113 protein-coding genes, 2 tRNA genes, 2 pseudogenes and 1 riboswitch (2 of these 118 only partly in view) are annotated in these 111,838 nt (G+C 70.6%); of the genes and pseudogenes, 54 read left to right on the top strand and 63 right to left on the bottom strand.

What is annotated here, in order from left to right:
* Window positions 1-193, bottom strand: partial view of a TetR/AcrR family transcriptional regulator gene (locus QSK37_RS33420; RefSeq protein WP_285629287.1) — the start only. It extends 428 nt beyond the left edge of the window; 193 of the gene's 621 nt are visible here — the first part of the coding sequence; its start codon is at window positions 191-193; its stop codon lies beyond the left edge, outside the window.
* 261 nt (window positions 194-454) lie between these two features.
* Between QSK37_RS33420 and QSK37_RS33415 the strand changes: the two genes are divergently transcribed.
* Together QSK37_RS33415 and QSK37_RS33410 are read left to right on the top strand one after the other, a co-directional pair.
* On the top strand, window positions 455-1,420 hold the full coding sequence (locus tag QSK37_RS33415) for a Sco1979 family transcriptional regulator (RefSeq protein ID WP_432705625.1): 966 nt from the start codon (window positions 455-457) through the stop codon (window positions 1,418-1,420).
* A 177-nt stretch (window positions 1,421-1,597) separates the two neighbouring features.
* A complete protein-coding gene (locus tag QSK37_RS33410; protein WP_285629628.1) occupies window positions 1,598-2,278 on the top strand; it encodes a choice-of-anchor P family protein in 681 nt (226 codons plus the stop codon).
* On the opposite strand, the gene QSK37_RS33405 is transcribed toward QSK37_RS33410, so the two are convergent.
* From QSK37_RS33405 to QSK37_RS33390, 4 genes are all read right to left on the bottom strand, one after another.
* Window positions 2,268-2,888 carry a class I SAM-dependent methyltransferase gene (locus QSK37_RS33405; protein ID WP_285629285.1) on the bottom strand — a complete coding sequence of 207 codons (621 nt, stop codon included), beginning with the start codon at window positions 2,886-2,888 and terminating at the stop codon, window positions 2,268-2,270. The genes QSK37_RS33410 and QSK37_RS33405 overlap by 11 nt on opposite strands.
* Entirely contained in the window at window positions 2,885-3,844 is a 960-nt protein-coding gene (locus tag QSK37_RS33400) for an NAD(P)/FAD-dependent oxidoreductase (protein WP_285629283.1), read from the bottom strand. Before QSK37_RS33400 ends, QSK37_RS33405 begins: the two co-directional genes overlap by 4 nt.
* Window positions 3,845-4,089: 245 nt before the next feature.
* Window positions 4,090-4,902 (bottom strand): SAM-dependent methyltransferase, encoded by an 813-nt coding sequence (locus tag QSK37_RS33395; protein WP_285629282.1) that lies wholly within the window; start codon window positions 4,900-4,902, stop codon window positions 4,090-4,092.
* A 119-nt stretch (window positions 4,903-5,021) separates the two neighbouring features.
* Complete coding sequence (locus QSK37_RS33390; RefSeq protein ID WP_285629280.1) at window positions 5,022-5,873, bottom strand: hypothetical protein; 852 nt, start codon at window positions 5,871-5,873, stop codon at window positions 5,022-5,024.
* Window positions 5,874-6,059: 186 nt separating this feature from the next.
* Here QSK37_RS33390 and QSK37_RS33385 point away from each other — a divergent pair, with 186 nt between their 5' ends.
* Window positions 6,060-6,860, top strand: coding sequence for an Imm49 family immunity protein (locus QSK37_RS33385; protein WP_285629278.1), 801 nt, complete (start codon window positions 6,060-6,062; stop codon window positions 6,858-6,860).
* Between the two features lie 47 nt (window positions 6,861-6,907).
* Here the strand turns inward: QSK37_RS33385 and QSK37_RS33380 are convergent, their stop codons facing one another.
* Both QSK37_RS33380 and QSK37_RS33375 read right to left on the bottom strand, forming a co-directional pair.
* Window positions 6,908-7,687, bottom strand: a complete 780-nt coding sequence (locus QSK37_RS33380; RefSeq protein WP_285629276.1) for a hypothetical protein — start codon at window positions 7,685-7,687, stop codon at window positions 6,908-6,910.
* Window positions 7,684-8,586 carry a hypothetical protein gene (locus QSK37_RS33375; RefSeq protein WP_285629274.1) on the bottom strand — a complete coding sequence of 301 codons (903 nt, stop codon included), beginning with the start codon at window positions 8,584-8,586 and terminating at the stop codon, window positions 7,684-7,686. Before QSK37_RS33375 ends, QSK37_RS33380 begins: the two co-directional genes overlap by 4 nt.
* A gap of 160 nt (window positions 8,587-8,746) precedes the next feature.
* On the opposite strand from QSK37_RS33375, the gene QSK37_RS33370 reads away from it, so the two are divergent.
* Both QSK37_RS33370 and QSK37_RS33365 read left to right on the top strand, forming a co-directional pair.
* Window positions 8,747-9,262, top strand: coding sequence for a hypothetical protein (locus QSK37_RS33370; protein WP_285629271.1), 516 nt, complete (start codon window positions 8,747-8,749; stop codon window positions 9,260-9,262).
* Window positions 9,263-9,271: 9 nt separating this feature from the next.
* On the top strand, window positions 9,272-9,985 hold the full coding sequence (locus QSK37_RS33365) for an HAD family hydrolase (RefSeq protein WP_285629269.1): 714 nt from the start codon (window positions 9,272-9,274) through the stop codon (window positions 9,983-9,985).
* A 3-nt stretch (window positions 9,986-9,988) separates the two neighbouring features.
* Here the strand turns inward: QSK37_RS33365 and QSK37_RS33360 are convergent, their stop codons facing one another.
* Window positions 9,989-12,469, bottom strand: a complete 2,481-nt coding sequence (locus tag QSK37_RS33360; RefSeq protein ID WP_285629267.1) for an ATP-binding protein — start codon at window positions 12,467-12,469, stop codon at window positions 9,989-9,991.
* A gap of 132 nt (window positions 12,470-12,601) precedes the next feature.
* On the opposite strand from QSK37_RS33360, the gene QSK37_RS33355 reads away from it, so the two are divergent.
* The 5 genes from QSK37_RS33355 (at window position 12,602) to QSK37_RS33335 (ending at window position 16,353) form a co-directional block, all read left to right on the top strand.
* Window positions 12,602-13,366 (top strand): hypothetical protein, encoded by a 765-nt coding sequence (locus tag QSK37_RS33355; RefSeq protein ID WP_285629265.1) that lies wholly within the window; start codon window positions 12,602-12,604, stop codon window positions 13,364-13,366.
* Window positions 13,367-13,371: 5 nt separating this feature from the next.
* Window positions 13,372-14,325, top strand: coding sequence for an alpha/beta fold hydrolase (locus QSK37_RS33350; protein WP_285629263.1), 954 nt, complete (start codon window positions 13,372-13,374; stop codon window positions 14,323-14,325).
* A 96-nt stretch (window positions 14,326-14,421) separates the two neighbouring features.
* Entirely contained in the window at window positions 14,422-15,249 is an 828-nt protein-coding gene (locus QSK37_RS33345) for an SCO4651 family lipoprotein (RefSeq protein WP_285629261.1), read from the top strand.
* A 44-nt stretch (window positions 15,250-15,293) separates the two neighbouring features.
* Window positions 15,294-15,743: a hypothetical protein gene (locus QSK37_RS33340; RefSeq protein ID WP_285629259.1), complete on the top strand. Its 450-nt coding sequence runs from the start codon at window positions 15,294-15,296 to the stop codon at window positions 15,741-15,743.
* A 61-nt stretch (window positions 15,744-15,804) separates the two neighbouring features.
* Complete coding sequence (locus tag QSK37_RS33335; RefSeq protein WP_285629257.1) at window positions 15,805-16,353, top strand: hypothetical protein; 549 nt, start codon at window positions 15,805-15,807, stop codon at window positions 16,351-16,353.
* An 81-nt stretch (window positions 16,354-16,434) separates the two neighbouring features.
* Here the strand turns inward: QSK37_RS33335 and QSK37_RS33330 are convergent, their stop codons facing one another.
* A complete protein-coding gene (locus QSK37_RS33330) occupies window positions 16,435-17,607 on the bottom strand; it encodes an ROK family transcriptional regulator (RefSeq protein ID WP_285629255.1) in 1,173 nt (390 codons plus the stop codon).
* Window positions 17,608-17,704: 97 nt separating this feature from the next.
* Here QSK37_RS33330 and QSK37_RS33325 point away from each other — a divergent pair, with 97 nt between their 5' ends.
* Window positions 17,705-18,187: a hypothetical protein gene (locus tag QSK37_RS33325; protein ID WP_285629252.1), complete on the top strand. Its 483-nt coding sequence runs from the start codon at window positions 17,705-17,707 to the stop codon at window positions 18,185-18,187.
* Between the two features lie 24 nt (window positions 18,188-18,211).
* Here the strand turns inward: QSK37_RS33325 and QSK37_RS33320 are convergent, their stop codons facing one another.
* Together QSK37_RS33320 and QSK37_RS33315 are read right to left on the bottom strand one after the other, a co-directional pair.
* A complete protein-coding gene (locus tag QSK37_RS33320; RefSeq protein WP_285629251.1) occupies window positions 18,212-19,687 on the bottom strand; it encodes an MFS transporter in 1,476 nt (491 codons plus the stop codon).
* 35 nt (window positions 19,688-19,722) lie between these two features.
* A complete protein-coding gene (locus QSK37_RS33315) occupies window positions 19,723-21,063 on the bottom strand; it encodes an FAD-binding oxidoreductase (RefSeq protein ID WP_285629249.1) in 1,341 nt (446 codons plus the stop codon).
* 189 nt (window positions 21,064-21,252) lie between these two features.
* Here QSK37_RS33315 and QSK37_RS33310 point away from each other — a divergent pair, with 189 nt between their 5' ends.
* Complete coding sequence (locus tag QSK37_RS33310) at window positions 21,253-22,056, top strand: sensor histidine kinase (protein WP_285629247.1); 804 nt, start codon at window positions 21,253-21,255, stop codon at window positions 22,054-22,056.
* Window positions 22,053-22,718, top strand: a complete 666-nt coding sequence (locus QSK37_RS33305) for a response regulator (RefSeq protein ID WP_285577690.1) — start codon at window positions 22,053-22,055, stop codon at window positions 22,716-22,718. The genes QSK37_RS33310 and QSK37_RS33305 overlap by 4 nt, the downstream gene beginning before the upstream one ends.
* Here the strand turns inward: QSK37_RS33305 and QSK37_RS33300 are convergent.
* Window positions 22,707-25,697 carry a glycosyl hydrolase gene (locus QSK37_RS33300; protein WP_285629245.1) on the bottom strand — a complete coding sequence of 997 codons (2,991 nt, stop codon included), beginning with the start codon at window positions 25,695-25,697 and terminating at the stop codon, window positions 22,707-22,709. The genes QSK37_RS33305 and QSK37_RS33300 overlap by 12 nt on opposite strands.
* Before the next feature lie 177 nt (window positions 25,698-25,874).
* Complete coding sequence (locus QSK37_RS33295) at window positions 25,875-26,093, bottom strand: hypothetical protein (protein ID WP_285629241.1); 219 nt, start codon at window positions 26,091-26,093, stop codon at window positions 25,875-25,877.
* Window positions 26,094-26,213: 120 nt separating this feature from the next.
* Between QSK37_RS33295 and QSK37_RS33290 the strand changes: the two genes are divergently transcribed.
* The gene (locus QSK37_RS33290) at window positions 26,214-26,786 is read left to right on the top strand and encodes a PH domain-containing protein (protein ID WP_285629239.1); all 573 of its coding nucleotides are present in this window, start codon (window positions 26,214-26,216) and stop codon (window positions 26,784-26,786) included.
* Window positions 26,787-26,960: 174 nt separating this feature from the next.
* Here the strand turns inward: QSK37_RS33290 and QSK37_RS33285 are convergent, their stop codons facing one another.
* The gene (locus tag QSK37_RS33285; RefSeq protein WP_285629237.1) at window positions 26,961-27,503 is read right to left on the bottom strand and encodes a hypothetical protein; all 543 of its coding nucleotides are present in this window, start codon (window positions 27,501-27,503) and stop codon (window positions 26,961-26,963) included.
* 316 nt (window positions 27,504-27,819) lie between these two features.
* Between QSK37_RS33285 and QSK37_RS33280 the strand changes: the two genes are divergently transcribed.
* On the top strand, window positions 27,820-30,786 hold the full coding sequence (locus tag QSK37_RS33280) for a right-handed parallel beta-helix repeat-containing protein (protein WP_285629235.1): 2,967 nt from the start codon (window positions 27,820-27,822) through the stop codon (window positions 30,784-30,786).
* 86 nt (window positions 30,787-30,872) lie between these two features.
* Here QSK37_RS33280 and QSK37_RS33275 read toward each other — a convergent pair whose 3' ends face one another.
* From QSK37_RS33275 to QSK37_RS33255, 5 genes are all read right to left on the bottom strand, one after another.
* Complete coding sequence (locus QSK37_RS33275) at window positions 30,873-33,071, bottom strand: MMPL family transporter (protein ID WP_285629233.1); 2,199 nt, start codon at window positions 33,069-33,071, stop codon at window positions 30,873-30,875.
* A 276-nt stretch (window positions 33,072-33,347) separates the two neighbouring features.
* Window positions 33,348-34,076 (bottom strand): response regulator transcription factor, encoded by a 729-nt coding sequence (locus QSK37_RS33270; RefSeq protein WP_285629231.1) that lies wholly within the window; start codon window positions 34,074-34,076, stop codon window positions 33,348-33,350.
* A complete protein-coding gene (locus QSK37_RS33265; protein ID WP_285629229.1) occupies window positions 34,073-35,275 on the bottom strand; it encodes a sensor histidine kinase in 1,203 nt (400 codons plus the stop codon). Before QSK37_RS33265 ends, QSK37_RS33270 begins: the two co-directional genes overlap by 4 nt.
* Window positions 35,269-36,024, bottom strand: a complete 756-nt coding sequence (locus QSK37_RS33260) for a class I SAM-dependent methyltransferase (RefSeq protein WP_285629227.1) — start codon at window positions 36,022-36,024, stop codon at window positions 35,269-35,271. Before QSK37_RS33260 ends, QSK37_RS33265 begins: the two co-directional genes overlap by 7 nt.
* Before the next feature lie 237 nt (window positions 36,025-36,261).
* Window positions 36,262-36,723: a MarR family winged helix-turn-helix transcriptional regulator gene (locus tag QSK37_RS33255; RefSeq protein ID WP_285629225.1), complete on the bottom strand. Its 462-nt coding sequence runs from the start codon at window positions 36,721-36,723 to the stop codon at window positions 36,262-36,264.
* A 67-nt stretch (window positions 36,724-36,790) separates the two neighbouring features.
* On the opposite strand from QSK37_RS33255, the gene QSK37_RS33250 reads away from it, so the two are divergent.
* The 3 genes from QSK37_RS33250 to QSK37_RS33240 all read left to right on the top strand — a co-directional run bounded on the left by QSK37_RS33250 (window position 36,791) and on the right by QSK37_RS33240 (window position 38,718).
* Entirely contained in the window at window positions 36,791-36,928 is a 138-nt protein-coding gene (locus tag QSK37_RS33250) for a hypothetical protein (RefSeq protein ID WP_285629223.1), read from the top strand.
* The gene (locus QSK37_RS33245; RefSeq protein WP_285629221.1) at window positions 36,925-37,602 is read left to right on the top strand and encodes a hypothetical protein; all 678 of its coding nucleotides are present in this window, start codon (window positions 36,925-36,927) and stop codon (window positions 37,600-37,602) included. Before QSK37_RS33250 ends, QSK37_RS33245 begins: the two co-directional genes overlap by 4 nt.
* A 234-nt stretch (window positions 37,603-37,836) precedes the next feature.
* Entirely contained in the window at window positions 37,837-38,718 is an 882-nt protein-coding gene (locus tag QSK37_RS33240) for a hypothetical protein (RefSeq protein WP_285629219.1), read from the top strand.
* 167 nt (window positions 38,719-38,885) lie between these two features.
* Here the strand turns inward: QSK37_RS33240 and QSK37_RS33235 are convergent.
* Window positions 38,886-38,975, bottom strand: a tRNA-Ser gene (locus QSK37_RS33235).
* 161 nt (window positions 38,976-39,136) lie between these two features.
* Between QSK37_RS33235 and QSK37_RS33230 the strand changes: the two genes are divergently transcribed.
* A complete protein-coding gene (locus QSK37_RS33230; RefSeq protein WP_285629216.1) occupies window positions 39,137-39,652 on the top strand; it encodes an SMI1/KNR4 family protein in 516 nt (171 codons plus the stop codon).
* A 9-nt stretch (window positions 39,653-39,661) separates the two neighbouring features.
* On the opposite strand, the gene QSK37_RS33225 is transcribed toward QSK37_RS33230, so the two are convergent.
* Together QSK37_RS33225 and QSK37_RS33220 are read right to left on the bottom strand one after the other, a co-directional pair.
* Window positions 39,662-41,281, bottom strand: coding sequence for a fatty acid--CoA ligase (locus QSK37_RS33225; protein ID WP_285629214.1), 1,620 nt, complete (start codon window positions 41,279-41,281; stop codon window positions 39,662-39,664).
* A gap of 71 nt (window positions 41,282-41,352) precedes the next feature.
* A complete protein-coding gene (locus tag QSK37_RS33220) occupies window positions 41,353-41,892 on the bottom strand; it encodes a SigE family RNA polymerase sigma factor (RefSeq protein ID WP_285629212.1) in 540 nt (179 codons plus the stop codon).
* Between the two features lie 224 nt (window positions 41,893-42,116).
* Between QSK37_RS33220 and QSK37_RS33215 the strand changes: the two genes are divergently transcribed.
* Window positions 42,117-43,067 (top strand): hypothetical protein, encoded by a 951-nt coding sequence (locus QSK37_RS33215; RefSeq protein ID WP_285629210.1) that lies wholly within the window; start codon window positions 42,117-42,119, stop codon window positions 43,065-43,067.
* The gene (locus QSK37_RS33210; RefSeq protein ID WP_285629208.1) at window positions 43,067-43,867 is read left to right on the top strand and encodes a MauE/DoxX family redox-associated membrane protein; all 801 of its coding nucleotides are present in this window, start codon (window positions 43,067-43,069) and stop codon (window positions 43,865-43,867) included. Before QSK37_RS33215 ends, QSK37_RS33210 begins: the two co-directional genes overlap by 1 nt.
* Window positions 43,868-44,056: 189 nt before the next feature.
* Here the strand turns inward: QSK37_RS33210 and QSK37_RS33205 are convergent, their stop codons facing one another.
* Entirely contained in the window at window positions 44,057-45,247 is a 1,191-nt protein-coding gene (locus tag QSK37_RS33205) for an ATP-binding protein (protein WP_285629205.1), read from the bottom strand.
* 351 nt (window positions 45,248-45,598) lie between these two features.
* Window positions 45,599-46,594, bottom strand: a complete 996-nt coding sequence (locus QSK37_RS33200; protein ID WP_285629203.1) for a pirin family protein — start codon at window positions 46,592-46,594, stop codon at window positions 45,599-45,601.
* Between the two features lie 231 nt (window positions 46,595-46,825).
* Between QSK37_RS33200 and QSK37_RS33195 the strand changes: the two genes are divergently transcribed.
* Entirely contained in the window at window positions 46,826-47,287 is a 462-nt protein-coding gene (locus QSK37_RS33195) for a MarR family winged helix-turn-helix transcriptional regulator (protein WP_285629201.1), read from the top strand.
* Here QSK37_RS33195 and QSK37_RS33190 read toward each other — a convergent pair whose 3' ends face one another.
* Window positions 47,288-47,602 (bottom strand): hypothetical protein, encoded by a 315-nt coding sequence (locus QSK37_RS33190; protein WP_285577638.1) that lies wholly within the window; start codon window positions 47,600-47,602, stop codon window positions 47,288-47,290.
* Window positions 47,603-47,691: 89 nt separating this feature from the next.
* Between QSK37_RS33190 and QSK37_RS33185 the strand changes: the two genes are divergently transcribed.
* A complete protein-coding gene (locus QSK37_RS33185; RefSeq protein ID WP_285629199.1) occupies window positions 47,692-48,435 on the top strand; it encodes a M15 family metallopeptidase in 744 nt (247 codons plus the stop codon).
* 21 nt (window positions 48,436-48,456) lie between these two features.
* Here the strand turns inward: QSK37_RS33185 and QSK37_RS33180 are convergent, their stop codons facing one another.
* Together QSK37_RS33180 and QSK37_RS33175 are read right to left on the bottom strand one after the other, a co-directional pair.
* Window positions 48,457-48,624, bottom strand: coding sequence for a hypothetical protein (locus tag QSK37_RS33180; RefSeq protein WP_285577635.1), 168 nt, complete (start codon window positions 48,622-48,624; stop codon window positions 48,457-48,459).
* 282 nt (window positions 48,625-48,906) lie between these two features.
* Entirely contained in the window at window positions 48,907-50,088 is a 1,182-nt protein-coding gene (locus tag QSK37_RS33175; protein WP_285629197.1) for a hypothetical protein, read from the bottom strand.
* A 115-nt stretch (window positions 50,089-50,203) separates the two neighbouring features.
* Between QSK37_RS33175 and QSK37_RS33170 the strand changes: the two genes are divergently transcribed.
* Complete coding sequence (locus tag QSK37_RS33170) at window positions 50,204-50,539, top strand: hypothetical protein (RefSeq protein ID WP_285577632.1); 336 nt, start codon at window positions 50,204-50,206, stop codon at window positions 50,537-50,539.
* Between the two features lie 6 nt (window positions 50,540-50,545).
* Here QSK37_RS33170 and QSK37_RS33165 read toward each other — a convergent pair whose 3' ends face one another.
* A complete protein-coding gene (locus QSK37_RS33165; protein ID WP_285629195.1) occupies window positions 50,546-51,454 on the bottom strand; it encodes a TIGR03620 family F420-dependent LLM class oxidoreductase in 909 nt (302 codons plus the stop codon).
* A gap of 98 nt (window positions 51,455-51,552) precedes the next feature.
* On the opposite strand from QSK37_RS33165, the gene QSK37_RS33160 reads away from it, so the two are divergent.
* The 3 genes from QSK37_RS33160 (at window position 51,553) to QSK37_RS33150 (ending at window position 53,365) form a co-directional block, all read left to right on the top strand.
* Window positions 51,553-51,641: transfer RNA gene (locus QSK37_RS33160), tRNA-Ser, on the top strand.
* 294 nt (window positions 51,642-51,935) lie between these two features.
* Window positions 51,936-52,271, top strand: coding sequence for a PadR family transcriptional regulator (locus QSK37_RS33155; RefSeq protein ID WP_285629193.1), 336 nt, complete (start codon window positions 51,936-51,938; stop codon window positions 52,269-52,271).
* Window positions 52,272-52,294: 23 nt separating this feature from the next.
* Window positions 52,295-53,365: a hypothetical protein gene (locus tag QSK37_RS33150; protein WP_285629191.1), complete on the top strand. Its 1,071-nt coding sequence runs from the start codon at window positions 52,295-52,297 to the stop codon at window positions 53,363-53,365.
* A gap of 135 nt (window positions 53,366-53,500) precedes the next feature.
* On the opposite strand, the gene QSK37_RS33145 is transcribed toward QSK37_RS33150, so the two are convergent.
* Window positions 53,501-53,935, bottom strand: a complete 435-nt coding sequence (locus QSK37_RS33145) for a hypothetical protein (RefSeq protein ID WP_285629189.1) — start codon at window positions 53,933-53,935, stop codon at window positions 53,501-53,503.
* A gap of 88 nt (window positions 53,936-54,023) precedes the next feature.
* Between QSK37_RS33145 and QSK37_RS33140 the strand changes: the two genes are divergently transcribed.
* Window positions 54,024-54,629, top strand: coding sequence for a TetR/AcrR family transcriptional regulator (locus QSK37_RS33140; protein WP_285629187.1), 606 nt, complete (start codon window positions 54,024-54,026; stop codon window positions 54,627-54,629).
* Window positions 54,630-54,686: 57 nt separating this feature from the next.
* Here the strand turns inward: QSK37_RS33140 and QSK37_RS33135 are convergent, their stop codons facing one another.
* Window positions 54,687-56,516 carry a MinD/ParA family ATP-binding protein gene (locus QSK37_RS33135; RefSeq protein ID WP_285629185.1) on the bottom strand — a complete coding sequence of 610 codons (1,830 nt, stop codon included), beginning with the start codon at window positions 56,514-56,516 and terminating at the stop codon, window positions 54,687-54,689.
* Between the two features lie 188 nt (window positions 56,517-56,704).
* Here QSK37_RS33135 and QSK37_RS33130 point away from each other — a divergent pair, with 188 nt between their 5' ends.
* Window positions 56,705-57,670 (top strand): NAD(P)H-quinone oxidoreductase, encoded by a 966-nt coding sequence (locus QSK37_RS33130; protein WP_285629183.1) that lies wholly within the window; start codon window positions 56,705-56,707, stop codon window positions 57,668-57,670.
* A 6-nt stretch (window positions 57,671-57,676) separates the two neighbouring features.
* Window positions 57,677-58,201: a bacterial proteasome activator family protein gene (locus tag QSK37_RS33125; protein WP_285629181.1), complete on the top strand. Its 525-nt coding sequence runs from the start codon at window positions 57,677-57,679 to the stop codon at window positions 58,199-58,201.
* Here QSK37_RS33125 and QSK37_RS33120 read toward each other — a convergent pair.
* The 6 genes from QSK37_RS33120 to QSK37_RS33095 form a co-directional block, all read right to left on the bottom strand.
* The gene (locus QSK37_RS33120) at window positions 58,196-58,999 is read right to left on the bottom strand and encodes an HAD family hydrolase (RefSeq protein ID WP_285629179.1); all 804 of its coding nucleotides are present in this window, start codon (window positions 58,997-58,999) and stop codon (window positions 58,196-58,198) included. The two genes, QSK37_RS33125 and QSK37_RS33120, sit on opposite strands and share 6 nt — an antisense overlap.
* A complete protein-coding gene (gene serS, locus QSK37_RS33115; protein ID WP_285577614.1) occupies window positions 58,996-60,255 on the bottom strand; it encodes a serine--tRNA ligase in 1,260 nt (419 codons plus the stop codon). Before serS ends, QSK37_RS33120 begins: the two co-directional genes overlap by 4 nt.
* Before the next feature lie 59 nt (window positions 60,256-60,314).
* On the bottom strand, window positions 60,315-61,703 hold the full coding sequence (locus QSK37_RS33110) for a hypothetical protein (protein ID WP_285629177.1): 1,389 nt from the start codon (window positions 61,701-61,703) through the stop codon (window positions 60,315-60,317).
* A gap of 100 nt (window positions 61,704-61,803) precedes the next feature.
* Window positions 61,804-62,763, bottom strand: a complete 960-nt coding sequence (pheA, locus tag QSK37_RS33105) for a prephenate dehydratase (RefSeq protein ID WP_285577611.1) — start codon at window positions 62,761-62,763, stop codon at window positions 61,804-61,806.
* A 72-nt stretch (window positions 62,764-62,835) separates the two neighbouring features.
* Entirely contained in the window at window positions 62,836-63,291 is a 456-nt protein-coding gene (locus tag QSK37_RS33100) for a DUF4446 family protein (RefSeq protein WP_285577609.1), read from the bottom strand.
* Entirely contained in the window at window positions 63,288-64,526 is a 1,239-nt protein-coding gene (locus tag QSK37_RS33095) for a glycosyltransferase 87 family protein (RefSeq protein ID WP_285629175.1), read from the bottom strand. Before QSK37_RS33095 ends, QSK37_RS33100 begins: the two co-directional genes overlap by 4 nt.
* Window positions 64,527-64,640: 114 nt before the next feature.
* On the opposite strand from QSK37_RS33095, the gene QSK37_RS33090 reads away from it, so the two are divergent.
* Window positions 64,641-66,758: an alkaline phosphatase family protein gene (locus tag QSK37_RS33090; RefSeq protein ID WP_285629173.1), complete on the top strand. Its 2,118-nt coding sequence runs from the start codon at window positions 64,641-64,643 to the stop codon at window positions 66,756-66,758.
* On the opposite strand, the gene QSK37_RS33085 is transcribed toward QSK37_RS33090, so the two are convergent.
* From QSK37_RS33085 to QSK37_RS33075, 3 genes are all read right to left on the bottom strand, one after another.
* Window positions 66,640-68,340 (bottom strand): MptA/MptB family glycosyltransferase, encoded by a 1,701-nt coding sequence (locus QSK37_RS33085; protein ID WP_285629171.1) that lies wholly within the window; start codon window positions 68,338-68,340, stop codon window positions 66,640-66,642. The two genes, QSK37_RS33090 and QSK37_RS33085, sit on opposite strands and share 119 nt — an antisense overlap.
* Before the next feature lie 217 nt (window positions 68,341-68,557).
* Window positions 68,558-69,298, bottom strand: coding sequence for a glycosyltransferase family 2 protein (locus tag QSK37_RS33080; protein ID WP_285577600.1), 741 nt, complete (start codon window positions 69,296-69,298; stop codon window positions 68,558-68,560).
* A 20-nt stretch (window positions 69,299-69,318) separates the two neighbouring features.
* The gene (locus QSK37_RS33075) at window positions 69,319-69,654 is read right to left on the bottom strand and encodes an STAS domain-containing protein (RefSeq protein WP_285577871.1); all 336 of its coding nucleotides are present in this window, start codon (window positions 69,652-69,654) and stop codon (window positions 69,319-69,321) included.
* Between the two features lie 294 nt (window positions 69,655-69,948).
* Between QSK37_RS33075 and QSK37_RS33070 the strand changes: the two genes are divergently transcribed.
* Window positions 69,949-70,332: a hypothetical protein gene (locus tag QSK37_RS33070; RefSeq protein ID WP_285577599.1), complete on the top strand. Its 384-nt coding sequence runs from the start codon at window positions 69,949-69,951 to the stop codon at window positions 70,330-70,332.
* Between the two features lie 23 nt (window positions 70,333-70,355).
* Here the strand turns inward: QSK37_RS33070 and QSK37_RS33065 are convergent, their stop codons facing one another.
* A complete protein-coding gene (locus tag QSK37_RS33065; RefSeq protein WP_285629169.1) occupies window positions 70,356-71,897 on the bottom strand; it encodes an FG-GAP and VCBS repeat-containing protein in 1,542 nt (513 codons plus the stop codon).
* A 147-nt stretch (window positions 71,898-72,044) separates the two neighbouring features.
* A complete protein-coding gene (locus QSK37_RS33060) occupies window positions 72,045-73,586 on the bottom strand; it encodes an FG-GAP-like repeat-containing protein (protein ID WP_285629167.1) in 1,542 nt (513 codons plus the stop codon).
* Between the two features lie 169 nt (window positions 73,587-73,755).
* On the opposite strand from QSK37_RS33060, the gene QSK37_RS33055 reads away from it, so the two are divergent.
* Both QSK37_RS33055 and QSK37_RS33050 read left to right on the top strand, forming a co-directional pair.
* Window positions 73,756-74,745 carry an NAD-dependent epimerase/dehydratase family protein gene (locus QSK37_RS33055; protein WP_285629165.1) on the top strand — a complete coding sequence of 330 codons (990 nt, stop codon included), beginning with the start codon at window positions 73,756-73,758 and terminating at the stop codon, window positions 74,743-74,745.
* A gap of 26 nt (window positions 74,746-74,771) precedes the next feature.
* Complete coding sequence (locus QSK37_RS33050) at window positions 74,772-75,899, top strand: epoxide hydrolase family protein (protein ID WP_285629163.1); 1,128 nt, start codon at window positions 74,772-74,774, stop codon at window positions 75,897-75,899.
* 57 nt (window positions 75,900-75,956) lie between these two features.
* Here QSK37_RS33050 and QSK37_RS33045 read toward each other — a convergent pair.
* Together QSK37_RS33045 and QSK37_RS33040 are read right to left on the bottom strand one after the other, a co-directional pair.
* Window positions 75,957-76,046: pseudogene (locus tag QSK37_RS33045) on the bottom strand (ABC transporter ATP-binding protein); the annotation flags it as partial.
* Window positions 76,047-76,532: a MarR family winged helix-turn-helix transcriptional regulator gene (locus QSK37_RS33040; protein WP_285629161.1), complete on the bottom strand. Its 486-nt coding sequence runs from the start codon at window positions 76,530-76,532 to the stop codon at window positions 76,047-76,049.
* A 77-nt stretch (window positions 76,533-76,609) separates the two neighbouring features.
* On the opposite strand from QSK37_RS33040, the gene QSK37_RS33035 reads away from it, so the two are divergent.
* The 3 genes from QSK37_RS33035 to QSK37_RS33025 are packed head-to-tail and all read left to right on the top strand — an operon-like array spanning window position 76,610 to window position 78,596.
* Window positions 76,610-77,311, top strand: a complete 702-nt coding sequence (locus QSK37_RS33035) for a hypothetical protein (protein ID WP_285629160.1) — start codon at window positions 76,610-76,612, stop codon at window positions 77,309-77,311.
* Window positions 77,312-77,328: 17 nt separating this feature from the next.
* Window positions 77,329-78,093, top strand: coding sequence for an SDR family NAD(P)-dependent oxidoreductase (locus tag QSK37_RS33030; RefSeq protein WP_285629159.1), 765 nt, complete (start codon window positions 77,329-77,331; stop codon window positions 78,091-78,093).
* Between the two features lie 23 nt (window positions 78,094-78,116).
* Window positions 78,117-78,596 carry a GNAT family N-acetyltransferase gene (locus QSK37_RS33025; RefSeq protein ID WP_285629156.1) on the top strand — a complete coding sequence of 160 codons (480 nt, stop codon included), beginning with the start codon at window positions 78,117-78,119 and terminating at the stop codon, window positions 78,594-78,596.
* Here the strand turns inward: QSK37_RS33025 and QSK37_RS33020 are convergent.
* Genes QSK37_RS33020 through QSK37_RS33010 form a run of 3 tightly spaced genes read right to left on the bottom strand, consistent with a single transcriptional unit; the run spans window position 78,593 to window position 82,076 of the window.
* Window positions 78,593-79,714, bottom strand: coding sequence for a sensor histidine kinase (locus QSK37_RS33020; RefSeq protein WP_285577581.1), 1,122 nt, complete (start codon window positions 79,712-79,714; stop codon window positions 78,593-78,595). The two genes, QSK37_RS33025 and QSK37_RS33020, sit on opposite strands and share 4 nt — an antisense overlap.
* On the bottom strand, window positions 79,711-80,403 hold the full coding sequence (locus tag QSK37_RS33015; RefSeq protein ID WP_285629154.1) for a response regulator transcription factor: 693 nt from the start codon (window positions 80,401-80,403) through the stop codon (window positions 79,711-79,713). The genes QSK37_RS33020 and QSK37_RS33015 overlap by 4 nt, the downstream gene beginning before the upstream one ends.
* Window positions 80,397-82,076: a hypothetical protein gene (locus QSK37_RS33010; RefSeq protein ID WP_285629152.1), complete on the bottom strand. Its 1,680-nt coding sequence runs from the start codon at window positions 82,074-82,076 to the stop codon at window positions 80,397-80,399. Before QSK37_RS33010 ends, QSK37_RS33015 begins: the two co-directional genes overlap by 7 nt.
* Window positions 82,077-82,561: 485 nt before the next feature.
* Between QSK37_RS33010 and QSK37_RS33005 the strand changes: the two genes are divergently transcribed.
* From QSK37_RS33005 to QSK37_RS32970, 8 genes and pseudogenes are all read left to right on the top strand, one after another.
* A complete protein-coding gene (locus QSK37_RS33005) occupies window positions 82,562-83,188 on the top strand; it encodes a glycosyltransferase family 2 protein (RefSeq protein ID WP_285629150.1) in 627 nt (208 codons plus the stop codon).
* Window positions 83,185-83,817: a TIGR04282 family arsenosugar biosynthesis glycosyltransferase gene (locus tag QSK37_RS33000; RefSeq protein ID WP_285629148.1), complete on the top strand. Its 633-nt coding sequence runs from the start codon at window positions 83,185-83,187 to the stop codon at window positions 83,815-83,817. Before QSK37_RS33005 ends, QSK37_RS33000 begins: the two co-directional genes overlap by 4 nt.
* Window positions 83,814-84,428 carry a class I SAM-dependent methyltransferase gene (locus QSK37_RS32995; protein ID WP_285629146.1) on the top strand — a complete coding sequence of 205 codons (615 nt, stop codon included), beginning with the start codon at window positions 83,814-83,816 and terminating at the stop codon, window positions 84,426-84,428. The genes QSK37_RS33000 and QSK37_RS32995 overlap by 4 nt, the downstream gene beginning before the upstream one ends.
* A complete protein-coding gene (locus tag QSK37_RS32990; RefSeq protein ID WP_285629144.1) occupies window positions 84,398-85,561 on the top strand; it encodes a molybdopterin-dependent oxidoreductase in 1,164 nt (387 codons plus the stop codon). Before QSK37_RS32995 ends, QSK37_RS32990 begins: the two co-directional genes overlap by 31 nt.
* Before the next feature lie 29 nt (window positions 85,562-85,590).
* Complete coding sequence (locus tag QSK37_RS32985) at window positions 85,591-86,103, top strand: hypothetical protein (protein WP_285629143.1); 513 nt, start codon at window positions 85,591-85,593, stop codon at window positions 86,101-86,103.
* A gap of 38 nt (window positions 86,104-86,141) precedes the next feature.
* Window positions 86,142-87,764 (top strand): annotated as a pseudogene (locus QSK37_RS32980) (long-chain-fatty-acid--CoA ligase); the annotation flags it as partial.
* Window positions 87,765-87,797: 33 nt separating this feature from the next.
* Complete coding sequence (locus QSK37_RS32975; RefSeq protein WP_285629138.1) at window positions 87,798-88,487, top strand: ComEA family DNA-binding protein; 690 nt, start codon at window positions 87,798-87,800, stop codon at window positions 88,485-88,487.
* 77 nt (window positions 88,488-88,564) lie between these two features.
* Window positions 88,565-89,758 (top strand): arginine deiminase, encoded by a 1,194-nt coding sequence (locus QSK37_RS32970; protein WP_285577563.1) that lies wholly within the window; start codon window positions 88,565-88,567, stop codon window positions 89,756-89,758.
* A gap of 15 nt (window positions 89,759-89,773) precedes the next feature.
* Here the strand turns inward: QSK37_RS32970 and QSK37_RS32965 are convergent, their stop codons facing one another.
* From QSK37_RS32965 to QSK37_RS32950, 4 genes are all read right to left on the bottom strand, one after another.
* A complete protein-coding gene (locus QSK37_RS32965) occupies window positions 89,774-90,229 on the bottom strand; it encodes an ATP-binding protein (RefSeq protein WP_285577561.1) in 456 nt (151 codons plus the stop codon).
* Between the two features lie 187 nt (window positions 90,230-90,416).
* Entirely contained in the window at window positions 90,417-92,249 is a 1,833-nt protein-coding gene (locus QSK37_RS32960) for a sensor histidine kinase (RefSeq protein WP_285629627.1), read from the bottom strand.
* 126 nt (window positions 92,250-92,375) lie between these two features.
* The gene (locus QSK37_RS32955) at window positions 92,376-93,722 is read right to left on the bottom strand and encodes a purine-cytosine permease family protein (RefSeq protein ID WP_285629136.1); all 1,347 of its coding nucleotides are present in this window, start codon (window positions 93,720-93,722) and stop codon (window positions 92,376-92,378) included.
* Window positions 93,714-93,831, bottom strand: a riboswitch (TPP riboswitch). It overlaps the preceding gene by 9 nt.
* A 221-nt stretch (window positions 93,832-94,052) precedes the next feature.
* On the bottom strand, window positions 94,053-94,391 hold the full coding sequence (locus tag QSK37_RS32950) for a rhodanese-like domain-containing protein (RefSeq protein WP_285577553.1): 339 nt from the start codon (window positions 94,389-94,391) through the stop codon (window positions 94,053-94,055).
* A gap of 84 nt (window positions 94,392-94,475) precedes the next feature.
* Between QSK37_RS32950 and QSK37_RS32945 the strand changes: the two genes are divergently transcribed.
* Window positions 94,476-94,994 carry an SSI family serine proteinase inhibitor gene (locus QSK37_RS32945; RefSeq protein WP_285629134.1) on the top strand — a complete coding sequence of 173 codons (519 nt, stop codon included), beginning with the start codon at window positions 94,476-94,478 and terminating at the stop codon, window positions 94,992-94,994.
* A 113-nt stretch (window positions 94,995-95,107) separates the two neighbouring features.
* Here QSK37_RS32945 and QSK37_RS32940 read toward each other — a convergent pair whose 3' ends face one another.
* The 4 genes from QSK37_RS32940 to QSK37_RS32925 all read right to left on the bottom strand — a co-directional run bounded on the left by QSK37_RS32940 (window position 95,108) and on the right by QSK37_RS32925 (window position 97,515).
* Entirely contained in the window at window positions 95,108-95,683 is a 576-nt protein-coding gene (locus tag QSK37_RS32940) for a hypothetical protein (RefSeq protein WP_285629132.1), read from the bottom strand.
* An 83-nt stretch (window positions 95,684-95,766) separates the two neighbouring features.
* Complete coding sequence (locus QSK37_RS32935) at window positions 95,767-96,627, bottom strand: Fpg/Nei family DNA glycosylase (RefSeq protein WP_285629129.1); 861 nt, start codon at window positions 96,625-96,627, stop codon at window positions 95,767-95,769.
* 45 nt (window positions 96,628-96,672) lie between these two features.
* Window positions 96,673-97,281 carry a TenA family protein gene (locus tag QSK37_RS32930; RefSeq protein WP_285629127.1) on the bottom strand — a complete coding sequence of 203 codons (609 nt, stop codon included), beginning with the start codon at window positions 97,279-97,281 and terminating at the stop codon, window positions 96,673-96,675.
* A gap of 30 nt (window positions 97,282-97,311) precedes the next feature.
* Complete coding sequence (locus QSK37_RS32925) at window positions 97,312-97,515, bottom strand: DUF1918 domain-containing protein (protein ID WP_285577544.1); 204 nt, start codon at window positions 97,513-97,515, stop codon at window positions 97,312-97,314.
* A gap of 141 nt (window positions 97,516-97,656) precedes the next feature.
* On the opposite strand from QSK37_RS32925, the gene QSK37_RS32920 reads away from it, so the two are divergent.
* Window positions 97,657-98,631 (top strand): CapA family protein, encoded by a 975-nt coding sequence (locus QSK37_RS32920; protein ID WP_285629125.1) that lies wholly within the window; start codon window positions 97,657-97,659, stop codon window positions 98,629-98,631.
* On the opposite strand, the gene QSK37_RS32915 is transcribed toward QSK37_RS32920, so the two are convergent.
* On the bottom strand, window positions 98,606-99,061 hold the full coding sequence (locus QSK37_RS32915; protein ID WP_285629123.1) for a pyridoxamine 5'-phosphate oxidase family protein: 456 nt from the start codon (window positions 99,059-99,061) through the stop codon (window positions 98,606-98,608). The two genes, QSK37_RS32920 and QSK37_RS32915, sit on opposite strands and share 26 nt — an antisense overlap.
* Before the next feature lie 178 nt (window positions 99,062-99,239).
* Here QSK37_RS32915 and QSK37_RS32910 point away from each other — a divergent pair, with 178 nt between their 5' ends.
* Both QSK37_RS32910 and QSK37_RS32905 read left to right on the top strand, forming a co-directional pair.
* Complete coding sequence (locus tag QSK37_RS32910; protein ID WP_285629122.1) at window positions 99,240-100,013, top strand: NYN domain-containing protein; 774 nt, start codon at window positions 99,240-99,242, stop codon at window positions 100,011-100,013.
* 32 nt (window positions 100,014-100,045) lie between these two features.
* A complete protein-coding gene (locus QSK37_RS32905; protein ID WP_285629119.1) occupies window positions 100,046-101,119 on the top strand; it encodes an alpha/beta hydrolase family protein in 1,074 nt (357 codons plus the stop codon).
* 47 nt (window positions 101,120-101,166) lie between these two features.
* Here QSK37_RS32905 and QSK37_RS32900 read toward each other — a convergent pair whose 3' ends face one another.
* Window positions 101,167-101,967: an SDR family NAD(P)-dependent oxidoreductase gene (locus tag QSK37_RS32900; protein ID WP_285629118.1), complete on the bottom strand. Its 801-nt coding sequence runs from the start codon at window positions 101,965-101,967 to the stop codon at window positions 101,167-101,169.
* 105 nt (window positions 101,968-102,072) lie between these two features.
* On the opposite strand from QSK37_RS32900, the gene QSK37_RS32895 reads away from it, so the two are divergent.
* The 4 genes from QSK37_RS32895 (at window position 102,073) to QSK37_RS32880 (ending at window position 104,946) form a co-directional block, all read left to right on the top strand.
* Entirely contained in the window at window positions 102,073-102,672 is a 600-nt protein-coding gene (locus QSK37_RS32895; protein WP_285629117.1) for a TetR/AcrR family transcriptional regulator, read from the top strand.
* A 66-nt stretch (window positions 102,673-102,738) separates the two neighbouring features.
* Window positions 102,739-103,251 (top strand): MarR family winged helix-turn-helix transcriptional regulator, encoded by a 513-nt coding sequence (locus QSK37_RS32890; RefSeq protein ID WP_285629115.1) that lies wholly within the window; start codon window positions 102,739-102,741, stop codon window positions 103,249-103,251.
* Window positions 103,248-103,952 (top strand): DUF998 domain-containing protein, encoded by a 705-nt coding sequence (locus QSK37_RS32885; RefSeq protein WP_285629113.1) that lies wholly within the window; start codon window positions 103,248-103,250, stop codon window positions 103,950-103,952. The genes QSK37_RS32890 and QSK37_RS32885 overlap by 4 nt, the downstream gene beginning before the upstream one ends.
* A 346-nt stretch (window positions 103,953-104,298) precedes the next feature.
* On the top strand, window positions 104,299-104,946 hold the full coding sequence (locus QSK37_RS32880; protein WP_285577519.1) for a CBS domain-containing protein: 648 nt from the start codon (window positions 104,299-104,301) through the stop codon (window positions 104,944-104,946).
* Window positions 104,947-105,035: 89 nt separating this feature from the next.
* On the opposite strand, the gene QSK37_RS32875 is transcribed toward QSK37_RS32880, so the two are convergent.
* The 7 genes from QSK37_RS32875 to QSK37_RS32845 form a co-directional block, all read right to left on the bottom strand.
* On the bottom strand, window positions 105,036-106,238 hold the full coding sequence (locus tag QSK37_RS32875; RefSeq protein WP_285629108.1) for an ABC transporter permease: 1,203 nt from the start codon (window positions 106,236-106,238) through the stop codon (window positions 105,036-105,038).
* Entirely contained in the window at window positions 106,235-106,939 is a 705-nt protein-coding gene (locus tag QSK37_RS32870; RefSeq protein ID WP_285629106.1) for an ABC transporter ATP-binding protein, read from the bottom strand. The genes QSK37_RS32875 and QSK37_RS32870 overlap by 4 nt, the downstream gene beginning before the upstream one ends.
* Entirely contained in the window at window positions 106,936-108,108 is a 1,173-nt protein-coding gene (locus tag QSK37_RS32865) for an RND family efflux transporter (protein ID WP_285629104.1), read from the bottom strand. Before QSK37_RS32865 ends, QSK37_RS32870 begins: the two co-directional genes overlap by 4 nt.
* On the bottom strand, window positions 108,095-108,601 hold the full coding sequence (locus tag QSK37_RS32860; protein WP_285629102.1) for a hypothetical protein: 507 nt from the start codon (window positions 108,599-108,601) through the stop codon (window positions 108,095-108,097). Before QSK37_RS32860 ends, QSK37_RS32865 begins: the two co-directional genes overlap by 14 nt.
* A complete protein-coding gene (locus tag QSK37_RS32855) occupies window positions 108,598-109,797 on the bottom strand; it encodes a serine hydrolase domain-containing protein (RefSeq protein WP_285629100.1) in 1,200 nt (399 codons plus the stop codon). The genes QSK37_RS32860 and QSK37_RS32855 overlap by 4 nt, the downstream gene beginning before the upstream one ends.
* A gap of 133 nt (window positions 109,798-109,930) precedes the next feature.
* Window positions 109,931-111,055: a sensor histidine kinase gene (locus QSK37_RS32850; RefSeq protein WP_285629098.1), complete on the bottom strand. Its 1,125-nt coding sequence runs from the start codon at window positions 111,053-111,055 to the stop codon at window positions 109,931-109,933.
* Complete coding sequence (locus QSK37_RS32845) at window positions 111,055-111,723, bottom strand: response regulator transcription factor (RefSeq protein WP_285629096.1); 669 nt, start codon at window positions 111,721-111,723, stop codon at window positions 111,055-111,057. The genes QSK37_RS32850 and QSK37_RS32845 overlap by 1 nt, the downstream gene beginning before the upstream one ends.
* 102 nt (window positions 111,724-111,825) lie before the next feature.
* On the opposite strand from QSK37_RS32845, the gene QSK37_RS32840 reads away from it, so the two are divergent.
* Window positions 111,826-111,838, top strand: partial view of a TetR/AcrR family transcriptional regulator gene (locus tag QSK37_RS32840; protein ID WP_285629094.1) — the 5' end (the start) only. The gene runs 602 nt beyond the window's last position; the window shows 13 of its 615 coding nt (coding positions 1-13); its start codon is at window positions 111,826-111,828; its stop codon lies beyond the right edge, outside the window.

The raw sequence follows: 111,838 nt of genomic DNA, 5'->3' as shown, positions 1-111,838 counted from the left end.
CTTCCTTGTCGGCGAAGGCCCGGAAGATCGTGGCCTCACCGATGCCGGCGGCGCGCGCGATCTGGCTGGTGGTGACCGCCGCGCCGTACTCGGCCACGAGCGGCAGCGCGGCGGCGACGATCATCTGCCGGCGCTGCTCGGCGCTCATCCCCGGCGCTCGCCGCCGGGGAGTGGGGCTTGGGGAGTTCGTCATGCCGTCGACTGTACGGAGTGAGTACTCACTCCGTCAATGGCGAAGTGAGTACTCACTCCGGCCCATTGTCAGCCTTCGGCGGTACGCTCAGGCGCGGTGACCACGACCGATCCCGTACCCGACGAGTTCCAGCCCCGTATTGACCCTGAGTAGTCGGCCCTTTACCGTAAGTTTCCGACGATGGAATGGAGCGACGACGCAGACGTGCCGGGCCACGTCCCGTTGTAATGACACGTAAATCGTCCTGGGAGCTGTTTCTTCGTGACTGAGCATCTCGCCGAGCCCGCGCCGGGCCACAGACCGGAGACCATGGACCGGGCACCGGGCGGCCCCCTACCGGCGGAGACGACCGGCGCCCAGCTCGACGAGGCCGACAGACCGCACGGGCCGACGGCCACCCGCATGGTCCTGGGCTCGCTCCTGCGCCGCCTGCGCGAGTCGCGGGGCATCAGCCGCGAGCGGGCGGGCGAGGCGATCCGCGCGTCCCAGTCGAAGATCAGCCGTCTGGAGCTGGGCCGCACCGGTTTCAAGCTGCGCGACGTGGCCGACCTCTGCGCGCTGTACGAGGTGACCGACGAGGCCGAACGCGCGACCCTGCTGGACCTGACACGTCAGGCGAACACCCCCGGCTGGTGGCACGAGTACGCCGACGTGACCCCGCCATGGTTCGAGCCCTACCTCGGCCTCGAACAGGCCGCGAGCGTCATCCGCGCGTACGAGGTGCAGTTCGTGCCGGGCCTGCTGCAGACCCCCGACTACGCCCGCGCGGTGATCAGGCTGGGCCACGAGGACGCGCTCAGGGCCGAGACGGAACGCCGTCTCGCCCTTCGCATGCGACGCCAGGAGATCCTGCGCCGCCCGCACCCGCCGTACCTGTGGACGGTGATCGACGAGGCCGCCCTGCGCCGCCCGATCGGCGGCCGGGAGGTCATGGCCGCCCAGTTGCGGCACCTGATCGACATGTGCGAGCCCGCACACGTGACGATCCAGCTGATGCCCTTCCGGTCGGCCGGCCACGCCGCCGCCGGCGGCCCGGTCACGCTGCTGCGCATGCCGGAGCACCAGCTTCCGGACGTGGTCTACCTCGAACAGCTGACGAGCGCGCTCTACCCCGACCGCCGCGAGGACGTCGACCGCTACCTCGACGTCCTCAACCGCCTCGTCACCCAGGCCGAGCCACCCGACGCCACCCCGCGTCTCCTCCGCGAGATCCTGCGCGACCTCTGACCTTCGGCGCCAGACCCGAGGGCTGCCCGAATTGTCGCCAAACGCACTGTGTGACCGGTGCGCGACGAAGAGTGGAAAAACTTCGGCGAACCATGCAACCGAAGTGCCCGCTGGTGCGTAGAGGACAACGCAGAGCTTGACCCGTACCTTCATTCCGAGGAGACAACTGTGCGCTTGATGACCCTGACCGCGAGCGTCGCGATAGCCGGAGCGATCGCCGTCCCCGCCACCATCGCGGCGACGGCCTCCGCCAGCACGACCACCGGCACCGCCTCCGCCTTCGGCCTGTCCGCCAACGGCCTGGTCAACATCCCGCAGACCCCTGCGGTCACCTCTACGAGCGGCGCGCACCACAAGAGCCTCGTCCAGCTGCCGGCGAACCCGCTGGTGAAGCTCAAGGTGCTGCACACCTCCGCCAGCGGGTCGACCTCGCGCGCGAGCGTGGTCGACCTCCAGGTGCTCAAGGCCGCGCTGTCGGCCCACCTGATCACGGCCAAGTGCGTCGGCGGCGAGGGCTCGTCGCACCTGGTCAAGGCCTCCATCGCGGGCCACCGCCTCGCCGCGGACGCGGCGCCGAACAGCACGGTCAACGTGCCGGTCCAGGGCGTCGGGTCGGTGTCAGTGGTGCTCAACAAGCAGGTGCACAACTCCGACGGCAGCCTGACCGTCACAGCCGTGGAGGTGAAGCTGGGCCTCGCCACCGGCAAGGCCCAGACGATCGACATCTCCTCCGCCACCTGCTCCGCCGGTCAGGCCACGCCGCCGCAGCAGCCGACCCCGACGCCGTCGCAGAGCACCCCGCCCGGTCAGGCGCCGGTGCCCACCCCGGTGCCCAGCGACCTCCCGGTCACCGGCTGACCGTCGACCGCCGGACCCTGAGCGTGTTGTCGGTACGGGTCACCGGCGTTCCGTCGGGTCCGGTCTGGATTCGCTCGTGTTCCGCGCAGACCTGCACCTCCCACTGCCCTTCCGGGAGGTGCAGGTCGGCCAGGATCTCCTGCGGCGTCGGCAGCCGCACGTCAGCGTGCTCGTGGTCCCACGGCGGGAAGCCCCCGTGACTGACGATGAGCAGCACCCCTCCGCGTACGACGGCCGAGGCCGCGGTCCGCAGGATCTCCTCCCGCGGCATGTCGACGAGGGAGTGCAGGAAATGCGCGGACACGAGTTCGAACTCCCCGGCCGGGAACGACTCCCCGAGATCGTGTTGCTGGAAGTCGATCCGCTCCGCGACGCCCGCCTCGGCCGCGTGCCGGGCCGCGCGTTCGAGGGCGACGCGGGAGACGTCGACGGCGGTCACCCGCCATCCGCGCCGGGCGAGCCAGACCGCGTCGCCGCCCTCGCCACATCCCAGGTCCAGCGCCCGTCCCGGCGACAGGTCGGAGACCTCGCGGACCAGCGCGTCGTTCGGTTTCCCGCTCCAGAGCCGTTCGCTCTCCCGATACCGGGCGTCCCAGTGTTCGGCGGTCATCGCTCACCCTCCCGCCGGGCCTCGACCGCCCGGCGTGTCTCCTCCGCCACCAGATCAGCGTTGATCGCCGCGCCGGCGCGTACGCCCGCGGCCGCCGCGCCGATGACCTGGTCGGCCAGGCCGGTCACGTTGCCGGCCACCCACGCGCCCGGCACCGCCGTCGCCCCGGACGGATCCGCCGCGACGTAGGTGCCGATCACGTGACCGGCCATCTCCTGCTCGACCGGCTCCAGCCCGAGGCCGCCGAGCACACCGGCCCGAGCGGTCATGAAGGGCGGGACGGCGAGGGCGTCGCAGGCGACCACCCGCCCGTCCTCCAGCCGTACGCCGGTGAGCCGGTCGTTCTCCGCCTCCACCGCCGTCACCCGGCCGCCGACCACGGTGACGTCGCGGGCGGCCAGTTCCTCGTTGTCCGCCAGGCCCTCGACGCCGTTCGCGAAGAGGGTCACGTTCTTGCTCCACTGCCGCCACAGCAGCGCCTGGTGAACCGCGATCGACGAGGTCGCCAGGACGCCGATCGTCCGGTCGCGCACCTCCCAGCCGTGGCAGTACGGGCAGTGGAGCACGTCGCGGCCCCAGCGTTCGGCCAGGCCGGGCACGTCGGGCAGCTCGTCGACCAGGCCGGTGGTGACGAGCAGGCGGTCCGCCGTCACGGCCGAGCCGTCCGCGAGGGCGAGGCGGAAGCCGCCGGCGTCGCGGCGCTCGGCCGAGACGACCTCACCCGACCGGACCTCGCCGCCGTACCCCTCGACCTCACGCCGGCCGTCGGCCAGGAGGACCTCCGGCGGTGTTCCCTCGCGCCCGAGGTAGACGTGCACCTGAGCCGCGGGAGTGTTCCGCGGACGGCCGGCGTCGATGACCAGCACCCGGCGCCGCGCCCGTGCCAGGGTGAGCGCCCCGCCCAGCCCGGCCGCGCCACCCCCGATCACGACCACTTCGTATGTCTGTTGGGTCATGTCGGAGATGGTGCGCCGCCGGGACCCCGGACGACAAAACTCTTTGCCGATTCGGCAAATCAGGCCCTGGAATCGTCGCGGCGGTGTTCGTCTCGGCCGCCGAACCGTCCTTCACCGTGGGCGAGCACTACCGCTTCACCGCGACCGTACCGGCGACGCCCGGCGTTTCACGTCCATCGAGGTCGTACCCGTGTGGAGATCCTGTGCGCCTCCGGCCGCGTGACCTCCTAGACCCTCGGGGCCGGTCAGGGCTTGCGGCCCACGGCGGCGTACTGGTCCACGTCGTGGGTGACGCCCAGGGTGACCTCGCCGGGACGCCAGTGCGTCGTCGTGACGACTCCCGGTTCGAGCACGTCGAGGCCGTCGAGGAGGCTCTCGATCTCCTCCGGGCTGCGCGGGATGAGCGGGGGCCGGCCGACCTTGTTCCACTGCCGCGCGCCCTCGTCCATCGTCTCGCTGTGCACGGCGTGGGCGATCGCCACGTGGCTGCCCGAGGGGACCGCGTCCACCAGCCGGCGTACGATCTTGCGCGCCTCGTCCGTGTCGCCGATGTGGTGCAGGATCGCGATCAGCATGATCGCGACGGGCCGGTCGAAGTCCAGGACCGTCGCCGCCTCGCGCAGGATCGTGTCGGGTTCGTGCAGGTCCGCCTCGATGTAGTGGGTGGCGCCGGCCTCCGTGCTGGTGAGCAGGGCCTCGGCGTGGACCAGCACCAGCGGGTCGTTGTCGACGTAGACGATGCGCGACTCGGGGGCGATCCGCTGTGCGACCTCGTGCGTGTTGTTGAAGGTGGGCAGCCCGGTCCCGATGTCGATGAACTGCCTGATCCCGACATCGGCGGTCAGGTGACGCACGGCACGGACGAGGAACGCGCGGGACGCCCGGGCGAGTTCGAGCACGGGCGGGTTGACCTCCGCGATGCGCTCGCCGGCCTCACGGTCGGAGGCGAAGTTGTCCTTGCCGCCGAGGAAGTAGTTCCAGACGCGGGCGGTGTGCGGCACACCGGTGTCGAGCGCCCACTGTGTCCGCGAGCCGGGAACGGCTGGCTGATCGGTCACGGCGGCCCCCTTCGCTCTGGGCAACGATCGTGATCTCCGAGAGTAACCCGTAAAAATCCGCCACTAAAGCACGTTCAGGATGTCCGGGTCGCTTCTTCGCATGCAAGGCGTTCGACGCGTTACTGCCGGTGGAACACCACCGGGTGTCCGAAGTCGGCGGAGCAGGCGAGAAGTCCCCCGGGGCCGACGTCGATCAGCATTCCGGTCGGCGTGTAGACCTGGTCGTACTCCGGGGTTCCGTAGTCCGGTTGACCGTCCTCGACCGCACACCACCGCCCGTCGCCCTCGCCGTTGTCGAGTTGCAGGAACAGGACGGTCGGCGCGTCGCAGACGACGCATTTCAGCCCGCTCGGCACCGACCCGTGGATGGCGGTTCCGCCGATCTTGAAGCCGGGAGCGGTCGAGAGCTGTTCGTACTGGTCCTTGTCCTGATCCCACGCCTGCACGCGGTCCCTGAGGTCTTCGGGGAGATCCCAGATCCAGGGGTACTCGATCACTCGTTCCGGATGCAGGACGCACGGACGCGGAATGTAGGTCTCATAGAACCCCGGGAGCTCGTCCTCCAGATCCGGGACGGGCGGCTCCTGGAGGATCTCGGTCACCTCGGCGGCGCGCCGCCAGACCAGCCGGCAGGGGACGTCCTCGGCACCGCCGTGGTAACCGACGCACCACAGGATCTGGAGCAGATCCGTCCCGTCCGGAAAGGTGATCTCCGGGAAGTCCGCGGCGGTCAGCTGAACCAGGGCGACCATCGGAGATCCCGGGTCTTCGAGATACAGGTCGCAGTCCGCGGTCTCGCAGTGCGGCCACGCCTCCGAGGCCGGCCACGCCAGCGGGCCGCCGATATGACTGTCCCGAGGACCGGGACTGCCGGGCCGGGGGTGCAGCCGAACCGTCGTACGCGCATAGGCGCCCAGGCCTGGAATGACCTGAGCGAGGTCCACCGAGGGGGCGGCAGTGGTACGGGTCATTGGATCATTGTCGCCCGAGGACCTTCACCGCGGGCCTCGACGGCTCGGTCGAACTCAGCGACGTCGCGGACGGGTACGTCGTCGCGGACGCGGTGCGGTTCATCCGCCGGAGCCGACCGCCTGGCGTCGGTTGGAACATTTTCGAACTACGGCCCCCCGTCCGGCCACTGCGCTTGGATCACTCGTATGAGCCGATCCACGCAGGACGCGGGCGCGGGCACCGTAGCCGATCTGTACGCGAGAGTGGAGCGGGCAGCCGCGGCCGCCGACCGGACGGGGGCCGTGGGTCTGCCGCCGCTCACCGACGCGTTGCTGGACTACCTCGACGGTCTGTCCGCGCAGGACCCCACCCTCGACCATCCGCACGCGCGTCCCGCCGTACGGACGGCGACGCGGACGACCCACAAGTACTTCACCGCCTGCCTTCCGCACATCTCCCCCGGGCAGTGCGAGCTCCCGTTGCTGAACATGTCGGTGGGCGTCAGCCCCGACGAGACCCTCGGCGGACCCTTCCCGCACGACTGGGTGCAGGCGTTCGAGCTGGCGTTGGTCTGCCGCAGCTACGTCGACGCGGACGCCCTGCACCGGCAGCGCTTCGTTCTTCAGCGCCAGGACGCGGGCACCGATCTCATGCTCGCGTACACCGCGGCGCTGGTCGCCCTGTGGAAACGCAAGCAGTGGCCACGCAACCGCAAGCTGAGGACGGAGGTGAAGGCCGACCTGCAGTCGGCGCTGGAGGTCCTGTCCGGCGCACCGGCCGATTCCGCCTGGACGCCCCGGGTGCGGGTGCTCGGGCAGCTGGCCGCGGGGAAGAACGCCGATGGCGAGCTGGCCGCCGCGGTGACGTCGCACGCCGAGAGCGGGGGCCGGCGCATCGCCTGGGACCTCCTCGCCCTCGCGTCCCTGGCGGAGGACCTGGGCCTGCCCATGGAGTCGGAGTCGGATTTCCTGCCCCGGCACCTGCGAGTCTGGCCCGCGGACCGCTGAGAAGCGCCAGGACGGCGGCACTCAGCCGGAGATGAACCTGTTCAGGTTCATGCGGAGACGACCCAGTTATTGAATCTGCGTCCGTCATCGACAGTTCCCTTAAGATCACGATCCTGCTCGTTGTCGGCGTCATTCACCTTGGCTCGCTTCATCGCCGCTGCGACCGACGCGGAATCCGCCATGGAGCGAATGCGAAGCACTGCCGTCGCCCCGAGCGAGGAGGACTCCCAGATATCACGCGTTTGGACGAATCCGTAATATTGGACGCCTTTCACGTTCACCCGCACCGGCCGAAAGTCGACCGGATCAAGGGAACAGAAACCGGTGCGTATCACGTCCTGGTAGAGAGACTGAGAGACGATGAGCGCAAGATCACGGTCCTGTTGTTCGGTCAACAGCCGACGCAGTGGCGTGGCGCCCAGAAGCCGGCTTACGCAGATCGGTGCGTCACCCGCCGGCCCGAAGGGTCCAGGCGTGAGAGTTCCATGATGCATCGCCATCCGAAGGCGCAGGCGCGCGTTCCCGTCTCGATATCGGTTGAACTCGCCGAGGGCCACCTCAATCCGACGCGTGAAATCTCCCACCACGACAGAGACGTCGACGTCCTCGGGAAGAACGATCAACTCGCCGTCGCCACTCACCTGCTCGTACCAGTCGCGCTGGTCAAGGCCGACATCCTGCGCCGCTTCGTGGAGGATGGCACGCAGTGCCATCTGTACGCGTAGCTGCTCCCGAGAGGGCTTCGCGGTGTACTTCTCGACATCGACCGCCAGGACAAGGCGGTACATCAGTCGAACGTCGCCAAAGCCATTCGAGTAGGACGTCACGCCGGCCTCCCTTCCCCGGAGACGTCTCCATTGCCAGAGACGGAGCGACCTTGAACACGCTGACGATGCCGCCTCAGCCTGCCCTCTGCCGCCTTCGCGGTGATCCCGGCCAGCATTGACGCCGCATCGTGGGAATACCCCATTGCTCTCCAGGCGACTACTTCTCTAAGCCGATTATCAGATATATCTACCAGTGCACGCAATGCCTCATCGTGCATTACCGCCCCCGACTCAGGGTCACTCAACTTACTAACCGAGTTGGAGTCGAACTCCAATCCGAAGAGCACGTCACGCCGGTGACGGCGGCACCAGGTGCGGAACAGTGATGGGAATTGCCCTACGCAGGCGTTGACGAAATATGTCGTCAACGCCGCTCCGCCTTCAGCCGTCCATCGGCGGTCCTCGAACACGCGGCGATTGAAAATCGACACGGCTTCGCCGGCCATGTCGACGGCGAACTCCTCGCGTTCACGTTCACTGAGCTCGGATATATACGTCCGGAACGACTCAATCGGGCGCCCGAGGCGCCAGCACCTCGACGTTATCTCGCCGGTGGCGATCAAATGTTTCAGAATAGGAATCGCGTACTCGACCAGCGCGTTCTCTAGGTCCCGATGGAGCTGGCACTGCAGCCCCTGCGCAAGGATCGCCTCCACCAGACGCTGGTCGCCCCGCAGCCGCGCCGCCCGGTCGTCGGCCGAACACCGCTCATCGGAAGCCAGGGCGGCCTCGGCCTTGGCGACGAGTTCATCGGCATGGATGGCGTCATCGCAGCTGAGGTCTCCCTCGTCGGGACCTCGCGGTCGTCCCATAGGCGAATCCTCTCTCGGAAGCTTGAAATATTTCTCCACCTCCCTGTAGACGGCCCGGCCCAACACGCCCTCGCAGCGGACAGCCACTCTTTTGTGACGCTGAAGTCAGGTGCCCTGTGAGCAGGCAAGACGGCCTCACCTTTCGGTGTCGCCATCCTGCGCCGTGGGGATGATGCGGTTCCGTACCTAGAGATGACATCAGGCACTTCTTTTGTAGGGCGATTGCCTCACTAGTCCGGAGTCAGCCATGTCCGTCCCCAAGGTCCAGCGCCGGCCAGGTCGTAGCGACCCCACCGTGAAGACAAGCCCGGCCGCCAACGGGGTCTCGATTCCCGCCGCCTCCCATCGCCGGAAACTCGCCGAGCGGCTGATCGCGGGACGACGGATGATGGCTGGTGGCCTGCTCGTCACATTGCCGGGCGTGTCGGAGGTCGCCTTCTACATCGCCGACCGCTCGACGGCATCGTCTCTGCTCATACCCGTCCTCCTGACGTCCTCCTCGATCACCACCGCAGTCGTCTTGATGTACCGCTCCCGGCAGGAGACAAGGCGTAAGGAGATCGAGTGGCATCGAACGAACGTACTGGCGGATGCGCTGGCGGCCTGCATCGGCGACGTGCATCTCTTCGCGGCGGACTTGTCCTGCGACGAGAGCCTGGCCGAGGCGGAACGCGTGCGCGACAGCGCCCGCCATCTCGTCGACGGCTCAGGAGTGGCCCTCCTGTCGCAATTGGCGGCCGAGACCGCGGACGAGGACACGTGAGGACCGGCGATGGCATCAGGAGTGCAGGCGGTCCTGTTCGATCTGGACGGGACCTTGATCGACCACGACGGCGCCGCAGAGGTCGCGCTCGTCGAGACTCTTCTGGCGACGCCCGGCGTGCGTCGTGTGGACGACGCGCATCTGCGGTGGCGGCATCTCGAGGAACTGGCGATGGACCGCTACCTGGCCGGGGAGCTCACCTTCACCGAACAGCGACGCCTGCGGGTCACCTCGCTCGCCGCCGAACTCGGCCTGGGCACCTGGGACGACCGGCGGGCCGACGCCTGGTTCGCCGGGTATCTGCGCCGCTACGAAGCCGCCTGGCGGATCTACCCCGACGTCAGGCCGGCGCTTCACGCGCTCGCCGAGCGGAATCCTGACCTGCGGCTGGGCGTCCTGACCAACGGCGATGCCGGCCAGCAGCGCGAGAAGCTCCGTCACGTCGGGCTCGCGGACGAGCTGCCGGACGTCATCGCCTCCAGCGAGGTCGGCGCCGCCAAACCCAGTGCGGAGATCTTCCATGCGGGCTGTGCGCGGCTCCGCCTCGCGCCGCACGAGGTGGCCTACGTCGGGGACCGGCTCCGTACCGACGCCATCGCGGCCACCGACGCCGGGCTGTACGGCATCTGGCTGAACCGCGGCGACGACCCCGCCCCCACGGGGGCGCCGGTCATCCGGACCCTCGGCGACCTCCCCGCTCACCTGGCCGGGCTCGCCGGGTAAGGGTCAGGCCTGGTCGTCGAGGGACCATGCCTCCCGGAAACGCCGCACCGTTTCGCGTGAGCTCTCGGGGGAGAGCGTCAGCTCTCGTCTGGCGCCGGCGAGTTGCTCGTACGAGCCCGCGTCGGTGGGAGAGCCGCCGGCCTTCGCCTTGTTCAGGTTGAAGGTCAGGTCCGCGAACGCGTCGATGATCGTCACGGAGAAATAGGTGAACGCGGAGAGTTCCATGAGCGCTCGGCGGGCGGCCTTCAGCGGATCCGCCTCGGTCAGGGCGGAGTCGGTCTCCGGCGCGGCCCGGTCGGCGTCGAGGCTCGCCAGCCGGCGCATCAGCGCGGCGGACTCGCTGATCGCCACGGACGGCTCGGTTCGCATCGCGGTCAGCAGGTTTCGCAGCTGGTCGAACGTGACGCCCCACGGCGCCTCGGGAGCCAGCTGCGCGATCATGTTGCGCGTGGCCGTGACCACTTCGATCAGGCCTTCCTTGACCAGGGCGCGCGTCAGATCCTCCAGGCGAGGGTAGTCCGACGTCGCGCGCATCTCCTCGTTGAGCTCGACGAGACGCCTGGTGATCCTTATCAGCTCCCGCGGAACCCCTCCCGACAGAGCGTGCGCGAGGTAGACGAACGCGTCCGTGAAACCCGGAACCCGGCGAAGGAGCAGGTTCTTCGACTCTTCGAGAGTCAGCGGATCCACGATGACGACGTCGTCGAACGCGTTCTCGAACACCGAGCGCTCCGAAACGACGCGGCGAGCGAACGTGGATCCGACGTCTTCGGCGACAGAGACGAGGAAGAAGCAGTTCTCGATGCCGAAGATCGCCTTGATCTCGCTGATGAACCGCTCGGCATGCTCGGTGGAGCCGATCCGGTCGATCTCGTCTATCCCGATCAGAACGCGCCGACCGGATTCCTTCTCGTCCTGGGCCACCTGGGTCATGAACCTGCGCATCTGGCCGACCAGCTCGGGAAGCGCCCAGGGCACGTGCTTGACGGACGCGCCCCGGTTCAGGGACAGGCTGCCGCCGAGCAGCGCGGGCAGCCCCGCGTTGGCACCCCAGGTGACCGTCCGCTCCGCCTGGAGGCGAAAGAGGTTCTCTCGTGCCTTGACCACCAGAGACGGCTCCCTGTGCCACCGCCAGCGACGCGTTCCGGGCCAGATGATCGAGACCAGGATGATGCCCAGAATCTGCGTCAGGCCGCGGTGCGCGGCCCACCAGTGGCCGGCGAAGGCGATGACGGAGTCGTACCACCCATCGACATGCGCGTGATCGAACCTGACGACGGCCGGGCGCACGTCCTCGACCACCGACCAGATCAGCAGGGCGAGAAGGCCCAGAGCCAGGGCCGAGCGCAGAGCCGCCGACGAGACCTCTCGTACGACGCGGGCCACGCGCCTGCGGGCGACGAAACGCTTCTTCAGCGGATCGTCGTAGGTATGGCCCTGATAGGTGAGGTAGTCCTCGGACAAGCGTTGGAAGAGGTCGATGAGAAAGTCGCGCGGGACGTATTCCGCCGGCGCCGACACGTACACCGCGAATTCACCGCCGCTGCCTTCGGGAGGCGCGCAGAACATCCGCAGCAGCGTGGACTTCCCCACTCCGCGCGGGCCGGAAAGGGCTATGCTGCCGCCGTCATAGCGCGCCAGAGTTCCCCTGATCCGCTGCTCGGATCTCGTCGACACGGTGAGCGCGGGGTCGTGAAGTCTCCTGAGCCCTTCGGAATCCTCTTCCACCAGGAGCCTGTCGTGATCCTTGCCCAACGTCGTGTTGATGGACAAAATGATCTGCGGTACGACGATGTCCTCGGTGGTGCCGTCGATCCATTCCCTCCTGAGCTGTTCTTCGCGAAAGTCATGGAGCATGCGGAGAGCGACCAGCAGGGGGAGGGCGAACACCTGCCAGAGCGCCAGCCGCCTCAGTTCGTCGGCCAGGTGAACGCCCGCCGCGACGCCGACCAGGCAGCAGAACACGCTTGTCGCGGGGTTCCACTCCAGGCCCGCGAGATAGTGCGGGCCCACCGCCAGCGAGATCCCCACGGCGGCCACGGCTCCGGCGACCACACGGGAACGGGCGAACAGCAGGCCTGCGGCGGCGAGGATGAGGGCGCTCACCAGCGTCACCGACAGGCGCCGGAAACCGTCCTCGCCGAACGCCTCCATGGCCGAAAAGAAGAGCGCGAGAGGCAGCGCTGCCGCCAGCGCACCGGTCCTGGCGTCCAGCGAGTGATCCAGAACGAAACGAACGGCTTCCCGGAAGGCATTCCGGTCGTCGCGTTCGACGTTGTACATGTGATGAACAGCGGTCGAGCGCGCCTGGTCGAAAGCGTCACCCTCGGCAAGAGCGGTGCTCACTTCCGAGGAGTCCACCAGGCCCAGTTCGAGGTAACGGGACACCCGTCGATCCGCGAAACACTTCTTCACATGCGCCTTGAAGTACATGCGGTCCGCGCGCTCGTTACGGCGCTGATACGACAGTGTCCGGCTGTCCACGCGGGACCACGTTACCGGCCCGCACTACGCGGATCGGCGTAGCCGGAAAGCCGCCCCTCGGCCGACGCCGGCCGTTCCGCGCTGCCGAATGATGGCCGGGAACAGCGAAATGCCGAGGTCCGAGGAGGTGCCGTGCGGGACGTGCTCGCCGGGGCTTGGAGCCGTGGCCGCCGCTTCGAGCGTTTCTGTTATGGCCTCGCTGCGGTCCTCGCCTGCGCGGGGCTGTTCCACCTGGCGGTCTTCGCGGTCGACGGCGGCCCCTGGTACGGCCCGGTGTCCTGGCGCAAGCCGGCCACCTTCGGGCTGTCCTTCGGCCTGACGCTGGCCGCGGTCACGTGGGTGACCAGGTACCTGCCGATCGGCGAACGTGGTCGCGCACTGCTGCTGGGCGTCTTCGCGGCCGACTGTGTCGTGGAGGTCGGCGGTATCACGCTGCAGGCGTGGCGGCACGTGCCCTCTCACCTGAACCGCGAGACCCCGTTCGACTCGGCGGTCTCGACGGTGCTCGCGGCCGGGGGCGGGGTGCTCATCGTGGTCCTGGGCGTCCTGGCCGTGTCCGCCTTCCGGCCGAACCCGAAGCTCCCGGCCAGTACGCGGCTGGGCCTGCGGGCCGGATTCGTGAGCCTGATGATCGGCCTGGCCACCGGCGCGGCGATGATCGCCCGGGGCGCGGCCGAGGTCGGTGCCGGCCGACAGCAGCAGGCGTACCACGACCTCGGTTTCCTCAAGCCCGTCCACGGCGTGAGCCTGCACGGGATCCTGGTCCTGCCCGCGCTGGCCTGGCTGTCGTCCCGTACCGCCTGGGACGAGGCCCGCCGTACCCGGGTCGTGGCGATCGCGGCCGGCGGGTACGGCCTGGCCATCGCCGTGGCCCTGGCCTACTCCCTGCTCCGGTGAGAGCCATGAGGACCATCTGGAAGCCCGCGGCGCCGGGTAGGCGATGGGTACGCCGCCTGCTCATCGCCACATCGGCGATGGCCGTCGTCGCGACGCTGTTCTCGCTCGTCTACAACGCCGCGACCGCCGGCCGGTCCCGCGAACCGGCGGGCCTGCGGTTCGTCACCGCGGACGGCATCCGCACCCGGTACCGGCAGTGGGGCGGCGGCGGGCCGCCCGTCGTCCTGGTCCACGGCTTCGCCGAGTCGGCCGACACCTTCGATCCACTCGGCCGGGCGCTCGTCGCGCACCGCCGGGTGTACGCGCTCGACCTGACCGGCTGGGGCTACAGCCGGCGGCGAGGACCGTACGACGCCGACCACCAGGCCGCGCAGGTACTGGGCTTCCTCGACGCGCTGCACCTGGATCACGTCACGCTCGTCGGGCATTCCACCGGCGCGGCCGTGGTCGCCGCCGCGACGCTACGGTCGCCGGGCCGCGTCTCGCGGCTGGTGTTCCTCGACGGAGACGGGCTAAACACCGGTGCCGGCGCGGGCGCCACCGGACTCCAGGCCGCGCTGCCGCCCCCGTACCGCACGACCCTGCTCCGGCTCGCCCTCCGTTCGGACTGGCTGATCCGCCGGATCTACGAGTCCAACTGCGGTCCCGGCTGCCCTCACCTCGACCGCGCGGGCGTGGACCAGTGGCGCCGCCCCTTCCAGGTCGCGGGCGCCGAGAACGGGATCTGGCAGATGACGGGCATCGTCGGCCTGCCCGCCGCCCGTGTCGCCGCGCTCGCCGGTGTCCCGATCTCCAAGGCGGTGGTCTTCGGCGCCGCCGACGACGTGTTCGCCGGGTCCGCGCCGTACGAGACGGCGAGACGAATCGGCGCCCCCGCGCCGATCCTCATCCCGGGCGCCCGCCACCTGTCCTTCATCTCCGACCCTTGCCAGGTCGCCACCGCGATCACCGCAGAGTGATCCTCCGGCGAGGTCGTCACGTAATCGGGCAGACCTCGCGGCGCGTCCTGATATTGGCGACGACGTCGTCGTCGTGAAGCGGAGGAAGTCGCTGTGATGACGATGGCCGGTCGGTACGCGGCGGGGCTCGCGCTGATGATGTCGCTGGCGGGGTGCGTCGGGAACTCGGGCATGCCTTCGGCCGACGGCACGAGTGGTTCGCCCCGTACGGCTGCGGAGGCGTTGGACCAGGCGGTGAAACGGCTCGGCTCCGTGACGTCCTACCAGGCGTCGGTCTCCTTCTCCACGGTCGTGGGCGGTAAGAGCAGTCACCTGTCCAGCGAGGTGACCAGCCGGTCGAAGGACCACGCCCTGCAGTACGACGTCCCTTTCAACAACACCGAGGCGGGTGACCCGGAATCAAGCGTGGTCCTCCTCGGGGACAAGCTGTACATCAAGAACTCGATGCTGATCGAGGTCATCCACAAGTCCTGGGTCAGCCTCTCGCTGAGCGCGCTGAACTCGTCCGACACCGACGTCATGGCTCTGCTGGCCCAGGTCCGCCAGCCGGACCCGGTGCTGCACGCCAAGATGTTCACCACCTCCAAGGACGTGCACACGGTCGGCCGGGAGACGATGGGCGGGAAGCCCACCACCCGCTACCAGGGCACATTCGCCCTCGGCGAGGCACTGACCAAGCTGGGCCCCGCCGAACGCACCGAGGCGCAAGCGGTCTACAAAACGTTCGGCACCACCCCGTACTTCGAGGTCTGGATCGACGACCAGCGTCTGATCCGCAAGATCAACCTGGTCGACCGGCGCGGCACGAAGCGGCGGCTGAACGCCACCATGAACTACTCCACCTTCGACACCCCGGTCGAGATCACGCCCCCTGCTCCGAACGACGTGAAGAACCTCACCACCCCTGCCGGAATCCCGGTCTGAAACTGATCCGTGCCTCGTCCTCCGTTAAGAGGTACGTTCGGGCCGTGACGCGCTTCTCGCAGGCCGTGGGCTGGCTGGCGCTGCTCGTCTTCGTGCCTCCCGCCGTCGGGTACGTGGTGGTGCTGCTCGTGTCCCGCCCGCGACCCCCGGTGGCGTTCGCCTCCTGGTACGGCGTCTTGGTGCTGGTGTGGTTCCTGGCCGCGCTCCCGGTCGTGGCGCTGCTGTGGGTGATACCGCCGCTGCCGCGCGCCCTCGTCGCCGCCGTGGTGGTCTATCTGGTCCTGCTGGTGGTGCCGCTGGCCTCCGGGCCGGCGCGATACCCGCTGCACGTCATCCGCTGCGGCCACCTGCCGGTGGTGGGCACGACCTTCGCCGCCGGCTACACCTACAGGGCGCCGGACAGCCCGGCGTACGCGGTGACGCCTCTCGACGACCGATTCTTCTGTTCCCGCGAGGAGGCCACGGCCGCGGGCTTCCACGAGTCAACGAGCTGACCACGGCCGACGCGAGCCCACAGCCGGCTCGGCTGCAACCGGCCAGAAGGAGGTCGCCTCTATGGACCTACCTGCCGACCTGCAGGAACGTCTGGATCGTCTCCATGCCGCCGTCACTCTCGACCAGGACCTCTCGGACGTCTTCTTGGCCAAGCTGTTTCCCGGCGAGCCCGTCTGGATCGCCTGCGGCCTTCTCGTCGCCGGGATCGAAACTCCGGCCGTCATCGCCCTCGCCTGCGAATCACCGACCCGGCTCGTCGTGCGGGAAGGCCGACCGCTCGTCCAACGGCTCTTGAGCGAACTCGCGCTCGACGCCATGGGCGTCCACCAGGCAGGCTGGATCACCGCCCGAGAAATCGCCCGGCAGATCGAGACCGGAACGCTCGACGAGGCGGACGGCGGCCACCTCCTGCTGGGCCTGTGGGAGACATGCCATGAACCAGACGAGATGAGACCGCTCCGCGGCCTCCTGGACGCCTGGGAGAACACACCGTTCCAACACCGTGACCGTGAGCGGTTCGGCCTGGCGCTGCGTCGGCTCTCCCGAGCCGTCATCCGGGGCGCCCCTGCCCGGCTTCAACGATGCCGACGGCCGACCGGTGATGGATGATGGCCCCCGGCGTCCGGCCTTACGGGGTGGAACCGCTGAAGGGGTGGCGTTCTGGCTAACGTGGCGACTGTCGCGTAACACTCACGGCTCGCCGAAGAACACGCGCTCGCGTGCCTGGTCGACGGCGACCAGCAGAGCGCCGCGTACCACCGGTCGGTCCGGGATCGTGCTCGCCGTCACGCGGGGCCGTGCCAGGCACATGCCGGCGACGGCACGCTGGACGCGGCCGGCGAGTTCGTCGCCTCCGGCGAAACCGACGTGGCTGCCCAGCACGACGAGTTCCGGGTCGAGAACGGTGCAGATGGAGGCGACCCCCAGAGCGATCCGCCGGGCCAGCTCGTCGAGGAATTCCACCGCCGCACTCCGCACGGCGGCCGCCACGCTCTTCGCGGCGGTCTCGGCCGCGATCTGGTGGCGTTCGGCGAGTTCTTGCACCGCCGGTGCGCCGACCAGGGCCTGGAAGGCGGCAGCCACCTCATAACGACCGCGATCAAAGCCTCCGCTGCCCAGGTCCGAGCCGGGAACGGGCATCGCGCCGAGTTCGCCCGCCGCGCCCGCGGTCCCTCGTAGCAGCTGATCGCCCACCATGAAGGCCGATCCAGGCCCCCGTCCGATCCAGACCAGGACGAAGTCGCGTGCGTCCTTGGCGACCCCCAGCGCGCGCTCGGCCATCGCGGCGAGGTTGACGTCGTTGTCGATCGTGACGGGCAGCGGCACGTTCCGGCGGATCTCCTCGATCGCGTCTCCGTCCCACGCGGGCATCTCGTAGCAGAAGCGGATACGGCTCGTAGCAGGTTCGATGACGGCGGGAAGGGCGATCACGCACGCCTGGACCCGCGCCATGTCGGTCTGCGCGGCCCGTACGAGGTGCGCCACGATCGCGTGCACCGCGTCGGCCGGTTCCGCCGTGGCATCGGTCGGGACCGTCGTCTCCGCCAGCACCCGCCCCGTGATGTCGGCGAGAACGGCGGCCGTCGTGTCGGGGTAGACCTCGATCGCGATCACCTGGCCGGACGCGGGGTTGAGCCCGTACAGGGCCGCGTTGGGCCCGGGCCCTCCCTCCTGCGCGCCGACCCTGACGACCAGGCCCCGCTCCTCCAGCCGGGCCAGGACATGGTTGGCCGTCACCTTCGACAGCCCCGTCATCTCGCTCACCTGCGACCGGGTCAGCGCTCCCGACGAGGCCAGCAGCTCCAGCGCAGCGCGATCGTTCAGCTCACGTAACAGCTGCGGACGCCCGGGACTTGCGGTCATATGGCCAATCATGCCCACAAGGCATCCCCCAGTGAAGCCGAACGAGGACGGGTCTGCTCCTCTTGGCCTGGAACGTCGGCGCGCGTACGTTCGGGCCATGGTGAGGTTCGCACAGGCCGTGGGCTGGCTGGGGCTGTTAGTCTTCGCGCTTCCCGCGCTCGGGTACCTGACGGTGTTACTCGTGGCGCGCCCGCGGCCTCCGCTGACCTTCGCGGTCTTCTATGTGCCCTTCGTCGTGCTGTGGTTTCTGGTCGCGCTCCCCATCATGGCGCTGCTCTGGGTGCTACCGCCGTTCCCTCGCGCCGTCGTCGCCGCCGTGGTCGTCTATCTGGTCGCCCTGGTGACGCCGTTGGCCTTCGGGCTGGCGCGGTATCCCCTGTACGTCATCCGCTGCGGCCGCCTGCCGGTGGTGGCTTCGACCTTCGCCGGCGCCAACAGCTACACGCCCCCGAGCAATTCGAAATACGTAGTGTCGCCATTCGAAGATCATTTCTTCTGCTCCTGTGCGCAGGCCGAGGCCGCGGGGTTCGACGAATTCCCGATCGGCCGGAACCGGTGCCGCGGGGACAGCACCCCGTGATGCCCCCGCGGCCGGCCACGCATGTCACCGCGCGGGCTGCGCGCCGGTGCGGCGGACCCGGATCAGGGCGAGCGTGACGAAGAACGTGGCCACCGAGATCCCGGCGGCGACGGCGAAGGCCCGGTCGAAGCCGACGACCAGTGCGTGCCGGTAGGCGCCGTGAGCGTGGGCGGCGCCCGTCCAGGCGACGGTGCTCAGTACGGCGAGCCCGACCGCGCCGCCGACCTGCCGGCCGGCGTTGAGCAGGCTGGAGGCCACCCCGGAGTCGGACTCGGCGACGCCCGCCAGCGCCACCAGCGGCAGCGGCACGAACAGCAGGCCCAGCCCGGCGCCGGTGACCAGGGTGGGGGCGAGCAGGCCGCCCACATACCCGGCGTGCTCGGTCAACAGTGACAGCCAGTACAGGCCGCCCGCGCAGGCGGCGCAGCCGACCAGCAGCAGCGGGCGGGCGCCGACCCGTGGAAGCAGCGCGGAGGCGACCGCGGAACCGGCCAGCACCGCGACGGTCAGCGGCAGGAACGCCACCCCGGCCCGGATGGCGGAGTAGCCCCAGATCTCCTGCACGAACAGGATGAGGAAGAAGAACGCGCCGAACAGCACGGTGCCCAGGCCGGCCATGACGAGGTTCGCCCCGAGCCGGCCGCGGTCGCGCAGCAGCCGGCCGGGCAGCAGCGCGTGCCGGCTCCGCGCCTCGATGAGGCCGAACGCGGCGAGCAGCACCATGCCGGCCGTCAGCGTGACGACCACCTTGGCGTCGCCCCAGTGGGACGCGCCGTCCGGGCCGGTCGCCGCGGCGGACAGGCCGTAGACGAGCGCGGCGACCCCGGCCGTCCCGGTCAGCGCCCCCGGGATGTCGAGACGGCCGGCCAGCCGCGGTGCCCCGGCCAGCACGAGGGGAGCCAGCAGGGCCGCGGCGAGCCCGACCGGCACGTTGACGAACAGCACCCACCGCCAGGACGCGTAGTCGACCAGCAGCCCGCCGGCCACCAGCCCGATCGCGCCGCCCGCCACGCTCATCGCGGAGTACACGCCCATGGCCCGGGCGCGCGGCCGCCCTTCCGGGAAGGTGGTGACGATCAGCGACAGGGCGGCCGGCGCGACGATCGCACCGCCGGCGCCCTGCACCGCGCGGGCCGCCAGCAGCCAGGCCTGGGTGGTGGCGAACCCCCCGACCAGCGACGCGGCGGAGAACACCAGCAGGCCGACGACGAACATCCGGCGGCGGCCCAGCAGGTCACCGGCCCGGCCGCCGAGTAGTAGCAGCCCGCCGAACGCCAGCGCGTAGGCGTTGACCACCCATGACAGGTTCGCCCCGGAGAAATGCAGTGCGTCCTGGATGCGGGGCAGTGCGACGTTCGTGATGGTCGCGTCGAGCACCACCATCAGCTGGGCGGTGGCGATGACCAGCAGCGCGAGGCCCTGCCGGGGGCGGACGGCGGCCTTCGCGGCGTCGCCTGCGTACGGAGCGGAGGGCGGGGCCGCCGTGCGAGTTTCCGACATGAGGGTTTCTCTTCCTGTCCGAGGTCCGGGCGGCGTCAACCGCGGGCGGGAGGGACGTTGTGGGTACGGCGGAACACGTTCGCGGGGTCGTACCGGCGCTTGACCTCGGCCAGCCGCCGGTAGGTGGCCGACGGGTAGACGCTCGCGACGTCGTCGTCGGTCGCGGTGCCGAGGAAGTTGACGTACGCGCCGCGGCTCCGGGCCGCGACCGGGGACCAGCGGGCGAGCGTCGCGGCGGCGAGTTCCGGTGACGCGCCGGGCGGCAGCATCGTGCCGGCCACGACCATCGCCTCCGCGTCGCGGTGGGCGTAGGCGGTGGCGTCCGGCGCGACGCGGGCGACCGCGCCGCCCAGTCCGCGCAGCGCGATCGCCGCGCCGTCGGCGAGCAGGTCCGCGATCGCCCCGGTCATCGCGTCGTCCAGGGCCGGCACGAGGGCGTTGCGGATCTCCATCCGGGCCCCGGGCGGCAGGGTGGGACAGTCCTCCAGAATGTCGGCGTACGGCGTCTCGCGTACGGTGTCCGCGCTCACCGGGGCGAGCGCGCGGAACGGGCGCAGCGCCGCCGCGGCGGCGTCGGGGTCGGAGCCGCCGTAGCAGCACTGCAGCATGGCGGTGTACGGTCCGGCGGGTCCTCCGGGCGGCGACGGCAGCAGGTTGAGGATGGTGGTCAGGTCCTCGTCGCTCGCCCCGGCGAGTTCCCGCCAGCCGGCGACGAGCCGCGCCGGGTCGGTCGCCTCATAGCCGATCGTCCCGAAGTGCACCGTGGTGACCGGCTGGGCGATGAACTCGAAGGACGTCACCACGCCGAAGTTGCCGCCGCCTCCGCGCAGCGCCCAGAACAGGTCCCCGTGCTGTTCGGCGTCAACGTGGATCGGCTCTCCGTCCGCGGTGACCAGGTCCGCGGCGACCAGGTTGTCGATGGCCAGCCCGTAGCGGCGCACCAGCCAGCCCATCCCGCCGCCGAGGGTGAGCCCGCCCACCCCGACCTCGCGGGTGTCGCCCGCGGTCAGGCCCAGCCCGTACCACGCCAGCTCGGCGGCCACCGCGCCCCAGGTCGCACCGGCTCCGATGCGGACCCGGCGACGTTCCCGGTTCAGGACCTCGACGCCGCGCAGGTTCCGCAGGTCGATGACCATGCCGTCGGTGTGGGTGCTGAGCCCGGCCATGCTGTGCCCGCCGGACCGTACGGTGACGGCCAGCCCGGCGGTGGTGGCGTGGCGCACGGCGGCGGCCACGCCGTCCGCGTCGCGCGGGCGGACCACCAGGTCGGGCGTGCCCGCCGCGAACACGGTGGCCGCGGCTTCGGCGTAACCTTCGGCGCCGGGCGCGAACACCTCGCCGGGCAGCCGGGTCTTGGAACGTGATGCCTGTTTCATGTCGGCGATGGTGCCGAGGCGCGGGGGTGCGCGTCGTCGTGCACAGGACGTCTTTCCTGCCTGGTCAGAGCGGACCGTACGGACCGTGCCGGTGCTCCCGGGAGAGGAGCGGCGGTACTGCGCCGGGAGTAGGCCGGAATGCCTTCCCGGGGAGGATGCGGCGGGGGACCGGGCACGTAGGCTCGGAGCATGCGCACGGATCGTGGCCGGCGCCGGCTCTACGGCGCCGGCTGGCTCATCTCCGCGGGCGTCACCGCCGTGGCGTTCCGCATGTGGCACCTGCACCTGCGCGAGGTCGAGCAGCGCGCCGAAGAGGCGGAGCGAACCCGCGACGAGGTCGCGCGGCGACGGGCGGTGGAAGAACGCCTGCGCATCGCCCGCGAGCTGCACGACTCCCTGACCCACAGCATCTCCGTGATCCGGGTGCAGGCGGGCGTGGCCGCCCACCTGGCCCGCAAGCGCGGCGAGGACGTCCCGCCCGCGCTGCAGGCGATCGCGGAGGCGAGCGCCGACGCCGCCCGCGAGCTGCGCGCCACGCTCAGCGTGCTGCGCAACGGCGACCCCGACGGCGGAAGCGGCCTCGGCCAGCTCGCCGGTCTGGTCGCCCGCGCGCAGGCGGCCGGGCTGACGGTGGAGGTGACGGTGACCGGGACCGAGCGACGGCTGCCGCCGGATGTGGACCAGGCCGCCTACCGGATCGTCCAGGAGGCGCTCACCAACGTCTCCCGCCACGCCGGCGCCGCGTGCGCGTCGGTGCGGCTCCGGTACGGGCGGGACACGCTGACCGTGCAGATCGACAACAACGCCCCGGACGCCGCCGGCGCGGACGACGCCGGCCCGGCCGTCGAGCCTGAGCCGGCGTCCGCCCGGGGGCTCGGGCTGATCGGCATGCGCGAACGGGTCACCGCTCTCGGCGGCCGGCTCGACGCCGGGCCGTGCGAGCAGGGCGGCTTCCGGGTACGGGCCGAGCTTCCGGCGCGGGTGCCCGCGTGATCCGGGTTCTGCTCGCCGACGACCAGGCGCTCATCCGCAACGGCATCCGGATGCTGCTGGAGTCCGAGGACGGCATCGAGGTGGCCGGTGAGGCCGCCGACGGCCGGCAGGCGGTGGCGCTGGCGAGGGAGCACCGGCCGGACATCGTCCTGCTGGACATCCAGATGCCCGTGCTGGACGGGATCGAGGCGACCCGGCAGATCGCGGGCGATGAGGAACTGGCCGCCGTCCGCGTCGTCATCCTCACCAACTACGGGCTGGACGAGTACGTCTTCCGGGCGCTGCGCGCCGGGGCCAGCGGGTTCCTGCTGAAGGACACCGAGCCGGCCGACCTGCTCCAGGCGCTGCGGGTGGTGATGCGCGGCGACGCGCTCCTGTCCCCCGCGGTCACCCGGCAGCTGATCACCGAGTTCGTCGCCCGCCCGCCGGACGCCCTCGGCACGGCGGGCCTGGAGGCCCTCACCAACCGCGAACGCGAGGTGGTGGCCCTGGCCGCGCACGGCCTGAGCAACGACGAGATCGCCGCGTCGATGGTGCTCAGCCCCACCACCGCCAAGACCCACATCAGCCGGGCGATGACCAAGCTGGGCGCCCGCGACCGCGCCCAGCTCGTGGTCTTCGCCTACCAGTCCGGCCTCGTCAGCGCCCGCTCACCGGGCTGACAGAGGTACGTCCACGTAGGGAATGAGCCTGACGGGGCCGACCAGGCCGTAGGAGTTGACCGTCTTCCCGGCGATGGCGTTGCCGAGCATCGAGGCGACGGTGACCACCACCTCGTTGCGTCCGGAGCGCAGGTACGGGCCGATGTCGATCCGGGCGCCGGCGAGCTGGTCGGCCGGGGGCAGTGACCGCCCGTTGACCGCCACCCGGTACGTCGTGGTGACCTGCCCGAGGTCCAGATAGGCCCCGGCGCGCTCACCGAGATCCACGTCGAAGGTGGTCCGGTAGGTGCCCACGCCGGAGACGCTCTGCATGCCGGGCAGCGTGCTCCAGGCCGGTAGCAGGCCGGTGTCCGAGGCCGCGGTCACCTGCTGCTCGGGCAGTTGTGTGATCTGGGTCTGCCGGGGACCGGAGCCCTGGTGCCACGACGCCACGCTCAGCCGCCACTGGGTCGGGGACTGTGCCGTGGGCACGTCCCGTACGTCGGTGACGACCTGGCGGCCGTCCGACAGCACGGTGGTCTGCCGGCCGTTCTCGGTGGCCCGCAGCAGTGGCGTCCCACCGTCGAGGACGACCTGGCCGGCGGTCGTACTCACCACGTGGGTCGACGGCGGCCGGGTGCCGGCCGGCGGCTTGTCGCTCACCGCCACCAGGGCGATGTCGCCGGGGGCGACGTCCAGGTTCACCACGGTGTGGTCGCCCTTCACCGCGTACGACGCGACCGGCTCCGTACGACCGGTCCACGGGTCCAGCTGGTACGGGATGCCCCGTACGGCCACCGACACGGTCGCCTTCGCCTGCTTGTCCGAGGCGTTGTACCAGTAGTAGACGTTCACGTCCTGTCCGCTGCGCTGGACGCCCACCAGGGACGACGGCGACGCGAAGGCGGCACGCGGCTGGACGCCGAGCGCGGCGAGGGCCTGCGGGACGTCGTCCTCGGCCGCGACCCAGCGGACGGTGCCGAACCGGTGCAGCCGCTCGAAGGCGGCACGGACCGCGGCGTCGTCACCAGGGTGGTCACCGAGCGCGCGCTGCGGTGCGTCGCCCACCACGACGACCGGCAGCCCCTGTCGTGCCATGGTCACGATGCGCCGGGCGGACGCGAGGTCCATGGCGCTCTCCCGGTCCACCACGAAGGCGTGGAAACCCGGCCCCCGCGGTGCGAGCGTCCGGTTCGCCACGGACATCTGGTGCCCGGCCAGCAGGGTGGTGTTCACGAACCCGTAGGTGAAGCCGAGCTGCTCGAGGGCGGAGCTGGTGAAGTAACGCTCACCGACCGTGCCCTCCGAGCTGTGCCCCGCCTTCTGGTGGTAGATGGCGATGTCGGTCAGCTGCCGGCCCGTACGCAACGCCGTCTGGAGGCGCGCGACGTAGTCGTTGATCCGCCGGTCGTCCGCCCAGGTCGGGTTCTGCGGACCGTACGCGTCATCGACGCCGGTGTTGCCGAACGCCGCCCAGCCCGGCCACGTCACCGCGGTACCGGGGGCGTCGTGCGACCAGCCGTGCCAGACCACGTTGTTGACGCCGGCCGAGAAGTTCTCGTTCACGTGGGAGAGCAGCTTCTGCCGGGTGACCCGGTAGGCGCGTCCGAATGACGCGCAGCATTCGTCGGAGACCAGTGGCCGGCCGCTGAGCTGGGCGGCCGTCGCCATGCTCCGCCACGCGTCCGCCCCCTGCGTCTCGATGAGGCCCTGACTGGCCCCGGCGTTGAACGAGCGGTCCTCGCCCTCCGGGATGTCCAGCAGGGACGAGGCCTCCATCGGGTCGACGAACGTCGGCCCCCAGGAGCTGTACGGCTGGCCGCGCAGCGTCAGGCCGAGGCTGTGCGCCCACGTACGCAACGGCAGAAGGTGGTCGTCGCGGAAGAGGTCGTTCAGCGTCTGGCGGTAGTCCTCACGGACGCGTTCGGCCAGCGAACCCGGCAGCTCGAACTGCGGGTCGCTGACGGCGAGCGTGGGGATGTACGGCTCGACGTCATAGCCACGGCGCTTCCGGAACTCCTTCAGGAAGTCCGCGGTCCAGTTCCGCAGCGGCTCCCCGCCCGGGTTCAGCTCCAGGGAGTCGAAGAAGAGCGATCCGCCACTCGCCTTCAGCCGCTGGCGTACCTCCTTGGTGAGCAGGTGCTCGTTCCAGAAGCCCTCGACCGCGTCGACGCCGGCGCGGCTGAAGTGGTCGACGAGGTACGACGTGCCGGGGGTCTCCGCGCCCTCGACGAGCTGACCGGTGCCGTGCGTCCAGGAGGCGACGAGCACCCATCGGCCGTCGGGAGCCTTCCAGCGAAGCCGCTCGTCGCCGCTCACCCGGTCCTTGAGGTTCACCGAACCCGACGGGTCGAGCACCGGTACCTTGTCGTCGCACTTCGACGAGCAGGGGTAGGCCCGGAGCGCGACCAGGTCGGCCTTGTGGACGCCGTCGGGAAGCGTCGGCTGAGGCACCCGTCCGGCGTACTCCTGCCCTGCGGCGAGCCACGCGGTCGCCAGCGTGAGCTCCTTCTCCGAGCCCGGCCCGTCCGGCGACACGGAGGCGAGGTTCGCCGACCATTTCGAGGTGTACGTGGTGTCGACCTGCAGCCCGGCGCTCTTGCCGATCGCGTAGGCGTCGGAGAACCGCTCACGCCACGCGTCCGTGCCGAAGCCCTGGGTGGCGGGGTCGTAGTCGTTGATCGGCGCGACCGAGTTGTTCCGGACGAAGTTCGACAGCTCGACGCCTCCGGCGCCGCCCTCCCGCATCGCGGTGAAGTCGGCCTTCAGCGTGTCGAGGTCCATCCGGCCGCCCGGATGCCAGTAGCGGTAGAAGGGCCGATCCTGGACCGGGGGATTCGCGAAGCGACGTGCCAGGCCGGTGGCCGACCCGTAATCCTGCTTCGGTGATGCCTGCGCCGAGCCGGGGGCCGTGACGGCCGCGGGCAGCGCCAACGCGGCGGCCAGCACCATCGCGGTGACGCGACGCCGGGAGCCGGATCGCCCTGGGGAACTTTTCATGATCTTCCTGACCATCCGACCTGTCTCAGCGCCTGCCGGTGCCATGCGGTGCTCTCAGCTCGCGACCAGGGCTGGGTAAAGCGTTTTAACGACTGCCCCGGGACTCTGATCGGGCATCTGGGCAGGAAAACCTTATCCCGATCCATCGACGATGGGCCGGGAGTGCCGTGCGGCGCCTCAACGGTTTCGGCGGTGGTCCATCCAGTCGGTTCCGGGCCCGTGAACGTTCTTCATCCGGTTGTAGGCGCGCAGGTCACGGCGGCTCTCACGGATCGCCCCCCAGGTGCTGCGCCAGTCGGCGAGCCTCGCCCCCCTGCGCCGGTTGCGCCGGTCTGAGACGAACCCCATGACCAGCACGATCGCCAACAGCCCCAGCACAGGCGCCCACCAGAACATGGGTGCAGTATGAGCCGCCGCACGACCGATGTCCACGAAAGGTACGGCGGCACTCGCAGACGGCGGCTACCCAAAGCCCCAGCTCATCCGTTCGAGGGCCGGAGAGGTAGCTTGCAGTCCGTGAACGAGCTGAGCTTCCGGGGGAAAGACCGCTACCGCCTGTCCTCGCTGCACTTCGGGGGGGTGGGTCTCTTGTTGGTCGTCGAAGGAGTCTTCGCCTTCATTCGACTCGGCCCCGTGGGCTTCTGCTGCCTGCTGGCCGGGACGGCCGCACTCGTCGGTCTCGGCATCTCCCTGGCGCGCCGGAGCTGGACCACGGTCGGGGCGGCCGGAGTGACCATCAGCTGGGGCGTCGGTCGTGGTCGCACCTACTCCTGGCAGGAGATCCGGTGGGTCGACGTACGCGAGACCAAGACCCAGTACGGGACGTCGCGCTCGGCTCGCATCACCCTGGCGAACGGGCGGCGGCGCTCACTGCCCGCGCTCCAGCACAGCACCCAGTACCCCGACCCCGATTTCGACGTGGATTTCCGGCAGGTCGTCGACTGGTGGAAGTCGAACACGGACCCGGCCGCACGGTTCGAGCCGCCGAAGCGGTGGTGGAACCGGCTGACGCCCCAAGCGTTCGGATTCATCCTGGGCCTGCTCATCACGGTCGTCGTCATCGTGGTCGTCGGCATCGCGATGGGTTAGGCCCGCTCGTTGAACGGGTGCCCAGAGACGATCAAGGGCCTTCCCCGACGGGTACGCGGGGAAGACCCTTGATCAGTGCCGTGGAACCGAACCGCATCAGCGGTCAGCCCAACGACTTTCCGCCGCTCATCGCCGAGGTCCGTCGGCCTCTGCCCACGTGAGCGGTACTGCTCATTACTCGCGTCCCTTGTGGGTCTTCGTGGCCTTGCCGGACGGGGTCGTGCAGGGCGCGTCGCCGGTCGCGCCGCAGCGCGGGCACGCCGCCGGCGCCGTGGTGGATTCGGTGGCCGGCTCGGTGGCCGCCTCCGTGGCCGGCTCTGCGGCCGGCTCTGCGGCCGGCTCTGCGGCCGGCTCGGTGACCGCTTCCGTAGTCGGCTCAGCGGCCGCTTCCGCAGTCGGCTCCGCAGCCGCCTCCGTAGTCGGCTCGGCAGCCGGTTCCGTGGCCGGCTCCGCGGGCGCTTCCGTGGCCGGCTCGGCAGCCGCCTCCGTAGTCGGCTCCGCAGCCGCCTCCGTAGTCGGCTCGGCAGCCGGTTCCGTGGCCGGCTCGGCAGCCGCCTCCGTAGTCGGCTCCGCAGCCGCCTCCGTAGTCGGCTCCGCGGCCGCTTCCGTGGCCGGTTCGGGCTCCGCCGTCGCTCCCTCGAGCGGGGAGTCGGTCGAGTGGGGGTCGCGTCCCTTTTTCTGCTGGATGTACGTCTTGACGCGGTCGATGATCTTCACGGGTGGGGGGCTCCTTAGCGTCGGGTACCGGGCCGCGCGGGTAGGGCCGGACACGGTCCTTCGGATCGCGTCGGTGCGCTCGGCGTCGACCTGGTCGCGCTCGTCGAAGGTCATCAGATCGTAGAGCAGGCCACGGCGTACTTGCCCATGAGGAGTTTCTCATCGGTGTCGTCGCGCTGACAGGAGAGGAGTCCGCCCCGGTCACCGGGCCTGCTCACGACGAACACCGCGTCGTGTAGCGAACATGGCCGTGCGAGCCGTATCTGTGGTGGATTATCGGTGGTGGATCCATTTTGACCGCATAGGGGGAGGTCCGTTGCCGGGCTTTGTCGTATCCCAGACGAATCCACGGGCGTTCCCGACGATCGCCGACGCGGCGAAGGCTTCGGGGCCGTCCGGGGAGCAACTGCGCCACATCGCCGTTGAGCCGGGCGTCTACCGTTCGGACACCCTCCGATACTGGGGGAACGCGGTGATCACCGCGGTCGGGGGTCCTGGAACGGTCACGCTGGACTGCGCCGGGAGCTACACGCTGCGGGTCGAGGGCCATGTCACCCTGCGGGGCCTGACGTTGCGCAACGGGAACGCCGAGGGCGTCCCCCTGGAGGCGGCGGGCGGCACCCTGATCGTCGAGCAGTGCGAGTTCGTCACCAAGTCGAGCCGCGCGATCAGCGTGTGGAACAGAGCCGAACTCTTCGTCCGGGACAGCCGTGTCCACGGCGGTGGCATCGTCTACTCCGACTCCGCCGGTCTGGTCGAGCACACCGAGGTGTTCAACCCTGACCTGTGCGGGATCGCCATCCGCAACGGAAGCAGGGTCACCGTCCGAGACTGCCGCGTCCAGCGGGCGGGCGAGCACGGCATCTGGGTGGCCGAGGGCTCGACACCGCTGATCGAGCATTGTGAGATCGAGGGCTCCAAGGCCGCGAGCATCCTGGCGCAGGGGCGCGCCAAGGCCACCGTCCGCGACTCCCGGCTCCGTACGTCGGGCCAGAGCAACTTCGTGGTACGTGACAACGCCTCCGCCACCGTCGAGGACTGCGTCGTCACCGGATCAGGAGCCGACGGCGTGTGGGTCACGGCCAACGCGACGCTGACCGCACGGTCCGTACGCATCGAGGACGGCAGGCGCAACGGTGTGGTGGTGGACGAGCTCTCCACCGCCGCCTTCGAGGACTGCGACATCACGCAGGCGGCGGTCTGCGGGCTGGCGGTGAGCGGCTCGGGCACGGCTCGGTTCACCGGGGGCACGATCACCAAATCCCAGATCGGCGCGTCGGCCGCGAACGAAGGAGTGCTCACGCTCGACGGAGCCAAGGTGTCGCACAACAAGAACATCGGCGTCGCGGTGGATCCGGGCACCAGAGTGGTCCTGCGCGACTGCACCATCACGGGCAACGCCGGCCAGGGCATCGTCACGACGGCCGGCTCGCAGGTACGCATGGAACGGGTGAGCTCCGAGGCGAACGGCGCCGAGGACATCATCGGAGTCGATATCGGCGGCACCGCAGATTCCAACGTCGCCACGACGGCGGCTCCGCCGGAACCCGTCGCCAAGTCCGGTGCCGCCGCCCCGGAGACCTCGAGCGCGGCGCCGGAACCGGGCGTTGACGAGCTGCTCGCCGAGCTGAGCGCGATGGTGGGTCTGGCGGGGGTGAAGCGCGAGATCGGCAAGCTGGTCGGCCTCCTGCGCATCGCCGAACAGCGCAGGCAGGCAGGGCTGCCGCACGGACCGGCGATCGGCCGCCACATGGTCTTCGCCGGCGCCCCCGGCACCGGCAAGACGACGGTCGCCCGGCTGTACGGAAAGTTGCTCGCCGCTCTCGGAGTGGTCCCCACCGGGCAGTTCACCGAAGTGTCGCGCACGGAGTTGGTCGGTCAGGTGCTGGGTGAGACCACGCAAAAGACCGCGGCCGTCTTCACCAAAGCGCTGGGCGGAGTGCTGTTCATCGACGAGGCGTACACCCTGTCCCGCCGCTTCGGCACGGGCACCGACTTCGGGCAGGAGGCCATCGACACACTCGTCAAGCTCATGGAGGACCACCGCGACGAGATCGTCGTCATCGTCGCCGGTTATTCGGCCGAGATGCGCACTTTCTTGACGGCGAATCCCGGGCTGAAGTCGCGTATCTCCCGCACCATCGAGTTCGAGAACTACAGCCCGGCCGAGTTGACGAGCATCACCGAGACCCTCGCCGGGCAGTACGGTTTCCGGTTCACCGAGCAGGCGCAGGCGTCACTTCTCACCCACTTCCAGCGGGTCCGGAGAGACGAGACCTTCGGCAACGGCCGCGAGGCCCGGCGCATCTTCGAAGCCGTCGTCGAACAGCATGCGCTGCGGCTGTCCGGCCAGGACGGCCCCGCGACGGCCGAGGAACTGACCCTTCTGCTGCCCGAAGACCTCGACGGCGTCGTCGACACCGGTCTGAGCACGAGGATGGGCGAGGTACGCGACGCCGGACAGCTCCAGGCGCTCCTCGACCGGCTCAACGGAATGATCGGCCTGGAGGCGGTCAAGAGCCAGGTCCGTGACACCATCGACCTGATCGCCGCCACCCGGCGCAGGCGGCAGGAAGGCCTGGACGCCGCACCGATCTCCAGCCATCTGATCTTCGCCGGCCCGCCCGGAACCGGGAAGACCACGGTCGCGCGGCTCTACGGAGAGCTCTTGGCCGCTCTCGGCGTGCTGGCCCGCGGCCACTTCATCGAAGCCTCCCGAGCCGATCTGGTCGGTCAGTACCTCGGCCAGACCACGCAGAAGACCACGGCCAGGTTCGACGAGGCGCGTGGTGGGGTGCTGTTCATCGACGAGGTCTACACCCTGTCGCGACAGTTCGGGGCGAATGCCGACTTCGGGCAGGAAGCCATCGACACACTCGTCAAGCTCATGGAGGACCACCGCGACGAGGTCGTCGTCATCGTCGCCGGCTACACCGACGAGATGAACGGCTTCCTCGCGGCGAACCCTGGACTCGCGTCGCGGTTCTCCCGGACCATCGCCTTCGCCCCGTACGGCCCGGACGAGCTCGTCGAAATCTTCGTCGGAATCGCGGAGTCCTCCGGCTTCGACGTTCCCGACGGTACGCGCGCCGCGATCCGCGATCACGTGACCGGCCGGACCGAAAAGTTCGACCAGGGAAACGGCCGCGAGATCCGCAAGCTCTTCGAGGCCGCCCAGACCGCACACGCCCGCCGTATCGCCCAGCTCGAACGCGGCGGATCTCAGGCGACCCGCGACCAGCTGCGCACCCTTCTTCCCACGGACGTCGAAGAAACCCGCTGAGCTCAGGTCCCGCAACCGGGTGTGCTGCCACGGCGGTGCCCCCGAACTGAGGTGGGACGCACCGCCGTGGCTCGGCGGACATGCCCTCAGACAAGGGCGGACTCGGGCGCGCGGACGGGTTGCTCCTCCATGGCCGGCTCGATGGCCAGGTGCGGCAGGCGGCGGTCCAGCCAGCGGGGCAGCCACCAGTTGGCCTGGCCGCACAGGTGCATCACGGCCGGTACGAGCACCGTTCGCAGGATGAAGGCGTCCAGCGCCACGCCGGCGGCCAGCCCGATGCCGAACTCGGCGATGCTGCGCTGGCCCATGAACACGAATGCGGTGAACACCGCGATCATGATCGCCGCCGCAGCGGTGATCACCCGTGCGGTGTCGGTCTGGCCGGCGAGCACCGACCGGGTGTTGTCACGGGTGTGCGACCATTCCTCGGCCATTCTGCTGACGAGGAATACCTGGTAGTCCATGGACAGGCCGAACAGGACCGCCAGCACCAGCTCGGGCAGGTAGCCCTCGACCGGGCTGGCGGAGCCGAGGCCGAAGACGCTGGTTCCCCAGCCCCACTGGAAGAACGCGGTGAGTACGCCGAACGAGGCCGCCGCCGCCAGCAGGTTCAGCACCGCTGTGAGCGCGGGGATGAGCAGGCTGCGGAAGGCGAGTACCAGTAGCAGAAAGCTGAATCCCACGATGGTGGCGAGGAACCAGGGCAGCTTGGCGCTTGTCACCGAGGCGAAGTCGTCGAGCGTGGCCGTCAGGCCGCCGACGTAGACCCGCAGCGTGGTGCCGTGCGTGTAACGCGGTATGACCGTGCTGCGCAGGTGGGTGATCAGGGAAGAGGTGGCCGGCGTTTCGGGCGCTGTGGTGGGGAGGACCTGGGTCACCTCGACCGCCGGCCCGGCACCTGGTCTGGTCTGCGCGGGGCCTGTCTGCACGGCGGCCACCCCCGGCACGGCGGTGAGTGCGTGTTGGAGCTGCTCCAGCGCGGCGCGGTCGGCTGCGGAGTGGGGCTGGGCGACCACGAGCAGCGGGCCGTTGAAGCCCGGTCCGAACCCCTTGGCGAGCATTCCGTAGGACTTGTGGGTGTGAGTTGATGTGGGGTCGTTGGATGCGTCGTCAAAGCCCAGCCGCAGGTGTAGCACGGGTGCGGACACCACGACCATCACTGCGAGTCCCGCGGCGGCGAGCACGGCGGGGAAGCGGGGCACGGTGCGAGACCACCGCGCCCATATGCCGCTGCCGCTCTCGGCGTGGTCCGGTCCGACAGTCCGCGACCTGCGGCGTTGCCGGCGGCTCAGTACGCGAAGGCCGAGCACCCCGAACAGCGCGGGCAGCAGCGTGACGGCCGCGACCACGGTGCATACCACCGTGATGGCCGCCGGGACGGCAAGCCCGTCGATGAACGACAGGTCGAGGGTGAGCAGGCCGAGCAGGGCGATGCACACCGTGCCGCCGGCGAACAGGACCGCGCGGCCGGAGGTGTTGAGCGCTTGTACGGCCGACTGCTGGGGGTCCAGTCCGGACTGCAGCGCGCGACGGTACCTGGTCACGATGAACAGGGCGTAGTCGACCCCGACGCCAAGGCCGATCAGCGCGCCGAGGATCGGCGCGATGCCGTTCACCGACATCAGGTGGCTGAGCGGTGCCATGAGCATCAGGCCCATGCTCACCCCGACCACCGCGGTCACGATCGGCAGCGCCATCGCAAGCAGCGACCCGAAGGCGATGAGCAGGATGACCGCGGCCGCGCCGATGCCGATCGCCGACATGGTCGATGGCGGCGCCTGCTCGGTGTTCGAGATGGCCTTGCCTCCGAGCTCGACCGCGAGGCCCGGCTCGTGGGCGGCGGTCGCCGTCGCGATCACCCGTTTGATGTCGGCGTGGTCCAGGTCGTCTGCCGCCTTGGTGAAGTTCACCGTGGCGTACGCGGTGCGCCCGTCCGCACTCACCTGGACCTTGCCGCCGGGCGAGTAGGGGCTGGCTACCGAGGCCACCTCAGGCAGGTGCGACACCCGCGCGAGCATCGCCGACATCCGCTGCTCGATGGCGGGATCGGTGACGCTGCCACGGCTCGTCCGCCAGACGATCTGGTCGGCATCGCCCGCCTGAGCCGGCGCTGACCTCTGCAGCAGCTTCTGGGCGCTGCCCGAGCCCGTTCCCGGCAATGTGAGTGAGTTGTCGTACGTCGTCTTCACCGCCTGCGACATCACCGCCAGGCCGATGAGCAGCCCTATCCAGACAATGATCACGACGAAGCGGTGCTGGTAGCACCAGCGTGCAAGAGCCGACATGACTCTCCGTCCTTTTGGTTTCGCGCCTCAGTGTCGGAGTCTCAGCCGCCCCGGTCGTCGGCCGGCCGCGGCGATCAGCGAAGGGGTGACCGCGCCATCCGGTGCGGTTCGCGGCTTCGCCTACTGCGTTGGCAGTAGTCCGGTCGAAACCGCTGCACTACCGGGGAAGCCCGCGACCCCGTCCGCGATCACGTCGCACGGCAGCGGTGCGGCGTTTCCCCATGGCGGTACTCCGGTGCGGATGCTCGGGAATCGTCCTTGCGGAGAGGCAGCGGGTCACTGTTGGGGACGTGGCGCGCGGGCCAGGCCGGTCTGGTAGGCGAGCACGACGAGTTGTGCGCGGTCGCGTGCGCCGAGCTTGGTCATGGCGTGGTTGGCGTGGGTCTTGACGGTGAGCGGGCTGAGCGTGAGCTGGCGAGCGATGTCCGTGTTGGACATGCCGTCGGCGATCAGGGCCGTCACCTCGCGTTCCCGGTTGGTGAGGGTGGCGAGCAGCGGCGAGGGGCGGACCGGCTCGCTGTCGTGCGGCTTGAGGAACCTGGCGATGAGGCTTCGGGTGGCGGATGGGGAAAGCAGCGCGTCGCCACGGGCGACCGTCCGGATCGCGTCGATCAAGGCCGCTGGGCGTGCGCCCTTGCCGAGGAAGCCGCTGGCGCCTGACCGCAGTGCCTCGAAGATGTACTCGTCGACCTCGAACGTCGTCAGGATCAGCACCCGTACCCCGGCGAGGCCGTCGTCAGCGGCGATCCGCCGGGTCGCGGCCAGCCCGTCAAGGCCCGGCATCCGGATGTCCATCAAGACGACATCGGCGCGTGCCCGGCGGGCGGCCCGGATCGCGTCGTGGCCGGTGGCCGCCTCACCCACCACCGTCAGCCCCGGCGCACGGTTGATCACCAGCCGCAGGCCCTCGCGGACGAGGTCCTGGTCGTCGGCGAGGACCACGCGGACCGGCGCCGTCGCGGCGGACGCCGACGAAGCGGGCGAGGAGGGCGCTGTCCCGGTCACGAGCCCTCGGTCCCGGCCGCTCGCAGCGGAAGCTCGGCGAAGACCCGGTAGCCCCCCGCGGGTCTCGGGCCCGCCGACAGCCGTCCGCCCAGGGCGGCCACCCGCTCCCGCATGCCCACGATGCCGTGCCCTCCGGGCGTGCGCGGGCCGCCCCCGGTGACCGGCTCGCCCTCGTCCTCGACCGCCAGGCTGAGCGTTCCTGGTGCGTACCCGAGCCATACCACGGCGGTGTCGCAGCCGGCATGTTTGCGGGTATTGGTCAGCGACTCCTGGATGACCCGGTAGGCGGTCAGCTCCACCGCCTCGGGCAACGGTCTGGCCCGGCCCGTCACCTCACAAATGACTCGCAGTCCCGCACCGGCGAACGAGCAGATCAGCTCCCCGAGCCGGTCAAGGCCCGGCACCGGCTCCGCCGGCTCGGCCGGCTCGGCCGGCTCAGGCGCGCCGAGCTCGCGCAGCAGCCCGACGGTCAGCCGTAGCTCCTCCAGGGCTTCCTCACTGGCCCGCTGGATGTGCGCGACCGACGCTCTGGCCTGCGACCGGTCCTCGTCGTCGAGCAGGCAGGCCAGCGCGCCGGCCTGCACACTGATCAAAGCGACATGGTGCCCGACGGCGTCGTGCAACTCCCGCGCGATCCGCAGCCGCTCCTCGGCGACACGGCGGTTCGCCTCATCCTCCCTGGCCTGCTCGGCGCGCCTGGCGCGCTCCTCGACCTCGGCGACGTAGGCACGGTGGCTACGGGCGGCGCTGCCGGTCGTCACTGACAGGGCCGCCCACAGCAGGATGACGAACCCCGTGATGCCGGGTCTGGTGATGAGGGAGGTGGTCAGCAGCGCCGCCTTGACGGTGACGCCGACGACGAGCGCTCGGAACGCGCTGGCGTCGAGCGCGACCCGGTACAGCGCGCAGAAGAGCGCCGGCAAGGTCAGCGGGTAGGCCATCCCGTCGGCCATGAGCAACACCGATCCGATGGCGGCGACCGCCACGGCGCCGAGCGGGAACCGTCGGCGCACCACCAGGGTCATGTAGACCACGCCGGTCACCAGCCAGCTCAGCGGCTGGTGGGTACCCAGCGCATGCTGGACGCCTGCGGGGATCGTCGCCACCGTGAACAGGACCATCGACGTGACCGCCGAAAGCAGCAGCAGTTGCCGCCCGGTCATCAGCCTGCTCCAGGAAGTCGCGGCCGCGGTCAGCATGAATCCGTTCCCGCCGGCCAGCGCTTTTTGACGGCATGCAGCAGCGTCACGCCGAACCACGGGCCGCCGTACCAGTACCCCGGCCCGAGCCCGCGCAGCGTGCCCTGGCCGATATGTGCGGCGTACTTCCTGGCCATGGGCCACACGTCGGCGATGAGCAGTCGCCCGCCCGGGCGCAGCACCCGCATCGCCTCGTCCACCGCTCGGTACCGGCCCTCGGCCGAGCGGATGTTGTGGATCGCCAGCGCGCTCGTCACGACATCGAACGAGCCGTCCGCGAACGGCAACGCGGTCATGTCGGCGGTGTGCACTTCCACACGGTCGGCGACGCCGGCCGCGGCGGCGTTGGCGAGTGCGGCTTCGGGGCCGTTGCCGCTCTGATCCCTCGACCACAGGTCCGCCCCGACGGCGCGTCCCGCCGGCAGCCGCCTGGCCGCCTCGATCAGCACCGCGCCGCGGCCGCAGCCCAGGTCCAGCAGTTGCTCGTCGCCCTTCAGGCCCGCCCGGTCCAGTTCCCGCTCCCAGATGCGCAGCTTGCCGCGCAGCGTGGTGTGCACGTAGACACCAGCGGATGTGAGCAGTCCCGCCCCCGCGGCCGCCGTCGTGATCCGGTCCCGCCGCCACCGGACGGCGGCCAGGCAGCACACCACCCCGGCGACACCGCTGACAGCCGGGACCGCCGGCGCGTCAAGACCGTACCGAGGCCGCCGAGGAGAAGGCCACGGGTAGCCATTGAAGTTCTTGGACACGCTCGCAGTGTGACGAGCGCGGCTGCCTGGAGTCTTGAAGAAATGTTCCCGCCCGTACCGGGAGGCGTGGATGGAGCCGGTGGGCGAGTGCCCGCGATTCGAGACCGCCATCGGTGGTCACGGCTGGGAGTACGAGCCCTAGCAGATCTTTTCGTTCCGCCGAAGCATGTCCACGCTGCGCCGGTTCCTCGAAGGTACGGATCAGATACTCCGGAGAACGGGCTGCTCTTTGTCGAATCAGTGCTGTGCGTCGACGAGCCGCGACACAAGGGCGATGAATTGGCGCCGCTGAGCGGGCGTCAGAGGGGCGAGGAACTCCTCCTGGATGCCGTCGATGACCTTGTCGAGCTCGAGTAGCCGTTCGACGCCCGCCGGAGTGATCGTGACGATCTTCCGGCGCTTGTGCTCGGGGTCGACCGAGCGCTCGACCAGGGTGCGCGACTCGAGTTCGGTCAGGGCGGCGGTCACGTCGCTGCGGTCGATCGCGGTCTTCCGGCCGAGCTCGGCCTGACTCGCCGGGCCCCATTCCTCCAGCGCGGCGAGGAGCCGGTAGTGGTAGCTGCGCAGTCCGTCGCCATGGGTCTCGAAACCGGCGCCGAGTAGCCCGGATGAGCGTAGGTAGGCCCGACTGACCAGCCAGGTCGCGCGTCCTTCGAGACGGCTCGGAGTGCGGCCGGTGTCGTGGCGGGGCATGAGCATGCGTCAAGGATAGCCGTTGTTGGTCAGGCCAACACTGTGTATGTTGGTACGACCAACACTTAATTCGGTGCGCTTCCTGGTGTTCGCGACCGCGAACGCCCACGAAGACGAAGACCCCAACACGGGACGCGGGGCCTGGCTCGATCCAGGTCAGCCGCAGCCCGTGGCTGATTCCGAACCCACCGTTGAGGAGATCTCGCAGTGAACAGGTCACCGAAGAACATGGCGGAACGCGTTCTCGTCGTCGGCCGCAGCCCCAGTGTGCTCCTCGCCACCGTCGACCTTCTGCGCGCCAGGGGCCACTCCGCGGACGCGACGAACCAGTTCGACCACGTCCTCGAGGACTACGACGTCACCGATCTCGACGTCCTGGTCTTCGGGGGCATGGTCCCCGCCGAGACGAAGCAGCGGCTGCGCGAGGGCATCCTCGAACGCAACCCGCACGTGACGTTCGTCCAGGGGCTCGCCGGCATCCCCGGTCTCCTCGCCGCCCAGGTGCGAGCCGCCACCTCGGACGGCGCGCCCGACGGCGGCGAGGTCGTCTACGACGCCGCCCAGCGCTCGCTGCGGCTCACGCTCGACGATTCCGCCCCCGTCACGGTCGAGGCCTGGTGGGGCACGTCCTTCGTGCCCCCGGAACCCAAGAGCGCGTCGATGTACGTGTTCGACGACCGGCTCGACGCGGGGACCCACATCATTCCGCTTCCAGACCAGGTGCCGCCCGAAGCGTCCTTCGCCGGCGCCACCGTCGGCTCGGTCACCCGCGTGTTCGCCGTCGGCCCCATGCCTGCCGCCGTCACGCGGCTGGCGCCGACCTCGGCCACCGACGATCGGCTTCCCCAGGTCGCCCGGGTCGCGACGAACAGCGATGACCGGTAACGCAAGCACGGTGGGCACTCGGCGCTCGTCCGGGCTCACAGACACCGACGCGCGCCAAGAATCGGGGCGCCCAACCACCACACCGGCGCACCGGATCACTGATCGCCTTCGATCACTGACGAAATGAGGAAATACCCCATGTCATTTCTTTCTCGATTCGCGCGAGCGAGCGCGGTCGCCGCGCGCACCTCGCTCGCGCCACTCGCGGCTGCCGTCGCGCTGTCGGTCGGCCTGATGGCGGCGTCGTTCGACGCGACCCCGGCATCGGCCGAGACTCACACGGACGCGGCGAAGTACTACGGCATATGGAACTACGACCAGCCGGATGCCGCGACGCTGAACAACGTCGCGGTGCTGGAGTGTCCCGATGGCAGCGGCCAATGCGACGCGCAACTGCCGCTGCCGTTGCGACTGCCGCAGGTCGGGTGGGTGGTGTTCTCACCAGGCCCTAACGGGACGATCAACGGGCACACCGATGGGGGCTGCACCTGGAACTTCACCGTCCATCCCTCCGGGTTGGAGCTGTCGTCGACCACCCAGCAGTGCTTCAATCCGACGGTCGGCTCCGTGGGCAACATCACCAGATGGTCGGTCCAGGTGCATGGCAACCGGGAGACCGAGCAGATCATGGCGGTCAGCCATCAGCCCAACGGCGTGGACCTTATCGTCCCGATGCCTTCCGGGTCCCGCACCAAGGTCGTCCACGGCCAGGACAACGGCGAGTTCGTCAAACGGTTCCTCGGCGACTACCGCTACGACCCCGCGGACATGCAGACCCTGACCAATATCGTGACCACCGACAAAGGCACGGCCTATCCAGAACAGGGCACGGTCCGCTTCACCGCCGCACACACCGCTCACGGCCGGATCATCGCGCACACACCCGACGGCTGCTACTGGACGATGAACGTGCGCGGCGACACCGCCGAACTCGATCCGGCCACGCAGACCTGCCACACCGCCACCGGCGACAGGTCACTGCACTACTGGGCGCTGGTCACCGACGACGGTCACCACATCAACAGCTTCTCCGCCGGCTCCACCACCGCACCGGGCCAACCACCAACCAACACCTTCACCTACGTCGGTGCGCTGACCAGGCCCGTGAACAACTAGGGCCTGTCCGGTTAACGGCTGAACGACCGCTCAGGGCCAGGACGCGGGCAACCGGATGGGCGCCGCCCTGCGGGGCGAGGGATGACAACTGCAAGGGGGCCGTCCAGGCCCAGAAACGATCAAGGGCCTTCCTCGGCGTGTCCGCGGGGAAGGCCCTGATCAGTGAGCGGAGGCTCGGGGATTTGAACCCCGGATGGGCGGTAAACCCAAACCGCATTAGCAGTGCGGCGCCATAGACCGGACTAGGCGAAGCCTCCTGGTAGCCCTCAGGCCGCACACAGGTTACCGGTCAACCAGCCCTCCCGGCAAAGTGGGGGCTCATCCCTGCTGTCTCGTCCCTCATCGCCCGGAACATTAACCTCATTTCGCGCGTCCCACCATGTACCAGGCTTTACAGACGAACCGGACCGGGGGTGGCATGGAGCGGGCGAGCGACGACGCCTTGGCAGGGCTGTCGACCGACGAGCGGGTCAGGGCGTGTCTCGCGATGGTTTCCGATGGCACCACGGCCTCGCACGACGACATCCAGGGGCTCAGCGGCGATCTCATCCGGCAGGTCGACGACGATCAGCCGGCACCGCTGCCGTTCGCCTACCGGTGTTTTCTCGAGCATGCGGGCGCCGGGGCGGGGCGGTTCCTCCAGGGATGTGACGTCTTCCACCCCGACGTGCTGGGGCTGCGGCGGGCGGCCGATGAGCTTCTGGCCGGAAGAGGCCTCACGCTCACCGACGCCGACCGTGTCATCCTCATGCACCAGGGCGTCCAGTTCGACTTCCTCCGCGGCGACGGCGAAGACCCCGAGGTCTGGTCCTACTGCGAGGATGACACCGCTCCCGCGCTCAGGCACGCGCGGTTCACCGACTGGCTGTTCGCCAACGTCCGGGAGCAGACCCACGCCTGGGCCCACCTGGCGCACTGGCCGAAGATCTCCTGACAAGATCGGTCAGGAGTCGGCCCGTACGACCTCCAGGCCGCCGTCCGCGTACATCTGGCGCAGTGTCTTCTTGGAGAACTTTCCCACCGAGGTCTTGGGCACCTCGGTGATGAAGGTCCACCGCTCCGGCAGCTGCCACTTCGGCACGCGCGCGGCCAGGAACTCTCGCAGGTCCGCGGCGGTCACCTCCGCGCCCGGGCGCAGGACGACCGAGGCCAGCGGGCGTTCCTGCCAGCGAGGATCCGGGACGCCGACGACCGCGGCCTCGATCACGTCCGGGTGGGCCATGAGGTGGTTCTCCAGTTCCACCGAGGAGATCCACTCGCCGCCGGACTTGATGACGTCCTTGGCCCGGTCGGTCAGGGTCAGGTAGCCGTCGGAGGAGACCATGCCGACGTCGCCCGTGCGCAGCCAGCCCTCGTTGAACTTCGAGGAGTCCTCGTCCTTGTAGTACGCCGCGGTCACCCACGCGCCGCGTACCTCGATCTCGCCGACGGTGGCGCCGTCGGCGGGCAGTACGCGGTCGCCGTCGCCGACCACGCGGGCCTCCAGACCGCTCATGACGCGTCCCTGGCTCGCGCGGTACGGCCACGGGTCGGCGACGCCGGGCGGCGGGTGGGCGACCGAGGCGAGCGGTGACGTCTCGGTCATCCCCCATGCCTGCACGATGTGGACGCCGCGTTCCTCGAACGAGCGCATCAGCGACTCCGGCACGGCCGAGCCGCCGCACACCACCAGGCGCAGCGCGCTCAGGTCCGACTCGTGCTCGCGAGCGTGGCGGAACAGGTCGTTCCAGATCGTCGGTACGGCGCCGGAGACGGTCGGGCGTTCGTCCTCGATGAGACGTGCGAGCGGCTCCGCCTGCAGGAACCGGTCGGGCATCACCAGTGACGCGCCGGCCATGAGCGCGGCGTACGGCAGCCCCCACGCGTTGGCGTGGAACATCGGGACCACGGGCAGCACGCGGTCCGCGGCGGACAGCGCGAAGGCGTTGCCGGTGCAGGCCGCCATCGAGTGCAGGTACGCCGAGCGGTGCGAGTAGACGACGCCCTTGGGGTTGCCCGTGGTGCCGCTCGTGTAGCACATCGCCGCGGCCTGGCGTTCGTCGATCTCGGGCCAGTCGTACGTGTCGGACGCCGCGGCCAGGAGTTCCTCGTACGAGTGCAGCGTCTTGCCCGAGGAGGCCAGTGCGGACAGGTCGGCGTCGCCGATGACGACGACGTGCCGTACGGTCGCCATCTTCGGCAGCACCGGGGCGAGCAGCGGCACCAGCGAACCACTGACGATGACGACCTCGTCTTCGGCGTGGTCGGCGATGTAGACGAGCTGGTCGGCGGACAGGCGGACGTTGAGGGTGTGCATGACGGCGCCCATCGAGGGGATCGCCAGGTACGCCTCGAGGTGCTCCGTGGTGTTCCACTGGAAGGTCGCGACGCGCTGGTCGGCGTCGATGCCCAGGTCGCGCAGGGCGTTCGCCAGCCGCGCCGCGCGCCGGCCCAGTTCGGCGTACGAGGTGCGGCGCACCCCGTCACCCGTGAAGGTGGCGACCTCACTGTGGCCGAAGACCTCGGTGCCGTATCGCCGGATCGAGGAGATGGTCAGCGGATAGTCCTGCATCGTGCTCCACACGGCGGCCTCCACGCTCGAGGGTGGTGAATCGGATTTTGTCCCGAGCGTGGGCGGTTGTCAGCACCTCACGATCATTCAAGCGAGGAGAGTTCGCCGGCGGCCTCGTCGCGGAGCTTGGCCATGGCGCGAGAGACGGTGCTCTTGACCGTGCCGACGCTGACGCCGAGGGCCTCGGCGATCTCGGTCTCGGTCAGGTCCTCGTAGTAGCGCAGGACGACGGCGGCACGCTGGCGGGCGGGCAGCCGGTCGAGGATCCGGTCGAGGCCGTCGCGGAGTTCGCTGCGGCGCGTGTGGTCGGCGATCGGAGTGTCGGGCAGCTCGTCGGTGGGGTACTCCTCGAGCTTCCTGCGCCGCCACCACGAGATGTTGATGTTCACCATCGTGCGGCGCACATAACCGTCCAGTGCGCCGCGGTCGTTGATCCGTTCCCAGGCGAGGTAGGTCTTGGTCAGCGCGGACTGGAGCAGATCTTCGGCGTCGGCCCGGTCGGCGGTCAGCAACATGGCCGCACGCAGCAACGTCGGCCGCCGCGCGGCCACGAAGTCATGGAACTCGTCCTGCGGTAGTGCGCCCACGTGACCGTCCGGAAGGCTGGGGAGTGCTGTTGCCACCAGGCCTGACGATCGCATGAAGACCGTAATTATGGATCAAGTCGAATCTCATATTCCGGTCAACGCGGCATGCCGCATTGCGAATAATTATCATGTATTTCCGGCGAGGTTCATTGGTTTATTCGGGCAAAGGAGTCGACAGAAGGAGGGCTCGGGGTAAGTGTTGACATGCAGTCTTACTCAACGCACGACGAGTTACGAACATCGAAGCTCCGGAGACCCCCATGCCGTCGCCCTCCCGCGATCTGGTCCTGCGCCGACGCCGGCTCCGCGAAGCCGTGTCCGGCGACCGGGCGTCCGAGCCGTACGACGCCGGCGCCCGTCCCCTGCACGGCGTCGAGGGGACGGTGGTCGACGCCAGCCCGCACCTGCTCGTCCTGGCCACGCCGGACGGCGAGGAGGTGCGCATGCCGATCGCGGCCGACGTCTTCGTCTGGCACGCCGGCCGGGCGGGCGTGAGCGCTCTGCGGCCCGGCCACGACGTCGTCGTCCGCCCGTCCGGCACCGGCGGCGCGGTGGCCGAGCGCGTCTGGGTCGACATCGCCCGCGTGACCGGGATCATCGCCGGCCGGTCCGGGCGCACGGTCGAGGTGGACTCCGGGCCGCACCGCGATCGCACCGCGCTGGTCATCCCGGCCGAGGCGATGACGCGCATCCGGGTCCGTCATCCACGGCTGGAGCCGGGCGCGCTGATCGACGTGATCGGCGTACGCCGGGGCGGCGAGGTCCACGGTCTGCAGCCCGCGTCGAGGTCGCCGCAGCCGGCCTCGCACGCCGAGCATCCGCCGGCGCACCGTTCCGGATCGGTGCCGCGGATCCTGCGCGGCACCGCGACCTGGTTCGACGGGCCTCCGGGGCGGCGCGGCGCGGCGTATCCGGCGCTCGACCCGTACGGCGACGCGGGCGGCTGCGGCACGGGTCCGGCCGCGCCCCTGCCGCTCCCGCTGCTGTCGATCGCCAGCGAACTCCACGTCCGCAACGACTGCACCGGCCTGGCGACGCGGGTGCCGGTCATCGAGTGCGGCTGCGTGGCGGCGCACTTCTGCGACCGCTGTGTCTGCTGCGGCATCTCGCCGCGCGGCCGGGTCATCGAGCTCACCAGAGCCGCCTTCGTCGACCTCGGCGGCGACCTCGACGCCGGATGCTTCAACGTCACCGCGCGAGTGGAGCTGTGATGGCCGAGGCGATGCGGGAGTTGCAGATCCCGTTCCTGGCCAGTGTGCTGCTGCTGGCCTGCGCCGCGAAGCTGACCGTACGCGGAGACGACTCCGGGTCCGCGCCGCACCACCGGCGTCCGTTCGTGTACGGCGTGGCGTTCGCCGAGGGCACGATCGGCGTCGCCCTGCTGGTGACTCCCATGGGCCTCGTACGCCTGGCCTGCGTGGTGTTCTTCGCCACGGCCACGTGGATCATCGGTGACCTCGCGCGGCGCGGCACCGACGAGGGATGCGGGTGCTTCGGCGGCCTCAGCTCGGCCCCGGCGGGTCGCCGCGGGCTCGTTCGCGCGGCACTGCTGACGGTCGCGGCGGTCGCGGCGGCCGGAGTGCCGGAGAGCGGCGCCGCGGTGCTGGACCGGGCCGGCGCCGGGGCGGTGCTGATCCTGGCGGCCGAGACCGCACTGCTGCTGATGCTCTCGCCGGAGATCGCCCTCGCCGTCGAGCGCACCCGCAGTACGACGCCGTGTGAGCTGCTCGACGTGCCACTGGAGCAGACGTACACGCGGCTGCGCGCGAGCGAGGCCTGGCGCGAGCACGAAGACGACCTCACCTCGGCGCAGCCCACCGAGACGTGGCGTGAGCTGTGCGTTCGCTACGTGGTGTACCCGGCGCGGATCGACGATCGGACGGCGGAGGTCGTGTTCGCCGTGCCGGTCGACGGGCGGCGGCGACACGTACGAGCCGCGCTGGTCTGGGACGGCGGGCACGAGGAGCAGGACGACGACTCCGGCCCCCGCCGCGTCCACACCCCCGCCTGAGTCTGGTGCTCTCTAGCGCGTTCTTGGAAATTCGCTAGAGACGCATAGAAATAACTCGACATCGTTCATCGGCTTCTCTAGCCGTCTCTAGCGAATGAGCAAGACAGCCGAATACTCGCCAACAGCCATGGCGGCGTCTACGGCTTTCTAGCCGTGGCGCAAGACTGACTTAGAGAGCGGTAGCGGTGCTCAGACCGGCTGCGATCTGAGGAAATGACCGAAGTGCGGGACGGTGAAGGCGACCAGGCCGCGCTCGGCGCTGTAGATGAGACCCTTCTTGATCAGGCCGTCGCGGGCGGGCGAGAGGCTGGAGGGCTTGCGGCCCAGCTCGTCGGCGACGTTGGAGGTGGGCACCGGCTCGTCGCCGAGCGAGGCCATCGCCCGCATGTAGTCGCGCTCGGCGGGGGTGGCGCGTTCGTACCGGCTGCCGAAGAAGCCGACCGCCAGCTCCCCCTCGGCCTCCGGCGCCGCGACGCGGACGTCGCCCTCGCTGATCGGCGTCTCGGGCGCGATGTCCCAGGCGACCTTGCCGTACGCCTGGACGAAGTAGGGGTAACCGTCGGCCGCGTCGTACAGCGCGTCGAGGGCGTCCTGAGTGAAGGTGACGCCTTCGCGCTCGGCCGGGGCGAGCAGGGCCAGGTCGGCGGCGTCCCGGTCGAGCCGGTCGATACGGGCGTAGCGGAACAGCCGCTCGGAGTAGGACTTGCTCGCCGACAGCACGGCCGGCAGGTGGGGCAGACCGGCGCCGACGACGATGAGCGGGCCGCCGCTCTGCGACAACTCGTGGCAGGCGGCGCACAGCGCCGAGACGTCGTCGGCCGGGATGTCCTGCATCTCGTCGACGTAGAGCGCGATGCCGACGCCGAGGTCGGTGGCGACCGAGGCCGCGTCGACGAACAGCTCGGTGAGGTCGATCTCCAGATCGCCCGAGTCGGCACGGCCGCGCGCGGCGGGCACGTCGATGCCGGGGTTCCAGCGGCGAGGGGCGACCTTGCCCTTGGCCGGCTCGGCGTCGGCCTGCGCGAACGCCTTGAGCACGCCGAGGAACTCCTCGATGCGGTCGGGCGCGCGGTGCCGGGGCGCCAGCTCGCGGATGGCCATGTGGAGAGCGGAGGCGACCGGGCGGCGGATCGACTGGTCGGGCCGCGCCTCGATCTTGCCCGTACCCCAGAGCTTCTGGATCGCCATCGACCGGAAGGTGTTGAGCAGCACGGTCTTGCCGACCCCGCGCAGCCCGGTGAGGATCATGCTGCGCTCGGGGCGCCCGCGGGCGACGCGCTCCAGCACGACGTCGAACTGCTGGAGCTCGCGGTCGCGGCCGGTCAGCTCGGGCGGCCGCTGTCCGGCTCCGGGGGCGTAGGGATTGCGCACGGGGTCCACGCTCTCGGACTTTATGAGGGGATATAGCTGCGGCCGTAGATTTCCGTAGAAAGTGCTACGGCGTGTCGCGCGATGCCGCGGACGGCAGCGCGTCGCGACCGGAGCGGTGAGGGTCGCCACCGGCCTCGCCTCCCTCGATAAATGTCGAACCTCTGTTCGAAGAGGTTCATCACCGTAGCGCACGGGGCGAGGCGCCGTCAGGAGAAGTGGCGCTCTTTTCGAACAAAGAATCGACGAGCGGTCCCGGCCGAGTACCGGCGCCGGGCCGGGCCGAGGACCGGCGACGTCGCGGACGCGCCGGCCCGTCGGCCATTCCCCGCCGGCCCGTCGGCCATTCCCCGCCGGCCCGGATCAGCCCTCGACGGACTCGTCGGCGCTGCTCAGGTGCGGCACGCGCTCGGCCGGGACAGTGCCCATGCGGCCCGCTTGGAAGTCCTGGAAGGCCTCGACGAGCTCTTCGCGGGTGTTCATCACGAACGGCCCGTAGCGTGCGACCGGCTCACGGATCGGCAGGCCGCCGAGGACCAGGATCTCCCAGCCGCTCCTCGCCGCCAGCGGCTGCGAGTCGGCGGCGGTGACCGTCAGCGCGTCGCCGTGGCCGAACACCGCGAGCTGCCCCTCGTCCACCGGGCGCCCGTCCGGTCCCGCCGTGCCGCGGCCGCTCAGGGCGTACACCAGGGCGTTGAAGTCGCGCGGCCACGGGAGGGTGAGCCGCGCGCCGGGGGCGACGGTGGCGTGCAGGTACGTGATCGGCGTGTACGTCGTGCCCGGACCCTGGTGCCCGGCCAGCTCACCGGCGATCACGCGCACGATCGACGAGCCGTCGTCGCTGCTCAGCAGGGTCACGTCGCGGGACCCGATGTCCTGGTAGCGCGGCGGCACCCACTTGCGCTCGCGGGGCAGGTTGACCCACAGCTGCACGCCGTGGAACAGGCCGCCGGAGGCGACCAGCTCCGGCGGGGGCTGCTCGATGTGCTGGATCCCGCTTCCGGCCGTCATCCACTGCGTGGCGCCGTCGGTGATCAGACCGCCGCCGCCGGTGGTGTCCTGGTGCTGGAACGCGCCGTCGATGATGTAGGTCACGGTCTCGAAGCCGCGGTGCGGGTGCCAGGGCGTGCCCTTCGCCTCGCCCGGGGCGTACTCCACGGCGCCCATGTGGTCGAGCAGCAGGAACGGGTCCGCGAGCGAGAGGTCGATGCCCGGGAACGGCCGGCGGACCTCGAAGCCCTCGCCTTCGAGGTGACGGGCGGCGGTGACGACGCGGGCGACCGGCCGCCACGCGGTCTCCTGCTCCGGGAGCCGGGGCAGTCGCGTCAGGGTCAGCGGGTCGGCGGTTACGGCAGGCATCGGGACCTCCTCGGTCGGGTTACGCGTCGTGCAACCAAGTTGAATTTTCAACTATTCCTCGGAGCGACGGCCCCGGCGGGTCTGCGGCCAGGGTAGCCGTCGCGGTTGAAGTTTCAACCTTCCGAACAGGTCACGGAAACGACCCCCGGCCACGACGGCCGGTGAGATCATCCGAGAGTGGGCCCGCAGGGAATTTTGTTGAATATTCAATCAAGCGTGTAGGATCGAGACATGACCGAACCGCGCTGGCTCGACGCCGTGCAGCAGCGCGACTGGCGTGCCTACGTCGAAGGCAGCGTGCGGCTGGCCGATCTTCTCGACCGTGACCTCAAGTCCAAGCACGGCCTGACCATGGCCGAGTACGAGATCCTCGTGCGCCTGTCGGAGGCGCCCGAGCGGCGGCTGCGCATGGCGGAGCTCGCCGACATCGCCAGCCAGTCACGCAGCCGTCTCTCCCACACCGTCTCGCGCCTGGAGTGCAAGGGCCTTGTGGCGCGCAACAACTGCGGCGCGGACAAGCGCGGCGTCTTCGCCGAGCTCACCGAGGACGGGTTCGCGTTCCTGTCCAAGGCCGCCGTCGACCACGTCGCGACGGTACGCGACTTCTTCGTCGACGTGATCGACCCGGACGATCTGCGGGCCATCGGCCGCGCGTTCACCGCCATCGCCGACCAGGTCGCCAAGGCACGCTGACTAGGCGTTCAGCCCGGTACAGAAGCCGAGCGAGAACAGTGTCAGGAACGTCCAGCCGCACATCAGCCCCACGCCGTACAGGCGCATGAACCCGGTCATCTTCCAGGCGAGGAAGCCGCCGAGGCCGAACGCCAGCAGCAGCAGGGCTAACGCCTGGGCCACCAGGTTGGCGTCGTTGCCGTGCATGACGTTCCGCTCGAACGCGGAGTACATCATGATGGCGTCCACCAGGATGAATGTGCCGAGTCCGCTGCCCACCGCGGTGATCTCGCGCATACCGAGCGGCGGGCGGCGCTTGGGGTCCGTTTCCTCCATGATCGGTCCTCTGTCCGCCGGACATGGCAGCCACATCGTCCCGCATGAAAGTGTCCGAAGCACGGCTTCGGACGTGTAATCCTTCGAAGATGAGACGCGCCACTCTCGGAATCCTCGCGACCGGACTCTGCGTGACGGTCTCGTCCGCCTGCGGTGGCGGCGGATCGGGTGCCGCGGCGTCCCCGCCCGCGGCGGCGGCCTCCACGGCCCCGTCGACGCCCGCCGCCGCGTCGCCCTCACCGTCGAAGGCCTCGCCGACCGGGCCCAAGCCGTTCTCCGCCAAGATCAGCAAGGTCACCCGGGCGACCGTGAAGCACTCCTGGCACTCCGGCTGCCCCGTCGGCCTCGGCGACCTGCGCCTGATCACCATGACGTACTGGGGCATGGACAAGAAGCCTCACGAGGGCGAGCTGGTCGTCAACGAAGACGTCGCCAGCAAGATCGTCAAGGTTTTCCACAAGCTGTACGACGAGCGCTACCCGATCCGGCGCATGGAGCTCGTGGACAAGTACGGCGGCAGCGACTTCAAGTCGATCGAGGCGGACAACACCTCGGCGTTCAACTGCCGCAACGCCACCGGCGCCAGCTCCTGGTCACAGCACGCCTACGGGCACGCCGTCGACCTCAACACCTGCGAGAACCCCTACGTGCACGCGAACGGCCACATCGAGCACCCGCGGTGCGTCAAGTACGGCAACCGCAAGCGGCACGATCCGGGGCTCGTCCACGCGGGCGACAAGGTCGTGAAGGCGTTCCGCTCGATCGGCTGGGGCTGGGGTGGCACCTGGGGCGGCCCGTGGGACTTCCAGCACTTCTCCGCCACCGGGCACTGAGCCGCGCCCGTACGCCCGTCTCTAGACGACCAGCAGGGCGATCACCGCGACGACGACCACGACGCCGATGATCAGACCGATGATCAGTCCGGTGTTCGGGCCTTGCTTCGCGGCCTCACCGCCCCCGCGGTTGGCGAAGGCCCGGAACTGCTGCGTGCTCGCTGCGGGATCCTGTTCGTTTCTCGCCATGCGCCGACAGACTAGTCGACGAAAGCACAGTGTCATCGGACTTTCCCGGAACGTCGTCGCCGTCACGGAGTGGCCGCGGCGCAGTCCGGCTCGTCGGGCAGCAGCGGCCGCAGCCGGCCGATGAGCCGGTTGATCATCCAGGCGCGTCCGCCCCCGGCACCCGGCTGCACGGTCGTGACCTTGGGCCTCCCGCGAGGAGCGTGACCGCGTTCCGGGGTGCGTGAAAAGGGACGGCCCCGCGACCACCTCGGTGGTCACGGGGCCGCGGTCGGCCGGCGGGAGTTACTTACGGCTGGCCCACAAGGGGTGCTTGTCCTTGTAGACCACCAGGTTGCCGTCGTCCTGTACGTTCAGGCTCGCGCCCGGGTTGCCGCCCGTCTTCGAGCTCCACAGCGGCTTGGTGCCCTCGTAGACGACGAAGTTCCCGTCCGTCTGCATCAGGGCGTACACGCCCGAGCCCTTGGTCGCGGTGCTCCAGATCGGCGTCCTGCCGTCCTTGTACAGCACGACGTTGCCGTCGGTCTGCACCTGCAGCGAGTACACCCCGTTCGGCGAGCGGACCTCGTTGCCGGTGATCACCTTCTGGCCGGGCTGAAGGTTGCCGATGGCCATGTGCCGCGACCACAGCGCCTTGTGGTCGGTGCCGTAGATGACCAGGTTGCCGTCGTTCTGCACCTCCAGGTGCGCGCCGGAGTGGCCGTGGGTGTTGCTGTGCCAGAGCGGCTTCTTGTCCGAGCCGTAGACGACCAGGTTGCCGTCGGTCTGCATGACCGCGTACGCGCCCGGGTGGCGGCCCGTCTCCGTGCTCCAGAGCGGGGTCTTGCCCCGGTAGAGGACGAGGTTGCCGTCGGTCTGCTGGAGCAGCTGGTAGTCGCCGTTCATCGAGCGGACGGCCTGGCCCTTCGACAGGACGTACCCCGCCTGGAGGCTGCCCAGCGAGACGTGCCGCGACCACAGCGCCTTCTTGGCCGTGCTGTAGATCACCAGGTTGCCGTCGTCCTGCACGAGCAGCGACGCGCCGGGGTGCTTGCCGGTGTTGCTGGACCACAGCGCCTTCTTCGCGCTGCTGTAGACGACCAGGTTGCCGTCGGTCTGCATGGCGGCGTACGCGCCCGGGTGGCGCCCCGTGGCGGTCGACCACAGCGCCTTCTTGCCCTGGTAGAGCACCAGGTTGCCGTCCTGCTGCAGGACGAGTCCGTACTTGCCGTTCGCCGAACGGGTCCACGCGCCGACCTTGAAGACGTGGCCGGGCTTGACGAGGCCCTTAGCGGCGGCGCTGGTCTTGGGCTGGACGTCGCTCTCCGGCTGACCGGCGGGGGCAGCGGCGGCGTTCGCGCTCTGCTGCGATGCCGTGGCCGCGGCCTTCTTCGGCGCGGGCTTGGAGTGGCCGGTGGCGGCCCACGCGCCGACCGACAGTGAGGTCACGGCTGCGGCCACACCGGCCGCGACCGCGATGGTCTTCATCCGCTTCACTGGGTGTGCTCCCCCTGTTTCGGACTGGATGGTGAGAAACGTAGGGGAGACATCGCCGGATCCCACGATGCTTCATCAAGCGTGGAAATGTCGTAGCGTCCGGGGAATGGGGCAATGGGCGCTGCGCGCGGAGACGGCGGGCGGCCGGTCGTACGACGCGCCCAGCGAGGCGCTGCTGTTCCGGCTGCTCGGCGAGCTCGGACCGGGCAACCAGTTCCTCGTCGTGGACCGGGTCGACGTCCCCGGCGGGCAGCACTACATGCAGGTGTACCGCGAGGTCGACGGCACGTACGTCGTCGAGTACCGCGAGGGGGCGCCCGAACGCCACTTCGAGACGGTCGCCGCGGACCTGCGCACGACGTTCACCGTGCTCACCGGCTGGGCCGGCGGCGCGCACGGGTGGCGCGACACGTGCGAGTGGCGGCAGTGGCCGATGCCCTGACAGCGCTCAGGTCGTGAGGACCGGCGCCAGCAGGCGCAGGTGCTCGGCCTGGTCGTCGAGCGTGGCGGCGAGCGGCTGGACGCAGACGTGGTCGGCGCCGGCGTCGTGGTGGGCCCGTACCCGCTCGGCGACGGCGTCCGGGTCGCCCGACGGCACGACCGCGTCGATCAGCGCGTCGCTGCCGCCCCCGTCGAGATCCGCGTCGGAGAAGCCCAGCTCACGCAGGTGGTTGCGGTAGTTCGGCAGGCTCAGGTAGCGCGCGGCGTACTGCCGCGCGGTGGCACGGGCCGCCTCCGCGTCCGTACCGACCACGACGGCCTGCTCCACCGCCAGGATCGCGTCCTCGCCGAGGACCTCACGGGCGCGCGCGGTGTGCTCGGGCGTCGTGAAGTAGGTGTGCGCGCCCTGCGCGTGCGTCCGCGACAGCTCCAGCATCCGGGGGCGCAGCGCCCCGAGCAGCCGTGGCACGGCCACCGGCACCGTGTGCTCCGCGGAGTCCATGGCGTCCAGGTACGAACGCATCGTCGCCACCGGCCGGCCGTAGTCGTGCCCGCGCGCGGTCACCGCCGGGGCGTGGCTGACCCCCAGCCCCAGTACGAACCGGCCCGGCCACGCGTCGCCCAGCGTCGCCGCCCCATTGGCGGCCGCGACCGCGTCACGCGCGTAGATGTTCGCGATGCCCGTGGCCACCAGCATCCGCTCCGTCCACGACAGCACCGTCGCGGCGTGCGTGAGCGCCTCCTTGCCCCGCGGCGTCTCAGCGAACCAGAAGGCGCAGTAGCCGAGCTGCTCGATCGCCACCACCACCGGGCGCTCCACCGCGGCCGGCGCGTCCGAGGCCGACGCCAGCCAGACGCCCACCCGGCCCAGCCGGTGCTTCACCGCGGCGACGTCGACGGACCTGCCCTCGGCCATCACGCACCCCCTCCTCCGGTGATCATGCCCATTCACCGGGCCCGCCTCACACCGGAATGAGCGGCGACGCGGCCGGACCGCTATCGTGGACCCCGCCTGGAGGGTTCGCATAGTGGACTAGTGCAGGCGCCTTGAAAGCGCCCAGGGCTGGTGACAGTCCTCGTGGGTTCGAATCCCACACCCTCCGCGTCGGATCATCCTGCTCGCCGCCTTCGGCGGCTTCGCCGGGGACCGCTCATGTCTGCCCGGGGGGCCGAGCCCCCCGGAACCCCCGCGATTGACGGTTTCTCGCCGTCGCCTCGCCTCTCGCCGTACCCGCTGTCCGCGACGTACGTAGTCGGTCTTTGGCCTTCCTTGGGCTTCCCTGGTTCTGGGCAGCGGTGTACTGGCCGCGGGTCGTCGAGCGTGGCCAGCGAATGTGCACCCTGACCACTTGGCGATAGATAGATCATCGGTATATAAAGCCTGTATGATCAAGGCCATGCAGGAACCCACGTTCCTGATCCTGACCGCGCTGGCCGACGGGCCACAGCACGGGTACGGAATCATCTCCGACGCCGAACAGATCTCCGCCGGGCGCACCCGCCTGCGCGCCGGCACCCTGTACGCCGCACTGGACCGGCTCCAGTCCGATGGGCTGATCGCCGTCGACCGTGAGGAAGTCGTGGACGGCCGGCTGCGCCGTTACTACCGGCTGACCGACGACGGCGCCGCCGCGCTGGCCACCGAGATCCAGGCGCTTCGCCGTCGCACCGAGGCCGCGGCCCGCCGCCTGGCCGCCTTCCCGCGCCTGGACCGCGGGGCCTCTCCCGCCTGATCGTCTACTCGAAGGGGACACTGTTGAGCATTCTCGAAGACCGCTACCGTCGCCTGCTGAGCTGGTATCCGGCCGATCACCGGCGGGAACACGAGCAGGAGATGCTCGGCGTTCTGCTGGCCGGAGCCCGGCCAGGTCAGACCCGCCCGTCCGCCGCCGATGTGTACGACCTGTTGCGCGGCGCCGTGCGGATCCACCTGCGCAGGGCGGTCGGCGGGTCCACGACCCCGGGCTGGGCCGCCGCCACCGCCATCGCCGGGTTCGTGGCCACCCTCCTGCTGGTCGCCGAAGGCCTGCGATTCGCCGTCAACACGCCACAAGCCGTGTCCCAGTTCATCGAGGCGCGAGCGCACCGGCCCTTCTCCCTGCCGCACATGCTGGTCCAGTCCTTCGGCACCGCCCCGTACTGGGCGGTCTGGCTGGTCATCGCCGTCCTGGCCTGGCGCGGTGCCCGCCGCCCCGCCGCCTGTGCCGCATCCGTCCTCACCGGCGCCCAGCTCCTGCTCGTGGTGTACGGGACGGCCACCACACTGTGGGGTGCGATCTTCACCGAGACGCTGGTCACCACCTCCCTGCCGCTCTCGCTGGTGGCGACCGCGTCACTGCTGGCATCGCCAGGCCCCCGCCACGGCGCGGAGCTGCTGGGCCGACGCGCGGTACTCGGCGCGGCGGCCGCCGCGGCCGTCCTCATCGCCCTGACCACGGCACCGCTGTCCGCACTGTTCGTCCCGTGGCCCCACACGGCTCCCGACGCCCGTCAGGCCGACCAGCGCCTCCAGGCGTTCAAGCACTCGTCGCACGTCTGGAACACGCTCCAACTGGCCGCTCTGCTGACGGCCTTCATCCTCCTCCTCGTCGTCCTGGCACGGACCCGCGAGGGCCGACGTGCCTGCGCGCTGCTGGCCATCCCAGCCACCCCGCTGATCACCGAATGGAGCGAACTGGTCGGCAACGGCTTCCTCACCGACGGCCCCCACCTCGCACGGCTGCTCCTCGGCGGCCTCGCCGGCTTCACCGTGGTCATGCTCGGCGTCCGCCTCGCGGAACTCTCATCCGAAAGGCGCACAGGCGACCGCGAACAGCGCCCAGCCTGAACGCCCCCACCCCGGTCCGCGACGACCGCGGATCCGCCGCCGCTTCGTCCTGCGCGCGATGTGCCCTGGTGGCTCATCGGACACGTCCGCGCACCGTCGCCGCCTGCCGACGCTCTGCGCCACCACCCGGGGCGATCACCGCCGTCCCGGGTCGCGGCGCAGGAGGAACGCGGCCGCGAGGGTGCCCGCGACGGACGGGAGGAGTGCCAGGCCGCCCCACAGCGGGGGGAAGATCCGTGCGCCGTACTCGGAAGAGACGAGCAGGAGTACGGCGAGGCTCGCGGAGATCACGGTCACGGTCATGGCCAGGATCGACGCCGACCGGCGGTGTGAGCGCGCGACGCGCCGCACGAGCAGCCACAGCGCGGCGTCGATGATCGCGACGGTGTACACGAGGCCGTAGAGCAGGCCTGCGGACGGGTGCTTGCCGACCGGGGCGTACACCGTGTCGGCGTGATCCATGAGGGTGTGGCCGCCGGCCTGGTCGATGATCGCCGCCACCGCCAGGACGGCCGACAGGGCCGTCGCCGTTGTCAGAGCGATCGACTTCTCAGAAAGTGACTGTCTCATGCGAGTGACTGTATGTACGGTCGCCCAGCGAGTCAATCGCTATAGAAAGTCACTTGCTGAACGTTGCGGACGTCGATAGCCTCGGGGGATGGCATCTGGGCTGCGGGAACGCTGGCGGGTGAAGGCGCGGCGCACCATTCAGGAGCGGGCGCTAGACCTCTTCGACGAGCGGGGGTTCGACGCGGTCACGATCGAGGAGATCGCCGCCGCGGCGGAGGTGTCGCCGTCATCGGTCTACCGCTTCTTCGGGACCAAGGAGGGGCTGCTCGTCGCCGACGAGTTCGACAGCATGAGCCATGAGGCGCTGGAGGAGCTCCTGGATCTGGACGATCCCGTCGGCAGCCTGCTGCGGATCGTGCGCCGGTACGAGACGATGCCGGAGGACGTGCCGGGTGGCTCGCGTACCGACAGGAGCCCCTGGCGCCGGGTGCGCTACTTCTTCCAGGAGCCCTCGGTGCGGATGGCCGCGTGCGCGGCGCTCGATCGGGCGAGTCAGCGAATCGCCCCGATGATGGCGGCCCGCGGCGATCGGACCGAGGCCCAGGCGCGCGTCACCGCGAACGCACTCGTGTTCGGTTACTTCGCCGCGCTGGAGCAGTGGTACCTCGACGGCGGCGTGCGGCCGATCGCCGACTACGTCGAGGAGGGCATGGCACCGCTGCGCGCGCTCTGGCCCTCCCCGGACGGCCCGTAGGGCCTTCGTCCCAGAGTCCCCGCCCGTGGCGGGGGCAGGAGGCTCTGGGACAAGACCTCAGCTGGTGGGCCAGGCGAAGCCGTCGCCCACGGTCGCGGCCAGGACCAGGTAGGCGTCCTGGGTGGCCGCGGAGAGCTGGTCGAGCTCTACTTCGGCGCCTTCTTCGAGGTGGGGGTCGTACGGGATGCGGACGACCGCCCGGCAGCGGCTCTCGAAGTGGGCCTGGAGCCGGTCCAGGTCGACCGTGCTGCGGCTGCGGGAGCGCACCATGGACAGCACCACGACGCCGTTGCGTACGAGGTCGCCGTAGTGGTGGGCCTCCAGCCAGTCGAGCGTCGCCGAGGCCGACCGTGCGCCGTCGACCGACGGTGAGCTGACCAGCACCAGCTGGTTCGCCAGGCCGAGCACGCCCGCCATCGCCGAGTGCAGCAGGCCGGTGCCGCAGTCGGTCAGGCAGATCGAGTAGAAGTGCTCCAGCACGTGCGCGACGGTGCGGTAGTCGTCCTCGCTGAACGCCTCGGACACCGCCGGGTCGCGGTCGGAGGCCAGCACCTCCAGCCGGGAGGACGACTGCGACGTGTAGGCCCGCACGTCCGCGTACCGCTGGATCTGCTGGTGCTCGTTCAGCAGGTCGCGTACGGTCGTGGCGGTCTCCAGGCGGACCTTGTCCGACAGCGTGCCGCGGTCGGGGTTGGCGTCGACCGCGATGACCCGGTCGCCGCGCAGCGACGCCAGTGTCGAGCCGAGCCCGACGGTGGTCGTCGTCTTGCCGACGCCGCCCTTGAGGCTCATCACCGCCACACGGTGGTGGCCGCCGGCGACGGGCGTGCGGGCGCGCGCGAGCAGTTCGCGTTTGCGCAGCTCCTGCGGCGACTCGCCCGGGTGGATGACACCACCCGACGCCTTGTAGACCGCGCGCCGCCAGCCGCCCGCCGGCGCGTGCCGGCGGCCGCGCAGCAAGGTGTCGGCGCTCAGGCTGTCGGCGGTCTGGCCGGTCTCGGGCTGCGGGGCGTACGCGTCCGGCAGCGGGGCCAGCGGCGGTCCCTGCTCCGCGCCGGGCGGCCCGTACTGCTGCGGGGCGTAGCCCTGGTGCTGGTACGGGACCTGCTCGGCCTCGGGCGGCGGGCCGTACTGCTGGTGTTGCTGCGGGTAGGGCTGCTGGTACGGGCCCTGTTCGGCCTGCGGAGCGTACGGCGACTGGCCCTGGTACTGGCCCTGCTCGGCCTCCGGCGGCGGGCCGTACTGCTGCTGTCCCTGGTACGGCGGCTGCTCGCCGCCCTGGGGCGGTCCGTAGTACTGCTGGCCGGGGTAGCCCTGCTCCGGCTGGGGACCGTACTGCGGCGGCGGGTACTGCGCGTAGCCGGGGTAGCCGCCCTCGGAGTAGTTGTCGTAGCCGGAGTCCACCTGGGTGGCCTCGGCGGCCGGCAGGCGCCGGTCGACGTACTGGGTCCGCTCTTCCTCGTCCGGTTCGTACCGCTCCTCCGGCTCGGCGGGGGCGGCCTCGGCGGCGCCCGTGCCGTTCACCGGCGGGATGCTCTCGTACGGCGGCGGACCGGGCTGCTCGGGCGGCTGGTACGGCGACGGGCCGTACTCCAGGCCGGGTGCGGGCATGCCGGGGAACTGCGGCGGCTGCTGCACCCCGCCGAAGTCCTGCGGGGGATAGCCGGGGAAGCCGAAGCCGTAGGGTTGCGGCCCCTCGGTGGACGGCTGCGCGGGCGGCTGGGCGGGGGCGTCCTGCGGGGCGGGGTACTGCGGGAAGGTCGGCGCGGGCGGCGTGTTCGTCCACACGCCGGTGGACTCGCCCTCGTCCTCTTCGACCGCTTTGTCCTCGCCGGGCTTTTTCGCCCTGTCCTCTTCGCTCGGCCTCGCGGCGTCGTCGCCGCTCATCGCATCAAGGGACGCGAGTTGTTCTTCGAGAGAACGACCCGTTTTATCCTGATCATTTCGTGCCACTAGGTCCCCCTCGTGGACGCGCAGTGGATGAACCCGCAAAAAGACGCTCATCGGCAGCCTAAGCCACTCTAGGTACCGGCCCATACCGTGTCGCGTCACCATGCCCGACTAACGTGAGGCCCATGCATGCGATCGTGATCGAAAATCCGGGCGAGCCAGACGTATTGCGATGGACCGAGGTCGCCGATCCCGTCGTCGGCCCAGGTGAGGTGCTACTCGACGTCGTCGCGGCCGGTCTCAATCGCGCCGACGTCTCCCAGCGAAAGGGCGCCTATCCCCCGCCGCCCGGCGCGTCCGAATATCCCGGGCTCGAGGCCTCCGGGCGGATCGCGGCGCTGGGCGAGGGTGTCACCGGGTGGAGCGTCGGTGACGAGGTGTGCGCGCTCCTCGCCGGCGGCGGTTACGCCGAGCGGGTGGCCGTGCCCGCGGGGCAGGTGCTGCCCGTTCCGAAAGGCGTGAGCCTCGTCGAGGCCGCGGGCCTGCCCGAGGTCGTCTGCACCGTTTGGTCGAACGTCTTCATGCTGGCCGGACTCCGCGAAGGCGAATCATTCCTGGTGCACGGCGGTTCGAGCGGAATCGGCACGATGGCGATCCAGCTCGCCAAGGCGCACGGCGCGCGAGTGCTGTGCACCGCGGGCAGCGAGGAAAAGCTCGAACGCTGCCGCGAGCTCGGTGCCGACATCGCCATCAACTACCGCACCGAGGATTTCGTCAAAGCGGCCCGGCCGGTCGATGTCATCCTGGACAACATGGGCGCCGAATATCTGGCGCGTAACGTGGAGACCCTGGGCACCGGGGGCCGGCTCCTGATCATCGGCTTCCAGAGCGGCGCCCGGGCCGAGCTGAACCTCGGCAAGCTCATGAGCCGGCGCGCGTCGATACAGTCGACGGGGTTGCGGTCCCGGCCACGCGAAGAGAAGGCTGAGATCGTCGCCTCGGTGCGCGAGCACGTGTGGCCGCTGCTGGAGTCGGGGGCCGTGCGCCCGATCACGGATCGGACGGTCCCGATGCACGATGCGGCCGCCGCGCACCGCATCCTGGAAGAAAGCACCCACATCGGCAAGATCCTCCTCACGGTGGGAAACTGAGGCCCCATGAACAATCCACTGAACAGCAACCAGGACCCGCATATCGTCGTCGTCGGCCAGAACGGCATGGCGACGGCCTCCGGTGAGGACGGTGAGTCGGAGGAGCGCTCGGTCGCCGAGATGGTCGAGCAGCCGGCCAAGGTCATGCGCATCGGCAGCATGATCCGGCAACTGCTCGAAGAGGTCCGGCAGGCACCGCTCGACGAGGCCAGCCGGGCCCGGCTGGCGGAGATCCACCAGCGTTCGATCAAGGAGCTGGAGGACGGGCTCGCGCCGGAGCTCATCGAAGAGCTCGAGCGCATCGCGCTGCCGTTCACCACCGACAACACCCCCAGCGAGGCCGAGCTACGGGTTGCCCACGCGCAGCTCGTCGGCTGGCTCGAAGGCCTGTTCCACGGCATTCAGACCACGTTGTTCGCCCAGCAGATGGCGGCTCGTGCCCAGCTCGAGCAGATGCGCCGCGCGCTGCCTCCCGGCGCGATCCCGCAAGAGGACAGCGCCCCCGGCCGCGCCTCCGGCCCGTACCTATAGTTCCTCGGGAAACAGTTCTTCGATGGTGCGGGCAACGCCGTCATCGTCGTTGCCCGCCACCGTACGGCCCACCGCGGAGAGCACCTGCGGGTGCGCGTTGGCGACCGCGTAGGACCGGCCCGCCCACATGAGCATCGGCAGGTCGTTGGGCATGTCGCCGAACGCCGCGACGTCGGCGGAGGCGATGCCGTGCTCGTCGCACAGCTCCGCGAGCGAGCTGGCCTTGGACACACCCGGCGCGCTCATCTCGACGAGCCGGCGGCCGTTGGAGTGGGTCGGCAGCACGACCTCGCCGACCAGGTCGGTGACGGCGGCGAGCAGCGCGTCGGCGTCGAGTTCGGGATGGCGGGCCAGCAGCTTGGCGGCCGGCCGCGTCATCAGCTCCTTCAGTGCGATCGAGTCGTCGCGCTCGGCGTTGTCCCAGCCGGACAGCTCATAGCCGCGCGCGTACTGGATGCCGTTCTCGTACTCCACCGCGAAGCCCAGATCGGGTAGGGCGGCGTTCAGCGTCTCGATCGCGGTGCGCAGCGCCTCGGCGGTCATCAGGTGCGAGCGGATCACCCGCTCGTCGTGCAGGTCGTACACCAGGGCGCCGTTGGCGCAGATCGCGACGCCGCGATGTCCCACGGCCTCGGCGACCGGGTGGATCCAGCGTGGCGGCCGGCCGGTGACCATGACGAGCATGGCCCCGGCCCGCTCCACTCTGGCGAACGCCTTGACGGTGCGCTCGGACACCGTGCCGTCGCTGCGTACGGTCGTGCCGTCCAGGTCGGTCGCGATCAGGCGCGGGGACGTCATTTCGCGACGGGCTCGAGCACTTCGCGACCGAGGAACCGCTGGAGTGCCTTGGGCACGAGTACCGAACCGTCGGCCTGCTGGTGGTTCTCCAGGATCGCGACGATCCACCGGGTCGTGGCCAGCGTGCCGTTGAGCGTCGCCACCGGGCGGGTGCGGCCGTTGCCGTCGCGGTGACGCACCGACAGGCGGCGCGCCTGGAAGTCGGTGCAGTTGGAGGTGGAGGTCAGCTCGCGGTAGCGCTTCTGGGTCGGCACCCACGCCTCGCAGTCGTACTTGCGGGCCGCGCTCGTGCCCAGGTCGCCGCCCGCGGTGTCGATCACGCGGTAGGGCAGCTCGACCTTGGCGAGCATCTCCTTCTCCCACTCCAGCAGGCGCAGGTGCTCCTCGTGCGCGTCCGCCGGGTCGCAGTAGGAGAACATCTCCACCTTGTCGAACTGGTGCACCCGGATGATGCCGCGGGTGTCCTTGCCGTACGACCCGGCCTCGCGGCGGAAGCAGGAGGACCAGGCGACGTAGCGCCGCGGGAGATCGCTGATGATCTCGTTCATGTGGTAGCCGGCCAGGGGCACCTCGGAGGTGCCGACGAGGTAGAGGTCTTCCTGGGGCAGCTGGTAGACCTCGGCGGCGTGCGCGCCGAGGAAGCCGGTGCCCTCCATCGCCTCGGGCTTGACCAGCACGGGCGGGACCATCGCGGTGAAGCCGTACCCGATGGCCTGCTCCATCGCGAGGTTGAGCAGGGCGAGCTGGAGCTGGGCGCCGACACCGGTCAGGTAGAAGAACCGGGCGCCGGCGACCTTGGCCCCGCGCTCCATGTCGATCGCGCCGAGCGCCTCGCCGAGCTCCAGATGATCTTTGGGCTCGAAGGCGAAGGTCGGCGGGGTGCCGACGGTCTCCAGTACGACGTAGTCCTCCTCGCCGCCGGCCGGAGCGCCCTCCTCGACGATGTTCGGCACCGTGCGCAGGAGCTCGGTCAGCTCCTGGTCGAGCCGCTGCGCCTCGGCGTCGGCCTCCTTGACCTGCTGGGCGAGCTCCTTGGCCCGGTCGAGGAGCTTCTGGCGCTCGTCGCCCTGGGCCTTGGAGACCGACCGTCCGAAGGACTTCTGCTCCGCCCGCAGCGACTCGAACGAACTCAGCGCGGACCGCCGCCGCTCGTCCAGGTCGAGCAGCCGCTCGACGACGGTGTCGTCCTCGCCTCGGGCGCGCTGGCTCACACGCAGCCGCTCCGGGTCGTCACGAAGGGTTCGCAGGTCGATCACAGGCACGAGGTTACCCGGACGTCCTTGGCCTCCGCGCCCCGATAACCTCCGATCGGCGATCAGCGGACGTCGACATAGTCGCCGGAACCGGTCACCGCCAGGTACGAAGAGCCTCCCGAGTACGTCGCGCGCCAGGTACCGTCCTTGGCGGCCTTGAACCCGTGGGCGAAGTGTCCGGTGGAAGTCGTCTTCGCGCTTCCCTCGTACGTCCAGGTCGTGGCGCCCTTGGCCTGGAAGTAGATCTTCACGCTCTGGCCGGAGAAGGCCTTCCAGGCGGTCGTGTCACGCTTCAGCGTGCCGCTCACCGTGATCGTCCTGCCCTTGCGCACCGGCTCGGGCGAAGCGTTGAACGACGAGATCGCCGTCCGGTAGCGCACGTCCACATAGTCGGAACCGCTCGTGGCGGGCAGCTCCCCGGCTCCGGGCATCTCGGTGGTGTCGACACGCCAGTAGCCGTCGCGCACCGCCGGAGTGGTGATCTTGAAGTAGCCGTCGGCGTCCGGGTCGACGCCGTACAGGTCCGTCCACTTCTTGCCGTCGGTGGAGAACTGCAGCAGAGGCGAACTCGTCCCCGGCTCGGTGGACCCGTCCGCCCGGTACCGCACCACACGGCCGGTGGCGGTGATCGTGTTGCCCTTGCCCACCGGCTCGGGCGCGGCGTTGAAACCGATGACCGCCGTACGGTGGTCGGCGACCATGACGCCGCTGTCCGCCCGCGCGCCGAGATACGGGCCGTACCCGTCGCCCGCCGGACCGCGGTCGTAGACGTAGGGCGTCTCCACGTGCCAGTAGCCCTCGCCGGGCACCGTGGCGGGCACGCTGTAGGAGCCGTCGGCGGCCGTGAGCCCCTGCGCGATCTGGGTGGCCGGATCCGCACCACCGGTGTCAGGCTGGAAGAAGACCTTCACCACCTGACCCGCGACGCCGGTCGCCCCTCCGTCCGGCATGACACGTTCGAGGCGCCCGGTGACCTTCACCTGCGCGCCGACCACGGACGGCGCCGGGTCGAACGCCATCGAGATCCGGGTCTTGGCGGGAAGAACGTGCAGAAAGACGCCGGGAGTGACGAGCGCGTACCGGTGGTCCGCGTTCCCCTGGAAGTGCGCTCCCGCGTTCCCCTCGACCATCGTCGGATGCTCCCCGGTCGTCCCCAGAGTCACCGGGGCCGTGAACCGGCCGTCCGCGTCCGTGTTCACGTACTCCAGGCAGACCTCGTCCTTGCGCAGGCAGACGCGCGCGTCCGGCAGGCCCTCCTCCGTACCGCCGGCGTCGGTGTAGACCAGGCGGCCCGTGTACGTGACCGTGGGATGGTCGACGTCGACGGCGGTCGGGTTGATCGAGAACTCGCTGAAGCGCGTCGGCGCCGGGGTGCCGTCGGCGCTCGCCGGCACCTGGGCGGCGGCCACGACGACGACGGCCGCGAAGACGGCTCCAAGAGCTTTGAACACACGCGTCTCCAAGGGGTAGGGGCGGTGATCCCCTAGGTGACGCGGGCGCCGGGCCGGGCGTTGCCCACCGTCCGGACACGGTTTGATCACATACGAGGAGTTACAGGTCGCGGCCGGAGCGGATGGCCGACAGCCAGGCGGACGCCTCGGCGAAGTCGTCGTCGTGGGTGCCGCGGCGGATCTCCGGGCGCACCCTGTCGGCGCGCGGGTAGCTGCCGAGGAAGCGGATGTCGGCGCAGACGCGGCGCAGGCCGATGAGCGCCTCGCCGACCCGGGCGTCCGCGACGTGGCCCTCGCAGTCGATCCAGAAGCGGTAGCGGCCGAAGCCGTCTCCGGTCGGGCGCGACTGGATCAGGGTCAGGTTGACGCCGCGCACCGCGAACTCGGTGAGGAACTCCAGCAGCGCGCCGGGGTGGTCGTCGGTGAGGTACGCCATCAGGGAGGTGCGGTCGGCGCCGGTCGGGGCGTCGGGCGGGCCGGGGCGGCGTACGAGCACGAACCTCGTGACCGCGCCGGAGTGGTCGGCGATGCCCTCGGCGGCGGCGACGAGGCCGTAGCGCCGCCCGGCGATGGGGGCGGCGATCGCCGCGTCGAAGCTCGAGGTCGGGTCGGAGACCTCCATGGCGGCGCCGGCGGTGGAGGTGCCGGTCGACACGTCGGCCTCCGGCAGGGTCGCGGCGAGCCACTTGCGGCACTGGGCGTAGGCATGCGGGTGGGTGCAGATCCGCTTGATGTCGCCCAGCCCCGTGCCGGGGCGCACGAGCAGGGAGAACTCCACGGGGATCAGGACCTCACCCGCGATGATCAGCGCGTCGCCGTCGGCGAGGTCGTCGACCGTCGTGGTGACCGGGCCCTCGACGGAGTTCTCCAGGGGGACCATCGCGGCGTCGGCGTCGCCACGGCGTACGGCGTCGAGGGCCGCCGGGACGGTGGCGAACGGCTCACGGGACGCCTCGGCCGCCTCGGGCAACGTGAGAAGGGCCGCCTCGGTGAAGGTGCCCTCGGGCCCGAAATAGGCGAACCGCGTGCCGGCCACGGCACTGTGACGTGGGTCGATCACGAAAGTTCCCCTCTGCCCTGATCCGGTCCGGTGCGATTTCAGGTTACGGGCTGCCATGGACCGGCAGGGCCGTTATGAGGGGGAAGAGGGCTGTCCGTTGACGCGGACGTCGAGCCGCTCGTCGAGCCGGATGGCCGGACCCCGGCCGAGCCGGGCGGCGCGGACGACGTGGTCCTCCTCCGGAGACAGCACCTGCTGGCTGCGCCCGCCCTGGATCACCCGGGCGTACGTGCGGGCCTCGGTGCGGCCGTTGATCGAGGTGAGCACGATGCCGTCGCCCAGGGCGTTGAGCATCGCCACGGAGAAGGACAGCCCGGCGGAGGACTCCTTCAGCGCGTCGTAGTGCACGATCGCGACGTCGCGGACGGCGCGGTTGTCGCCGGCGCCGGAGGTCACCTGGAGTTGACGCCGCATCATCTCCGCGCACTCCTCGAACGCCTGCACCGCGCGCTTGCGCGCGGTCAGACCCGCGTAGAGGCCCAGGCCGCCGAGGATGATGCCGATCAATGCCAGAGTGATGTGGATCACGAATTGAGCGTACCCACCCTGGGCTCATTACGCGAGGTGTCCGGGCCGTCACTTTGCGAATCAATGGGGTACCGGCGAATCCGCCACAAGACGACCAAGAGCACCACCGCCCCCAGGCCGTACGCGTCCTGGACGATCCGGCCGGCGAACCGGGGCCCGATGTGGTGCGCCAGCATGGTGATCCCCCACCAGGGCACCTCCAGCACGTAGAAGAGCCAGACGCCGGCGGCGAGCGCGATGCGGCGCAGGCCGCGTCCGTCCCCGACGATCGCGCCGAGGACCATGACCAGCCACGCGAGGTGGTGGATCCAGGAGACCGGCGACACCAGCACGGCGATCAGCCCGGTGATCGCGATGCCGCGGATCTCGTCGCCGTCCCGCCAGGCGGCGCGGGCGGCGTGGAAGCCGATGTAGGCGACGATCGCGACGCAGACCAGCCAGATCAGCGACGTCACGGCGTCCGGCCAGTACAGGCGCAGCAGCATGCCGCGGATCGACTGGTTGGTGGTGCCGTTGTTGGAGCCGAGCCGATCGCTGTCGAACAGCGCGCGGAACCAGTAGTCGGCCGAGTCGGCGGGCAGGACGAGGAAGGTCAGGAGCGTCGCCGCCACGGCCGCGACGGCGGCGTGAATCGCCTCGCGCCGCCGGCCGGTGATCAGGAAGTAGAGCACGAACACCCCGGGCACCAGCTTGATCGCGGTGGCCAGCCCGACCAGGACGCCGCGCGGCCAGCGGGTGCGCGCGGGGGCGACGTCCGCCACGCACATGGCCACGAGCATGATGTCGACCTGCCCGAACCGCACCTGGTCCCGCAGCGGCATGGCGTACGCGCAGAGCGCGACGAGCACCCCGACCATGATCGGCGCCCACGGCCGGATCCGGCCGAGCAGCCGGGCGAAGGAGTACCGCACGACCAGGGTCATGGCGACGAAGATCAATGCCGTCCACAGCCACTGGGCGACGGTCCACGGGACCAGGGCGAGCGGCACGGCCAGCAGCACCGCGAACGTCGGGTAGGTGAACGGGAGGAGCTGCGGCGGCTGGGTCAGGAAGTCATAGACCGGAGCCCCGCGCAGCACGGCCTGCCCGCCCGAGCGGTAGACGTCCAGATCGACGAGCCGCTGATCAGGCTGGTTCGTCAGCCAGTGCAGGACGAGGGGCGCGACCGCGACGGCGGCGATGGCGAACGCCACTGTGACGATCACCGCCCCGCGTATCGTCCTTCGTTCACCCATGTGTCCATCCTGTCCCGCGTCCGCGACTAGCCTGGGGACGTCCCAGACATGGAGGTGATCGTGGCACAGCCGCGCAATGCGGGACGTCGCCACAGAAAAGGTGCAGCGGTCGCGTTGCTCCTTCTCACGACCGTGGCGTTGGCTCTCCTGCCCGCCATGGCACCGGCGGCGTCGGCGAGCGCCCCGCCCAGCGGCCACGTCGTGCTGATCGGCGTGCCCGGGCTCCAGTGGGGCGACATCAACGCTACCGCCACGCCGAACCTCGCCAGGCTCGCCACGCAGGGCTCCGCCGCCGCCCTGTCGGTCAAGACGGTCGGCCCGCACACGTGCCCGATCGACGGCTGGCTCACGGTCTCCGCGGGACAGAGATCACAGCTTCGCCACGGCAGCTGCGGCCTGCCGCCGGCGCCCGAGGGCAGCGCCGTCCCCGGATTCGCCGCCATGCGCGACGACAATGCACACAACAAATACAAGTCGCGCGTCGGCCTGCTCGGCGACGCGGTGCACCGCGCCGGCGGCTGCACGATGGCGGTCGGTCCGGGCGCGGTCCTCGGCGCCGCCGACAGCGCCGGCCGGGTCGACGGATACGTCCCCTCGACCGAGCAGATCCCGGCCGACGGGCTCTCCCGGTGCGCGCTCACCGTGGTCGACGTCGACGACGTCGTCCACGCCTACATCGACGCCGGCGTGGACGTGAACGGCCACCAGGCGAACGTGACGGCCAAGAAGCGCGCGGCGGCGGTGAAGACCGCCGACGACCAGATCGGCCAGGCGCTGACCACCCTGCCGCCGAACACCACCGTGCTGGTCGCGGGCCTGTCCGACGCCAACGTCATCGCCCACCTGCGGGTCGCGATCGCCAGTGGCCCCGGGTACTCCTCCCGCTACCTGACCGCCGACTCCACCCGGACCGGCGGCCTGGTCACGCTGACCGACGTCACCGCGACGATCCTGCACTCCCTCGGCCTGAAGCAGCCGAGCGACGCGGTCGGCACGCGGTGGCGCGACGGCGGCGCCAAGCCGCACTCCGTCGCCACGCTCGCCGACCGGCTGAACGACAAGGACGTCCAGGCGCAGGTCTACCGGGGCGTCCTGTCGTCCTTTTACCTCGCGCTCGTGATCGTGCAGGTGGCCCTGTACGCGTTCGGGCTGTTCGCCCTCAGGCGCAAACAGCGCCGCCTCCTGACGGCGGCCCGGGTCGCCGCGCTGGCGGGCGCCGCGCTGCCCGCGGCGACGTTCCTCGCCAACGTGATCCCGTGGTGGTCCTCCGGGCACCCGGCGGTCGTCATGGTCACCGGCGTGCTCGTCTCCATCGCCGTGATCACCGCCGTCGCCCTCGCCGGGCCGTGGCGCCGTTCGATCACCGGCGCGGGTGCCGTCGTCGGCGCCGTGACGGCCCTGGTGCTGACGCTCGACGTGCTCACCGGCAGCCACCTGCAGACGTGCAGCATGCTCGGGTACACGCCGGTGGTCGCCGGCCGCTTCTACGGCTTCGGCAACATCCCGTGGGCCCTGTGGGTGACCGGCCTGATCATCGTGACCGGGGCGGTGGCCGGATGGCTGCTGGGCTCGGGCCGCCGGGCCGCGGCGACGGCGGTCGTGATCGGCGCCGGGGTGCTGGGCCTGGTGATCGACGGCGCGCCGTTCGCCGGTGCCGACTTCGGCGGCATCATCGCGATCTTCCCCGGGTTCGCCGTGTTCGCCCTGATGATCGCGGGCCGGCGGATCCGGCTGTCGCGGCTGCTGGCGGTGCTGGCCGTGGGGGCGGTCGTGGTGCTGGGCGTGGCGTTCCTCGACTCGTTGCGGGCCGAGCCCACCCACATCGGGGAGTTCTGGAAGAGCCTGATGAACGGGGACGGCGGCACGGTCGTGTTCCGCAAGTTCCGCGGCATGGTCGGCACCTTCGTCAACTGGGAGCTGACGCTCATCGCGGTGGCCGCCGTAGCCTTCCTGATCTTCGCGCTGCTGCGCCCGACGGCCCTGCGCGCCGCCGTGCTGCAGACCGCCTACGAGCGGGCGCCCGCGCTGCGGCCGACGCTCGTCGCCGCGCTGGTCACGGCGGGGGCCGGCATGCTGGTCAACGACTCCGGGGTGGCGATCCCGGCGCTGGCGTTCACCGTGGCGATCCCGCTGGCGCTCGCGGCGAGCATCCAGGCGATTGGGCCCGAGGAGACCAGCGCGCCGCCGCCGCGATCAGAGCGATCAGAGTCAGCGTCAGCGCCCAAGGCGTGACCTGGGCCCGTACGACCGTGACGAGCCAGTCGAGGTCGTGCGGCAACCCGGCGTGCCGGGGGTCCCGGGCGGGCAGGTAGGCCAGGGCCAGCACGCCGGTGCGCACCAGCAGCAGCCCGTCGAACCGCGACCAGGCCAGCAGCGCGACCGTCGCCCAGCCGAGCCCGTCGTACCAGGGCAGGGCGTACGGGGCGGCGAACAGCCAGGCCAGCGAGAGCGCGGCGGCGACGCGGAACGTCTCGTCGCCGACCGGGTCGGCCAGGCCGCCGACGTGCGGCCGGGGCAGTGCGCGCAGCAGCAGCACGAGGAGCACGAGCGTCAGCAGCACCGAGCCGAGCCGTACGCCCGAGCGTGGCATGGTGACCAGCAGGCCACCGCCCGTGCCGGCCAGCAGGTGCCAGGGCGTGGCCAGCGACACCGACTTGGAGGCCCGGCCGAGCTGGTCGAGCGAGTGCGGGCCCGCCATGAGGTAGGCCAGGCCGGTGACGGCCGCCGCGGAGGCGCACAAGGCCGCGGCGCGCGCCACGGTCGGCCCCAGGCCGGTGCGGTGCCCGGTCTCGCCGGTGCCGCGCGCGCGCCACCACTCGCTCACGAGCACCAGGAGCGGACCGCCGCCCGCGATGGCGACATTGATCTTGATCGCGGCGCCCGCCCCGATGAGGACGCCCGCGGACACGCAGCGGCTCAGGCCACGGCCGTCGCCCGGCCGGGGCCGCAGCGGATCGGGCATCCCGAAGACCACCAGCCCGGCCACCGCGAACGCGATCGCCAGCACATCGTTGTGGGCGCCGCCGACGAGCTCGAAGAGCAGCAGCGGGTTGGCGATCCAGAGCAGGACGGCACGGAGCTCGCGGGCGGGGTCGCCGCGTACGGTCCGGTAGAGCAGCAGGCCGACGGCCACGAAGGCGAGCGCGTTGGTCAGCGACATGACGAACACGGTCAGCCGCACCGACGCGCCGCCGACCAGCGAGGCGAACGTCTGCTGGGCGGTGGCGATCGGCCCGTACACGGTCGGGGTGTCGCGCCAGTCCTGCACGGCGCGGGCGACCGGGTCGGCGGGCAGGCTCCGCGCGGTCGTGACGTACGGGTCGTTGCCGGTGACGGCCATCCGCCCGTACGCGGCGTAGTTGAGGTGGTCGGCGGAGCCGACCGGCGGCATCAGCGCGAACGCCCCGGCGGCGATGATGCCGGCGGCCAGCAGCAGGCGCGGCCGGAAGATCCAGCCGCGGCGTGCCGCGAGCGCGCACAGGGCCACGCCGGCGACGGAGAGGACGACGCCGGCGACGGTGAGACCGATGACGAGGTACGGGGAGGGGTGGACGACCAGGGAGTACGGGGGCTGGCCGGCGCCGCCGGGCAGGGCGGGCTCCATGACGGAGGGGCCGAGCAGGGCGACGAGCAGGAAGCACGTCAGGCCGGCGGCGCTCAGGCCCAGCCCGGCCGGGCCGCGGCGGTCACGGCGCGCCGTGGGGACGCCGGGCCGGTGCGGCGGCGCGGCGGAGGCCTCTCCCGTACGGCTCGGGGACGGACGATCCAGTGAGCCGAAACGGTCCGCGGGCTCCCCGGGCCGATGCGGCGGCACGGCGGCCACCTCTCCCATACGGCTCGGCGACGAACGATCCAGTGAGCCAAAACGGTCCGCGGGCTCCCCGGACCGGTGCGGCGGCACGGCGGCCACCTCTCCCGTACGGCTGGTGAGCGGACGGTCCGGTGGGGCGGAGCGGTCCGCGGGTTCGCCAGCCGGTGATTCCGGCTCGGCGGAGACCGCGGGCGGGGTGGTGCCGGCGGGTGGGGGCAGGTCAGCGTCCGGCACGGCGCAGGCGGTCCCGTTGCCTGGCCACGGCCGGCTCGCGGGCCGCCAGGGCGCGCCCGACGTCGCGGAACTGGCGGGCGCGGTGCAGCTGGGCGCGCCAGTCGGTGCCGGTGGCGCGGTGCGCGAGCGGCACCTCGACCTCGGTGATCCGGAAGCCCTTGCGCAGCAGGTCGACGGTGAGGCCGGTCTCGACGCCGAAGCCCGGCGCGAGCGGCAGGGCCGCCTCGAAGGCCGCGCGGGTCATGCATCGCTGGCCGTTGAGCGGCTGGGACGCCGACCAGCCGGTGAGCCGCTTGATGCCGTCGCGCGACAGGCGTACGACGAAGCCGTGTCCGCCGAGCTTGACCAGCTCGGTGAAGACCGCGATGGTCATGTCGGCGGACCCGTCGCGTACCGGCTCGACGAGCGGGCCGGCCTGCTTGGCGGTCTCGCCCAGGTCGGCGTCCAGGAAGAGCAGGTGACGCGGCACGTCGCCGTCGAGAAGACGCACGGCGGACGCGCCGGTCTCCATGGCCGCGGCCTTGCCGCGGTTGCGCGAGTGCCGGACGACCTTCGCGCCCCCGCCCTCGGCGATCCGCGCCGTCGCGTCCGTGGATCCGTCGTCCACGACGACCACCAGGTCGACGCCCGGTAGTGTCGCGGCGGCCTCCACGGTCGCGCCGATGCGGTCCTGCTCGTCCTTGGCCGAGATGATCACGGCCGTGTCGGCCTGGATGTCCGCCTGCATGATGGCGATGGTAGTGGCGGCTACGTCCGTCCGAAGGCAGGTACGGCATCGTGCACGGAGAACACCGTGTCAAGGCCGGTGACCTGGAGAATCCTGCGGACCGCCGAACGCGGCGCGGCGAGTTCGAGCGAACCACCGTGCTCACGCATGCGTTTCATGGCCGAGAGCAGGACGTTCATGCCGGTCGAGTCGCAGAACTCGACCCCGCTGAGGTCCACGACGAGCCGGCTGACTCCGTCGCGCACGAGCGCGGCCAGCTCCGTTTGCAATCTAGGTGCCGTATAGAGATCGACCTCGCCGTAGACCGAGACGACGGCGTGACCTCCCTGAGATGCAGTCGAGATCTTTAGCTCCACGAGCCGCACACTAGCGTCCCCTGCTCGGGGGAACCAGAGGCGAGCCAGATTAGGGACTGTCCGTTGCCCGGCGGTGGGGTGTCCTTTGCCTGAACGCTGCGCAGTTTTCCGCATTTAACCCGACATTTATAAATTGTTCCGACGCAGGTCAGGGCACATCTAGATCATCTCTGCTCCGGGGACCCGATGTGCGGGATTTCGCCCACCGGCGCGTCGCGCTTAAGGGAAGCTAGATGCCGTGGGTAATGGCGATGCGGGCCCGTCGCGCGCCGCGCGGAAGGCGGGGCGGGCACGGTGACCGGCGGCAGGCTCGACGATCCGCGGCGCGCCCGGCTGCGCGAGCGCCTGGAGATCATCCGGACCCGTTCCCAGAAGTCCACTTCGTGGCGGTCCGTCACGCATTACTTCTCGGGGCTGATCAACCGCGAGGGCGTCGTGCCGGTGAAGGCCCGGCTCTCGCGCGAGGACCTGCGGTTCCTCGCCTCCGCCCGCGACGAGGTGATCGCCTTCGCCGACCTGGGCCTGCGGCTGCTCGACCTGCACCAGCCGCGCGACGCGGGCGGCATCTCCAGCGACCCGGCCAGCCCGATCCGCCGCTGCCGGGCATGCATGTGGCGCTGGCCGTGCCCGACCATTCGCGCCGTCGAGGAGTCGGTGGGCCGGCCGCCCGGCACCTGAGCAGGCGGCCGGCCCGGTGTGGATCAGCCGTCGCGGCCCTGGCGGACGCCGATCTGCGCGTCCCGGCCGGTGACGCCGAGCGTGCCGGCGCCCCAGCCCTGCGAGCCGGTGGCGGTGACGCCCGAGGCGGTGCCGCCCAGGTAGGTCACCGCGCCGTCGGTGCCGTTCTCCTTCGGGGAGCCGCCGATCACGTCGGCGTAGCCGTCCTTGTTGACGTCGGTCAGGTTGACCGTCCAGCCGAGCTCGTCATCGGCCTCGGCCGCACCGGGCACCCCGGCCGTGTCCTGCGAGACCGCCTGCGAGGCGGTGCCGGTCAGGCCGGACGCGCCGCCGTACAGCAGGAAGAACTCGCCCGCGTGCGACTGCGACGTGACGGTCTTGTACGGCGCGCCGACCGCCAGGTCGGCCTTGCCGTCCTTGTTCACGTCACCGGCCGCCACCGAGTAGCCGAACCGGTCGCCGGCCACGGCCGTCTCCGGCACGTTGTCGCTGTCCTGCGTGAGCGTGGTCGTCGTGCCGAGGGTGACGTCGGCGTCGCCCTTGTAGACCTTCACGTGGCCGCCGACGCCTTCACTCTCGTCGGCGCCGCCGACCGCGATGTCGCCGTACCCGTCACCGTCGAAGTCGCCCACGGCGACACTGTTGAGGCTGGTGGCCGCCGTGTTCGCGTGGGACAGGCCCGTGTCGGTGAAGTTGTGCCACACGTCGAACCCGGAGGTCGGCGCCACGGTCTGCTGCCAGCCGAGGACCAGGTCGGGCTTCCCGTCGCCGTCGACGTCACCGGCCGCCAGGATGAACCCGGTGGTGGTGCTGTCCGCGGCGGCCGCCGTCGCGGCCTTCTTGCCCTTGCGGACCGTCTGGGCGTGGGGGGCGGGCGGCAACGCCCGCCCGGGCGGGGTGGTGGTGCTCTTGGCCGCGACGGCCGGCGGACCCGGGTTGTGGAACGGGTAGAACGCGTTGATGCCGGGCACTCCGTCCACCCAGTCGGTGTGGCCGTCACCGTCGAAGTCGGCCGCGACCAGCGAGTAGCCGAACCGGTGGTCCGCGCCGGGGCTGTCGGGTTCGTTGAGGGCCTGTGAGTCGCTGCCGGTCAGCCCGGACGACGAGCCCCACAGGATCGTCTCCGAACCGGCGTTGGAGCCCGCGGTGGTGTCCTCGTCCGGCGCGCCGACGATCAGGTCGGCGTACCCGTCCTCGTCGTAGTCGAAGGACGTGAGTGAGAACCCGAAGTGGTCGGCCTTTTCCGCGACGCCCGGCACACCGGCGGTGTCCTGCGAGATGACCTGCTTCTTGGCGGTGTTCGGCCCGGACGCCGAGCCGTACACGATCGTCACGAAGCCCGCGGTCGTGAGGCTGCCGACGGTGCCGTAGGGGCTGCCCAGCGCCAGGTCGGGGTACCCGTCGCCGTTGAAGTCGTACGGCTTCGCCCCGGCCGGCGCGGCCTTCACCGCGGCCTGTGCCGTGCTCGGAGCGGCGGACGCGTGAGCCGTGCCGGCCACGCCCGCCGCGCCCAGTGCGGTGACCGCGGTGACGGCCAGCGCGCGCGAGAAAACGCGTACTTTCACCAAACCTCCTCAGATTGCCGCTCGCGATGGCGAGTGGCGATCAAGAAGACGTTGGAGGTATCTGGCGGGTTTACTGGTTGAAAATGGCCGAAATCGGACGCCCTGCCGCCGAGTGCTCCGAACCCGGCGGCAGGACCCGGTCCGTCGTCAGCCGATCCGGCCGATGACGCGTCCGAGCTGGGCGCCCTTGCCGGAGACACCGACCGTCCCCGCGCCGAAGGTCGCGGAGCCGGTTCCGGTCACGCCGGAGGTTCCGCCCTTGAGCACGCTCACGCAGCCGTCGAGGGAGTTCTCCCCCGAGGCCCCGGCGATCAGGTCGGCGTAGCCGTCACCCGTGATGTCCAGCAGGCTCACCCCGGTGCCGAACGCGTCGTCGGTCTCGGCCGAGCCCGGAACGCCGGAGGTGCTCTGCGAGACCGCCTGCGAACCGGTGCCGGTCAGCCCGTCGGTCCCGCCGTACAGCACGATGGCCTCGCCGGCCCGCGCCGCGCCGCTGACGGTGCGTCCGGGCACGCCGACCGCGAGGTCGGCCTTGCCGTCCTTGTTCACGTCCCCGGCCGACAGCGACGTGCCGAACTTGTCGCCCAGCGCGGTGGCGCCCGGCACCCCGGCGGTCTCCTGGTTGACCAGGTACGAGGCGTCCATGGCGACGTCGGCGCCGCCCGGGAAGACCACCAGGTGGCTGTGCGCGCGCCCGCTGTCGTCGGCCGCGCCGGCGGCGACGTCCGCGTAACCGTCGCCGTTGAAGTCGCCCGCCGCGAGCCCGTCGAGCTTGGTGAGCACCTCCTTCGCCGGGTCCTGGGAGACGGCGGAGATGTCGGTCCACACGTCGAAGCCGTACTGGTACTTGGCCTCCGCCTTGGAGTTGCGCCAGCCCACGATCAGGTCGAGGCGGCCGTCGCCGTTGACGTCACCGCCGACCGGGACCAGGGCGTCGAGCGTGGTCGCGGCCGCCGCGTGGATCCCCTTCTGGGAACCGCGCACCGGCCGCCCCTTGGCCGCCGGACGGAACGTCCGCGCCGCGGCGGCGGCGCGCAGGTTCTGCGACGACGTGGTGAACGTCCAGAAGTAGGCGTCGCCGGGCGAGGTGTCCACCCAGTCGGTCAGACCGTCACCGTCGAAGTCTCCCGTGGTCACCGAGAAACCGAACCGGTGGTTCGCGCCGGCGTTCGACGGCTCGGCCATGGTCTGCGAGCCGGTGCCGGTCAGCCCCGACTTGCTGCCCCACAGGATCGTCTCGGACCCGGCGTTCGTGCCGGCGGTCGTGTCCTCGTCCGGGGTGCCCACGAGCAGGTCCGCGTACCCGTCCCGGTCGTAGTCCAGGGACGCAAGGGAGTACCCGAAGTGGTCGGTCTTCTCGGCGGCCCCCGGCACGCCGCTGGTGTTCTGGCTGATGACCTGCTTCTTCGCGGTGTTCGCGCCCGACGTCGAGCCGTACACGATCGTCACGAAGCCCGCGCTCGTCAGGCTCCCGACCTTGCCGTACGGGTCGCCGAGCGCCAGGTCGGCGTAGCCGTCGCCGTTGAAGTCGTACGGCTTGGCCCCCGTCGCCGCCGCCTTCACCGTCGTCGCCCGCACCGTCGTGCCGGCCGAGACGACGGACGCGTGCGCCACGCCGGTCGTTCCCGCCGCCCCCAACGCGGTGACCGCCGCGGCGGCCAACGCTCGCGAGAAAACGCTGCTTCTCACTCAAGCCCTCCTAAGGCCTCGCCGCGCGCGATGGCGCGCGGCTTACAAAGGACGTCGGAGGTTTCAAGTCGGTTTACGCCCGTACGCAGGTGGTTCGCGTTCTTACGGAAGTGCTACGGCATACCTCCGTCGCGGGACGCCGCCCGGACCGGGTGGTTAGCGTGCGGCCATGCGTGTACTCGTGACCGGCTCCTCCGGCTTCATCGGCTCCCACGTCGTGGACGCGCTGCGGGACGGCGGCCATGACGTGCGCACTCTCGACCTGCGCTCGGGCCAGGACGTACGCGACGAGGCCACCGTCTCCGGTCGGCTCGACGGGGTCGACGTGGTCTGCCACCAGGCGGCCAAGGTCGGGCTGGGCGTGGACGTCTCCGACCTGCCCGGCTACGCGTCCGCGAACGTCGTGGGCACTGCCGTGCTGCTCGCCGCGATGGCGCGGGCGAACTGCCGGCGGCTCGTGCTGGCCTCGTCGATGGTGGTGTACGGGGAGGGCGCCTACGACTGCGCCGCGCACGGCCGCGCACGGCCCGGGCCGCGCGACGAGGCCGACCTGGCCGCCGGACGGTTCGCGCCCCGCTGCCCGTCGTGCGGCGCGGCGCTGACGCCGGGCACGGTCGGTGAGGACGCGCCGGCCGATCCGCGCAACGCCTACGCCGACACCAAGCTCGCCCAGGAGCACCTCGCCGCGTCGTGGGCGCGCGCGACGGGAGGCTCGGTGACCGCGCTGCGCTACCACAACGTGTACGGCCCGCGGATGCCGCGCGACACCCCGTATGCCGGTGTCGCCGCGATCTTCCGGTCCCGTCTCGAACGCGGAGAGGCGCCGCGGGTCTTCGAGGACGGCGGCCAGCGGCGCGACTTCGTGCACGTACGCGACGTGGCGCGGGCCAACGTGCTGGCGCTGTCGGCCGCGCCGTACGCCGCCGGCGCCCTGCGGGCGTACAACGTGGCGAGCGGCGAGCCGCACACGATCGAGGAGATGGCGATCGCCCTGGCCAAGGCGTACGGCGGCCCACAGCCGGTGGTGACCGGGGAGTACCGGCTCGGGGACGTCCGGCACATCGTCGCGGCACCGGAGCGCGCCGCGGCCGAGCTGGGGTTCCGCGCCTCGATCTCCTTCGCCGACGGGATGGCGGAGTTCGCAGAGGACAGGACCTGACCTGAACGGGGTGTCCACTGGCGGGCATGAGCGACGACATTCGCCCGTACCGCGTGGACGTCCCCCAGGCCGACCTCGACGACCTGAACGACCGGCTGGCCCGTACGCGCTGGCCGGACGAGTTGCCCGGCGCGGGCTGGTCGTACGGCGTGCCGCTCGCGCGGGTGCGGGAGCTGGCCGAGTATTGGCGCACCGGCTACGACTGGCGTGCGCACGAAGCCCGGCTCAACACGTTTCCGCAGTTCACCACCGTCATCGACGGTGAGCGCATCCACTTCCTGCACGTACGGTCGCCCGAGCCGGCGGCGATGCCGCTGATCCTGAGCCATGGCTGGCCGAGCACGGTCGCGGACTTCCTCGACCTCATCGGCCCGCTGTCCGACCCGGCCGCGCACGGCGGCGATCCGGCGGACGCGTTCGAAATCGTGGTGCCCTCGCTGCCGGGCTACGGGTTCTCCGGGCCGACGCGGTCGGCGGGCTGGGACGTGACGCGTGTCGCGCGGGCGTGGGCGGAGCTGATGCGCCGGCTGGGCCATGAGCGGTACGGCGCTCAGGGCGGCGACTGGGGCGCCCGGATCTCCCCTCAGCTGGCGCGAGTCGCCCCGTCACAGGTGGTCGGCGTGCACGCGAACGCGCTCACCGCCCTGCCGTCGGGTGATCCCGATGAGCTGACCGGCCTGACGGAGGCCGAGCGGGAACGGCTGGCCGGGCTGGCCCGCTGGAAGGACGAGCGGTCCGGCTACGCGGCGATCCAGAGCACCCGGCCGCAGACCCTCGCGTACGGGCTGGCGGACTCACCGGCCGGGCAGCTCGGCTGGTACACGGAATGGTTCGACGACTACGGCGACGCCGTGGGCTCGATCGACCGGGACGCGATCCTGACGAACGTGACGGTCTACTGGCTGACGGGGACGGCCGGCTCGGCGGCACGGCTGTACCGGGAGAGCGCCGCCTCCTGGGGGCGGCCGGAGCCGTCGAAGGTGCCGCTGGGCGTGGCGGTCTTCCCCGGTGACTCGACCATCCGCCGCCTGGCCGAACGCGACCACGAGGTGGTGCACTGGTCGGAGTTCGACCGGGGCGGGCACTTCGCCGCGCTGCAGGCGCCCGACCTGCTCATCGAGGACGTCCGGGCGTTCTTCCGCCCGCTCCGCTGACCTCCGGCCGTGCCACGGGTCAGTCCGTGACGTCCCGCGTCACGGTGGCGACGGCGATCGCGTGCCCTCCGGGTCGAGTCCGTTGACCGGTTCGTCCAGGACGAGCACCTCCGGGTCGCCGAGCAGCGCCGCCGCGGCCGTCAAGCGTCAGCGGAGGCGGCGGTAGCCGACGTGGACGCCGGGGGTGAGCTGCTGCTGGTCGGCGATGCGCCGGAGCAGGCCGATCAGCTGCTGGTGTTCGTCCGGAGAGAGCGCCTGACAGACGTCCTCTTCGTGCGCCCTGGCCACGGTGCGGAGACGGGCCAGGAGCTCCATGCCCTCGTCGGTGAGGCGCAGGGCGTGGACGCGGCGGTCGCCGGGCTTCCTGCGCCGCTCGATCAGGCCGCGTTCCTGCAGGCCGTCGGCGAACGGCACGAAGCGGCTCGGCGGCATCCCCAGCATGTCGGCGAGCTCACGCTGGCTGTGGCCGGGGGCCTGGGCCAGCAGGCGCAGCAGGCCCGCCTGCGCCGGGGTCAGATCCAGCTCCGCGACCCGGTCCGCGAACCGCTGAGCCGCGTGGGCGCCGAGCTGGGCCAGCAGGAAGGCCGCGCCGCCCCTGGACGCCGGATGCTCGTTCTCGCGCTCCGTACTCATGCGAACATCATACACATTTGACAATCGTTCCAATCTGTAATCATTATCAGATGTATACCGATTGGAAGGAGCAACCCATGACCGGCACCACCACCTCACGGCGGTCGACGGGCTCCGGGCGCCGGCCGCAGACCGGGCCGCCACTGCTCGCCCCCGTCGTGGCCATCGCGGTGACGACCGTCGCCTACACCGTCGTGAACCGGGACACTCCGCACCCCGACGCCTCGGGCGCGGCCGTCCTGCACTACGCGCGGACGCACGAGACGACCGCCGAGCTCGGCGCGCTTTTGCTGCTGGCCTCCGCCGTGCCGCTGGCGCTGGGCGCCGCGGTGCTGTACCGGCGGCTGCGGGCCCTGGGCATCACCGCGCCGGGCTCGGCGATCACCCTGGTCGGCGGAGTGCTGGCGTCGGTCGCGCTGGCGCTCAGCTCGATCTTCGGCTGGACCGGTGGACGGCTGCCGGCCGACGCCCCGCCGGCTCTGGCCCGCGCTCTGGCCGACCTGTCGTTCCTGTCCGGTGGCCCGCTCTACGCGGTGACATTCGCCCTGCTCATCGCCGGAATCTCGGTGACGGGCCTGCTGGCCGGCCTGCTTCCGCGCGGCGTGACCTGGACCGGGCTGCCGCTGGCCGTCATCGGCATGGTGTCCCTGCTGACCCTGGTGGCCTCGGACTTCGGCTACCTCCTGCCGGTCGTCCGCTTCGGCGGCGTCATCTGGCTGGTGTCCGTCGCGGCCCTGCTGCCTCGGACCCGGCACCGTACCCAGCCCCAGAACCAGTGATCAGGAGTCATTCCGCGATGTCCAGCAGCTATTCGGACCTGAACGGTCGTGTCGTCCTCATCACCGGCGGATCGCGCGGCATCGGCGCGCGGACGGCGCGGGAGTTCGCGGCGCAGGGCGCCAAGGTGACCGCGGTCGGCCGGGACCGCGCGGCCCTCGACTCGGTCGTCGCCGACATCACCGGCAGGGGCGGTACGGCGATCGCCGTCGTCGCCGACGTCACCGACTCCGCCGCCCTTCAGGACGCTCGCCGGCGGACCGAGGACGAACTCGGCCCGGTGGACGTACTGGCCGCGTTCGCCGGCGGGCAGGGCTTCCCCGTGCCCTCCACGGAGCTGACCGAGGAGCGCTGGCGTCAGGTCCTCGACTCCGACCTGACCTCGGCGTTCCTCACCATCCGCACGTTCCTGCCCGGCATGGTCGAACGCGGCCGAGGGTCGATCATCACCATGTCCTCGGCCGCGGGACGGCAGCCCAGCCGGGCCAACCTCGCGTACGGCGTGGCCAACGCCGGCCTGGTCATGCTGACCCGCCACCTGGCCACCGAGGTCGGGCCGCACGGCGTCCGCGTCAACGCCATCGCCCCCTCGGCCATCGCCACCGAGAAGGTCCTGGCCGGCATGCCTCCCGAGACGCAGGACAAGGTCGCCGGCACGCACCCGCTCCGGCGGCTGGGAACTCCCGAGGACGTGGCGCGGACCGCGCTCTTCCTGGCCTCCGACGCCACCTCCTGGCTCACCGGCGTCACCGTCGACGTCGCCGGCGGCCGCATCACCAACTGACCGCCTTGGACCACAATCGTCGCGTGGTGACGACGCGCCTGGCGGAGAGCACGGATCACGCCGACGCGGTCGCCGTGTGGCGCGCGGCCAACACCGCGCGCGGGCGGCCGCCGGAGGCCACGCGGGTCGACCGGGTACGGGCCAAGCTCGGTGAGCCGGACGCCATCGTGATCGTGGCGGTCGCGTCCGGGCGGGTGCGCGGCATGCTCCTGGCCGAGCCCGGCCGGGACCGCGACGGGCGGGGGCCGCGGGTGGCCGGGCTGTGCCACATCTCCATGGTGTTCGTGCATCCCGGCTGGCAGGGGCGTGGCGTCGGCCGGCTGCTCCTGGAGCGGCTGCGCACGCACGTGGCCGCGCTCGGCGGCACGCGCCTGCAGGTGTGGACCGGCGCGGGCAACGAACGGGCGCGGCGGCTGTACCGACGTGCCGGGTTCGCGCCGAGCGGCCGGCTCGCGTCGCTCGGGCCGACGCGGCCCATCGAGCAGTTCACGCTCGACCTCTAGAGGGGGAGGCGGATGACGAAGCGGCAGCCGGTGCCGGCATTCGACACGCCGATCTCGCCGTCGTGCGCCTCGACGATGCCACGGGCGATGGCCAGGCCCAGGCCCGCGCCGCCGCCCGGCGTACGGGCCGCCTCGCCGCGGAAGGCCACGTCGAACAGCCGGGGCAGATCCTGTTCGGGGATGCCGCCGCACGCGTCGGACACGGTCACGCACGCCATGCCCCGCTCGACTCCGGCGACGACCTCGACGCCGCCGTCCTCCGGGGTGTGGCGGATGGCGTTCACGACGAGGTTGCGCAGGGCACGGCCGAGTTCGGCCGCGTCGGCCTCGACCGGGAGGATCTCGTGGGCCAGGCCGCTGAGCCGTACGCCCTTGGCTCGGGCGAGCGGCTCCGTACCGGCCACGGTGTCGGAGACCAGCTCGGCCAGGCCGACGCGCCGCCGGGACAGGCGGAGCGCGCCCGCGTGGATCCGGGACAGCTCGAACAGGTCGTCCACCATCGCGGCCAGCCGGTCCGCCTCGGCGCGGATCTGGGCGTGGTACCGGCGTACCGTCTCGGCGTCGGCGACGACCCCGTCCTCGAGCGCCTCGGCCATGGCCCGCAGCCCGGCCAGCGGCGTACGCAGGTCGTGGCTGACCCAGGCGACCAGCTCCCGGCGGCTGGCCTCCAAAGTGCGCTCGCGCGCGCGGGCGGTCTCCAGGCGCGCGTAGGCGGCGGACAGCTCGGCTGCGAGTTCGTCCAGCTCGGCCGGCAGCGTACGGTCCGGCGGGACGAAACGTCCGTCGTCACCGGCGCGGCGCACGGAGCCGAGCAGGGCCCGGGTGCCCGCGATCAGCCGGTGGCCGAGCACCAGCGACACGCCCAGCCCGACGAGGCCGGCGATGGCCGTGACGGTCAGGGTCACCGACCGGTCGTGGTCGGTGATCAGCATCTTCAGGGTGATCGTGACGATGCCGGCGACGGTCGCCAGCACGGTCGCCGCCGAGACGACGGCCAGCAGGGTCGTGATCGAGCGGGCGCGCAGGGCGTACAGCAGGCCGACGCCGACACCGCCCGCGACCAGCGCGGCCCCGGCGGCGTACGCGACGACCTCGGCGAACGCGTGGAAAGGGATCATGTCGTGGGCTCATAGCGGTAGCCGACGCCCCAAACGGTCAGGATGCGCCGGGGGACGGTGGAATCGTTCTCGATCTTCTCGCGCAGGCGACGCACGTGGACGGTCACCGTCGACGAGTCGCCGAACTCCCAGCCCCAGACCTTCTCCAGCAGCTCAGCGCGGGTGAAGGCCTGCCGCGGATGCCGCATGAGGAAGGCGAGGAGGTCGAACTCCCGTACGGTGAGCGAGATCGCCCGGCCGCCGATGCGCACCTCGTGCGCGGCGGAGTCGACGGTGAGGTCGCCGTCGTGGATCGTCTCGCCGGTCGGGGCCAGGGCGCCGCGCGCCCGGCGGAGCACCGACCGTACGCGAAGGGCCAGCTCGCGGGGGCTGAACGGTTTGGTGACGTAGTCGTCCGCGCCGGTCTCCAGCCCGACGAGGCGGTCGGTCTCCTCCCCGAGCGCGCTCAGCATGACGATCGGCACGGGGCGGCGTTCCCGCAGCCGGCGGCAGACCTCCAGCCCGTCGATGCCGGGCAGCATGAGGTCGAGGACGACCAGGTCGGGATCGGTCTCGGCGGCGACGCGCAGCGCGGCGTACCCGTCGGCGACACAGTCGACGTCGTACCCGTCGCGCATGAGGTAGCGGGCGACGACCTCGGCGACGGTCGGGTCGTCGTCGACGACCAGGATGCGTCCGGTGTTCACCATGGCGACCTCACCAGTGCCTGGATCAGGAGGGCGGTGACGGCCTGAAGGAGCAGCGCTCGCCGGGCGGGAGGCCGGTGGACGGCGGCCGCCGCCGTCAACCATGCAGCGTACGGCAGCCAGATCCGCTCCACCTCGCCGCGCGTGACCCCGGACAGGTCGAGCGCGAGCACGCCGAGCAGCGTCGCGGCCGTCAGGACCCCGAACGCGCCTCCGCGGCGCAGCACGTACGGGAGCGCACCGGCGGCCATGGGGCCGATGATCAGTGCGAGGACGGCCAGATCCCCGACGAGGAAGTAGGCGTAGGGCCGTTCCGACCCGGCGCCCGCGGCCCAGGCGGCGTGGGTGGCGGCCACGCCGTCCCACCAGAGGAACCCGCCCAGCGTGAAGGCGAGCGGAACGACGGCACAGCCGAGGACGAAGGTGACCACGACCGCGCGCCGCGGCCGGGTGAGAAGGAACACCGCGAGCGGCAGGGCGAGAATCGTGACGAGGCCGTAGTTGAGGTACGGCAGGGAGCCGGTCACGATCCCACCGACGGACACGACCACCAACCGCCACGCGAGGCTGCCCTGACGCGGACGGAACGCGGCGGGCAGCCGCTCGCGCGCCGGCCTGCCCAGACGCGTGCGGGACGCGGCCGGGAACCGCTCCCGTGCCAGCCTGCCCAGACGCGTGCCGGACGCGGCCGGGAACCGCTCCCGTGCCAGCCTGCCCAGACGCGGACGGAACACTGCGGGCAGCCGCTCGCGCGCGGGGCCGGGTGCCTGCGCGTCGACCGCGCCGTCCCGAGCGGTTCGTGCCGTGGATCGCCCGTGGACGCCGGCCCACTGAAGGACAGTTATCCACAGCCTGTGGAATGCCTTGTGCCCAACATCCACAGGGCTTGATGATTGAAGTGGGATGGTCCCCCAGGGCGGGTGGGGCGTGTCCTCTCCGGCGGGGGCGGTCGCTTCGGCGGTCAAGGCGACGGCCCACGCTGCCGCGCCTAGGAAAAGGGCGTCCATGCTGGTCGCGAGGCATATCACCGTGGGGGCGAGCACCAGGAAGGGCAGGGCGCGGCGGGCGGTCTCCTCGTCGGCCAGAGTACGGATCGTCATGGCGATCGCGGCGGTCGACGACGTGCCGACCGCGATCACCAGGGCGGCGGCCCAGCCCGGCTCGTTGAGTCCTGTCCACCGCAGTATCCACAGGATCAGGTCCGGCAGCGGTGGATGACCCTTGACGTGTGTCGGGTACTCCTGGAGGTGGCGGGTGAAGCCGCGCAGCCAGGACAGCGGGTGGTCGCCCATCGCGGGCAGGCCGGCGAGATACTCCGTCGGTGCGGTCAGCGGGCGGCTCACGCCGTCGGGCCATTGGAGGACCACGGCCCAGAACGCGGACGCGAGCCAGGCGACGGTCAGGAGCGGCCGCCAGCGCAGCCGCCGGACGGCCGCGGGCAGCACGGCCACCCCGGCCAACGCGACCACGGCCGCCGGAACGAGCGGGCCGATCAGCAGGCGCGCGGAGGCGTGCAGCGGCGGCACCGGGTCCACGGGGAGCTTCCCGGCCGCTCGCAACGCGGCTCCCACCCCGAAGACGACGGCGACGAAGCCCGCCCAGACGACCGCCCCGACCGCCGCCCGGCGGTACGCCGGGTATCCCGGCTGTCCCGGCAGGACGGCGTCTTCCCTCAAGACCGCCACCGCGCCGCCCTCGTGTACTCCGCCGCTTCCGCGGTCCGCGCCACCTCGACCACTTCCCCCGCCTTGACCGGTCCCGCCGACCTCGCCCGCTCCGCCGCTTCGAGGGGTCCCACCGGTCCCTCGACCAGTCCCGCCGACCTCGCCGTTTCCGCCAGCTCCGCCGCTTCGAGCGGTCCCTCGGCCGCTTCCCCCATCCCGGCCGACCTCGCTGATGCCGCTCGGCTCGGCATCCCGGGGTCTCCGGATGGGGGCGCGGGGCCACGGGTGGCGCCTTCGGAAGGTGGCGGCTGGTAGCGGGACACGCCTCGACACTAGGGCTGACCAGCCCGTACAGGCCTGATACGTCATCACTCCGTAAGGGTTTGCGGCGAAGGGCGCGTCATCGCTTCGTAAGCACCCGCACGGTGACCGGCTGTGACGCGACGTCATCATCCTGTAAGGGTCGGAGGAGGGTCCGCGGGCCTAGCGTCCCTCACATGATCGATGTCGTACTGCCCTGCCTCGATGAGGCGACGGCACTGCCCTGGGTGCTCGGCCGCATGCCGGCCGGATATCGCCCCATCGTGGTGGACAACGGGTCCACCGACGGCTCGCCGGACGTCGCCGCCGCGTGCGGTGCCCGCGTCGTGCACGAGCCGCAACGGGGATTCGGTGCCGCCTGTCACGCGGGGCTGCTCGCCGCCACCGGCGACATCGTCTGCTTCATGGACGCCGACGCCTCGCTCGACCCCGCCGAGCTGCCGAAGGTCACCGGCCTTCTCGCCGGTGCCGCGCTCGGGCTCGGTCGCCGGCGGCCCACGGCTCGTGGCGCCTGGCCGCCGCACGCCCGTCTCGGCAACGCGCTCATCGCCCGCCGGTTCGGGTTGCGGGACATCGGCCCGATGCGGGCGGCGTACCGCGAGCGGCTGCTGGGCCTGGAACTGACCGACCGGCGCTCCGGCTACCCGCTGGAGATGGTGCTGCGGGCCGCGGGGAACGGCTGGCGCATCGCCGAGACCGACGTCGCCTACCACCCGCGTACGGGCCGGTCGAAGGTCACCGGAACGGTCCGCGGCACGCTCCAGGCGGTACGCGACATGCGCCGCGTGCTGGAGACGTCATGACGGAACAAGGCGACCCACGCGGCATCACGCTCATCGTCATCGCCAAGGAACCGGTGCCGGGCCGCGTGAAGACCCGGCTCACCCCGCCGTACACCTCGGAGCAGGCCGCGCTCATCGCCGAGGCCGCGCTCGCCGACACGCTCGACGCCGTCGCCGCCACCACCGCGACGCGTCGCGTGGTCGCGCTGGAGGGACGGCCCGGCGCGTGGCTGCCGCGCGGGTTCGAGGTCATCGCCCAGCGCGGCGCGGGGCTCGACGAACGGCTCGCGAACGCCTTCGCGGACGTCGGCGGTCCCGCCGTACTGATCGGCATGGACACACCGCAGGTGACACCCGCGATGCTCGCCGACGCGGGCCGGCGTCTCAGCGCCGGCGACGCGGTGTACGGGCCCGCCGCCGACGGCGGGTTCTGGCTGCTCGGGCTGCGCGACCCCGACCCGCGCCGGCTGCGCGGCGTCCCGATGTCCCGTCCCGACACCGGCGCCCGTCAGCTCGAACGCCTGGACGGGCTCCGCGTCGCGACGCTCGGCACGCTGCGGGACGTCGACACGGCCGGTGACGCGGTACGGGTCGCCGCCCAGGCTCCCGGAACCCGCTTCGCCGCCGCCGTACGCGCGGGAGCACGATGATCGGCCACCTGTACGAGGGATCGCTCGCCGGCCTCGGCGAGGTGGCGATCGAACACGAGGACGGCCGTACGGAGCGGCTCCCGGTCGGCCAGTGGCGCGACGGGCGGCCCGGCGACGACGCCCTGCTCGACCGGTGCGAGGGACCGACGCTGGACATCGGGTCCGGTCCCGGGCGCCTCACCGTCGCCCTCGCCGAACGCGGGCTCCCCGCCCTCGGCATCGACGTCACCCCGTACGCCGTGGAGATGACCCGGGCCGCCGGCGGCATGGCGCTGCTCCGCGACGTCTTCGACCGGATCCCCGGCGCGGGGCGCTGGCGGACCGTCCTGCTCGCGGACGGGAACATCGGCATCGGCGGCGATCCGCCGATGCTCCTGCGACGCGTCGCGACGCTCCTCGACCGGACCGGGCGCGCCATCGTCGAGCTCGGCGACACGACCCGGACCGAACGGCTGCGGCTCCGCGACGGACGGCGGGCCGGGGACTGGTTCCGCTGGGCGCATCTCGACCCGGGAGCGGTCGGCGCGTGCGCCGGCGAGGCCGGGCTGACCGTGACGACCATCTGGACGGAGGCTGCGCGATGCTTCGCCGAGCTGACCCCCGACGCCTGATCCGCCGGATCGACGCCGAGTCCGAACGCCTGACCCGCCGGATCGCGACCGTCTTCACCAGCCGGCTCCACGACGAGCGGACCGCGGCCTGGCTGGGGGTGTGCCTCGGCGTCAGCTTCACCGTCGCGTTCGTCACCGGCCTGGTCAGCCACTTCATGCAGCATCCGCCGTCGTGGATGGTCTGGCCGTCGCGGCCGGTCGGGCTGTACCGGCTCACCCAGGGCGCCCACGTCATCTGCGGAATGGCCACCATCCCGCTCCTGCTCGCCAAGCTGTGGACGGTGTACCCGAAGCTGTGGCAGTGGCCGCCGATCCGCTCGGCGGCGCACGCGGCCCGGCGGGGCGTCGTCTTCCTCCTCGTCGGCGGATCACTGTTCCAGCTGGTCACCGGCCTGTTCAACGTCAACTACTGGTATCCGTTCCCGTTCTTCTTCACCGTGGCGCACTACTGGACGGCCTACGTCGTCTTCGGCGCGCTGCTCATCCACGCCGCCGACGAGTGGGCCAAGGTGCGGGGCCTGCGCCGGCCTCCGCCGCCGTACGGGCCGTCGCGGCGCGGTTTCCTCGCCACGGTCGCGGGAGCCTGCGGCCTCGTCGCGGTGACGACCGTCGGCGAGACGTTCACCCCGCTCGGCGACCTGGCGGTTCTCGCCCCCCGCCGGCCCGGCGCCGGCCCGCAGCGCCTTCCCGTCAACAAGACCGCGCTCGCGGCCGGCGTCACCCGCGGCACCGGCTGGCGGCTCACGGTCACCGGCGCCGTACGACGCGAACTCTCACTGAGTCTGGACGACCTGCGCGCGATGCCCCGGCACGTCGTACGGCTGCCGATCGCCTGCGTCGAAGGGTGGAGCGCCGAGGCCACCTGGGCCGGCGTACGGCTGAGGGACGTCCTGCGCGCGGCCGGCGTCGAGGACGACGTCCGCGTACGCGTCGAGTCGCTGGAGAAGGCGGGCCTCTACCGGACGTCGCAGGTCGACCCGCCCCACTGGCACGACCCGCTGACCCTCCTCGCGCTCGAGGTGAACGGCGAACCGCTCTCCCTCGACCACGGTTACCCCTGCCGGCTGATCGCGCCGGACCGGCCGGGTGTCATGCAGACGAAGTGGGTCGCGCGGCTGGAGGTGAGCCGATGACGCGCAGGGCGCTCTACGCGGCCGGCGCCGTGTTCGTCGCCATCGGGCTCGCCGGGATCGGCCGCCACGTCGGGGTCGCGGGCTGGGCGCTGTGGTTCGCGGGCGTCGCGGTCGCGCACGACGCGGTGTTCGCGCCGCTGGTCTTCGGCGTGGCGTACGTGACGAGGCGGATGCCGGCGCCGTGGCGCCGCGCGGCCGTCATCGCAGGCACGGTCACACTCGTCGCCCTGCCCGCGGTACTCGGGTTCGGCCGGCGCCGCGACAATCCGTCGGTGCTCCCGCAGGCGTACGGGAAGCATCTTGTCGCGATTGTCATTTTGATCGGGCTTGTAACCGGTGCCGTCGCCGCGCTGAACGCGTACGCTCGCCCCATGGGCAAGGCGATACTTTCGATTGTCGGCATCCTGTTGGCGATCTGGCTGGTCTTCATGGTGATCGGCATGATCATCTCGGCGTTGAAGTTTCTCATCTGGATCGGCTTCCTCGCGGTCATCGCCGCGGTGGTCGTGACCCTCATCAGCAAGATGGCGAAAAGCAGTTAGCGAACCTTGTCGCGTGATGTCGGGTCGCGCATGATTCGGCCATGAATCTCACTGGCATGCTCCGTGAGTGCGCGGCGACACGCCCCGACCAGATCGCCTACATCTACCAGGACGAACAGGTCACGTTCGCCGAGTTCGACCGGCGGGTGGACGAGGTCGCCGCGGCGCTGCGCGCTTCGGGTGTGGGGCCCGGCGACCGTGTCGCCGTGCTCGACAAGAACTCCCTGGCCTGTGTCGAGCTGCTGTTCGGCGCGGCGCGTGCCGGTGGGGTGCAGGTGCCGGTCAACTACCGGCTCGCGCCCGCCGAGATCGCCTACATCGTCGACAACGCCAACGCGAAGGTCCTCGTCGCCGGCGCCGAGTTCACCCCCGTGCTGGACGCCATCGCCGACGGCCTCCAGCACACCGAGCACGTCATCGTGGTGGGCGAGAGCGAAAGATACGAGGAGTACTCCTCGTGGAGCGGGAGCGACCGAGCGAGCGGCGTGGGCGGTGAGGGACGAGCCGCCCGCGGAGCGAGTGAGGAGCGAACGCGACCAGAGGACACCGCATCCGCCCATGAGGCGGAGCGGCGCGACGACACCGGTGAGGTGTTCGTCCAGCTCTACTCCTCCGGCACGACCGGCCGGCCCAAGGGCGTCATGCTCACGCACGACAACTTCGCCGCCCTGCTGCCGGTCGTCGACCAGCTCTGGAACCTCGGGCCCGAGAGCGTCGACATGGTCGCGATGCCGCTGTACCACATCGCGGGCTGCGCCCTCGCGGTCGGCGTGGTCTACGCCGGCATCCCCGCGGTGATCATCCGGGAGCCCGACCCGGTCGCGATCGCGCGGGCGATCGAGGCTCACCGGGTCACGCACGTCTTCCTCGTCCCGGCGCTGCTGTTGTTCATGCAGCAGATCCCGCAGGTCCGCGAGGCGGACATGTCCAGCCTCCGGCTCCTGTTGTACGGCGCCTCCCCGATCAGCGACGAGGTGCTGCGCGGCGCGATGGCGCTGCTGCCGGGCACCGGGTTCATGCAGGTGTACGGGCTGACGGAGACGACCGGCTCGATCACGTACCTGCCTCCGGAGGACCACGTGCCCGACGGCGCCCGGCTGCGCAGCGCCGGCGTGGCGGGCCCCGGCGTCGAGCTGCGGATCCTCGACCCGGCCACCGGCGACGCACTGCCCACCGGCCAGGTCGGGGAGATCGTCTGCCGCAGCACGCAGAACATGCGGGGCTACTGGTCGCTCGACCAGGCGACGCGCGACACCCTGCTGCCCGGCGGCTGGCTGCGCACGGGCGACGCCGGCTACCTCGACGAGGACGGCTACCTGTTCATCCACGACCGCGTCAAGGACATGATCATCTCTGGAGGGGAGAACATCTACCCGGCGGAGGTGGAGAACGTCCTGATGAGTCACCCGGCCGTGGCCGACTGCGCGGTGATCGGCGTGCCGCACGAGAAGTGGGGCGAGACTCCGAAAGCGATCGTCGTGAGCGGCGGCGAGGTCACCGAACGGGAACTGATCGACCACTGCCGCGAGAAGCTGGCGCACTTCAAGTGCCCGACCTCGGTCGAGTGGGTCGACACGATCCCGCGCAACCCGACGGGCAAGGTCCTCAAGCGGCAGCTCCGCGAGCCGTACTGGGCCGGCGAGTCCCGCGCGGTGCACTGAGCCGCCGAGAGCGAAGGAGTCAAGAGGGGGAGCATGGTTCCGTTCCAGCCCGGGTCTCCGCTGCCGCCCGACCGGCTTCGCGCGATCCTCGGCAATGCGATCATGCGCCAGGTCGCGCGCGGCTGGCGGATCGAGTCGCAGGTCGACAGCCAGGCGGTCATGGCCACCGGCGGCGACGTCAACCATGCGGCGCACCTGCTGATCAGCGTGCTGACGTGCGGCGCGTGGGTGCCGGTCTGGCTGATCATCGGCCTGGTCAACAGCGAGAAGCGGGTGGTCATCACGATCGACGGCAACGGCGTCGTGCTGTTCAACGGCCGCCCGGCGCCGATGGTCGCCCCGCCGCCGGGCCGGCCGCGGCGCGGTCCCCGACCGCGCGGCGACGCCAACGCTCAGGCGATCGCCGCCGCCAACATGCGCCGCGAGCTGCGCCGGCAGGCTCGCGAGCACGCCGCGGAGGACCCCGCGCTCGCCCGTGAGCTGCGCATCGGCCGGCCCGACCTGCCCCGGCAGTACGACGACGGCGGGCTGGTCGACGTCAACCACGTGCCGGCGCGCGCGCTGACCATGCTGTCCGGCGTGACCCCGGAGATCGCCGAGCGGATCGTGTCGATGCGCGAGCACGTCGGCGGTTTCTCCTCCGCCGAGGAGCTCATGGCGACCGCGGACCTGCACCCGGACCTGACACCGGAGATCAAGGAGTACGGCATCTTTCTGCCATGAGCAGGTGGGAAAGTCCATGAAAGATGCCGACTGGGCGAAAACTCACGGCTTCACTTAGGGCGACTAAGCTCGCAAATGTGACTCATGCCTACCGTGTCGACAGTGAGGTCGGCCGCCTGAGGACGGTGCTCCTGCACCGTCCTGGCGCTGAGTTGAGGCGGCTCACGCCGCGGAACAATGACCAGCTCCTCTTCGACGGCATCCCGTGGGTCGGCCGCGCCCAGCAGGAGCACGACGCCTTCGCGCAGGCGTTGCGGGACCACGACGTCGAGGTCCTCTACCTCACCGAACTGCTCCAGGACACGCTGGAGTACCAGCCGGCGCGCGACGAGGCCATCGCCGGCGTGCTCGACGACCCCCGGCTCGGCGACCAGCTTCGCCGGATCCTGGGGGCGTTCCTCGGCGACCTGACGCCGGAGGGCCTGACCCAGGTGCTCGTCGCCGGTCTCGCCCACGAGGAGCTGAAGACCGGCCGGGGCCTGGTCTACCAGCTCATGGACCGGCACGACTTCGTCATCGACCCGCTGCCGAACCTGCTTTTCACCCGCGACTCCAGCGTCTGGATCGGCGACCGGGTGGCGGTGACGAGCCTGGCGATGCCGGCGCGGCAGCGCGAGACCGCGCTCACCCAGCTGATCTACCGGCACCACCCGAGGTTCGAGCACGCCGCGCCCGTGTACGAGCCCGCCCTGGAGCACCTGGAGGGCGGCGACGTGCTGCTCCTGGCCCCGGGCGTGCTGGCCATCGGCACCGGAGAGCGGACGACGCCGGCGGGTGTCGAGCGGCTGGCCCGGCAGGTCTTCGCCAGCGGGCTGGTGCACACCGTGCTCGCGGTGCCGATCGCCCAGGACCGCGCGACGATGCACCTCGACACGATCTGCACGATGGTCGACGTCGACAAGGTCGTGATGTACCCGGCCGTGGCGTACTCCCTCACCGCCTACACGGTGACCAGTGAGAACGGCGACCTGCGGGTGTCGCGCGCCCGGCCGTTCCTGGAGGCCGCCGCCCAGGCCATGGGCATCGACCGGCTCAGCGTGATCGACACCGGCCTCGACCCGGTCACCGCCGAACGCGAGCAGTGGGACGACGGCAACAACACGCTCGCGGTCGGGCCGCGGCTGGCGGTGGCGTACGAGCGGAACGTCGAGACCAACGCCCGGCTGGAGGCGGCGGGCATCGAGGTCATCCGGATCGAGGGCAGTGAGCTGGGCAGCGGGCGAGGCGGCCCGCGCTGCATGTCCTGCCCGGTGCTGCGCGACCCGGTCTGAGCCGAGCCGCGCCGTTCAGTGGGTCGGCTGGTCGATCAGGCTCTGCGGGGGATCGGCCGCCGAGCGGCCGTTGCTGGTGTGCGGGGAGTGGAGGGTGGCCCAGACGGTGGTGCCGTCGTCGTCGTGGAGGACGCCCCAGCCGTCCGCGAGGGACTCGACGATGCCGAGGCCGCGTCCGCCGAGTGAGGACAGCGTGGCGCGGGCACGCCGGGGCTCGGTCATGGCGCCGCCGTCGCTGACCGCGAGCTGGATGAGATCGCCTTGGCGGGTCCACGCGACGCGTATGTCGCCGGAGGGCAGGGGGCGCGCGTGCCGCAGAGCGTTGCTGATCAGCTCACTGACGATCACAGCGGCGTCGTCGGCGATGTCCTCGTACACCCCCGACTCGAGCAGCTCCGCCGCGAGACGCCTGCGGACCATCGACACACTCGACGGCGCATGCGGCAGGAATACGACGCTCGACGCCCTCACCTCCCCAGGGGGCGCGGAACTTCTCCCGGACACTCCCCGTAACGTCACTCCGGTACGACCGAAATGCCCAGTTAAAGCGGTCGGAAACCCTGCCACAGGAATCTATTGCCAACACAACGAGCAACGGTGACCTCGACCGCGCACGAAATGATGGCGTAGATAGGCACAGAACGTCCAGTATGACCGACTACTGTGCGTGGTCGACACGGGGGAGGGTGAACCGCATGCAGGTGCCCGGAGCGTCCGGCCTGGCGTGCGCGGTGACCTCTCCGTGCTGGGCACGGGCGAGTCTGCGCACGATGTAGAGCCCGAGCCCGAGACCGCCGAACCGGCGGCGGTCCCCCGCCTCACCCTGGACGAAGCGCTCGAAGATCCGCTCGCGGTCTGCGGCCTGGATGCCGACCCCGTCGTCTTCGACGGTGACAACGATCAATTCGTCCTCGGCCCCCGCGCGTACGGTGACCGTGCCGCCTCCCGGGGAGTACTTCACGGCGTTCTCCAGGAGCTGCCCGACGATGATGTCGGTGGCCATCGCGTCGCCGAGCGCCGCGGGCAGCTTCTCGTCGATGACCAGCTCCAGCGTGTGCTGCTCCGACATCCCGCGGAACCCCTCGACCGCGCCGCGCAGGAGGCGGTCCAGGTCGAACGGCTCGTTGGTCACGTCCAGCCCGTCGGGCACCGTACGGGAGTAGAGCAGGTTGTCCACCAGCTGCCCGAGCGTCTGGGCGCGCTCGGCGATGATCGCGACCGCCTGCCGCCGGTCGGCGTCGCCGAGCTTGTCCCACCGGTTGACGAGCGTGCGGGCGAACCCGTGCACGACGGTGATCGGGGTGCGCAACTCGTGGCTCGTCATCGACAGGAACAGGTCCTTGGCGGCCTCCAGCGACTTGGCCTCGGTCACGTCGCGGAAGTCCACGACGATCTCGTCGTGGTCCTCGATCTCGGAGTACAGCACGTTGAGCCAGGTGCCCGACTCGACCTGGATCGTCGGCTCCGCGTCCGGCGCGGGCAGCGCGAACGGCAGCGGCCGGCCGATCACCTCGTCGGCGTCCATCCCGGTGATCGCGCGGGCGGCGGGGTTCCACTGCCGGACGATGCCGTCGCGGTCGAGCACGGCGATGCCGTCGGCGCTGGCCTCGATGACGGCTCGCTCGTGCTTGCGCTGCTTGACCACCTCGGCGTAGCTCACCGCGTTGCCGACGACGACCCCGGCGTGGCCGGCGAACAGCTCCAGGAGCTCCAGCTCGATGTGGCCCGCCCTGTGCCCGGAGAACAGGGCGTAGAGGGCGCCGTACGGCCGGCCGTGCACGGTGGAGACGCCGAGCGCGATCGTGTGCAGGCCGTCCAGCTCCGACCAGATCAGGTCACCGAGGCTGCGCGTGTCGGCGGTGGCGAGCATGACCGTACGGCCGGAGCGCAGCAGCTCGCCGACCAGGCTCGTACGCAGGTCGGAGGTGACGCCGCGCAGGCGCTCCGGCAGGCCGCTGATGCTGACGAGCCGCAGCGTGCCGGTGGCCTGCTCGATGAGCACGAACCCGGCCGCGTCGGCGCCGGTCAGCTCGATGACGCTGTCCGCGACCCGGTCGAGGACGGCGGACAGCTCACGCTCGGCGTTCAGGTCGGCCACGACGTCGTTGAGCCGCCGTACGAGGCGGATCCGCTCGGCCGCCTGGTGCTGGACCGCCTCGTCCTCGTCGGCGGCCCGGTAGAAGCCGACCCAGCCGAGCAGCTCGTCGTCGTCGGACCGCATGGAGCTCACCACGGCGCGTACCTCGAGCAGGCGTCCGTCGCGGTGCAGCCGCCGGGTGGCGAAGGAGATGTGCCCGCCCTCGCGTACGCGCTCGAGCACGGCCCGGTGCTCGGCGGTGTACTCCTCCGGAACCGTCCGCAGCGGCCGGCCGATCGCCTCGTCGGCGGACCAGCCGAACAGCCGCTCGGCAGCGGGATTCCACAGGCGTACGGTCAGGTCGGGCCCGAGCGCGATCATTGCGTCGGCGGCCGAGGCCACGGCCGCGCGCATCGTCGCGTCGGAGGTGTCCACGGGGCCATAGTGCCACCGCCGACGGGTCGAACGGTTGCGAAACCACTCTTAAGCGAAGTCGAGACTACTTCGCATTCGTGATGAGTCACCGTGACGCGGTGAGCGTCATCGCACATCTTCGGTGGCGGGGCTTCCCGTACGCGTCAGGACGCCGATGGCCGCCGTGACCACGGCCGCGACGACGAACGACAGTAGGGAGGCGCTCATCCAGCTCGACGGGGTGAAGTGCAGCGCGCTCTGCGCATTCGTCCACAGCCGGGACCACCAGCCGAGATTTCCCGGATTGATCAACTGGTACGTGACGATGCCGGCCGCCCAAGCGACGATCATCGACCACCGGGCCGGGGCGTGCTCGGAGATGTCCCAGCCCCGGCGGCCGCCGAAGCAGAAGAAGTCGACCGCGAGGACGCCCAGCATCGGCACGAACACCGAGCCGATGATCAGAAGAAAATCGTTGTAGCTGTTCATGTCGAGCGCGAGCGCCATGACCATGATCAACACCCCCAGCCCGACGGTCAGTACCCGCCGGTCCACGCGAGGCGCGAGGTTCTGGATCGACATCGCCGTGGAGTAGACGTTCGCGAACGACTGGTCGGCCTCCCGCAGCACGAACACCGCGAAGAACAGCGTGCCCAGAGCGACGTGCTGGAACGGCCCGAACACCGAGTGGCCCGTCACCAGCGCGAGCGCGAGCAGGCCGAGAACGTACGCGACGATCTGCGTCACCCCGTACGCCACACTGGCCGCGCCGAAGGCGGCGCGCTCGGACCTGGAGTGCCGTGTGTAGTCGGCGGCCATCGGGACCCAGGAGATCGAGACCGCAAGCGCCGCGTCCGCGCCGATCCAGAAGTGGCTCCACGAACCGTGCGTCAGGTTTGGCAGCGGCTGGCGCGTGAACTGGATGTAGAAGTAGACGAGAGCGATCACGACCGCCGTGGTGACGTAGCGCCGCAGCACCCTCACCGAACCGAGCGGCCAGATCGTCAGCACCGTGGTGATCACACCGGCGATGACGACGTACACCCAGTGGGGTCCGCCGCCGAACAGTTGCTCCGCCGCGTCAGCGATGGTGATCAGCTCGAACGTCCCCCAGCCGATCATCTGCAGGATGTTGAGCACGGTCGGCACGTACGACAGCCGGGTGCCGAAGAGGCCCCGTAGCAGCATCATGGCCGGTACGCCGGCCCGCACACCTGGCACCGCGGCCAGGCCGAGCATGATCCCGCCGATCACGGTACCGACGATCATCGCGACGATGCCGGCCATGATCGGCATCTGTGGCATGCCGTGCGCGTCGGGGGCGAGGACGGTGACCGCGCCGGAGAAGGCGAGCAGGCTGACGCCCAGGTTGGCCCAGAACGCGCTCTGATCCCAGAAGCTGAGCACCCTGGGCGCGGGCTGGTCGAGCGTGTACGGAGCCTCGTTGCGTGGCTGGTCGACGGCAGTGCTCACAGAGCACACTCCCTACGCCGGCATTACCCGGTCAGGTTCGAGCGGTCGGCGGCACCTGTGAAGCCGCCCTCTCAGCCCGGTCGACGCCCGAGCTCCCGCGATATCAAGTTGGCCGGTGACAATGTATACCGGTTCAGCGGATTTTCCATCGGCAGGAGACCCATGCCACAGGCCGCGCACGCCGCGCGGCCCGGGGAGGAATGAGGGTATGACCGTTCCGACGGCGTCCTTCGTGGCGGATGACGAGGCTCGCCCCGTCGCCGCCGCCCTGGTGACCCGCCGCCTCTATTAATCCCTCGGCTTCACGCCGCACGGATGACGTCGGCGGGCTCAGGCGACGTACGGGTCGCCGCCGGACTCGCTCACCATCGGCAGCCCGGCCGCCTCCCAGGCGTGCATGCCGCCGTCGACGTTCGCGGCCTTCCACCCGGAGTTGTTGAACGCCGCCACGGCCTGCGCGGATCGCGCCCCTGACCTGCAGATAACGTAGATATCGCGGTCGCCCGGCACCTCGCCGGCGCGGGCGTTCAGCTCACTGAGCGGGATGTGCACGGCGTCGGGCGCGTGCCCGGCGTGCCACTCGTCGTTCTCCCGGACGTCGAGCAGGTAGCCATCGCCGGGAACCTCGGCGACCGCGACGCTGGGCAGCGGGTTGTTGAAAAGATTCACACATCCACGGAACCATGCGCGAGCGGCCGGAGTCGAATCGTCATGAGGCAATCTCTATCGAGACTGGGAAGGACGGCCATCGTCGTGCCGGGCGTGGTCACGGCATTGACGCTGACCGGCTGCAAGGACAACGGAACCGCGACGAGCCAGCCGAGCGACCAGGCCTCACAGCCCGCACAGAGCACGACACCCGGCTCGCCGACACCGGCGCCCGTCTCGCCGACCCCCACCACGCCACCGGGCGGCAAGATCGGCACGGACGGGACCAAACTCACCATCACGGTGCGCATGTCACCGACCTCGGACCCGATCAAACGCACGCTCACCTGCGACCCGCCGGGCGGCAACGCACCGAACGCGGCCCAGGCGTGCGCGAGCCTGGACAAGGTGGCCGCGGCCAAGGGCGGCGACCCGTTCGCCCCGACGCCGAAGGGCCAGATGTGCACCCAGATCTTCGGCGGCCCGCAGACCGCCGCGGTCAAGGGCACGTGGAAGGGCAAGAAGGTCGACACGACGTTCGGGCGCAAGAACGGCTGCGAGATCAAGCGCTGGAACGACCTGGCCGCCCTGTTCGGACCCCTGGCGCACACACCGACACACTGACCTGGGTTCCGCCCGATGTGACCGCCTCGCCTGGGATCATCGTTCCGATCGTGGGGCGAGGCGTGATCAGTCAGCGTCAAGGGCGAGGGACGCCTTGATCGAAGGACCGGTGCTCAGCAAGCCGACCACGCCTCTCTCGGGAGAAAGTGGGGAAGGTCGTCCATTGCTTCGGGGGGTATGAACACCGGCCGTGTGAGCAGGTGGTCGCCTGCTCGCTGCACATCGATCACGACACCCAGGGTCTCCGAACCGGGTACTCCTGCGGCCATATAGGTGAGCTCTGAGTAAGGCTCGCGGGCCTCGGCTCGTTGGACCATCCACTGTTCCAACAGCGAGGGAACGCGGCCGACCAGCGCCGTACCGTCCGCGAACACCTGAGGCCCCCGCAGTGCGTCGACCACGACGCAGGCCAGCCGTTCCTTCCGGTAGTAGAGCTTCAGGCCGACTTCCTGGTAGTCGCCCTCTACGACCGTGGAGACGCCCTCAGTGGCGGGACGGTGAAGCGTGTGTCGCTGGGATTCCGTGGTGACGCCGCTCAGCGCCTGCGAGACCTGGCCGGGTCTCATGCCGAAACGGAGCGGTCCCACGCTCACGAACGGATCCAGCGTCCACTGCTGCCGCTCGTCGTCCGGCAACACGTTCCACCACTTGAACACGACCACGAAGACTAGGGCGTTTCGGCCGAACACCGCTCTCCACGGACCGCAGACCGCCACTGCGAGATCCCGCGAAGACAAAGGGATCCACAGCCTGTGGACAACTAGGGGCGGGGCTACTTGAGCAGGCGGGACATGCGGCGGTCGGCGAGTGGTTTGCCGCCCGTCTGGCAGGTCGGGCAGTACTGCAGTGCCCGGTCGGCGAACGAGACCTCTCGGATCGTGTCGCCGCACACCGGGCACTTCTCCCCGGCGCGGCCGTGTACCCGCAGGCCCGACTTCTTCTCGCCCTTCAGGTCCTTGGCCGCGAGGCCCTTCGAACGCTCGACGGCGTCGCCGAGCGTCGTGACGATCGCCTCGTAAAGGGTCGCGATCTCCTCCTCGGTGAGGCTCGCGGCGAGCTTGTACGGCGACATCTTCGCGACGTGCAGCACCTCGTCGGAGTAGGCGTTGCCGATGCCGGCGATCACGCTCTGATCGCGGAGTACGCCCTTGATCTGCGTGCGGCGGCCGTCGAGAATGCTCGCCAGCGCCTCGGCGTCGAACTCCTCGCGCAGGGGATCCGGACCGAGCGTCCTGATCCCGGGCACGTCCTGCGGGTCGCGGACGACGTACACCGCGAGCCGCTTCTGCGTGCCGGCCTCGGTGAGGTCGAAGCCGGACTCGTCGTCGAGGTGGACGCGCATCGCGAGCGGCCCCTTGCCGGGCCTCGGCGGCGCGGCCGGCAGCTTGTCCTTCCACCGCAGCCAGCCCGCCCGCGACAGGTGGACGATCAGGTGCAGGCCGTCCACGTCCAGGTCGAGGAACTTGCCGTACCGGGTGACATCGGTGATCGACAGCCCGCTCAGCGCGGTGATCGGCGGGTCGTAGGTCTTCAGGCACGAGATCGCGACGACGTCAACGCGGGCGATCGCCCGGCCGATGGCGTTCTCGTGCAGGAACGCGGCGAGGGACTCGACTTCCGGCAGCTCCGGCATGCCCCAAGGCTAAGCCCTTGTCCACAGCCCTGTGGACAAAGGCGCTCAGGAGGGCACGTCCCAGAACGCCAGCTCGTGGCGCATCCCCTCGAGGAACGCCGTACGTGCCCGTGCGGGGTCCGGCGCCGCCTCGTCGAGCATGACCGCGACCCGACCGGCGAGCATCGCGAAGCCCGGATCCGCGTAGGCGTCCACCCAGCGGCGGTAGCGGGGGTCGGCCGGTGGATCCTCCGCCAGGATCCGGCCGAGCGTGGAGTACCCCCACATGCAGGGGTAGAGAGCCGCGAGCCCTTCCCCGTACGAGGCGGCGGCGTCCAGGAGGAACGCGGTGTACGCCGCGCACGCGGGCCCCTTGACGGCGCCCGCGAGGTCCGCGCCGAACTCCTCGGCGAGGGCCCGGTGCAGCGACAGCTCGTCGAAGAAGGTCGAGTGCGCCAACTCCACCAGGTCGCCCAGATGCCCGTCGGGCGCCTGCCACGCCAGCCGCGCGAACACCCGTACGTAGTCGTGGAGGAAGAGGTAGTCCTGCTCCAGCCACCCGCGGAAGACGGTGAGGTCGAGGTCGCCGCGTGCGATGCCGGCCACCGTCGGGTGGCGGAGCTGCTCCTCGACGAGTGGCCGGCCGATCGCTTCGAGTTCCCTAGCCAGACTCATGTCCGGCAGTCTCACATGCGGGGCGACCGCTCAGTCGGTCTTCTCCCGCTGGGGCATCCGTTCGACGAACGCGTCCGAGGAGGGGAAGAACACGCTTTCGTGCCCGTCCTCCCAGCGGACCAGGTACGGCGGTGCCCCATCGCTTCCGTGCACCTCGATGATCACGGCCTGACGGTCGTGGTCCCCGACGTGGTGGCCCCGGACCAGCAACGCGTCGCCCGTGTGCGCTCGCATCGTCCCCTCCCATCTCCGGCTATGTGGTCACCGTCGCCCGGCGGGGCACGGCCGGGATAGGGCCGAAGGTCCACCGAGCCGCGCCGAATGTCGGCCGCCCCGCACGTACGGCCGCGCGATGCTGGGAAAGGGGAAGCGGACATGGCCGTGACGATCGCCCTGGGCGGCGACACGATGCTGGGCCGCGGCGTCGGCGAGGTGATCGCGGACGCCGGGCCTGAGGGCCTGTTCGCCCCGGAGGTACGCGCGGCGTTCGCCGAAGCCGATCTCGCCGTCCTGAACCTCGAGTGCTGCGTCTCGGATCGGGGCCGGCGGTGGGCCGCGCCGGGCAAGCCGTTCCACTTCCGCGCCCCGCCGGAGGCCGTGGGCGTGCTGACCGGGCTGGGCGTCGGCTGCGTGACCCTGGCCAACAACCATGCGCTGGACTACGGCCACGAGGCATTGGAAGACACGCTGAGCCATCTCGCCGGGGCCGGCATCGCGGTGGTGGGCGCCGGCCGTGACCGCGAGGAGGCGCGGGAGCCGGCCGTGCTGGAGAGGGCCGGTAGGCGCGTGGCCGTGATCGGCGTGACCGACCACCCGAGCGACTTCGCCGCGTCGGAGACCACGCCCGGAGTCGCGTACGCCCCGCTGAGCGAGGGCGTGCCGTCGTGGCTGTCCCGCCGGATCGAGGACGCGGCGGCGGAACACGACGTCGTCCTGGTGACGCCGCACTGGGGCCCCAACATGACCAGCGAACCCCTGCCGTACGTCCGCCGGGCGGCGGAGGGCCTCCTGAACGCCGGAGCGACGTTGGTCGCCGGCCACTCCGCCCACGTCTTCCACGGCGTGAACGGCAACGTGCTGTACGACCTGGGCGACCTCATCGACGACTACGCCACGGACGAGTACCTGCGCAACGAGCTGGGTCTCGCGTGGCGCGTCGAGATCGGCGACCTCGGAGAGGTGAGGGTGACGGCCCTGCCGCTGAGGCTGGACTACGCGCGGACCGAACCCGCCCGGGACGAGGACCGTGCGTGGATCGTCGACCGCCTGCGGTCCGCCTGTGCCGAGTTCGCCGCGGAGGTCGCCGAACGGGGCCCTTGGCTGGCTATCGGGCCGTCGGCGGCCTGCTGAGACGCCGGCCGGTGACGTGCGTGGGCTGGATGCGCAGGAAGAGCTCCCGCGCGCCGCCCGCCCAGGGTTCGACGCCCGCCTCCCGGACCGATGCCCGCTCGTCCTCGGACTCCACATGGCGCACCGAGCCCCGGACGAGAACGCTCCAGCCCTCGCGTGTCTCCGGACGCAGCTCGTCGATCTCGAACGCGACCTTGTAGTCGGCGTCCTCGATCCCGGTGCGAAGATCCTCATCCGTCGGGCTGCCGTACGCGGTCCGGAACACGATCGCGCCTTCGTGCACCCCGTAGTTGACCGGCACGACGGTGGGGCCGTACCGGCCGCTGTAGCCGAGCCGCCCGACACCCCCCGGTGAGATCAGCCGCAGGCACTCGGCCTCGTCCAGCACCTCCGGCACCGGTCGCCCGGGTGCCTCACTGTCATCAGCCATCAGCAGTCCTGTTCCGCTCCAGAGAGATCTGCGCCTCCAGAGCAGGAACTTCCCGCCACCACAGCGCCCAACCAGGGCGAACGCCGAACCGCTGGACGCCTGATCCCCGGATCGCGACACTTGCTCCACTACCGGACAAAGACGAGTGGTTCGCGGCCCGCTCGTAAGGAGAAGCATCATGGTCAGGGAGAACGCCGCAAGGCTCGCCGTACTCATCGACGCGGACAACACGCGGCCCGGCGTCACCGACGGGTTACTGGCCGAGGTCGCCAAGTACGGAACCGCCCACGTCAAGCGGGCCTACGGCGACTGGACGGGGACCAGCCTGCGGGGCTGGAAGGACCAGCTGCTGGCCCAGTCGATCCAGCCGATCCAGCAGTTCGCGTACACGACCGGCAAGAACGCGACGGACGCCGCGATGGTGATCGACGCCATGGACCTGCTGTACACCGGGCGCTTCGACGGCTTCTGCATCGTCTCCAGCGACAGCGACTTCACCCGCCTCTCCGCGCGCATCCGCGAGTCCGGCCTGACCGTGTACGGCTTCGGCGAACGCAAGACGCCCAAGCCGTTCGTCTCGGCCTGTGACAAGTTCGTCTACCTCGAGAACCTCCCGTACTCCCGCAGCATCGCCTCCCCCGCCCACGCGCTGCCCGAACCCACCGCGGCGTCACTGGCGGTGTCGCTCAAGACGGACGCCGAACTGCTGGGCCAGCTCGTCAACGCGGTCGACGCGGCCTCCGACGAGGACGGCTGGGCGAACCTCGCGAACATCGGCTACATCGTCACCAAGCAGCGCCCGGACTTCGACTCCCGCAACTACGGCTATCCCAAGCTCAGCGAACTCATGGCCGCGATCGGGCAGTTCGACCTGGACCGTCGCAGCCCCGGCGACGGCAAACCGGCGGTCGTGTACGCGCGCAACAACCAGGAGCAGCCCGGACCTCCTTGACAACAGTTTGTTCTAGTTGTTCTATATCAAACATGCTCGATATCTCCCCCTCCCGTCTGTTCGGCTGCGCGGTCACAGCCCTGCTCATCGCCGGTTGCTCATCGGTCACCGCGCAAGGCGTGTCGTCCGACGCGCCGATCACACGTGAGCTCACCTTCCGCAGCGGCCCCGACGCCTTGCCCGCGACCTTCCAACCGGCCGCCGGCCGGACCGGCGTACGGCCGGCCGCGCTGATCATCTCCGGCAGCGGGCCGACGGACCGCGACGGCAATGACCGGCAGTTCCCCCACCTGGACACCAACCGGAACTTCGCGAAGGCGCTCGCGGCGGACCGGATCGCCTCGCTCCGCTACGACAAGCTCGGCTCCGGTCAGGCCGGGACGGAGAACCACCCCGGCGGCCGCGGGATCGACTTCGATCTCTTCGCCCAGGAGGCTCTCGACGCCTATCGGACGATGGCCCGCCAGCCGGGAGTCGACCCGCACCGGCTGATCGTCGTGGGCCACAGCGAGGGCGGGCTGCTCGCGCTCTGGCTCGCCGACCGCCTGCGCGGCACGCCCGAGGCCCCACGCGCCGTGGTCCTCGCCGCTCCGATCGGGATCCGCTACCTCGACCTGCTGAGCAAGCAGCTCACCGAGCAGTACCGGGCCGCACAGGCGGCGGGCCGCCTCAGCGCCCAGCAGGTGGCGAGCCTCCTGGACGAGTTGCGCGAGACCGTCTCCTCGATCAGGAAGACCGGCACCCTCCCCGCCGACCTGTCAGACCCGACGCTCAAGACCGTGTTCAGCCCGGCGAACATCCCGTTCCTCCGGCAGGCCGACCGGCTCGACCCCGCCGGCCTGGCCCGCGGCCTCGGCCCGGCCTTCCCGGCCCTGGTCCTGCGCGGCCTCAAGGACGTGCAGGTCAGCGCGGGCGAGGTCCAGCACCTCATGACCGGATTCCGCGCGAACCGGGCCGCCGTCCAGGCGGACATCCCCGACGCCGACCACCTCTTCAAGGTCGTCTCCGGAACACCGAATCCCAGCGTCGACTACCCGGACGCCACTCGCCCGTTCGCGCCCCAGGTGGCTCCGCGACTGCGCGCCTTCCTCGGCAAGGCGCTCTAGGGGCTCACCGGCGTCACGCCGGCTCCGCGTCATGAGGGCACCGGCGCCTACTGCACGCTGCGAACGGTCCCGCCGTCGACCCGCAGGGTCGCTCCGCTGATGTAACCGGCCAGCGGGCTCGCGAGAAAGGCGACGGCCGAGGCGATCTCCTCCGGCCGGCCCATGCGCCCGGTGTCGTTGGGCACGAGTCGCTCGGTCGATGCCCGTTCGATGTCCTCCCAGCTCTCGCCCCAGCCGCGCTCGGGCGCGATCCGGGTGAGCAGGTTCTTCACGGCCTCGACCAGGATCGCTCCCGGGGCGACCACGTTGGAGGTGACGCCGGTGTCCTTCAGCTCGCGGGCGAGCGACACCGCGAGGTTGTGCCGTGCGGCCAGGGTGGCGTTGTACTGCGGGTGAGTGTTCATCGGCTGGATCGCCAGACCGCCGCCGATCGTGATCACCCGCCCCCAGCCGCGTTCGCGCATCGGGGGCACCAGGCGCTGGATCATCCGGACTCCGGAGATCACGTTCACCTCGTAGGTCTCGCGCCAGTCCTCGGGACTCGCGTCCGCCCACGACAGGTGCTCGTATGACCCGGCGTTGTTGACCAGGACATCGATCGGGCCGCCCTCCAGAGCCGCACCGGCCACCGCGTCGGCGCCCTCGTCCGTGGCGAGGTCGCCGATGGCGTACCCGGCCCTGCCACCCGCCTCGGTGATCGCCGCGGCGACGGACTTCGCGCGCGTCTCGTTCCTGCCGTGCACGACCACCTCGGCGCCCTCGGCCCCCAAGAGCAGGGCCATCGCCTCACCGAGCCCGGAGCTGGATCCGGTGACGAGCGCACGCTTGCCGGACAGTTTCAAATCCATGGGTTCACCCGCGTTTCACAGAGTCGGATCAGACTGGTCTCGCGACCAATGTCTACGACTGTAGACCTCCTCGCCAGGATATGTCTACAGGCGTATACTTCGACTGTGAACCAGCAGAGGCAGCCGGACTCCACCGGCCCCAAGCGACAGCGCAACGCCGCCGCCACACGGAAGGCGATCCTCGACTCGGCGATCAGGGCCTTCACCGAACACGGCTACGACGGCATCGGAGTCCGCGAGATCGCCCGCGACGCGGGAGTGACGGCGATGCTGGTCAATCGCTACTTCGGCTCGAAGGAGAAACTCTTCGCCGAGGCCGTCGACGCCTCATTCGCCCCGGCGACCGTGATCCGCGAGGACTCCGCGTCCCTGGCGGCGACCATCGCCCGGCGGCTGGTCGAACGGACGGATCCGGACGCCGAAGCCCTCGACCCGTTCTTGCTCCTGCTGCGCTCGGCGCCCAATCCGCGGGCCGCGGAGATCATGCGGGCCAGTACGGAACGCCACGCCGGCCACCGCCTCGCCGAACTTCTCGACGGGCCAGACCCCGAGCGACGCGCGGCACTCGCGAACTCACTGATCGCCGGGTTCTGGCTGATGCGCACCGTGCTCCAGAGCACCGCGCTCACCGACACCGACCCCGCCGACCTGACGACTCGCCTTGAACGCGCCTTCGACGCACTGCTCTCGCCGACCGAGAGGTGATTGCTTCGATTTTCGTAATATCCTAGAATCTAAGTTGTGCCGGACAGAGAGACCACAGTCGCGAGGTTGACCGCCGCGATCCGGCGCTACCAGCGCGACATCGACGCCCTCGACCAGGCCGTGGCCGAACGACTGGGTCTCAACCGCACCGATCTTCGATGCGTCGACCTGCTCCTCGACCGGCCGCTCAGCGTGACCGAGCTGGCGGACCAGGCGGGTCTCAGCCAGTCGGCGATGACGACCGCACTCGACCGCCTCGAAGGCGCCGGGTACGCCCGCAGAACCCGCGACGCGAACGATCGGCGCCGCATCCGCGTGGAGCTCACGCCCGCCCTGCTCACTCGTATCGCCGAGATCTTCGAACCGTTCGCGGCCGAAGCCGCCACCGAGCTCGACCGCTATTCCGTGTCCGAGCTGGAGACCCTGCTCCGGTTCTTCGCCGACGGGTCCGAGCGCCGGGCCCGCCACGCCCGGCGCATCCGCACGACCGCCGCCCGGCCGAAGGCCCGGCGACCGGGGGTGCGCCGGGAGCCCGCGGACCCGGATGCTCCCGGCCCGCGAAGGGAGAGCACACCATGACCGGCATCCGACCGGCGGCCCGCACGGTGACCGTACGGCCGGCCTCCCGTTCCCTCGCCCGATGGGGAATGGCCGGACTGGTCGCGGAGATCGTCGCCGTGTGCACCTGGCTGGTGGCCGGCGCGTGGCAGGGGCCCGGCTACAGCCTGGTTCACGACGACATCAGCGACATGGGTGCCCTCACCGCTCCGCACGCCTGGGCGTTCCTCATCCCGCAGGCGCTCGCCGGCGCCGGAACCATCGCTTTCGTCCTGTTCGGGTTGCGCCCCGCACTGGCCCATGCCGGGCGAGCCGGCCGGTCAGGTCCCTGGCTGGCCGCACTCTCGGGGATCCAGGACGTGACCGACGCGGCGTTCCGGCTCGACTGCCGCGCCGCCGACGGCTGCGGCCAGGCGCAGGCGGCCGGTTCCTGGCATGCGCAGGCGCACAACGCGATCGGGTTCGCGTGCGTCCTCCTGCTGATCGTCACGCCGTTCGTGCTCGCCCGGCGTTTCAGGCGGCTGCCGGAGTGGCGCCGATTCGCCCTGCCCTCTGTACTGCTGGGCGTCGTCTTCGTCGCCGGCCTGCTCGCGGTGCTGGCCCCCCAGACGGCCTCCTATCAGGGCCTGGTTCAGCGAGCGATCGCGCTCGGCGGCGCGGTCTGGGGTATCGCCGTGGCCGCCCACCTCGTCCGGCGGGGACGCGCCGAGGCCGACGGCTGAGCGACGGCCGGGCTTCCACGTAGGCATCGTGCAGGCGGCGCACGCGGCGCAGGGGCCGGCCCTGGGGCGTGGTGGGCGGGGTCCATCGCGGCCGCCACGCACCACAGCCCGCGCGACCGGCTCGGCCGGCCCTCCGACATCGCCCCCGTGGTCGGCTGGCTGATCAGTGAGGAGGCCGGCTGGGTGTCCGGTCAGACCGTACGCGCCAACGGCGCGATGTTCTGACTCACCTCAGGGGCTCCGCCCCGGCGGTCGGGCGTCGGGACCTTCGGACGGGACTTCGGCCTCATGTCTTACAGCGTGACAGCGGCCTATCGTCCGGTTGAGGGCCTAGGAGGGATCCACTATGAGGCGCCGAACCGTGAACGACGTGATGACCAAGGGGGTCGTGAGCGCGTACCGAGGCGCGTGCTTCAAGGACATCGTCCAGGTCATGATCAAACGCGGTATCACGGCGATGCCGGTGGTCGATGAGGGCCATCGCGTGGCCGGTGTCGTCTCCGAGTCCGATCTGCTCGCCAAGGAGGAGCACAAGGACGGCGGGAGGCGGCGCTGGTTCGGCAGACGCCGTGATCGGTCGTGGGCGAAGGCTCGGGCGTTGACCGCCGAAGACCTGATGACCGCGCCGGCGATCACGGTTCGTCCCGAGGCGACGATCGTGGAGGCGGCGCGGCTGCTCGACGAGCACCGGATCAAACGCATGCCGGTGACCGACGATCAGAACCGCCTCGTCGGGATCGTCAGCCGCCGCGACCTGCTGAGCGTCTTCACCCGTACCGACGAGGAGATCCGTGACGAGGTCCGGCACGAGGTCTTCGCCCTGGCCGACCCCACGGAGGTCTCGGTCTATGTCCGTCACGGCGTGGTCACCCTCAGCGGCACGATGCGGCAGAGAGACCTGATCCCGATCGTCGTACGGCTGGCCGCCGCACCCGATGGCGTCGTCGGCGTGATCGACGACCTGAACCGCGATATGGCCGGCGCCGAACCCTGACCCCTCAGACGCCGACGCCGGCCCCTCGCCGGGCAGCGCAGCCCCCGAGCTCGCCGCTCGGGGGCTGTCCGACACTTCCCGGCGTCCGATCAAAGCGTGCGCAGTGCCTCGGTGGGGGACAGGCGGGCGGCCCGAAGGGCCGGCAGCAGGCCGGCGATCGCGCCGATCACGATCGCGGCGCCGATCCCGCCGACCCACGCCTGGACCGGGATGACCACCGCCCAGCCCTTCGTGCTCGCGTAGATCGCGGTGGTCAGCGCGCCGGCCGCGACTCCGGCCACCCCGCCGAGCAACGCGAGCATGACCGCTTCGGACAGGAACTGCGTGCGGATCTGTCCCCGGGTCGCGCCGAGCGCCCGGCGCAGCCCGATCTCAGATCGCCGTTCCAGCACCGAGATGATCATGATGTTCGCGACCCCGACCGCGCCCACGATCAGTGCCACCAGCCCGAGCCCGAGGAACAGGCTGTTGAACGCGCCCTTCGCGGCGGCTCGCGCGGTGAGCGCGTCGGAGGGCTGGCTGACGTCGACGTCGCTGGGCGACTCGGGGTTCGCGGTCTGCGCGAGCACTCCCTGCACCGACTCCACCTTGTCCGTACGGGCCCGCACGTACACCGTCGTCGGAGGTCCGGCCACCGCCTTGCCCTTGTCGACGGTCGCGTAGCTGAGGTAGCGCTCGGCGGCCGGATAGCCGATCAAGGCGCTGGTGTCGATGTCGGTCGACAGCGTCGCGGGCTTGAGGATGCCGGCGACGTAGAACCACTGGTTCTTCAGCCAGATCCGTTGCCCCGGATAGACGCGATCGATCCCGAGGCGCTGCGCGGCGAGCGCACCGAGCACGGTGACCGGCTGGCGCTCGGTCGCCGGGTTCAGCCAGCGGCCCTGAGCCACGCTGGTCCCGATCACTTCCGGGAGGTTGAGGCTGGCGGCCCGTACCTTCAGGGCGTTGGTCTCGACCACCGGGATCAACGGGCTGCGGTACACGTTCGTGTTCTCGATGGCACCGGCGTGCGCCACGTGCTCGACGTCGGGCAGATGAGAGATCCGTTGCGGCGCGGCGACCGGGAGCTGTGCCGCCCCGCCGGTGAACGACTGGCCGGTGTTCGCGGTCAGCAGGTTCGTGCCGAGCCGGTCGATCTGGGCCAGGAGCCCGGCCTGGGAGGACGCGGACAGGCCGAGCACCGCCACGATCGCCGCGGTGCCGATCGCTATTCCGAGCGCGGACAAGGCGGCCCGCAGGCGGCGAGCCCGGATCCCGATGCCGGCCACGCGCAGCTGGTCGGACAGCCTCATGCGTCCTCCATCGGACGCGCCGCGCTGTCGGCGACGATCCGCCCGTCGAGGACGTGCAACTGGCGGGGAAGCCGGGCGGCCAGTCCGCTGTCGTGCGTGATCACGAGGATCGTCGCCCCGTCGGCGTTGAGCTCGTGCAGCAGCTCGATGATGGCCGCCCCCGTCTTGCTGTCGAGGTTGCCGGTCGGCTCGTCGGCGAGCACGATGGCCGGGCGGCCGACCAGAGCGCGGGCGATCGCCACGCGCTGGCGCTGTCCGCCCGACAGCGCGCCCGGGCGGAAGCCCGCCCGATCCGCCAGCCCGACCCGGATGAGCGCCTCGGCGGCGCGCTCGCGCCGCTCGGCGGGCGCCACGCCGCCGTACAGCAGGCCGTCGGCGACGTTCTCCAGGACGGTGGTGTGCTCGGACAGGTGGAACTGCTGGAAGACGAAGCCGATGCTGCGCGCCCGCAGGGCGGCGAGCCGGCGGTCGGTGAGCGTCGCGACGTCCTCCCCGTCGATCCGTACCGTGCCGCCGCTGGGCCGGTCGAGCGTGCCGAGGATGTGCAGCAGCGTGGACTTGCCCGACCCCGACGGGCCGACGATCGCGACCAGTTCCCCGCTCCGTACGGTGAAGCTCACGCCGCGCAGCGCGTGGACGGGGGGCTGCGAGCCGTACGTCTTGGTGACCTGCTCCAGTTCGAGGACATTCGTTCTGCTCATGTCGACGGCACCACCACTCGGTCACTGACCGACAGGGCGCCGGAGACCTGCACCTGCCCGTTGGCATCGTCGAACAGTCCCAGCGTCACCGAAACGATCCGGGTCTGGCCGCCGTCCCCCGCCGCGACCTCGACCGCGTATCCCCCGCCGGAAAGGCCGATGAGCGCGGTCACCGGCACGATCAGCGCGTCCTTGACGCCGTCCGTGGTGATCTGCACCTGGACCGGGGCCTGCTCAAGGGTTCCGGCGTCCTTCGGGTGCTCGAGCGTGACATAGACCGGGATCGTGGCGGACGCCGAGTCGGAGTCGTTCTTGCCGGAGGATGTCGCGACCGTGCCGATCCGGCGGACCACGCCGGACGTGATCCGGTTGTCCGGCAGCGTGATCTGCGCCTGATCGCCCTTCTTGACCTCGGACTGCTGGGAGGCGTCGAGCTTCACGGTGACCTGCCGCCGGTTCGACGACGCCTCCATGATCGGGTGGCCCGGGGCCGCGCTGGTGCCGTTCTTGGCCGTCACCTTGCTGATCCGCAACGGGCCGGGCAGGAACACCGCCTGGCCGAGATCCAGCCTGCCGGTCACGTCGGCGCCGCGTTCGTCCTGAAGCTTCTCCAGGGCCACGGCGGTTCCCGCGCCGAAATAGCGCGAATCGGGATCGACGTCGGACTTGTCGGCGTAGCCCTCAATCACGAGGGTCCTGTTCAGCGCCCGGACGTCCTTGCCGTCGTCGCCCTCGGCCAGGTCCCGGTACGCGGGCGTGCTTCCGCAGATCAGGATCACCGGTTTCTCCCCGACCTTGTACAGCGTCTCGCCGCAGTCGACCTGGGCGCCCGCCGCCGGCACCCAGGTGTAGGTCCCGCTCGCCCGGTTGACCACCGAGTACGGGTTCCCGTCGGCGCCGGCCGAGTACGACAGCGTCCCGCTCTGGCTGACCTGCGAGGAGAGCGGACCCTCACGGACCGCCACCAGCGACGTCGCGTCGCCGGCCCTCGTGGCGGGCTTCCCGTCGTCGCCGAGCAGGCCCGTCACGGCGAGAAGCACGCCGCCGACCACGACCACGGCCACGACGCCGCCGAGCAGTCCGCGCCACTTACGCCGCCGCCGTGGCCGGGCCGGCGCCTCGGGAGAAACGTCCGTGCTCGCCGGAGTCCCGATCTCAGCCGTTGCCATCCTCGGCGCCTCCTCCCACGTGGGCCACGTCACGGCATGCGTTCAGCGCCTTCTTGAACTGCGGCGAGTTGACGTTGATCTTGTCCCTGGGCACCAGAAGGCGCCCGTCCTGCGGGTCGGGGAAGTCCTGTATGCCGTTCTTGCGCATACACTGCGCGAACTTCAGCCATTCTTTCTGGTCTTTGGCGATCTCCGCCGGGTCGTCCGTTATTCCGGGCGGCTCCTGCGATTTGCACGCCTGCTGTGCCTTCTTGAACTGCGGCGAGTTTCGGTTCGGCCCCCCAGCCGCGATCACGAATCTGCCGTTCTTGTTGGGGTCGGGGAAGTTGGTCACGCCGTTCTCGCGCATGCACTGCGCGTACTTCACCGCCTTCTCCAACGTGGGGTTCGAGCCGGACGAGCCGGATTTCGCGTCGCCGGAGCCGCCGCATCCCGTGACGGTCAGGGCGAGGGCGGCAGCCGAGGCGGCCAGCAACACAGAGGCCTTGTTCATCGTTGCCCTTCCCGGGGGTGTCGCGACGAGGATGGGCAGAAGACGCTCTCCACGGCGTTGAACATCGCTCGGCCCGGCTCGGTGGTGTCCTTGACGCTCAGCGTGGCCGACATCGAGAACTGGCGGCGGCCGTCTTTCGAGTAGAAGGTCATGGTGAAGTAGCCGGGGGCCGTACCGCCCCAAATCCAGCCATCGAGTTTTCCGCCGCAAAAGTCGGGGCCGCTGCCCTGGGCGGGGTCATTGGACAACGGGTCGGTCAGGACTCGCTGGAGTTCCGGCGGCAGCAGCTTGCCCTGGGTGAACGCCCGGTAGAAGGCGCTCACGTCGTGCGTGGTGGAGACCACCCCTCCGGCCCCCGAGCCGAAGCTGGCGTTGAACCGGTCGACGTCGCGCGGCTCGCCGTCCGCGTCGGGGTAGTAGCCGTGGCCGTGCGGCCCCTTGATGCCGTCCGGCGGCTTGACGAGAAAGTAGGTCCTGGTCATCCCGAGCGGGCCGAACAGGCGGTCGTGCAGCTCGGTGGCCAGGTCGTGGCCGGTCAACCTCTCGATGATCAGGCCGAGGAGGGTGTAGTTGGTGTTGGAGTAGGAGAACTTCTCGCCCGGTTCCCCGGTCCGGGGCCGGCTGCGGCTCCACTTGACCAGATCGAGCGGCCGATAGTAGGTCGTGAAGTCGAACGGGTCGAACGAGATGTCCCCCTCGCTCCCGTCCGGTTTCGGCTCGGCGGCGTACCAGTCGGGAATGCCGGAGGTGTGCCGGAGCATCTGCCGTACCGTGATCTCGTCGGCCCGCTCCACCAGATCCTTCTTCACCACCACGGGCAGCAGGTCGCTGAGCTTGTCATCCACGCTCAACCTGCCCTCCTTGACCAGTTGCAGCACCACGGTGGCCACCATCTGCTTGGTCTGTGACCCGATCCGGAAGCGAGCGTTCGCGGGGATCCTCCCGCCCCTGCCGTCCAGCAACCGGGAGCCCGCGCTGCCCAGTCCGATGGACCTCCCGTCGACGTAGGCCCCGCCGACGGCCCCCACGACCCCGGGAACGGCGGCCAGCTCCTCCACCGCCTTCTGCACGCTCCCCGTCGGCGCCGGGGCGGCGGTGGCAGGCCCGGCCTCGGCCGTCATCAGGATGGCGACACCGGCGGCCAGACCGGCCCTCCTCAGCGGCGGACGAACGTTCTTACGTGACACGACGCGCATCTCTTCTGATCACCTTCCGATGCGGGGCACCATGCCCTCGGCATGGACCGCCGTGGTCCATGCCTCCACTGAAGTCGGAGGGCCGTTGCGGAGGCGTATGCGCTTTTCGATACGCCCGCGATATGCGCGATCACTACGCCGCCGGCGGCGGTGCCTGCGGCTCGCTGGGAAGTCGGATCGTGACGAGGAGGCCGCCGGTGGGGCGGGGGGTGAGATCGAGGGTCCCGTCATGTGCTCGGACGATGCTGTGCACGATGGCCAGTCCGAGGCCGACACCGGCGTGCTCGTCGGTGCGTGCGCGTTGTGTTCCGCGTTGGAAGGGTTCGGTGAGGGTCGGTAGCAGTTCCGGCGGGACTCGATGGCCGGTGTTCTCGACTCGCAGCACGCTCGCGTCGTGTCGCGGTTCGGTGTGGATCGTTACGGTGCCGCCGTCGGGGAGGTTGTGGACGATGGCGTTCTGGATGAGGTTGGTCGCCATCCGCAGGATGAGCGCGGCGGAGCCGAAGGTCTGCGTCCTCTCGCCGGTGACGTCGAGGGTGATCTGGCGTTTTTCGGCGAGGGGAAGCAGGGTTTCGGCGGCTTCTTCGGCGATGAGGGACAGGTCGACGGGTTCGCCGGTGAAGTTCTTGCGATCGGCGCCGCTGAGTAGCAGGAGGGCCTCGGTGAGGTCGATCGCCCGTGTGTTGACGGTGTGGAGGCGTTCGATGAGTTCGCCCTGGTCCCGCGTGGGGTCGTTGCGGGCGACGTCGAGGAGTGCCTGGGAGATCGCCAGGGGGGTGCGCAGTTCGTGGGAGGCGTTCGCGGCGAATCGGCGCTGTTCGGTGACGTGGGATTGCAGTTGTTCGAGCATGGTGTCGAACACGTCGGCGAGTTCGCGGAACTCGTCGTTGGGGCCCGGTAGCCGGATCCGGTGGGACAGCGATCCGTTCGCCGCCATCCGTGCCGCCTCGGTGATCCGTGTGAGGGGTGCGAGCATCCGGCCGGCGAGGATCCACCCTCCCACGAGACCGAACACCAGCAGGAAGGCCAGCGCCATGGCCATCGCGGGGGCGAAGCCGCGCAGAACCTCGGAGCGGTTGGGCCCAGTGATGATCACGGCGCCGAACCTTCTCTGGATGGATCTGGCGTTGATCTCGGGTAGCCAGCGCAGCACGAATATCCACACCACGGCCAGCAGGAGAGCGCCGGCGAGGAGGAGGAATCCGGCGTAACTGATGGTGAGTTTCAGGCGGGCGCTGAGCCCTGGGCGTCTGTTCATCAGTCCGTGCCGGTGTCGATTCGGTAGCCGACGCCGGGCACCGTGGCGATGAGCCGTGGTTCGCCGAGTCTCTTGCGCAGGGCCGAGACGGTGATGCGGACGGCGTTGGTGAAGGGGTCGGCGTTGGCGTCCCAGGCCCGCTCCAGTAGCTCTTCGGCGCTGACGACACCGCCTTGGGCGGCGACGAGGACTTCGAGCACGGCGAACTGCTTGCGGGTGAGCGCGACATAGCGTCCGTCGCGGAAGACCTCCCGGCGGAACGGGTCCAGCCGCAGCCCCGCGATCTCCCTGACCGGGGGCCGGGCGTGCGCCCGCCTGCGGTCCAGCGCCCGCAGCCGCATGACGAGCTCGCGAAGCTCGAACGGTTTGGTGAGGTAGTCATCCGCGCCGAGCCCGAACCCCGAAGCCTTGTCATCGATCCGGTCGGCGGCGGTGAGCATCAGGATCGGGATACCGCTGCCGGAGGCGACGATCCGCCGGGCGATCTCGTCCCCGGAAGGGCCGGGGATGTCACGGTCGAGGACCGCGAGGTCGTAGGAGTTGACGCTGAGCAGTTCCAGGGCGGTGTCACCGTCGCCGGCGATGTCGGCGGCGATCGCCTCCAGCCGCAGGCCGTCCCGGACGGCTTCGGCCAGGTAGGGCTCATCCTCCACGATCAGCACACGCACCATCGAAGCCTAAACAGCGCGACATATCGCCGACGTATGCGAACCCACCATGTTCAGGGGCCTCGGGATACTGAACGTTCTATCGATTAGACTTCCCCCACGATGGCGCACAACG

This window comes from Actinoallomurus iriomotensis (assembly GCF_030269445.1).
Lineage (GTDB): Bacteria > Actinomycetota > Actinomycetes > Streptosporangiales > Streptosporangiaceae > Actinoallomurus > Actinoallomurus iriomotensis.
Note: the sequence above shows the minus strand (reverse complement) of the source record. Positions and strands in the feature narration are given on the sequence as shown.

Coding starts and splice junctions, on each gene's coding strand:
- QSK37_RS33410 (WP_285629628.1), top strand. CDS start 1,598: ATGACCCTGACCGCGAGCGTCGCGATAGCCGGAGCGATCGCCGTCCCC.
- QSK37_RS33405 (WP_285629285.1), bottom strand. CDS start 2,888: ATGACCGCCGAACACTGGGACGCCCGGTATCGGGAGAGCGAACGGCTC.
- QSK37_RS33400 (WP_285629283.1), bottom strand. CDS start 3,844: ATGACCCAACAGACATACGAAGTGGTCGTGATCGGGGGTGGCGCGGCC.
- QSK37_RS33390 (WP_285629280.1), bottom strand. CDS start 5,873: ATGACCCGTACCACTGCCGCCCCCTCGGTGGACCTCGCTCAGGTCATT.
- QSK37_RS33385 (WP_285629278.1), top strand. CDS start 6,060: ATGAGCCGATCCACGCAGGACGCGGGCGCGGGCACCGTAGCCGATCTG.
- QSK37_RS33370 (WP_285629271.1), top strand. CDS start 8,747: ATGTCCGTCCCCAAGGTCCAGCGCCGGCCAGGTCGTAGCGACCCCACC.
- QSK37_RS33365 (WP_285629269.1), top strand. CDS start 9,272: ATGGCATCAGGAGTGCAGGCGGTCCTGTTCGATCTGGACGGGACCTTG.
- QSK37_RS33350 (WP_285629263.1), top strand. CDS start 13,372: ATGAGGACCATCTGGAAGCCCGCGGCGCCGGGTAGGCGATGGGTACGC.
- QSK37_RS33345 (WP_285629261.1), top strand. CDS start 14,422: ATGACGATGGCCGGTCGGTACGCGGCGGGGCTCGCGCTGATGATGTCG.
- QSK37_RS33335 (WP_285629257.1), top strand. CDS start 15,805: ATGGACCTACCTGCCGACCTGCAGGAACGTCTGGATCGTCTCCATGCC.
- QSK37_RS33330 (WP_285629255.1), bottom strand. CDS start 17,607: ATGACCGCAAGTCCCGGGCGTCCGCAGCTGTTACGTGAGCTGAACGAT.
- QSK37_RS33325 (WP_285629252.1), top strand. CDS start 17,705: ATGGTGAGGTTCGCACAGGCCGTGGGCTGGCTGGGGCTGTTAGTCTTC.
- QSK37_RS33320 (WP_285629251.1), bottom strand. CDS start 19,687: ATGTCGGAAACTCGCACGGCGGCCCCGCCCTCCGCTCCGTACGCAGGC.
- QSK37_RS33315 (WP_285629249.1), bottom strand. CDS start 21,063: ATGAAACAGGCATCACGTTCCAAGACCCGGCTGCCCGGCGAGGTGTTC.
- QSK37_RS33310 (WP_285629247.1), top strand. CDS start 21,253: ATGCGCACGGATCGTGGCCGGCGCCGGCTCTACGGCGCCGGCTGGCTC.
- QSK37_RS33300 (WP_285629245.1), bottom strand. CDS start 25,697: ATGAAAAGTTCCCCAGGGCGATCCGGCTCCCGGCGTCGCGTCACCGCG.
- QSK37_RS33295 (WP_285629241.1), bottom strand. CDS start 26,093: ATGTTCTGGTGGGCGCCTGTGCTGGGGCTGTTGGCGATCGTGCTGGTC.
- QSK37_RS33275 (WP_285629233.1), bottom strand. CDS start 33,071: ATGTCGGCTCTTGCACGCTGGTGCTACCAGCACCGCTTCGTCGTGATC.
- QSK37_RS33265 (WP_285629229.1), bottom strand. CDS start 35,275: ATGCTGACCGCGGCCGCGACTTCCTGGAGCAGGCTGATGACCGGGCGG.
- QSK37_RS33255 (WP_285629225.1), bottom strand. CDS start 36,723: ATGCTCATGCCCCGCCACGACACCGGCCGCACTCCGAGCCGTCTCGAA.
- QSK37_RS33240 (WP_285629219.1), top strand. CDS start 37,837: ATGGCGGCGTCGTTCGACGCGACCCCGGCATCGGCCGAGACTCACACG.
- QSK37_RS33230 (WP_285629216.1), top strand. CDS start 39,137: ATGGAGCGGGCGAGCGACGACGCCTTGGCAGGGCTGTCGACCGACGAG.
- QSK37_RS33215 (WP_285629210.1), top strand. CDS start 42,117: ATGCCGTCGCCCTCCCGCGATCTGGTCCTGCGCCGACGCCGGCTCCGC.
- QSK37_RS33210 (WP_285629208.1), top strand. CDS start 43,067: ATGGCCGAGGCGATGCGGGAGTTGCAGATCCCGTTCCTGGCCAGTGTG.
- QSK37_RS33200 (WP_285629203.1), bottom strand. CDS start 46,594: ATGCCTGCCGTAACCGCCGACCCGCTGACCCTGACGCGACTGCCCCGG.
- QSK37_RS33195 (WP_285629201.1), top strand. CDS start 46,826: ATGACCGAACCGCGCTGGCTCGACGCCGTGCAGCAGCGCGACTGGCGT.
- QSK37_RS33190 (WP_285577638.1), bottom strand. CDS start 47,602: ATGGAGGAAACGGACCCCAAGCGCCGCCCGCCGCTCGGTATGCGCGAG.
- QSK37_RS33185 (WP_285629199.1), top strand. CDS start 47,692: ATGAGACGCGCCACTCTCGGAATCCTCGCGACCGGACTCTGCGTGACG.
- QSK37_RS33180 (WP_285577635.1), bottom strand. CDS start 48,624: ATGGCGAGAAACGAACAGGATCCCGCAGCGAGCACGCAGCAGTTCCGG.
- QSK37_RS33175 (WP_285629197.1), bottom strand. CDS start 50,088: ATGAAGACCATCGCGGTCGCGGCCGGTGTGGCCGCAGCCGTGACCTCA.
- QSK37_RS33170 (WP_285577632.1), top strand. CDS start 50,204: ATGGGGCAATGGGCGCTGCGCGCGGAGACGGCGGGCGGCCGGTCGTAC.
- QSK37_RS33165 (WP_285629195.1), bottom strand. CDS start 51,454: ATGGCCGAGGGCAGGTCCGTCGACGTCGCCGCGGTGAAGCACCGGCTG.
- QSK37_RS33155 (WP_285629193.1), top strand. CDS start 51,936: ATGCAGGAACCCACGTTCCTGATCCTGACCGCGCTGGCCGACGGGCCA.
- QSK37_RS33145 (WP_285629189.1), bottom strand. CDS start 53,935: ATGAGACAGTCACTTTCTGAGAAGTCGATCGCTCTGACAACGGCGACG.
- QSK37_RS33140 (WP_285629187.1), top strand. CDS start 54,024: ATGGCATCTGGGCTGCGGGAACGCTGGCGGGTGAAGGCGCGGCGCACC.
- QSK37_RS33135 (WP_285629185.1), bottom strand. CDS start 56,516: ATGAGCGGCGACGACGCCGCGAGGCCGAGCGAAGAGGACAGGGCGAAA.
- QSK37_RS33130 (WP_285629183.1), top strand. CDS start 56,705: ATGCATGCGATCGTGATCGAAAATCCGGGCGAGCCAGACGTATTGCGA.
- QSK37_RS33125 (WP_285629181.1), top strand. CDS start 57,677: ATGAACAATCCACTGAACAGCAACCAGGACCCGCATATCGTCGTCGTC.
- QSK37_RS33120 (WP_285629179.1), bottom strand. CDS start 58,999: ATGACGTCCCCGCGCCTGATCGCGACCGACCTGGACGGCACGACCGTA.
- QSK37_RS33095 (WP_285629175.1), bottom strand. CDS start 64,526: ATGGGTGAACGAAGGACGATACGCGGGGCGGTGATCGTCACAGTGGCG.
- QSK37_RS33080 (WP_285577600.1), bottom strand. CDS start 69,298: ATGCAGGCGGACATCCAGGCCGACACGGCCGTGATCATCTCGGCCAAG.
- QSK37_RS33055 (WP_285629165.1), top strand. CDS start 73,756: ATGCGTGTACTCGTGACCGGCTCCTCCGGCTTCATCGGCTCCCACGTC.
- QSK37_RS33050 (WP_285629163.1), top strand. CDS start 74,772: ATGAGCGACGACATTCGCCCGTACCGCGTGGACGTCCCCCAGGCCGAC.
- QSK37_RS33040 (WP_285629161.1), bottom strand. CDS start 76,532: ATGAGTACGGAGCGCGAGAACGAGCATCCGGCGTCCAGGGGCGGCGCG.
- QSK37_RS33035 (WP_285629160.1), top strand. CDS start 76,610: ATGACCGGCACCACCACCTCACGGCGGTCGACGGGCTCCGGGCGCCGG.
- QSK37_RS33030 (WP_285629159.1), top strand. CDS start 77,329: ATGTCCAGCAGCTATTCGGACCTGAACGGTCGTGTCGTCCTCATCACC.
- QSK37_RS33020 (WP_285577581.1), bottom strand. CDS start 79,714: ATGATCCCTTTCCACGCGTTCGCCGAGGTCGTCGCGTACGCCGCCGGG.
- QSK37_RS33015 (WP_285629154.1), bottom strand. CDS start 80,403: ATGGTGAACACCGGACGCATCCTGGTCGTCGACGACGACCCGACCGTC.
- QSK37_RS33005 (WP_285629150.1), top strand. CDS start 82,562: ATGATCGATGTCGTACTGCCCTGCCTCGATGAGGCGACGGCACTGCCC.
- QSK37_RS33000 (WP_285629148.1), top strand. CDS start 83,185: ATGACGGAACAAGGCGACCCACGCGGCATCACGCTCATCGTCATCGCC.
- QSK37_RS32995 (WP_285629146.1), top strand. CDS start 83,814: ATGATCGGCCACCTGTACGAGGGATCGCTCGCCGGCCTCGGCGAGGTG.
- QSK37_RS32990 (WP_285629144.1), top strand. CDS start 84,398: ATGCTTCGCCGAGCTGACCCCCGACGCCTGATCCGCCGGATCGACGCC.
- QSK37_RS32975 (WP_285629138.1), top strand. CDS start 87,798: ATGGTTCCGTTCCAGCCCGGGTCTCCGCTGCCGCCCGACCGGCTTCGC.
- QSK37_RS32960 (WP_285629627.1), bottom strand. CDS start 92,249: ATGCGCGCGGCCGTGGCCTCGGCCGCCGACGCAATGATCGCGCTCGGG.
- QSK37_RS32935 (WP_285629129.1), bottom strand. CDS start 96,627: ATGCCGGAGCTGCCGGAAGTCGAGTCCCTCGCCGCGTTCCTGCACGAG.
- QSK37_RS32930 (WP_285629127.1), bottom strand. CDS start 97,281: ATGAGTCTGGCTAGGGAACTCGAAGCGATCGGCCGGCCACTCGTCGAG.
- QSK37_RS32925 (WP_285577544.1), bottom strand. CDS start 97,515: ATGCGAGCGCACACGGGCGACGCGTTGCTGGTCCGGGGCCACCACGTC.
- QSK37_RS32920 (WP_285629125.1), top strand. CDS start 97,657: ATGGCCGTGACGATCGCCCTGGGCGGCGACACGATGCTGGGCCGCGGC.
- QSK37_RS32915 (WP_285629123.1), bottom strand. CDS start 99,061: ATGGCTGATGACAGTGAGGCACCCGGGCGACCGGTGCCGGAGGTGCTG.
- QSK37_RS32910 (WP_285629122.1), top strand. CDS start 99,240: ATGGTCAGGGAGAACGCCGCAAGGCTCGCCGTACTCATCGACGCGGAC.
- QSK37_RS32905 (WP_285629119.1), top strand. CDS start 100,046: ATGCTCGATATCTCCCCCTCCCGTCTGTTCGGCTGCGCGGTCACAGCC.
- QSK37_RS32900 (WP_285629118.1), bottom strand. CDS start 101,967: ATGGATTTGAAACTGTCCGGCAAGCGTGCGCTCGTCACCGGATCCAGC.
- QSK37_RS32885 (WP_285629113.1), top strand. CDS start 103,248: ATGACCGGCATCCGACCGGCGGCCCGCACGGTGACCGTACGGCCGGCC.
- QSK37_RS32880 (WP_285577519.1), top strand. CDS start 104,299: ATGAGGCGCCGAACCGTGAACGACGTGATGACCAAGGGGGTCGTGAGC.
- QSK37_RS32875 (WP_285629108.1), bottom strand. CDS start 106,238: ATGAGGCTGTCCGACCAGCTGCGCGTGGCCGGCATCGGGATCCGGGCT.
- QSK37_RS32870 (WP_285629106.1), bottom strand. CDS start 106,939: ATGAGCAGAACGAATGTCCTCGAACTGGAGCAGGTCACCAAGACGTAC.
- QSK37_RS32865 (WP_285629104.1), bottom strand. CDS start 108,108: ATGGCAACGGCTGAGATCGGGACTCCGGCGAGCACGGACGTTTCTCCC.
- QSK37_RS32860 (WP_285629102.1), bottom strand. CDS start 108,601: ATGAACAAGGCCTCTGTGTTGCTGGCCGCCTCGGCTGCCGCCCTCGCC.
- QSK37_RS32855 (WP_285629100.1), bottom strand. CDS start 109,797: ATGCGCGTCGTGTCACGTAAGAACGTTCGTCCGCCGCTGAGGAGGGCC.
- QSK37_RS32850 (WP_285629098.1), bottom strand. CDS start 111,055: ATGAACAGACGCCCAGGGCTCAGCGCCCGCCTGAAACTCACCATCAGT.